We start from the raw sequence: 94,970 nt of genomic DNA, 5'->3' as shown, positions 1-94,970 counted from the left end.
TATTTCTTAAATCCTTTACCAGCAAGCTTTTCGAGACTTAACGGGAAAAGTCAGATACACCTATAGCTTCCGCTACTTGAGTTTGACTCATCACATAATCACCATTCGGTATCTGAAACACTTCTATATCGATACCTGCGATTTGAATTGAGGCACGTTTGGCTTTAGTAGTCATAGTTACTCTCCTTTGTTGTTGTCGTTAATGGAATGACTGGAAATCACATCAAGTCCTAATGTGTCAAGTTTCTCTCTAAGAAGTAAAACAAGTTGTCTCGCTCGTTCGTATCTTGGACTCGTTATCTTTTCGTCACAGACTTGCTCCCACTTACTAATCTCATCATCCAATTCCAGTAAAAAGCTGTGTATCATTTCAATTTTTTCTGCAAAAGCGGTAGGAATGCGTCTCCTAACCGTGGGACTGTCAAACTTTTTTTTTCTACCTCCTCCAGAGTTACGTTTACCTGCTTTTGGAATACCCCTAGGCATCACTCTTCTCCTTTTCGTATGCAAATAAATGTCGGTCAGGGTCATGTCCGTTATCAATACTTGTCTGAACTGCTTCAATGCGATTTTTCAGTGCTTTATAGCGCTCATCAAGTTCGGTAAAGTTTTCAATTATTGTTTGGGGTGTTACTTCTTCCTCTGTTAAGCCCATAACAAGAGCAGCAAGCCTTGTTGACTCAACACTCAATTGAAGTGCTTGGGACTGAATAGTTTTAAATTTGTACCCTGGTGAGTTCATAACTTTCTCTCGGTGACAGTAGTTTATATCCAGCAGTGACAGCGCTATGGAAGTGATAAATCTCTACTTCCCTTGCTGTTATTGCCTTTTCTTATTTATAGCCACGAAATAATACATTGTCAACTTATTCTCTTATTTCGTCCCAAAATAAAATACAACGTATGCTGTGGCTGGATTGCAAGAATTATTCGCTTTGTTTTTATTATTTCTCTGATTTTTTTGCACTCTCAAGCGCTGGACACTGATAATTCCTCTGTTGATACCCCTGTTTTTTTCGGATGCCACCTTGGATAACACCTTGGATGTTACCGTGGATGACACCCAATTTTCATACCCCTACTTCCCGCCCTTCATGTTCCCAACATTCAGATAAGGATTAAGTGCTTTTGCTCTTGAAAGTACCTCTGTACAACGAATGTACTCTTCCCCTACATCAGCGTAAGCGTTGGTAAAGGCTTTCGCTTCATTCGCCTCATCACGTATCGCTACTAGTAACTCTGTTCTGAGTTCCGCCAACACTTTCTCAGTGGTAGAGATTTTTTGGCGTACAGACTCTACCCTTGAGTGCAACTCTGCAAGCCTTGCTTTCTGTGCTTCATTGGACAATGATGGCTGAGGTTGGGCGATCGCTGAGTAAGTGCCTGTTTTGCGGATAGCTGGTATTACCTCTGATGTGAGCCACTTCTTAAAGCGCTTGGCTTGAGGTTTGCGACTGCTGAGTATTAGAGAATATAGTCCCGACTCATTAATACACCAAGCCTCACCTTGACGACCTATGTTGAACATAGCCCGTTCATCCTCATCCAGCTTATTCATGGCTTGACTAGGGTTTTGAATTCCCAATGCGCTACAAACATCAACTCCTACCCATTGTGGATTGTTCGCAGTACCCACAAACCGTATTTCGTGTGACTCAAAACTGAAGACTGATAAGTTTGCCATTTTTCTTGTGTTGTAAATTGTGTGTGTTGTGAATATTGCCGATATCGATGAAAATGTATTTGGCAAGGAAAGGAAGTAAAATAAAAACACACAATTTACACACACGAGTCAGTGTCAGCAGTACTCTACGGCATCAAAAAAAATGTCGTAGAGTACACGATATCGATAAGTGTGAGTTATTGAAGTTTTAGCGATCGCAAGTATTTAGTTTATCAATCATTAATTGGCATAAAAACTGGCATAAAAACCCAGAGAGACTGAAGTTGCTAACACAAAAAAAAAGGTGTAGATATCCCTAGCACCTTTCTTAGTAAAGTGTAAATTGGCTTATTGATACTGCCACAATAGCTGAGGGTTCCTGGGCTACAAGCCTTCTACCAGTTATGTAGGGTATAGGGCTTTTGCTTTATGCCAGATTTATGTCAGTTTATGCAATATGTCAGAAGTGTTTTTAGCTGTATTCGATGCCAGGAACCGGACTTGAACCGGTGACACGAGGATTTTCAGTCCTCTGCTCTACCAACTGAGCTATCCCGGCTAGGGCTTTTGTGAGCCACGATTAATCAATGTAGCAAAGATAAAAGAATATAGCAAGTCTTTGGAGAAAAATAGTTATGCAGGTTTCAAACTCAACTTAAACCAGACGAAAACGGCTACAAATAGGAGAAACTGGACAAGAACAATACTTGGCCCAGAAGCAAGGTTGAAAATACCTGAGACAATAATGCCAGCAATGCTGCTAATGGAACCAACTATCACCGACATGACTAGAAAGCGGGTGAAGTGGTGACTCATCAGTTTGGCGGTGGAGGCGGGAATGACCAAAAAGGCGTTCACCAGTAAAACACCAACAGCTTTAATCGCCACAGCAACGGCGAGTGAAAGCAAGACCACAAAAGCGTAGCGGTACAATTGGACGGGAACGCCTTGAACTTGCGCTACATCGGGGTTAAGGGTTAATAAAATTTGCTGTCGCAGAGTTGATAGTAAAAATATGCTTCCTCCCACAAGGACTAGCAGCGTCAAAATCAAATCTGTGGTGTCGATCGCTAGAATATCCCCGAACAGTACAGCCATCAAGTTGCCACGATATCCTTTAATTTGGCTCGTGAGAATTAAACCGATCGCTAATGCCCCAGATAGCACGATGCTAAGTATGCTATCGCTAGCTAAGTCGGTTTTGTCGATAAAGTAGAGGACAATAACCCCAAAAACTAAGGTAAAAGGTAACAGCATCCAAGTAGGATTTATTTGTAGCAGCACACCTAACGCTACACCTACCAATGCTGCATGACCAACCGCGTGGCTGAAAAATGACAACTGGCGCAAGGTGACAAAACTACCCAACATCCCGCCAAGTATTCCCATCAAGACAGCACCCATAAATGCACGCTGTATTGAGGCAAGTTGTAACAACTCTAGCAAGTCATTACTACTAGCGATCGCAAGCCAAGTTATCTGATAATCATTGAATAAATTTATAATTACTGGCATAATTCATTCTTTAATTACGAATTACGAATTACGAATTACGAATTCTTTTAATGTTGGTGCTGGTAGCGGCTAAAACCCGGGCCGTAGGTTGCTAAAAGGTTTTGCGGTGAAAGGGCAATTTCTGGCTTACCAGTACAGACAATGCTTTGGTTCAGGCAAAGCACGCGATCGCAATGCCGATTTACCATATCAATATCGTGAGAAACTTGTAATACTGTCCAATCTTCCTCTCGTTTTAATTCATTTAGCAAAGCGTAAAAATCTGCTGCACCTTGCACATCAACACCAGCAAAAGCTTCATCTAGTACCAAGAGTTTCCGAGGCATTACCAAACAATAAGCCAATAAAACCCGCTTCAGTTGACCACCACTAAGAGTACCAATAGCTTGATGCTGTAAATGATAAGCATCAGTTCGCCGTAAAGCTTCTGTTACTGCTGCCGATTTTTCTCGGTCTTGTTTCCACAGCTTGGAGAAAAATAAATTCTTTTTTTTCCCTTCCTTAGTCCATCCCAGTCCAACTAATTCGCTGACAGAAATGGGAAAGCTGCGGTCAAAAATGAAGTTTTGCGGCATATAGCCCAATGCGTGGCGTAAATGCCCCAATCTGGAAATTGGACGACCTAATATTTCAATCGTCCCAGCACTTCGAGGTATCAAATCTAAAACCGCTTTTACCAAGGTACTTTTACCAGCACCATTGGGGCCAACAATGGCTGTATCTGTTCCTGGTAATAATTCAAAGGAAACATCTCGAACAGCTAGATAGCTGCCTTGATAAACAGTTAATCCTTCTACTTTCAAAATAGGAATGTCATTAGTCATTAGTTATTGGTCATTGGTTATTGGTCATTGGTTATTGGTCATTGGTTATTGGTCATTGGTTATTGGTCATTGGGCATTGGGCATTGGTCATTGGTCATTGGTTTATGCTTAGTAACTTTAAATAAAAGACAAAGGACAAATGACAAATGACAAAGGACAAATAACAAATGACAAATCTATTTACATGATGTTTCCAAAATTTGTAAATTAGCTTTCATTGCCTTGAAATAATGCTGTGGATCTGTTTCTCCAGTTTCTAAAGAATCCAGAGTACGCAAATTTAATTTCAAGTCTTTAGAGAGGCTGTTGAGCAGTTTATTATCTACTCCTGGTTCGCTAAATAAAGCTTTAACTTTGTATTTTTTCACAGCACTGACGGCATTTTGGACATCTGTTGGTGAAAGTTGATCTTCAGGAATTTGTACCACTGCAACTTGCTTGAGGTTATAGCGTTTAGCTAAATATGGAAATGCATCATGAAAGGTAATAAAGGTGCAACTGGGATTTTTCTGCAAAGTCTGCTGAAATTCACTGTTTAAACTTTCTAATTCTTTAATATAAGCTGTAGCATTTGCTTCGTAAGTAGCTTTGTTCCTCGGATCGGCAGTAATTAATCCGTCTCGAATATTTGTTACCTGCTGTTTTGCTAAAACTGGATCTAACCAAACGTGAGGATTACCTTGACTATGTTCGTGGTCTTTTTCATCTGACGTAGTTTTTACAACAGATGAAATTGCATTTAAGGGTTTAATACCAATACTTGCATCAATTTCAGTTAATTTGGGATTTTGGGCATTTTTGACAGTACCTTCCAAAAATTCCTCTAAGCCTAAACCATTTTTCACTAACACCTTAGCAGTAGCGATCGCGTTGACATTTCCTGGTGTCGCTTGGTATTCATGTACCTCCGTACCAGGTGGTACTAGAATTTCTACATCTGCGACATCCCCAGCTACTGCCTTAGTAAACAAATATATCGGCAAAAATGTCGCTACTATTTTAGTTTTTCCCGGCTGCGCCTGTGGGATAGAAGCAGCTTCTTGTGCTTGTGGTAACTGTTCGGAAGTTGTTCCCTGATTTGGATTCGATTGGCTACACCCAGTAGCCATCGACAATATTAGCAGAGTAATTATGGGCAAGATGCCGCTTCTTTGCCTACCTGTTCTAATTTCTCTGCAATTCACTATCACGATATTTCTCCTCAAAACGGATGCTTGCTCTACCTTTGTCATCATCGCTATTGACAATGGCAAGTATTCTAAACTTTATACTATAATAATTCTCATTCTCATTTTAAGTACATAATATCATTCTGGGTTTGCTGTGTAATGAGTAACAACAAAACTTTTTCAGACGGTACAGCCCTCTGCAATTTAGTTTTCCCTAAATAATTAGGATTTCTTGACTTTTTTTGTTAAAAAGTTTCCTGACTTCTGATAAGATTGCTGACAAATATTCTCATAAAATACACGTTTAAAAAACGTGGTTTGGGTGTGAGTTGGAGATCGGTGTGAGGAGAGAAATGCAAAAATTCTGGAAATATCTGCTAGTTAGTCCAGCAGTCTGCGGTGTCATGCTATTTGTGAATACTGCTACATTTGCAGGTGAAACTTCTAGCATGTCTGAAATCAATCAAGTGCAAGTTTTAGCTAATCCAGACACAAAAGTTCAGACAAAAGCGCAAGTTACCTCCGTGTCTCAATTTTCTGATGTACAACCAACCGACTGGGCATTTCAAGCATTGCAATCCTTGGTTGAGCGCTATGGCTGTATTGCAGGATACCCAAATAGCACTTATCGCGGTAATCGGGCATTAACGCGATATGAGTTTGCTGCTGGTTTGAATGCTTGTCTCGATCGCGTTAACGAACTTATTGCTACAGCCACTGGCGATTTAGTTAACAAACAAGATTTAGCCACATTACAAAAGTTGCAAGAAGATTTTTCCGCCGAACTGGCGACACTCCGAGGTCGTGTGGATACAGTAGAAGCGCGAACTGCTGAATTGGAGGCGAATCAGTTCTCAACTACAACTAAATTGCAAGGACAAGTTGTTGCAGTTGTTAGCGATGTGTTGTCAGGAAATACAGTCAACGGTGCAGAAATCACAGACGAGAATACAACTTTAGGGGTACGGGCACGTATAGAATTAGTGACCAGTTTCACAGGGAAAGATACCCTGTTTACCAGAATCCAGGCTAATAATATTCTCAGCCCTAACATTGGTACACCAGAGGGTAACTTATTTTTTACTGGCGAGGATGGTACTACTGATGCTGCGATAGATGCACTGTTTTACAGATTTCCCTTGGGCGAAAAAACAGAGGTTGTTGCTATTGCTAATGCAGGTGCAGCAGACGACCTTACCACTACTGTCAATCTCTTTGATGGTGATGGTGCTTTTGGTGCTTTGTCCACCTTTGGTACACGTAACCCAATTTATAACCAAATAAATGGTGCGGGGTTGGGAGTAACATACGAGTTCAACGAAAAATTGGCATTAAGTCTAGGGTATTTGAGTGGTACAGCTAATAACCCTACACCCAATAATGGTTTGTTCAATGGTTCTTATGGTGCGTTGGCGCAGCTGACAGTTAAACCAAGCGATCGCATTTCTATCGGTTTAACTTACATCAATTCCTACAATCAACCACTACTCACGGGTAGCAATGCCGCCACTTTCCAGGATATAGCAGCTATCCAGGGTTTACCAGAAGATCAAGTAGGATTTTCCAGTAATTCTTACGGTGTCGAAGCATCCATTGGCATCACTGATAACATCGTCTTAGGTGGTTGGGCTGGATACACCAACAGCCAAAGCTTGAGAGGAACTCGTGGAGACGTTGATATTTGGAACTATGCTGTCACCTTGGGCTTCCCTGACCTCGGTAAAAAAGGTAACTTAGCAGGTATCATCGCTGGTGTGGAGCCGAAAGTGACAAGTTCTGACATCGCAGGGTTGGATAGCGATCCTGATACATCCTATCATCTTGAGGCTTTTTACCAGTATAAGCTGAGTGACAATATCACCATTACTCCTGGAGTCATCTGGTTAACATCTCCAGATCATAACGACACTAATGATGATGTTGTTATTGGTGCATTGAGAACCACATTCAGTTTCTAATTTTTTAAAATCTTAAAAGAAGACGCAAAAGATAAATTTGCGTCTTTTTTTGTGTATAGGTTTAAAAATAGAACTTAGCATTTTTACCCAGCTTGATATAGCAAGGGACTGGGGACTGGTGACTGGGGATTGGGTGAAAAGTCTTGTTGTGTCTAAGTTTTATCATCTGTTAATGTCCTAACCACCAAGGCTTGTGCTATATCTGAAAACAACGCGAGTTTGACTAGTTAGGAAAAGTCAAAAAAGTTGCTCGATATGAATTTGCTTAATTGAACATCCACGCAGCTTGAAAAAAATCGCGTTCACAAAACATCGCATAACGATAAGTTGAATGCACAACAGAGTTGGTAGCGGCATAATTGTCAACCAAATTTTCTAATTGTTGTGTTAGTGGTTGAAAATCTGCGCTGCTATAAGTACGAATCCAGTCTGCATATTGATGATCGGGAATACCGTTACAAGCCAATTTTTCTCCTAAAAAGGCATACAAACGCATACAGGGAGACATCGCCGCCGCAGTTAAACCTACATCTTTGCTCCAAGCAGTTGCTAACAAAAAATCAGTATAGCGGCGGGTGGCAGATGCCGGTTCTACAGCATACAAATTGACTCCCCACTCAGAAGCATAACTACTATGCAGCCGTAGTTCTTCTAAAACCCCACTAGCTAAATTATGAAATGTGGTGAAACCTAACCAGTCTGGTGCTTTAGCTGCGGCGATACTGTAGGCACGGGCAAAAGCTTCTAAGAAAAAAGCATCTTGCCCTACGTAGTAAGCAAATTTAGCTCGATCAAGAGTACCATCGCCAATACCTTGAACGAAAGGATGCTCTAAGCAAGCTTGGGCTAAGTCTTGATTTGCTGCCCATAATTCGTTAGATAAAGTCATTTGTTATTTGTCATTTGTCATTTGTCATTTGTCATTTGTACTGCCCTTCAACTACGCTCAGGAACCGCGAACGCGAACAGCGTCTCGTAGAGAAGCCGTAAAGCCTGCGGCATAGCTTCGCTTAAGGCGCAGCGTCTCGTAGAGAAGTATTTGTTAACTGTTATTATCTCTTTTAAAAAGGGAAGAAATTGAGCAAGACTGAGCCAATACTTCCCAAAAAGTCAACGAAGCTGGGTTTACCAGTACTTACCTTCTCATTAACGGGTGTTTGCAGTTCTTTGATAAAAGTTTGGGCTGTTAGAGTTCCAGTGCTGTTGTTTTGGGATGTAAACAATTTTTGTGCAACTTGAGCATCTTGGAATGCACCTTGTCTATCTAGTATTTGGTAACGAGCGACACCACGAGCGAGATAAGCATCTGCATATTCTGGTTTAATTGCGATCGCTTGATTAAAATAACTGATTGCTTGCTGTTGGTTGCCTTTTTGCCCTTCTGCTACACCCAAAGCATAAAAATCTGCTGGTGAAGCAATTTGTGATGGTATCGCAACTGCACCTTGAAAGTTAGTCCCATTCAAGTAAGCACCAGTTAGTTCTGCATTTGCTAAATAAGTATTTCTCAAATCAGCACCCGTCAAATTTGCCCCATTAAATTTAGCTTCGCTCAGGTTAACGCCAAATAAACTCGCGCCACTTAAGTTTGCACCCCGCAAATCTGCACCGCTCAAGTTTGCACGGCTGAGGTTAGCACCTGTGAGATTAGCACCGCTCAAATTGGCTCCAGATAAGTCAGCCATCACTAAACCTGCACTCGTCAAATCACAGTTTTGACATTGTTTGGTTGCTAATAACTGTTTAACATGTTCAGAATTAGCTGCTTGTACGGTCGTTGTCAAACTAATCGTGGTTAAAAATGCAACTGCACTTAGAAGTTGATTTTTCATCTTTATGTAATATTTTTTACTTAATGCCAGTATGAACTGAGATGGATTTATACCTCAGCATTATGATATGAGCAATCTCAATAATTTGTCCTCTGTAGTTGCCTACATCACTTATAAATTGGTGATACCTTTCCTGTGGAACCTTACGCTAAAGGATTATAGAAAAGTCGGAAAAGTATAAATTGAGCCGATATTAAGATTGATAACCCCAGTAACAAGGATAAATGAGCATCATTCGTCAAGATAAATGATACACTTTACTACAGGCGAAACTGATGTTACAAAATTAAACTCACTGCAAAATATCGCTTCCAAAAAATCATCTGTAACATCCAAATAATTAGTATTTTTTAAAATCAAGTCAATTAGTAGAACAGTATCCAAGCCTAAAGTTTGCCCTATAACTGGACTAGTCATTGTCATCAGGGATGCTTTAACTCAAGAGCAAAATGATAGATTTGCTTTTGGATACCCTGATTTTAAATAAATATGAGACTATAGAAATATTAAGGCAGTCAGAAAAACGTGAGTCAGCAAGACAAACTCTTAGACAAAATTATCTCTGGGACTTCTGATACAGATATCCCCTTCGCCCAACTGTGGCAACTTTTATATACACTAGGCTTTGAAGAACGGATTCGTGGCGATCATCGTATTTTTGTCAAAGCCGATGTTGAGGAGATATTGAACCTGCAACATAAAAAAGGAAAAGCCAAAAGTTATCAAATTAAACAAGTTCGGGCAGTGATTCTCAAATATAAGCTAGGAAGTAAAAATAATGTTTCGGTATGAAATTATTCTCTACTGGAGTGAATTAGATGGAGCTTTTATTGCTGAAGTTCCAGAGTTATCAGGCTGTGCTGCTGACGGTGATACTTATCAAGAAGCACTGCATAATGTAGAATTAGTTGTGCAAGAATGGATAGAAACTGCTAAAGATTTGGGGCGTCCAGTTCCTGAGCCTAGACCACGTTTGATGTACATTTAATTGATACACAAAGCAAGTTAAACTGATTTTTTAGCACCATCAGAAATATTCAATACCACATTAGATACGGTTCGGAAAAATTTTCGCTAAAAGACCTAAAAATTTCTACTGGCTGCCATTATAGTATCTAAGTTATAGCGATTCTCATTTGAATGGGTACATAGTATTGCCCATTATTGTCAACTTCAGATCAAATGCTTGTACCACAAGTCGAATTACCCCCCTTAATTCCCCCGATATATTGGGGGTAAACAAGAAAATCCGGTTCCCTCCCCTTTATAAGGGGAGGGTTAGGGTGGGGTAAAAGAATATTTGATACATTAATCATAACTTTTCAAACATTCTTTAAGTGAAAAACTTAGTTACTGGCAACCTTACAAATTACCATAATATGGGATTTGTATTTGTTAGTAGTATAGTGAATAAGTTGTAGTCCAGAACGTTCTAGCTCTTGCAAAAGTTTAGGCAGTTCATACTTGTGATGTCGCCAAATAGTAATCTCTTCACCTTTAGAGATTTCAATATTTTTCTCTATACCCATCCGACTAAAATTTATAGTGTAATCATGACGCAGTTTCAGATTAGCAACAATACTATCTTAGGACTTACGCAGAAGAGATCCCTCAACCCCCTTAAAAAGGGGGCTTTTAAGATTCCCCCCTTAAAAAGGGGGGCTAGGGGGGATCAAGCTTTCAAGTTTTCAGTGCGTAAGTCCTGTATCTGTTTTGAAATCGTATTTTCTCACTAGTTCGCAATCTTCAGATTTTATCCCAATCTTCTTTTTAACCCATCCATATACTTCTTCTACATGATACTTGCAGCCACCTCTAACTATTCCATCCCATGTAGAGTTAGAACCAGTCTCGTTAGTAAATACTAAAAGATCATTTTTTCCCATGCTATCTCTAAAGTTTTTGAACACCTCATCTCTATTTTGATGATTTCCAATGGTAACACCTAAGTGTAAAAATATTTTTGCTGTGTCGTCAATTTCAAGGCTAGCTTGATTTTGGAATAAACTTTTGGGTACACAACTACTTTCTATATCAATTGTGGAACTGAGAAAATCGATTAATGGAAACCATTTTTTGAAATTACTTTTGGAGAGATGAAGCAATTCTTCACTAATATCTAAAGCAATATATTTGTTAACCTTTTCTAATTGATTTAGTTTGCGGATAAATTTTTTAACTGGATATGAATTACCTGCACCAACGTCTATAATATTTACTCTATCGCCAGCTTTTATATTACTATTTAGGTATTTGAAATTATCTTTTAAAAGGTCAATTTCTACATTTGCTCTTCCATACCATCTAGGAATAGCGTGTTTCAAATAAAAATCGTTCCAAATTTTGGCACCTCTCCCTTTATAAGAATACTTGAGAGGGATTTCTCGTCTGACTTCTAATGCATGAATTATCCCTGAAACTTCTTCTTCAGAAAAAAGAGAGTAGAACTCAGAACTTGGCTTTGCTGTGCGACTGATAGCAGGTGAAATATCAAAGGGAAGTTGGGAATTACAATGAAAATTTTGAGCCATTATTCTTGTTCTTTGGTTTTCTTCGGTCTGGAAATTGATTAGCCGCAATGCTTGCTAAAAATGTATTCTCCCATGCCACTGTCCCAAAACTCGGAATTTGCACCACAAACAAGAGAGGTACTCTATATTTCACATTCGCCACTATCAAATGGTCAATTGTTTTTTTACAATCAAAGTACGATAATTTTCCAATGATACAGGGGTGAATTGCAGTGGTTCAGCAACCAGAACTCCAGGAAACTTCGTCGATAAAGGCAACCCAGCGCGTGCTTAAAAGTTTAAGCACTTACCGATGGACTTCGCTTGGAGCATTGGTCAGCCTATTGCTGTTGACGATCGCAAACGCACTCACTCCACAACTATTTCGGTGGGGAATTGATGAGGGAATCGCGCCAAAAAATCTCCAAATTGTGCTATATAGCGCCGCCTGGATGGTAGTTGCGGCGATCGCTCGTGGTGTATTTAACTTTGGACAAAGCTATTTAGCAGAAGCAGTGTCTCAGGGTGTTGCTTATGACCTGCGAAACAAAATTTTCAGCAAAATTCAAAATCTCAGTTTCAGCTTTCATGACCAGGCGCAGACTTCCCAACTACTAACCCGTGTTACCAGCGACATTGAACAAATTCGTACCTTTGTTGGTACTAGTTTAATTCAGGTCGTCAGTTCAGTTGTGACATTGGTGAGTATTTCGGTGGTTTTGCTGGTGATGAACTGGCAATTAGCACTGATTAGCCTAACAGCAGTGCCAATAACTGCATGGTTAATGGCACGATTCGTCAGCCGAAATAACAAACTTTTTCGGCAAGTACAAGAGCAACTGAGCAACCTCAATGCTATATTGCAAGAGAACTTGCTAGGAATTCGCGTAGTAAAAGCCTTTGTGCGGGAGTCAACCGAAAGGTCGCGTTACACAACTCTCAATGATGGCCTAGTCAAGGCAAACATGAAGACCATTAGCGCCATCCGCGATACCTTCCCCTTGATATTCTTGCTGAGTAATTTGGTAACACTGGCAGTTTTCGCCTATGGGGGAGCGCAGGTGATTGGGCGCAGATTTTCCATTGGCGAGCTGGTGGCGTTTAACTCCTACCTAGCGTTGATTCTCCAACCGATTTTGTTGATTGGATTTGCCGCACCCGCGATCGCTCAAGCAGCTGCTTCCGCCGAACGTGTCTACGAAGTTGTGGATGCAGAGGTAGAAATTCGCGATCGCCCTGGTGCTGTCCCCTTTGACACCTGTGGTGGTAGAATTACCTTTGAAAATGTTTCCTTTCGCTATCCCGGAGCGACAACCGAAACTCTCAAAGAAGTATCCTTTGAAACCAAGCCTAACGAGCTAATCGCCGTTCTTGGAATGACTGGTTCGGGAAAAAGCACAATCATGAACCTGATTCCTCGCTTTTACGATGTCACCAAGGGAGCAGTTCGCATTGACGGACGAGATATAAAAAGTTTCACACTCAAAAGTCTCAGATCGCATATTGGGATTGTTTTTCAGGAAACCACCCTCTTCTCTGGCACAATCCGCGAAAATATTGCCTACGCCAAACCCGATGCTACCTTAGAGCAGGTGATTGAAGTTGCAAAAACCGCCCAAATGCACGATTTTATTAGCGGTTTACCCGATGGCTACGAGACAATTGTGGGCGAACGGGGCGTAGGCTTATCTGGTGGACAAAAACAACGAATTGCGATCGCTCGTACCTTACTAACCGATTACAGCATTCTGATACTTGACGATAGTACCTCGGCGATAGATGCCAAAACTGCTGCCCAAATTCAAGCCGAACTAGATGGTTTAATGCGCCAAAAAGCTTGTACAACCTTTGTAGTAGCTCAACGTATTAGCACCGTGAAAAATGCCGACCGCATTTTTCTCATGGATAAAGGACGCTTGGTAGCACAAGGCACTCATGAAGAATTGATGCAAACCAGTCCACTTTACGGTGTGATTTTGGAATCTCAGGTAAAGCCGAAGGAGAAAAAATGATCTCCAATTAGCATCATTAATTTTGCTTACAGCCTTGTAATCAAGACTTTTAATCTAAAATCCAAAATCTAAAATCCAAAATTTTTATGAGAGGCACTATTCCCGTTGTTGCATCTGAGGAAAACGCGAGTCAGCAATTTTCCACCCTGCGGCGCTTTTTACAATACGTGCTACTTTATCGCAAAGAAATTCCCATCGCCCTGACATTAGTATTAATTGGTGCCATAACTCAGGCGGTTGGGCCATTCTTTCTCGGCTGGTCGATCGATCATCTGATTGCACAAGGTAATTTGCAAGGACTGCTGCTGTTGTTAGGACTACTAGGGCTGAACTATGGGCTTGGTGTCTTAGCAATTCGGGGTCAAATTATTCGAGTCGGCTGGATTATGCAGCGATTGCTGGCTCAATTGAGGCAAGATATTTTCATTAAAATCCAAAGTCTGCCACTCAGCTTTTTTGATCGCAGCGAAGCAGGCGATTTAATGAGCCGATTGCTGAATGATGTCAACACCGTGAATCAAGCATTTGGACTGACAATCGCCCAAATGCTGGGCAATACTTTTAGTTTGGTGGGCATTGTGATTGCCATGCTCTCAATCAACCTGCAACTTGGTTTGTTGAGCAATCTAGTTGTGCCACTGATGATTTTTACCACAAGTTTATTTGCACGTTGGGCAAGAGCCAGATTTCGCGTCACCCGACAAACTATTGGGGAGCTTTCCGCCAAGTTAGAAGAAGATATTGGCAGCGTGCGAGAAGCGCAAGCATTTAATCGCGTACAGATGAATATCAAAGAATTCGACGTTCTTAACGCCGCCAATAGAGATGCCAACGTTGAGGCTGTGGCAATTACTTCCGCCTTTTTGCCCTCTATCGATTTTCTCAACACACTAGCAACGGCTGGCGTGCTAGCCTATGGCGGTTATCTAGCGGTAACAAAAGCTGCAACAGTGGGTGTAGTGACATCCTTTTTACTTTACGTCCAGCAGTTCTTCCGCCCGATCCAAATTCTCAGCCAGTTTTATACTCAAGCTCAATCTGCTTTTGCCGGATTAGAGCGAATATTTCTATTATTAGATGAACCGTCAGAACTCAAAGATGCACCCGATGCCATAGAAATGCCGCCTATTCAAGGTGAGGTGACATTCTCAAATGTCAAATTTGGTTATAACCCAGATCGACTGGTTCTTAAAGGAGTGAATTTACACGCCTATCCAGGACAGATGGTTGCATTAGTCGGGCCAACCGGTTCGGGAAAAAGTACAATTATTAACTTGATTTTGCGCTTCTATGATGTATCAAGCGGTGCAGTGAAAATTGACGGTCTTGATGTGCGTAGCGTGACTCAAGCGAGTCTGCGCCGTCAAATTGGCATCGTTCTACAAGATAATATTTTATTCACCGGTACCGTCGCCGAAAATATAGCTTTTGGCGCTCCTTACGCCAGCCAAGCTGATATCGAAGCGGCTGCACAACTGGCAAATGTGCATGAGTTCATTACCTCACTACCACAGGGTTATACAACTCAATTGGGGGAACGGGGAGCGCCTCTGAGCCAAGGACAGCGACAACTAATCAGTATTGCTCGGGCGGTATTAATTAATCCCCGAATTCTGATTCTGGATGAAGCCACTAGCAGCATCGATACCCGCACAGAAGCACTAGTACAAAGTGCGATCGCTCGATTACTCCAAGGTCGTACTAGTTTCGTAATTGCCCACCGTCTCAGTACAGTTACTCAAGCAGATCGGGTATTAGTAATTCAGCAGGGAGAAATTGTCGAACAGGGTACTCACGCCGAACTCATTAATCAGCAGGGTGTTTATGCCAACCTATATGCCCTGCAACTGGGTGCAGCAGACACAATGGTTCTTGAAAACCAAAAGTAAAATAAATATATAGCTAGAATTTATCAATTACCAGCAGAAGAATGAAGTTACCTAACCTCGATTCACAAACCATCGATCGCATCATTGAAATGGCATGGGAAGATAGAACATCTTTTGATGCTATTGAGGCTCAGTTTGGGCTATTGGAAAAAGAGGTAATCGCCCTAATGAGGCGCGAAATGAAAGAATCTAGTTTTAAGATGTGGCGAAAGCGAGTCACCAAACGCAGTACGAAGCATTTATCTCAGCGAGAATTTATTGCAGGTCGTTTTAAATCGCACAATCAAAAAACGTAAGTAATTGGGTAAGCGTAGGCGTAGCCCGTCGTCGTAGACATCGCTCTTTTGTGATATAAACCAACAGAGGCTAAAATGCTGTCGGTCGAAAAAATAAACCTGCGATTGCTTGCACTCATTGAGTGAAAACTACCAAATTCACAAACCCCATGACGAAAGTTACACTCTACATTGCAGCTAGTTTGGATGGCTACATTGCTCGCAGCGATGGCAAAATTGAATGGCTATCAATCCTTGATACAGAAGGTGAAGATTACGGTTACACTGATTTTTACAAATCGATTGATGCGATCGCCTTGGGTAGCAACACCTATGAAGTAGGGCTGAGTTTTGATCGATGGCCTTATCCAGAAAAAAAATCTTTCGTATTCACCCAGCGTAATTTACAATCCGAGCGTCAGGACGTTGTGTTTGTCTCTGACCCAGTAAAACAGGCGTTAGCTAATATAGAGGCTCAAGGTTTTAAAAATATCTGGCTAGTTGGTGGCGGAAAATTAATCAATTCGTTTCTTCAGCACAGCTTGATTGACGAATATATTATTTCAACGATTCCAACTATCTTAGGTGGCGGTATACATCTTTTTCCACCACCTACCCCTGAAGTAAAATTGGAGCTGATTAACTCACAACAATATTCTACTGGTTTACTTCAAGCACATTATAGGCGAAAAGTAAATGGTTAAAATAATTCGTAATCCTTAACGATCTTCTCTACGAATTACATGAGCGCAGCGTTAGCGACGCAGGAGCGTCATTACGAATTAGCTAAACAAGCTTCTGAACAGCGTTGCTAAAGTCTTCGTAAGGAGAAACCCCTACTATAGTTTCTGCTAAAATACCATCTTTGAAAATTAAAACTGCTGGAATACTGCGAAGACCGAATTTTTTGAAAATGGGCTTATTCCTGTCAACGTCTACCTTGACTACTTTAGCGCGACCTTTATATTCTTCGGCAAGTTGATCCATTAACGGACTGACTAAGCGACAGGGGCCACACCAAGTAGCAGTAAAATCAACAACAACAACTTTCTCTTCACTTCCATTTAAAACAACATCAAATTCACTTTCTTCAACGTAAGTAACTATGTCAGTATCAGTAGACATTTTTTAATTCCTTAGTGGCAAACTAAAATTTCAGCAAAAAACTAACTATACAAACTATACTCCCTTCTGAGTGTCAGATTCATTAGTTACCTACATTCATGGTAAAACTCCCGCAGATGATTTTTGCTGATAAAGGTATATTTAATTACTTATGATCTTTTTACGTAGGGTGCGATCGCATAACGCACATTACTATCTAAAAACCCATACCTTCAAGGCGTAGAAGCGTCAACAGTCATCCTCCTGGCCAAATAATTCTAACAACCCAATTGTGCCGACAAAAAAAGTATAAGTAGCATATTTTATTGGTATCTTTTGTCTTGAAGGTGCATAAAAAGCTGCTATAATACTTTCAATAAAATGGCATATCATTGCAAAACGCTCAATCCAAAAAATTGGATTAAGGCTGCTTGGTACATGAATATTAGTTATTACTGCATAAATATTCCACGATTCCAATCCAATTGCGCTTGTTATCAGCGCTGTAGATATAATTTTTATAAAAATATAAATCTTTTTCTCGCTCAACTTTAAGTCCATACTGCTCAAAATAATATTTAACATATCTACAATACTTGGAAAATTAACCAAAAAGTTAATATGTGTTGTCTAAAAATTTGCCCTAAGCCAACCAATTTTATTTTATAATTTTCATTTTTACAAAATTCTATAAAAATATAAATATGCTACAGAGGTAAATTAGCACAGCTAGCTATATGCCCTCACGATGATAACCTCTATATTAGTAACTTACAAAAAAGAAATTATCCCAAATTATTCGTACATTTGTATTAGGGGCGCACATTTGGGCATCCCTAAGATAAGATGTTTTTTAACTGGAAGTACCTGAAGTCAATATTCCCAAAATTTTGAGAAGAGAACAGATTAAAAACTATGAACGAGCGAGATTAAATCGCCAGATATTTAAAAAATGACAAAAGTGTGGAATAATACATAAGTGGAAAATTTAATTGAACTCTATAGATTGATAATAAATGTAAAGCTATGATTGCTCAACATTACAACTCAATTCATGTTGAAAATGACTTGCTTAAACAAATCAAAATTAAAGAAAATCAGCTAAAAATTGCACAAGAGTCTGAGATGCTTCATGTAGCAGAAGAATTACAGAGTCAATTATTAAAGCTACAATCTCAATTATCAGAGCCGCAAGAGCAAGACGTTGAAATTCAAGCGTTGATGAGTTTGCTAGACGAATAAAATTGTAAAATTTTGTTGCAAAATTTATTGGTAATACAAAACCTCTGTTGCCCAAAAGCAAAGCATAGTGATTGTGATGTCTGGGAATGTAGCTTATGTGCTACAGCTTAAGAATTAACAAGACAAGCAAAAGCCATAGAAGAGTGATGATTCTTACTTAGATAAGACGTTGGGGTTTTTGCTGAGTATGTGGTCTTTTGCTTTGCGGTACTGAATCAATCTTAAGAATAGGTTTAATTGGGCGCTGTTGTCTTTGATTAAGAATTTGAATTTCTCTCTCAATTGAATCCTTTCCTTGTCTAAAAAATTCTTGAGAATTATATGGAACCAAGTCACGGGATAAATGTTGAGCTTGTCTTGGAGTCAAACTAGGAACTGCTTGTTCAGCATTGGCACAAGTTTGTACAGCCAGTAAAAAAGCTGTTGAAAGCACCAAAGGTTTTATTTTTATACATCCGGTAAATATTAGGTTTAACATAGTTGATAGATCGGTTACGTGAAGACAGTTTCCAACCATATTAGTGTTGGTCTGATTATAAATAAAGTAGACTTATTCCCTTGCTAATTACCTCCTACAAATGGATGAATTATCAATTAATCAGCTAAACTATTAGTATAGTACAGCGTAAATACAGCTACTATCTAAATTAACCAGATAAGTTGCTCAAGCAACTGGTTAAAGTTAGACAAACCTTCCACTACTTGAAATTTCGATGGATGTTGAAAGCAAGAGAATTGTGCTATTCAGTAGCTAATGGTATTTTCGCCTTTTGAAACACCTGCTCAACAGTAAATTGCAGTCCCTCAAACAAAGAATCTGTGAGTAGTTCTTCTCCCATATAAGTTTGTGGTGCTGCATCGGGATAAAAAACAGTAATGCTTCTGGCTTTACTATCTAATATCCACACTCGCAGCACCTTAGCATCTAAATAGTCTTTGGCTTTAGCCGCCATTTGTCCAAAAGTTTGCCCTGGGGAAATAATCTCAATTACCAAATCAGGAGGAACAGGACAAGCTTCATTTTCATCCCAGTTGGCGGGTAAACGCTCATAAGAAATGTATAAAATATCTGGAATTGGCATCCAATCTCGTCCTCGACGAGTTAAGGCAACAGCCCATTCCGGGCAAACTTCTCCTTTACCCTCACACGATTGCTCAATCAAATTGAGAATAACGCGGGTAAGTTTCGCGTGAAAAAATTTTGCTTGTATTTTAGGACTTGCTTGACCATCAACAAGCTCATAAGTTACATCTCCCTCGCCTGGTGGAAGATTTAGGAACTCTTGCAAAGTTAATTGATTTTTGGCTTGGAGTATCATAACTCATTAATTCGTAATTGAAGGACAGAGCAACTAACTTTTATTCTGACTCCTGTTAGCGGTAGCGGGGCGTTTAGCCCATTCTGACTTCTGAATTCTTCTTCAAATTGTTCGCATTCCCCGCAACACTTGCCGAATAATATCCGATGGCACTTCATCGGTAATTGTTACCACACCAATCTCTGTTGGTAAAACAAACCGCACTTTCCCGGCTTGGACTTTCTTATCTAATTGCAACGCCTCAATAATTGCTTCAATATCTACCCCATCTGGTAACTGAGTTGGTAAACCCGCTTTTTGAATTAAAGCATTTTGACGTTCTGTGTCTTCCTTTTGCCACAATCCTAAATCCACAGCAATTTGACCAGCTGCTACCATACCAATAGCCACGGCTTCACCATGATTTACTAGACGATAACCAGTCAAACTTTCCACTGTATGACCGATGGTGTGTCCATAGTTGAGAATTGCCCGTAATCCGCCTTCTTTCTCATCTTTGCCAACAACATCAGCTTTTGCTTGACAAGAACGCGTTAATATGTTTGTTATTAGGTCAGGTTTGACATAGCGGAGTTGGTCGAGGCGTTTACTTGCTTCTAACTGGGCAAATAATTCGGCATCCCAAATCACACCGTACTTGATAACTTCTGCCATCCCTGCCCGAAACTCGCGCATAGGTAGAGTTTTTAACACATCTGGGTCAATCAAAACTAAACGCGGTTGATGGAATGCCCCAATTAAGTTTTTACCGTGGGGATGATTCACGCCAGTTTTGCCACCAATCGCCGAATCTACCATCGCTAACAAAGAGGTAGGCACTTGGACAACATTAATACCGCGTAGCCAAGTTGCAGCCGCAAAGCCAGTCATATCGCCAATTACACCTCCGCCCAAAGCCACCATCGTAGAAGAACGTTCTAGACGGTTTTCTAAGGCTACATCGTAGAGTTTTTGGATGGAATTGAGGGTTTTGTAGCGTTCACCAGGCGGTAGAGTGCAGCTAGCAACTTCAAATCCAGCAGATTTTAGGGATTTAATTGATCTTTCGCCAAAATGCTTAAAAATCGTCGGATTAGAAACTAGCAGTACCTTCTTGCCCAGCTTGAGACTGGCCATCCGTTGACCCAGTTGATCTAAACTCGAAGGTGCGTTAGCGTAGCTCAACGAAGTTATCGCAATCTCATAAGACTGCTCTGGTAGATTTACATTAATTACAGAAGTCATTGCCCAACCCCAAACAAGCGTCCGTGGGCTGTATTGTATCGCAATCTAGAAAATGGGCATAGGGAATTGGGGATTGGGGATTGGTAAGAATCAGGGAAGCAGGGGGAGAAGTTGCAGTAACTATTTCTCTTCTACCCCCATACCCAATGCCCCATACCCAATGCCCAATGCCCAATGCCCAATGCCCAATGCCCAATACCCAATACCCAACAACTAATGATTCAATAGATTTAGGAAGTATTCTGGAGAGCAATAAATGTTTGCAATTGTATCTTATATCGTCTTCTTGGGTTTATTCTTTGGCTTATCTGTAGGATTGCTGTTCGGTCTACGGACTGCCAAAATAATTTAATCGAGGTATATTCAACCCAAGACTCTTGTGGGGGCGGGCATCTTGCCTGCCCTCAGTTTACAAATAGGCTATAAAACCTTTACTTTTTCACCAAGTCCGGCAACGTGGACTTGGTAAAATTGCTGTAGGCTTTAGTCCGTCGGTACTTACTGCCTGATGTTGACAAGAAGTTAATTGTTTTTTCCTAAAGTATTGTTACCGCATCGTGATATGATTCAGCTGACTGAATGTGCAGTCATCATATTTAACTGTACTGGTTTCAAGTCCCGTGAGCTTGTCAGACGAATCAATTGCGCCCACTCCGACAACGCAACAAGATGCTAAAACTGGTTCTGGAGGCACAGAATCAGGTAACTCCATGCAAGAGTTCCATGAACTCTTCCAGCGATTGTTGGTAATCACGCTTGTCTTGACGGGGGTTATTTTTATCTCTGTGTGGATTTTTTATTCCTTAAACATTGCCCTAAATTATTTAATTGGGGCGTGTACAGGTGTGGTTTACTTAAAAATGTTGGCTAGAGACGTTGAGCAGCTTGGTAGTCAGAAAACCAGTCTGAGTAAAACTCGTTTTGCTCTGTTTATTGGAGTGATGATCGTGGCAACTCAATGGCGTGAGCTACAGATTTTGCCCATATTTTTGGGATTTCTAACTTACAAAGCCACGCTCCTCGTCTATATGGTGCAAATTGCGTTCATTCCTGATTCTTAAAAAGTCAGGCTCACAAAGATAGTAATCCCATCCTCGCTCGTTGGGGAAAATGCTTGAAGAATGCAAATGCTTAGTGTCTTAAACGCCTTTAATTCTTTTCCCCTCGCCGAATTAGAAGTAGGACATCATTTCTACTGGCAGTTGGGCAATCTTAAAATTCATGGGCAAGTTTTTCTCACCTCATGGTTTGTGATTAGTATTCTAGTAGTGGCTTCAATAGCTGCTACTCGCAACGCACAAAGAATTCCCAAGGGCATCCAGAATTTGATGGAATATGCCTTAGAATTTATTCGCGATCTGGCAAAAAACCAACTTGGTGAGAAAGAGTACCGCCCTTGGGTGCCATTTATTGGCACATTGTTCTTGTTTATTTTCGTATCGAACTGGTCAGGCGCGTTAATTCCCTGGAAGCTCATCAAGCTACCTTCAGGCGAGTTGGCTGCTCCCACCAATGACATCAATACGACTGTTGCATTAGCATTGCTAACTTCCTTAGCGTACTTTTACGCAGGTTTTAGCAAGCGGGGTTTAGGCTACTTTAAGAAATATATAGAGCCAACACCTGTTTTGTTGCCGATCGCAATTCTAGAAGATTTCACCAAACCCCTCTCCCTAAGCTTCCGGCTATTTGGTAATATTTTGGCGGATGAATTGGTTGTAGCGGTGTTGGTGCTGCTAGTTCCTCTATTTGTACCTCTGCCTGTAATGGCCTTGGGTTTATTTACCAGTGCCATTCAAGCCCTGGTTTTCGCCACCCTAGCCGGAGCATACATTCATGAGGCAATGGAGGGGCATGGTGGAGATGAACATGAGGAGCATTAAACTTCTCAGTTGATAGCACAGTCAAGAAGAGCATATTCGCTCAAAACATCGCAAAGCGCGATCGAAAGAACTCCTGTGCAGCGTGAAAATCACGTTTCTAATCGTTAACGTAATGTCTGTTAGTTTTGTAATCAAAGCAAGGAAAATCAACATGGATCCATTAGTTCAGGCTGCTTCAGTTCTCGCTGCTGCTTTAGCGATTGGTTTAGCTGCAATTGGCCCTGGTATTGGTCAAGGAAACGCTGCTGGACAAGCAGTAGAAGGTATTGCTCGTCAACCTGAAGCAGAAGGAAAAATTCGCGGTACTCTGCTATTAACCTTGGCATTCATGGAATCCTTGACTATCTATGGTCTAGTAATTGCCCTGGTATTGCTGTTTGCTAATCCTTTCGGCTAATACCTGAAATTTTTGTGAGTGTGGAGACGTGAACCATCACGCCTCTACAATCGAAATGTTTTAGGTATCTCAATAGTTATAATGTTCAGTTGACCCTTGTTGGCTATGGGTCTCTAAAATATGAAAGGTTGGATGATGTTGCTAGCCATGAAAACTGCTACTCCAGCCAAAGAGGAGACAAATGTTTGATTTCGATGCTACCTTGCCCTTCATGGCATTGCAATTCCTGCTACTAGCAGCTTTGTTGAATGCAATTTTCTATAAGCCACTGACCAAGGTACTAGACGATCGCGATAGTTATATCCGAACGAATACCCTTGAGGCGAAAGAAAGCTTGGCAAAAGCCGAGCGTTTAGCCGCCGAATATGAGCAACAACTCGCAGACGCTCGTAGACAATCGCAAGCTACTCTAGAAGCAGCTCAACTGGAAGCTAAAAAAATTACTGCCGAGAAAATCGCTGAAGCCCAAAAGGAAGCTCAGTCTCAACGAGAACAAGCTTCTGTTGAAATAGAACAACAAAAGCAAGAAGCTTTTCGCACCTTAGAGCAACAAGTTGATGCTTTAAGCCGGCAGATTCTAGAAAAACTATTGGGGCCAACTCCAGTTAGATAAGCTAACTAGACTGGCTCTGCGAAAGCATACGCGCAACTGGGCCCTAGTCCAGAGCGCAAAATTTAAGTGTCAAATAAAGGCACTTTTTCCCTTCTGGGGAAAGATACTTAATTTCCTTACGGGGAAAAGATACTTAAATTTCCTTCCCTTGGGAAAAATACAACGTATTAGCAAGCGAGCAGCGCACTTGTAAATGGGTATCATGGGGACATTCTTATTACTTGCCGCAGAAGCGAACGCTGTTCACTCTGAATTGGCAGAAGGCGCAGCAGAAGGTGGTTTCGGTCTAAACCTAGACATTTTTGAAACCAATCTGATTAATCTAGCGATTCTGGTTGGCATCTTATTCTACTTCGGACGTAAAGTTTTAAGCAATATCCTGAACGAGCGACAATCCAATATTGCCACCGCAATTCAGGAAGCAGAAGGGCGCTTAAAAGAGGCAAAGACTGCCCTTTCCCAAGCGCAAGAGCAGTTGAAGCAATCTCAGGCAGAAGCAGAACGTATCCGCCAATCGGCCACAGAAAACGCCCAAAAGACGAAAGAAGCCTTGTTGGCGAAGGCAGCACAAGACGTAGAACGCTTGAAACAAACAGCAGCAGCAGATTTAAATACCGAAACAGAGCGAGCGATCGCTCAACTGCGGCAAAGAGTTGCTGCACTAGCATTGCAAAAAGTCGAATCGCAACTCAAAGGCGGGATTGCCGACGATGCTCAACAAAGTTTAATTGACCGCAGCATCGCACAACTGGGAGGCAATGTATGACAAGTCAGGTAGCAACAGCCGAAATAGCCCAGCCCTATGCACAGGCACTTTTGTCAATAGCGCAATCGAAAAATTTGACAGAAGAGTTCGGGGAAGATGCGCGTACTTTACTGGGACTCTTAAGAGCAGACAAACAGCTACAAAACTTCTTCAGCAACCCGTTTATTCAGGCTGAGAACAAAAAAGCTCTCATCAAACAAATACTCGGTGAAGGCTCTAACCCCTACTTACGCAACTTTTTGTTAGTGCTAGTAGACAAACGCCGCATTGCATTCTTGGAATCGATTTTTCAACAATATCTGGCGCTGTTGCGGCAGCTGAATCAAACCGTATTAGCGGAAGTAATTTCAGCCGTTCCCCTCACAGAAGCTCAACAGCAGGCAATCATCCAAAAGGTCATTGCCATCAGTAATGCTCGCCAGGTAGAACTAGAAACCAAGGTAGACAGCGAGTTAATTGGTGGTGTAATCATTAAAGTAGGTTCGCAGGTAATTGATGCCAGTATCCGGGGTCAATTGCGTCGCCTTTCATTGCGCTTAACTAATAGCTAGAAAGTTAGGAGTAGAGACGCGATTAATCGCGTCTGTACAGGAGTTAGGAGTTAGAAGTTAGGAGTTAAGAGTTAAGTAAACAATAATTTATTTTGACTTTTAACTTTTAACCTTTGCTTTTTTAACTCATCCGTCTTAACTCATCACTCTTAACTCATCACTCCTAACTATTGAATTTTCCCGTCTCGAAAGCAAACAAGATAGACACATGAGCATATCAATTAGACCTGACGAAATTAGCAGCATTATCCAACAACAAATCGAGCAATACGATCAAGAGGTCAAAGTTGCTAACGTTGGTACCGTGCTACAAGTAGGTGACGGTATTGCCCGGATCTATGGTCTGGAAAAGGCTATGGCTGGGGAACTCTTAGAATTTGAAGATGGCACAATTGGCATCGCCCAAAACTTAGAAGAAGACAACGTGGGCGCGGTGCTTATGGGTGAAGGGTTGGAAATTCAAGAAGGTAGCTCTGTAACCGCTACTGGTAGAATTGCTCAGATTCCAGTCGGAGAAGCTTTAATTGGACGAGTTGTAGACGCTTTGGGTCGCCCCATCGATGGTAAAGGAGACATCAAATCCTCAGACAGCCGTTTGATTGAATCTCCAGCACCTGGTATCATTGCTCGTCGGTCTGTACACGAACCCATGCAAACGGGGATTACAGCTATTGACTCAATGATTCCCATCGGTCGCGGTCAACGGGAATTGATTATTGGCGACCGTCAAACCGGTAAAACTGCGATCGCTATTGACACAATCATCAACCAGAAAGAAGAAGATGTAATTTGTGTCTACGTCGCGATCGGTCAAAAGGCTTCCACAGTTGCTAACGTAGTACAAACATTGCAAGAAAAAGGCGCACTTGATTACACCGTCGTCGTCACCGCTAGCGCCAGCGAACCAGCAACCCTACAATACTTAGCTCCTTACACAGGCGCAACTATTGCCGAGTACTTTATGTACAAAGGCAAAGCTACCCTGGTAATTTATGACGATCTCTCCAAGCAAGCCCAAGCTTATCGCCAAATGTCACTACTGCTGCGTCGTCCACCCGGACGCGAAGCTTACCCTGGAGATGTATTCTACATTCACTCCCGCTTGCTAGAAAGAGCAGCAAAGCTAAGTGACGAATTAGGTAAAGGCAGTATGACCGCCCTACCAATCATCGAAACCCAAGCTGGTGACGTTTCAGCATACATCCCCACCAACGTAATTTCCATTACCGATGGTCAGATATTCCTGTCTTCTGACTTGTTCAACGCTGGTATCCGTCCGGCTGTGAACCCAGGTATTTCTGTATCCCGCGTGGGTTCTGCGGCGCAAACCAAGGCAATGAAAAAAGTTGCCGGGAAGATTAAATTGGAACTAGCCCAATTTGACGACCTGCAAGCCTTCGCTCAATTTGCTTCTGACTTAGATAAAGCCACTCAAGACCAGTTGGCACGGGGTCAACGGTTACGCGAACTCCTCAAGCAGCCACAAAATTCGCCACTCTCAGTATACGAGCAAGTAGCAATTCTATACGCTGGTATCAATGGTTACTTAGATGACGTTGCCGTAGATAAAGTCACAACCTTTACCCAAGGTTTGCGCGAGTACTTAAAGACTGGTAAGTACGCCGAAGGAGTAAGAGCCTCCAAAGCGCTAGGTGATGCAGAAGAAGCTGCCTTAAAGGAAGCACTTACCGAATACAAGAAGACCTTCAAAGCAGCAGCGTAATTAAAGTGAGGAGTGAAGAGTTAAGAGTTAAAAGTTAATGAAATACTCCTACCTCTTAACTCCTAACTCCTAACTCCTAACTCCTAACTCAAGAATATGGCCAATCTAAAAGCAATACGCGATCGCATTCAGTCGGTCAAAAACACCAAAAAAATCACAGAAGCCATGCGTCTGGTAGCTGCGGCTAGAGTGCGCCGGGCGCAAGAACAAGTGCTAGCGACTCGCCCGTTTGCCGATCGCTTGGCACAAGTATTGTATGGTTTGCAAAGCCGTCTGCGGTTTGAAGAAGCAAACTTGCCACTGCTGAGAAAACGCCAAGTTAAATCAGTCGGGTTATTGGTAATTTCAGGCGATCGCGGTCTATGCGGCGGCTACAATAGTAACGTTATCCGTCGTGCAGAAAATCGCGCCAAGGAAATCAAGGCAGAAGGTTTAAACTATCAATTTGTGTTAGTCGGACGGAAAGCTACACAGTACTTTCAGCGCCGCAATCAGCCAATTGACGCTACCTACAGCGGCTTAGAGCAAATTCCCACCGCAGCAGAAGCTAATCAGATTGCTGACCAACTACTTTCCTTGTTCCTTTCGGAAGAAGTTGACCGCATCGAATTAATTTACACCAGATTCCTTTCCTTAGTTAGCTCCCGTCCTGTGATACAAACTCTATTGCCCCTCGATCCGCAAGGTCTAGAAGCAGGCGATGATGAAATCTTCCGTTTGACAACCCGTGGCGGTAAATTTGAAGTTGAACGCGAGAAAGTGACTAGCCAAGCCCGCACGTTGGCTCCTGACATGATCTTTGAGCAAGATCCAGTGCAGATTCTCGATTCTTTATTGCCCCTGTATCTGAGTAACCAGCTATTGCGGGCGCTACAAGAATCGGCGGCTAGCGAACTAGCAGCGCGGATGACAGCCATGAGTAATGCCAGTGAAAATGCTGGTGAATTGATTAACACCCTCACGCTGTCCTACAACAAAGCCCGACAAGCTGCAATTACTCAAGAACTCCTAGAAGTTGTTGGTGGTGCTGAAGCACTAACTTAGAAAAATACTTGTTGTGGATCGTCGTAAATAGCCAATCGCTAATTTTAAAACCATTAACGATTGGCTATTTTGAGTAATGGCAGCCATATATCCTGACTTTGATAATTACGAATTACGAATTACGAATTACGAATTAAGAATCGCGTACTATAATTGAAATATGAAGCGCATGGGTCCGTCACGGTTTCGACAGGTTGGCGAACGCTGCTCTGTGATTCAGGTCGAGAGTGAGTCTCCTCTCGGAAATCAAAGGCTCAAACAAAAAGTAAATGCGAATAACATCGTTAACTTTGCTCGTAAGGATGCTCTAGTAGCAGCCTAAAACACCTCTTATAGGTTCGAGCGTCTTCGGTTTGACTCCGTTAAGGACTGAAGACCAAACCCCAACGGATGCTCTAGCAAGCGTTCTCTGGTTGGCTTGCTGGCTAAGATTAAATCAGAGCATCCTACGTTCGGGATAATGAACGATTCCCGCCTTGAGGGTCAGAAAGGCTAAACCTGTGAATGAGCGGGGGGTCAATACCCAATTTGGACAGCAGTTCGACTCTGCTCGGATCCACTAAAAATAGTTAACAAGTCCACTTGACACTGTGATGTGTAAGTGGACTTTGTTTTATGGAAAACTCCATCATAATTTTCTATAATGCACAATTAACTTGAGTTCAACGGCTAAAATAGCGATACCCTTCAGTGAAGCTCAAAATTTTTGGTAAAGATGCGAAACTGGACTGTTATCCTGCTGCGCTAAGGTGTCTCTACAATTTTCTCGGCAAACCTTAAACAAAAATGTGTAGACCTCAGCGCCCAAGCCCAAATAACACCAAAAAGCGCAACAAGTATTATCTCTGCAAAAAGCAGGAACTTTTCAAGAATATAATCTTGGTTTTCAACCAAAATCTAGCGATCGCTACCCAAACGAAACAAGCGATTCGATTCCAAGATGGTGTAATCAGCTAATCACGCTGTTTCTGGGTTTGTGTGCGCTTCCAAGCCTTCTTCCTCTTTTTTTCAGTACCCGTCGTAGTCGATCTGCACTCAAGTTTACTTGACGCTCAGATGCTAGTTTTTTTGCTAATTGTTTAGAGTTATAAGTCTCTGACTCTTGAGCTAAACAATTTTCGAGATAAACCAAATCTGATTCTGAATATCGTGGTTTTCCTCCTCGGCCAGGAGCATCCCATAAACCTGCTAAACCCATTTTTTCCCAGCGATGAAGGGTTTGACGCACTGTTGAAATCGCCCAATTCAAGCCTTTTGCAATTTGCTCATTTTTTAAGCCGCGAGTATTCAGCAGTAAAACTTGAGCGCGATCCTTAGTACGTTGAGGAACATCTTTGGCTTTTCTCAATTCTTCTAAAGTTAGCTTTTCTTCTTCTGTGAGAAACACTTTTAATCGGCATCCCATAAACAATAACCTTTTACAAAATCAATTTTTGTCATTTTTGTATCTATTTACGCCTGTATACTGAAATTATTTAGGTATTTCATAATACATTTTCAATATCTTAACTACAAGTATTAGGGATGTCGGCGTTTATAAGGCTACTACGCGATAAGTATTGGCTTGGGAAAACTATCAAAATTTGCATTTTTTCATCAACAATGGATTTTGATAAGAAGTTCGGCACATCAAGATTACACATTAACCTATATAGGTAAACTTATCTGATAGCCTGAAGCTGTAGCTTATAGCTATAACAAGAAAAATTTGTTGGCTTTATCTTGATTAATGTTTAAAGTCGATAATAAAGGACTGTATCATTAAATTCCTGAGATTATTCTTATGCTTACGGAGGTTTATCGAAACTTTAAAAATTATTTTTATGCTAGTTTCCTTTTAGATGAGTGGAAAAATATATACAAGCCTACTTTCTTTTTATTCAACTAGTCTCTGGAAATTTGCCTTGATTATCTCCAAAAAAATATCTTTTTTATCGACTTTACATAAAGTTTATATTCTCTGCACCATATTTTTGATTAAGACAAGATATTGAATACCCATTGAATAAACGCTTTTTGGAAGCCTAATAAGGTTTGTCCTACTTTTCCCACTTTTCCTACCTTTCCTACCTTTCCTACCTTTCCTACTTTTTTTAATTAAGTGAGTACCCGAAAAACATAAATTTTCCTATTTTCTACTTTATAAATATATTTTTTGACAATATGAAATATTAAAAGTAATCTCGACTTGGTAGGTAGACCAGCAATATAATAATAGTAAAATTATATCTTTTTAGTTAAAAATATAATTACTATGATATTTTTAAATTAAGATAAAACCAGATAAATAGCAAAAACAAGTACTCAGTAAAATTTAGGAATCAATTAATATTTAGTATATTTTTTGAGTCATATTTTTTGCTAAAAAACAGCAATAATTGATACAAGTTAAATTTTTAAAAAACTGATATTCATTACAACTTCAAAGAAAAATAATAGAGAGAATGGGGGCAGAAGAAAAACCTGTTAATTTGCGCTCGGAGACGAATAATGGTAACGATGTCTACGACCGGCAAGGCCCACGCAGAGAACGTTCAACATCGGTTAACTATACAAACTGTAGAAATTGCCCCTAACACAACGGCGATTCGCTCTCTTGACTGGGATCGCGATCGCTTTGATATCGAATTCGGACTGCAAAACGGTACAACCTACAATTCATATCTAATTAGGGGCGAACAAACAGTTTTGATTGATACTTCTCACCAGAAGTTTCGCGATCTGTATTTAGAGACTCTCAAAAGTCTTGTCAACCCCAAAACAATTGATTACATAATTGTTAGTCACACAGAGCCAGACCATAGCGGCTTGGTAGAAGATGTCCTTCAATTAGCTCCTAGAGCCACTGTTTTAGCCTCAAAAGTTGCGCTGCAATTCCTTGAGGGATTAGTACACGATCCTTTTTCCAAGCGGGTTGTGAAAACTGGCGATCGCATCGATATCGGCAAAGGGCACGAAATGGAATTCGTGAGTGCGCCTAACCTGCACTGGCCGGATACAATCTTTAGCTTTGACCGCAAAACCCAAATTCTCTACACCTGTGATGCTTTTGGAATGCACTTCTGTGACGATCGCACCTTCGACGAAGATTTAGAAGCGATTGAAGCTGACTTTAGATTTTACTACGACTGCTTGATGGGCCCTAACGCTCGTTCGTTGCTGAATGCGATGAAGCGGATGGGCGATCTCGGAAAGATTAATATTATCGCCAATGGTCACGGGCCATTATTATACCACCATTTAGATGTTCTAACCGGGTGCTATGAAAATTGGAGCCAAAGACAAGCTAAAGCAGAAACAACAGTTGGCTTGTTTTTTGTCTCAGAATATGGATATGGCGAACGCCTTGGTCACGCAATTGCCGAGGGTATCCTGAAAACTGGCGTTGGCGTAGAAGTACTGGATCTGAGTACTGCTGAAAGCCAAGAAATTCAAGAACTAGCCGGGAGAGCAGCTGGCATCATTATCGGGATGCCTCCAACTACCTCCGCCGCCGCCCAAGCTAGTATCAGTTCGGTGCTAGCTGTCGCCAAGAACAAGCAATTTCTTGGGCTGTTTGAATGTTACGGTGGGGATGATGAACCCATTGATACACTCCGCAGACAATTTCTTGACTCTGGCATCAAAGAAGCTTTCCCACCCATTCGGATTAAAGAGACTCCCAGCGCCTCAACATTCCAGTTGTGTGAAGAAGCGGGTAAAGACATCGGACAATTGCTAGTGCGCGATCGCAACATCAAGCAAATCAAGTCCCTCGATGTCAACATGGAAAAGGCGCTAGGTCGCATTAGCAGCGGACTATATATAGTCACCACGAAAAAAGATAATGTCTCAAGTGCAATGCTGGCATCCTGGGTAACGCAAGCGAGTTTGCAACCATTAGGATTCACAATTGCCGTTGCGAAAGACCGCGCCATTGATTCCTTAATGCAAGTAGGCGATCGCTTCGTCCTCAACGTTTTGGAAGAAGGCAATTATCAAGAACTCAAGAAACACTTCCTTAAGCGCTTGCATCCTGGTGCTGACCGCTTTGCAGGAGTGAAAACTCAAACTGCGAAAAACGGTTCGCCGATTCTGACTGATGCTTTGGCATACATGGAATGTGAAATCCAGACCAGCATGGAATGCAGCGACCACTGGATATTATACTGCACCGTCCAAGAAGGTCGTGTCTCCAAAAACGATGGATTGACAGCCGTTCGCCATCGCAAAGTAGGTAATTACTACTAGGGATTAGGGATTGGGTATTGGGTATTGGGGATTGGGAAAACTCTTCCCCAGTCCCCATTCCCCATTCCCCAGTCTCTGTTCCCCAGTCCCCAGTCCCCATTCCCCATTCCCCATTCCCCATTCCCCAGTCTCTGTTCCCCAACTATAAAACAGCTATGACCAATTCCAAGCCACGCGACGTACAAGTTTTACCAATTGCTACCAATACTAAGGCTATCAGAGCGCGTAGTTGGTCACGTCTGCGGTTTGAAATTGAATACGCACTTGAAAGAGGTACTACTTCCAATTGCTATTTAATTGAAGCTGATAAAACCGCACTTATCGATCCACCGCCAGAAAGCTTTACCGAAATTTATTTAGAGGCATTGCGGCAGACTTTAGATTTGCAAAGTTTGGATTATATAATCTTGGGTCATTTTAGTCCCAATCGAGTTGCAACCCTCAAAGCAATTTTAGAACTAGCACCACAGGTAACTTTTGTCTGTTCTCTTCCTGGTGCGAACAATTTGCGTGCTGCTTTCTTAGAGCAAGATTTAAATGTCTTGGTGATGCGGGGGAAAGAAACTCTGGATTTAGGCAAGGGTCATGTTTTGAAATTCTTACCCACTCCGAGTCCGCGTTGGCCGGAAGGACTTTGTACCTACGACCAGCAAACCCAAATTCTCTACACAGATAAGTTATTTGCAACTCATCTTTGTGGTGATGATGTGTTTGATGATAACTGGGAAGCGCTCAAAGAAGACCAGCGTTACTACTTTAACTGCCTGATGGCTCCCCAAACTCCTCATGTGCAAGCAGCTTTGGAGAAAATATCAGATTTGCAGGTGAGAATGTATGCTGTAGGTCACGGGCCCTTGGTACGCACCGGCTTAATCGAACTTACCAAAGCTTATGGAGAGTGGAGCCGTTCTCACAACGATCGCGAAATTTCTGTTGCCTTACTTTACGCTTCAGCTTACGGGAATACGGCGACTTTAGCACAAGCGATCGCTCTGGGATTAACTAAAGGTGGAGTTGCAGTTAAATCGATTAACTGTGAATTTGCTACCCCTGATGAAATTCGCATCAACCTCGCGCAGTCAGAGGGTTTTATCATCGGTTCTCCTACCATTGGTGGTCATGCGCCAACTCCGATTCATACTGCTTTAGGGATTGTGTTATCGAGTGGTGACAACAGCAAACTCGCTGGAGTTTTTGGTTCCTACGGCTGGAGTGGCGAAGCCTTTGACTTAATCGAAGGTAAACTCCGGGATGCTGGGTATCGCTTCGGTTTTGACACTTTGAAGGTGAAGTTTAAACCTGATGATGTTACCCTCAAGTTCTGTGAAGAATTAGGTACAGACTTTGCCCAAGTACTGAAAAAGGCTAAAAAGGTACGCGTACCCCAACAAGCGGCTACTCCAGTGGAACAGGCTGTTGGTCGGATTGTTGGTTCCGTCTGTGTGGTGACAGCAAAACTTGGAGAAGTGTCTACCGCAATGTTAGGCGCTTGGGTTTCTCAAGCCACCTTCAACCCACCCGGAATAACAGTGGCGATCGCCAAAGAGCGAGCGATCGAATCTTTGATGTATCCAGGCGGTAAGTTTGCCTTAAATATTTTACCTGAAGGCAATCATCAAGATTACATGAAACATTTCCGTAAATCTTTCGCGCCTGGGGAAGATCGATTTGCCAACTTTAGTACAGCAGTTGCAGATAACGGTTGTACTGTCCTCACTGATGCATCAGCATATTTGGAATGTTCAGTCAACCAACGTCTAGAATGTGGCGATCATTGGGTTGTGTATGCAACTGTAGATGAAGGAAAATTACTCAAGCCTGATGCTGTAACTGCCATTAACCATCGCAAAACCGGCACTCATTATTAACTTTTATTGGTACTCTCCAACTTAGGAGATTACCGTGCAATGCGACTCTAGCAGCATTTTTGCTACTTACTCAGTGTGCTAGGGATACAATCAACCACCCTAGATGTCTGCACATCTGATAAATCCACCTACACATGAGAGTGATAGGTGGATTAATTTTTTTTGCTGAGAAGAATGCGTTTAGAAAAAACAGCAATGGTTAAACACACGTATCTACATAATAAATTCATCTTTTCTTTAGCATAAATTTACACGTATAGAATTTAGCATATACAAAATATGATTAAGTAAAGGTTATGAAGCTATTAAAATCCGATCTCATGAATTATTGTAATGTTTCATGACTAAGCTTAAAAATTTATTACATTCAGCCAGTGAAATAAGGAGATCCTAATTGATTAGGAAAATAGACGCGCAAAATTTTCAGCTTAAGCCGCTTGGGACGTACTTGGTTGAAGCTGAACTAATTACTCCAGATCAATTAGACACAGCACTCAAGACACAAAAGTTAAGTGGTGAACAGTTGGGAGAAATTCTGGCAATACATGGTTTTGTTAAGCAGCAAACCATTGAATACTTCATGTCAAACGTTGTATTGCCAGAGCGACGCAAAATCTTGAAAAACCAATCTTATTCAGACAATGGTAAGAGCGATCGCATATCTGTAATTGAGTCAACGAGTTCGATAAAACCAGAAGATGCGATCTTGCTGTTGCAATCATCGCATCAATTCAAAGTATATCTTTCTGCCAACAAAACCCTCAAATTCCTGCTTGGCGTGGTTTTATGTTTGGCTCTTGTCAGTCTTTTTGCTAATTACAATGTCTACTATCTACCTGACTTCCCTGGGAGAGATATCTTTAGAATTATATTCGACCTCAACAGCGAGGATAGTATTCCTACAATTTACTCTGGAGGAGCTTTACTATTTTGTTCTATTCTGCTAGAAATCATTTTCCAAGCTCAGAAGTCAACTAAAAATAAAGACTTCTGGGCATGGAGAGGATTATCAATAGTCTTTGCTGGTTTGTTCTTAGACGAATTGATCAGTCTTCATGAAAGACTAACTACACCATTGCGAAGTACATTCAGTACCAGTGGTTTTTTGTACTACGCTTGGGTGATTGTGGGTGCTATCTTCGTACTCGGATTCTTGCTAATGTTTGGGCGATTTGTGTTTACTCTTCCTAGCAAGACACGACGCTTATTTTTCATTGCTGGAACAATCTACGTGGCAGGTGCAATTGTTAGTGAATTGATAGGCGGATACTATGAATATTACTACACCCCCAATAACATGGTTTATGTCTTCATAACGACTATAGAAGAAGTGCTAGAGATGCTGGGCATAGTTATCTTTATTTATACGCTGTTGTCGTACATAAGTTGCAATATTAAAGGTATAGATATAGGAGTCCACATTAGTGGTTATAGGAAGCAAGACCAACGGACTTAGCTCAAACATAGCCAAATAAAATATTTGAAACTTTTGTACTTAAAAAGAGGTAGTTTTTGATTAGCAACTTGAGTTATTACTGTCCAAGTAGGCGATCGCCAACTTGAAGGCAACGGCAACGATGTATTACAAAGCACCCCGGTAATTGCAAAGACACCTCTGTGGCGTCAATGTAACGACCTGTTGTCTGGTGGTCTTGGTAGCGAGCGATATCCTGATGGCTAGCAATGGCCGGGATAAATTTGTCTTTGCCCTTGGAGAAGGTACTGATATTATTACCGACTTCTACAAAGACAACAATTTAATTAGCTTGTCTGGTAGTATAACCTTCAGGCAACTGAGTTTCTGCTGTCACAACATCATCGTGACTACTACTGATGAAATCTTGGCAACTCTGACTGCTGCTAATTTCACTATCGTCTAGTATCAAAATCGAGGGGCCAGTTATCGCTGCCTTAAAGAACCAATAATTACTGTAGAACCAGCCTTTTGATCGAACTGACTGTAAATTCATAGTTGGTAGCATAAATCACTAGGATTTACATACAATACATACATACTGTAGGTAATTTTGGCTTTTGAGCCATATCTAACACCCAACACAGTCAATATGCGACCAAATAAAGGCTGTGTTCAGCACCTGAAAGGTTCATTTTGCATAACACATATTATAGGTGATTTGTAGAGTGTGTAAGTCCTAATTACAAGTCTTATTGTGTAAGCCCTTACTAACGTATCTGTAATAGAAATTTCGTGAAATGGTATGACTTTTCACGGGATATGGATTCAGAAAAATGGTGCGTGCAATTTCAGTATTAAAGCGTAAACAACATAAATTCACTTGGTGAAATTCCGCAATTGCCACAAAGACAATAGCAAAAACGCAGGGTAGCCTTTAACTAGAAAAACAGTATTAGGTAATTCCTAGACACAACTTTTATATTATTTTTCTTCTTCTTATGACTCCAAAACACACCAAAATTAAATTTCCTCTTTGGCAGTATCTGAACCAGCCCTTATTTAGTCGGGATACTAAATTAGTATTGAATCCCCAACGCTTTGTATTGATCTGGCGTCTGCAACTTTTAGAACGTTGCTGGACTAAAGAATGTGACGCCAAAGGGCCTCAACAGCATTAGATATTTAAAAAGCTGCTGAACTCAACTAAAAGCTGGCAAACTAAGCCTCGTCTACAGAACGTGGCTTTTTGCCATCAAGTAAAGCACTGACAGTCATATCTCCCATAACATTAATTGCGGTGCGGCAGCGATCCAAAAACCAGTCTACAGTAACTAGCAAAGCGATGTATTGGGTAGGTAAGCCAACAGAAGTGAACACTAGTGTCATCGTTACCAGTCCTGCATTGGGAATATTTGCCGCACCCACAGATGCAAAAATCGAGGTAAGGATGACAATTAACTGCTGTGTCAGACTCAGATGTTGCCCAATCAGTTGGGAAATATACAACGCAGACATTGCTTCATAAAGGGCAGTACCGTCATTATTGAAATTTGCCCCAACTAATGCCCCCAAGGCAGCAGAAGATTCCCTTAAACCGACTTTTGTTTGCAAGACCTCAAAGGTTACGGGCATTGCCGCCGCCGAGGAAGAAGTTGAGAAAGCTGTCAAAAAGGCATCAGAACCGCCAGCGAGGAATTTTAGCGGGTGTACCCAAGAACCAAATTTTACTCTGGTGAGGTAGTAGCACGCTTGCAATACCAGTGCTAACAATACGGCAACGATAAATGCACCCAAAGATTTAAACGGTGCAAAGCCCTGCATCGCAATAGTTTTAGCTACAATTCCAAAGACTGCGAACGGTACTAAGGCAATTACCCAGTTGAGGATGCGGACTACCGCTTCAAATAAAATTCCGATGACATCCTCTATCGGCTGAAATCCATTCTTGCCTTGAGCAATTTGTTCAGATTTTAATCCCCGCAGAACGATGCCAAAACTCAAGGCAATCACAATCAACTGGATGACATTATTATCAACCAATGGCTTGAGGACGGCTTCTGGTACAGCATCTTTGAGTATTCCCCAAGGATCGAGACTTTGAGCAGTTATTGCCGTACTTGTTGAGGTGTTTACATTGCCCCAAGTCCCCGGACGCAGTACATTAGCTACCAAAAGTCCCACCAAAATAGCTACGGTAGTGTTAGTTAAAAGTAACACTGCCAACCGCCGTCCGGCTGTACCAGGGATATTGGTAGTCATTAAAGTATGCAGTACTGCTACCAGAATCAGGGGTGTAGCCAAGGCGCGGAGAGCCTTTAACACCAATTCTGCCGGAATTGCTAAATTATTGATTAAAGCGGCGTTGCTGGGATTGGGATTCCCTGCACCAAGGGCAATTCCGACGCTGACTGCCGCTATTAAGGCGATGAGAATTTGCAACGTGAGAGGGATACGCTGCCACCAAGGGCTAGCTTTGGTTTCAGGCGAAGTAGTTCTCTCTGTTTGACTCATTGGCTAGATACTGGTTAACTGCTGTAACTATTAAAACAACACTAATAATAGTGATAATTCCCGAAAAAGAACAGCTTTAATTTTGGTTAAAAACTGTTAATCTAAGATTCCGTTGCTTTGCAAAATCTGGCTCGAAAGGGTATACCACAAGGTAGGCCCCTAGAGATATCTTGGCTTGTGGTTGGAGGTGCTTATGTCCTTTGTTCCTTTACATATTCACAGTGACTATAGTTTGCTTGATGGGGCAAGTCAGCTACCAGAGTTGGTAGATCGAGCGATCGCACTGGGAATGAAAGCGATCGCTCTTACCGATCATGGTGTCATGTATGGAGCTGTTGAACTGATCAAAATCTGCCGTAGTCAAAATATTAAGCCGATTATCGGCAATGAAATGTATGTAATTAACGGCGATATTGAGAAACAAGAACGCCGTCCCAAATATCATCAAGTCGTTTTAGCTAAAAATACCAAAGGTTACAAAAATTTAGTCAAATTAACTACAATTTCTCACCTTAAAGGTGTTCAAGGTAAAGGAATTTTTTCTCGTCCTTGTATTAATAAAGATTTATTAAAAGAATATCATGAAGGCTTGATTGTCACCAGCGCTTGCTTGGGTGGAGAAATTCCCCAAGCGATTCTCAGTAATAGACCAGATGCCGCCCGGAAAGTTGCTCAGTGGTATAAAGAGGTATTTGGTGATGATTATTATTTAGAAATTCAAGACCACGGCTCCCAAGAAGACCGAATTGTGAATGTAGAAATAGTAAAAATTGCTAGGGAACTAGGGATTAAAATTGTTGCTACTAATGATTCACATTTTATTTCTTGTTTTGACGTTGAAGCCCACGACGCTTTGCTATGTATTCAAACTGGCAAGCTAATTATTGAAGATAAACGGATGCGTTATAGCGGCACAGAATATCTCAAGTCTGGTGAGGAGATGCAGCAGCTATTTCGCGATCATTTGCCGGATGATGTAATTGCCGAAGCGATCGCTACTACTGGAGAAGTAGCCGATAAAGTTGAGCCTTACCATATTATGGGTGAGCCTCAAATTCCTACACCTCCCATTCCCTCTGGTCATACTGCTGACACTTACGCTGAAGATGTTGCATGGAGTGGACTTTTAGAACGGTTAAATCGCAAATCTCGCCAGGAAGTCGATTCCGTCTATAAAGAAAGATTGGAATACGAACTAAAAATGATTCAGCAGATGGGTTTTTCCAAATACTTTTTAGTTGTTTGGGACTACATCAAATTTGCTAGAGATAATAATATTCCTGTAGGGCCAGGTCGGGGTTCGGCGGCTGGTTCATTAGTCGCTTATGCGATGCGAATTACTAATATCGATCCCGTACATCATGGGTTATTATTCGAGCGTTTCTTAAACCCAGAACGGAAATCAATGCCTGATATTGATACGGATTTCTGTATTGAACAACGGGATAAAGTTATTGATTATGTAACTGAGAAATATGGTGCAGATAGAGTCGCCCAAATTATTACTTTTAACCGTCTAACTTCTAAAGCAGTTTTGAAAGATGTCGCCAGAGTATTGAATATTCCCTATGGGGAAGCTGACAAAATGGCGAAAATGATTCCTGTGGTGCGGGGAAAACCAACAAAACTCAAAGTGATGGTTTCCGATAAAACCCCAGAACCAGAGTTTAAAGAAAAATATGATAGAGAACCCCATGTTCGCCATTGGCTTGATATGGCGATGCGAATTGAAGGAACTAACAAAACTTTTGGTGTTCATGCAGCAGGTGTGGTAATTTCCGCCGATCCACTTGATGAAATTGTCCCACTGCAAAAAAATAATGACGGTTCTGTGATTACCCAATATTTCATGGAAGACCTGGAATCAATGGGTTTGTTGAAAATGGATTTTCTGGGTTTACGGAACTTGACGCTGATTCAAAAAACTGTAGATTTGATTCAAGAAACGAGAGGATATCGGGTCGATCCCGATGAAATTCCCCGCGATGAAAGAAAAGCCCAAAGGATATTAGCTAAAGGCGAACATAGCACTCTACCTAAAGATGTCCAAAAAACTTATGAATTATTAGAAGCTGGTGAGTTAGAAGGGGTATTTCAATTAGAATCTTCTGGGATGCGTCAGATAGTGCGAGATTTGAAGCCTTCTAATATAGAAGATATTTCTTCAATTTTGGCACTTTATCGACCAGGGCCATTAGATGCAGGGCTGATTCCTAAGTTTATTAACCGCAAACATGGTCGAGAACAGATTGATTATCCACACAGCATTCTGGAACCAATATTAGACGAAACTTATGGAATTATGGTCTATCAAGAGCAAATCATGAAAATTGCTCAAGATATGGCGGGATATTCTTTAGGACAAGCTGACTTGCTGCGTCGGGCGATGGGTAAAAAGAAAGTTTCTGAGATGCAAAAGCAGCGAGAAAAATTCGTGGATGGCGCAGCAAAAAACGGCGTTCAGAAAAAAGTTGCGGATGAATTATTTGAGCAAATGTTGAAGTTTGCGGAATATTGTTTAAGCTATGACACAGAAATATTGACAGTAGAATATGGATTAATGCCGATTGGGAAAATTGTCGAAAAAGGCATTGAATGCACTGTCTACAGTGTTGATAGTAATGGAAATATTTACACGCAACCTGTAGCACAGTGGCACGATCGCGGACAACAAGAGGTGTTTGAGTACTGCTTGGAAGATGGTTCAGTGATTCGGGCAACAAAAGACCATAAATTTATGACTGTTGATGGTCAAATGTTGCCAATTGATGAAATATTTGAACGGGAATTGGATTTGATGAGGATTGGGGGTTTGCCGAATTGAGAAAAGGAACAGTGAGAAATCGGGATTTTCTACTTGCTATACACTATACAAATGAGAGTTAATGAGACTTTTCTAAGTTTAGAGTAAGGTGAAATCCCATGTATAGACCAACTGCTTTTCAAGAAGATAATGTTGATAAATTGCTCGCCTTTATGAGAGCCAATAGTTTCGCTACGTTGGTATCGATTATAGACGGTGTACCTTATGCTTCACACGTTCCTCTTGTCATTGCAATGCAAGGGGATACTGTTAAATTAAGTGGTCATCTAGCAAAGCAAAATCCTCAATCGCAAGCCCTTGGCACTGAGTTACTTGCTATCTTCACCGGGGCACACGCTTACATTTCCCCTACCTTGTATGAAAAGCATGAGAGTGTACCGACATGGAACTATATTGCTGTTCACGCGTATGGTATTCCTAAAGTCATCATGCTCAATGACTCCCCAGAATCAATGAACCAAATGATAAACGAGATGATAGACACCTACGAAGCTGATTACAAATCGCATTGGCATGGTTTATCTGACGGATTTCGTGAAGGTATGATCAATGGCATTGTGGGATTTGAAATAACTGTTACACGTTTGGAAGGTAAGTATAAGCTTAGTCAAAACCGGAGCCAAATTGAGCAGCACAATGTGTCAAGTACGCTACTACAAAGTTCAGATCCGGCTGCTCGTGCCGTCGGTGCTGAGATGAAACAAAACCTTGAATCCAATGAATATTAGACATCTCCGGAAAAGAATATCAAACTCATCTGGCTGAAAATGTGCCACTAATCAGGGGGTTGCTGCCTCATTAGCGGCGATATTTATAGAGAAAGGCTAATGCTATGCTTGCTATAAAAAGGATTGAGGATACAGTACGATGAAAACTCGCAGCTTTGCAGTCCTCATTTATAAAGAGGACGATATGTATATAGCTGAGTGTCCCGAAGTTGGTACGGTCGATCAGGGAGAGACAATCGAACAGGCAATTGCTAGCTTGAGAGAGGCAACGCAGCTTTACTTAGAGGAATTTCCTCTACCTGAAACATCTCCAAGGTATATGACCAGCATTGAGATCACCTATGCCTAAGTTGCCACGAATTTCAAGTAGAGAGGCAATTCGGGCATTGGAGCGTTTGGGTTTTGAGCAAATTCGACAAACCGGTAGTCATGTTGTGATGAAAAAGCAAACGCCGGAAGGGACAACTGGCTGTGTTGTACCCGTACATCAAGAATTGAAGGTAGGGACATTGAGCGGCATTCTTAAGCAAGCGCAAGTTACACCGGAAGAGTTTATAGAAAATCTGTAAGCGATCGCTTTGAACGCGAATTGGATTTGATGCAGCTTGATAGGACTGGGGAAACAAGGAGAATAACCCATACCGAATGACTAATGACTAATGACTAATGACCATTTGTGGTTTTCCCCAAAGTATGCTTTCTTGCTTGTAAATGGCAATTCCCGGTTTTGCTCCTTTGGGTTTGTAGACGTGTTTTGGCTGAGTGTAAACTACTGGTACTTGCTCGCTTTGACGGGCGCGACTGTAATATGCAGCGAGATTAGCTACAAATTGCAAATCAGCTTCTTCTGCCACAGCACCCGGTTCTAAACGTAGTAATACATGACTCCCTGGAATTTCTTGAGCGTGGAACCAGATGTCATAATCCCCAGCTACACGAAAGGTTAATTGGTCATTCTGGCGATTGTTACGACCGATTAATACTTCAAAGCCACCAGGGGTAAAGTAACGATGAAAGTTAGTGCTGGGAAGTTCGTTTGCACTGCGGCTGCGGTATTCTGGATCTTCAAGATACTTTTGCCCAATCAACTCTTCGCGGATTTCTTCTAAAGCTCGTAAATCTTCTGCTGTTTGGTAGGTGTCTATCTGAGCGATCGCAGCTTCTACTTGCTCTAAGTACTCAATTTCTGTTTGTACTTCCAATAGTAGCGGTTCGACAGCAGCACGAGCGCGTTTCAGCTTTTGGTGCTGTTTGTAAAGACTTTGAGCATTTTGGACGGCATTTTTATCTGGCTGGAGAGCGATCGCTACTGGCAAATTTGTCTCAAAATCAGCAAGGATAATTTCTTTCATCCCCGGTTCCCAGTTTTGCAGGTGAGCCATCAATAAATCTGCTTTTTGGCGATACTCATCGGCTCGATCTGATTGCTGCAAGCGCGTCTGAAAGGTTTGAGCTTTATTGCGTAATTTCGTCAGAATATTATTTAATTTCTGACTCAACTGATGGCGTAATTGGGAAAATAACTGTTGGTTAATCTGATTACTGTAATAGCGGTTGAGTAACTCCTGGATATTTTTGACCTTTTCAACTGCACCCCAACCCATTACGGTGTAGCCATCTTTTGTCCAAGCGGGTTGAAATTCTTTGGAATCTAGAGCTTGCAGCCATTCTTGCCAACGTTCAAATAGCCGTCGCCAGTCGTCGGGGTTGAGAGTATTGGTAGATGTTTCTGATGCGATATTTGCTTCTAGCAGCATTAACTCCACTAGTGCAGCACTCAAGCCACTATAACTTTTGAGCAATTGCCGCTTGATTGCTCCTGGTACTAAACTTACCCGTTCTTGCCAACGTTCTTGAGATTCACTCAAGTAGGGGACACTTCCAGTTAGTTTCGGTGGTGTTTCATAAAATTGTCCGGTTTGGATGGGACGGACGCTAGATTGTTGCTGACTGACTTGATGAGCGGCAGTGATAATTATATTGTTAGCGTCGGTGAGAATGACGTTGCTATACTTGCCCATGATTTCTGCATAGACATGATATAGAGCGCTTTCTCCAGGACGACGGGCAAATTGTAAATCAATCACACGTTCCCAAGGGGCGATCGCTTGAATCGCCACCAGTGCCAAACCACCTAATTGGTGTATTAATTGTTGGCTAAAGGTAAAGGTATCAGGCGATCGCGGTGGCGGATCGCCAATACAAATATGTGCAGCTTGGGGATGCCAAGAAATTTGTAGCCAATCTCGCTGTTCTAAGGTACGTAATGCCATAGCGATCGTGTAGCGATCGCGCTGGTAAACCTGTTCTAAGCGTGATGGTAGCCAGTTAGCGCGGATTTCGCTACAAGCAGCTGTGAGAGTGGTAAAGTCAACTGGTTGCAAAGCGATTAGTTGTTAACATTCAAATGGTAGCGATCGCTATGCTTTTATTTTTGTTTAGTTAAAGCATAACAGACCTCACCTATCATAGCGGTTACTTGCTTTGGTGATAGCTGCGAATCAAAAAACGCAGAAATTATCATCAGATAAGCTTCTGCGTTTAAGTGATAAGTTCGTTTTTTATACAGTTTGTTTTTGGTGTTGAGTTTTCCAAGCTCAGGCGATGCCTACGGCGGGCAACTCTTGGAAAGGCTACGCCCGAAGCGTAGCTATGCCGCAGGCTTTACGCCTACGCTACCAAATTTAAACCCAAAATATTATTCGAGTTACTCACTCACCATTATCTGTTAAACAAAAGCGTTATTTAGCAGCTAAAACTGGTTCTTTTGCTGCTGATTGCACTAGTTCGGTGGTTGAGTGTACTAGTTCTTTTGCTGCTGATTGCACTAGTTCGGCGGTTGAGTGTACTAGTTCTTTTGCTGTTGACGCTACTGTTTGTGGCTGCAACAGTTGGGTGTAAAGTTCACTCAGTTGATTGGCAACACCATCCCAGCTAAACTTAGTTTCGACGCGCTTTCTACCAGCTTTACCTAATTCATCTCGCCATTCTGGATTTAAGAGAATTCGGTCAATAGCAGATGCAAAAGCATCTACATCTTGTGGTGGAGCCAATAAACCAGTTTCTTCATTAACTACAGTAAACTGAAGTCCACCGACATCACTTGCTACTACTGGTGTACCGCTTGCCATCGCTTCGATCGCCACGAGTCCAAAGGGTTCGTAGTGACTAGGAACAACGCAAACATCGGCAGCAGCGTAATAAGTTGGTAAAATATCTTGACTCAGACGACCTGCAAAGGTGGTAAAGTCGCTCATTCCCAATTCGTTGACGATTTGCCCAATGCGATCGCGCTCAATACCGTCGCTGTTACCTGGAGTGCTACCACCACCAATAATTAGCTGGATATTTTTGGAGTCGCGTAGTTGAGATTCGTTTACCGCTCGTACCAAAGTTTCTATACCTTTGCGTTGGTCAAAGCGCCCCACGTATAGTACAACTTTGGTTTCTTTATCAATCCCTAATTCAGCCCTAGCTGCTTCTCGTCCAATGGAGCCAAAGCGCTGAATATCTGTACCACAGGGAATGATATCGATATTGCCTTTTGTGGAAACTAGCGATCGCATGTGTTCCTGTTCTTGCGGACTTGTCGCTACAATTCGCTCTGCTTTTTCCAATACTTGTTTTTCCACTGCTAATCGCTGACTAGCAATCAAAGGAATATTTTCTATAGTGTTATACTTGACTGCTCCTAATGAGTGGTAGGTGTGAACCTGTTTACTCTTTTGGATTTTATTTAACTGCATCCCCACCCAACTAGAGAGCCAGTAGTTAGTATGAACCAATTCGTATGTAAAATCGTTTTTTATTTGAAATTTGAGGAAATTATCCACAAATTCTGGCAGATATTCAAAAATTTCATCTCGCGGCACAAACTCAAGGGGGCCAGCTTTTAAACGGATAGTTCGACAATTGTTGCTATGTTCAACTATCGAGTCTTGCTCCAGACTCACTTTGCGGGTAAACATATCAACTTGCCATCCCAGCTGCGCTAGTGCTTCACCCACATTACGCACATAAACATTTTGTCCCCCAGCTTCTTCTTTCCCTATTTCAATCGCTGGGTCTCCGTGGACGGAAATCAAGGCGATACGTTTTTCGGTGGTAGAGTTCATAGTTTGTGTGTTGCTGATTTTAACAAAGTTTTAGGTTGTTCCAAGCACGTGTATAGCACACTTACCTGAATTGTTTAGTAACTTTGATTATTATTGATTTTAATTTACTATGTCTAATTTTTTTTAACATCTTCTGTCAGATAGGTTAAAAACAAACATTTAGTTTCTTTAGATATAGGAAATTGTTATATTTATATCTCATCCTTTTGATAGATAAAAATGAGATTTTTTCATTCATGTCTAGCTCCAATTTCATAGATATGGCAATTTTAATTTGCTCTCTACCTATAGACTCAGTTCTTTGACTTCTACGAGAATATATCTGGTGAATAGGGGGTTTGACCCCCTAACACATCTTGGAGTAGGAAGTCAGAAGACTTGAAAAAGAAGTCAGAATTCAGAATTCAGGATTCAGCAATCTTGACGTGACGCTATCTGCTTTTTCGTTCAAAATACCCTTCTTGTATTCTGGCGACTGACGTTTTTATTCTGTTTTGATAAAAATATATTTATTTAGCTTATATTCTCTAAAATAAATCTAAATTCTCTTTTTACGCAATTTTACTGTTTTTGCTTCAAACTAATAAATATAGTCACCACCAATTTTCAAACGGAGAAGATTAGTATATGAGTTTGATAGATGGTATATTTCTGACGATATTAAATACTGTTGCCTGTCTAGCACTGCCTAAGCTGGTATCTGTAATTCTGCCTGTCAGAAACCAAAACACTCAGTCTTCAAAGTCTGCTATGACATCACAAGATTCTAATTCTAAAATTCCCAGTTTTTCTTAATGTAAACTGACGATCTCATAGATATCGCCTTGATGAGGATAAAACTTAGTTATTGGTGCAAGGCGATATCTGAACAATAAATTATACAGATTGTGTTTTGGGAAAAAAATGAGAGTTGTTTTTCCATTCAACCTAAAATTTATACAGGAAAAAACTGGTCTACAGTACAGCTAAAATCAGGCAATAGCGGAGAAATTATATTATCATTACTAAATAGGGTTGCTACCAAATTCAGTTGACTTTGTTCGCGCCGATAGACCTCTAGTTTACGCGATCGCCAATCAGCAATCCAATATTCTTTTACTCCTCTGGAAGAATAAAGTTTAAGTTTTGCTTCCTTATCCCGTCTTTCATCTGACTTACTCTCAGACAAGACTTCGACTACTAAATCTGGTGCGCCAGTAAAATGTCCTTTTTCATCCAATGTTAGTGCCAAGGTTTCTTTAGTAGCCCAAACTACATCAGGAATCACATTATCTGATTCTGAAAACAAAACGCCGGGATTGATTACAGCTTCTCCTAAACCAGTAGACTCTGACCAAACATCAAGTTGTCGGAAAATCTTACCACAAGTTTGCTGATGTTTAAAGTGAGGTGCCCTGGTCATAAATAACTCTCCATCAACTATCTCGTAGCGCGTCCCTTCATTTTCTGCAAATAGTTCCACATCCTGAGTTGTCCAACGTACTCCTGTATTAAGCATCTGACTCATTAGCTAACTCCTTTGATATTGCTCTTGTATTTTAATCATAAGATTTAAGTTTAGCTTCCTTATCTAATTTTTCAAAAAACAAATATATGAACAAATAGTAAGACTTAAACAAAATGCACCAAATAAAATGCAAAACCAGCCACCTAATATAAGTGCGTTAGAATTGTCTTGAGTAAGCGTCAGAAATTTCTGTTGAGAATCGTTTAGAAAAGCATTAATTTTGTCAGCAAGTTTTTGTGCTTCTGGTTGCCAGTATGAGGGTCGAGAAATGCGATAGTCTTCCCCATCCTTAATAACAGGGTTGACATAATATCGGTTCTCTCCACCATCATGAATTGCCTTAACTTCTACGCCCATCCACAAATCTAATTCAGAATAGATTGTTACAGACGACTCCCACCAATCTCGATTAGTCAACTGACAATTGATGTGTTTTGGTGTTCGCTCACAAGAGAAAGTGGTAATCTTCTCTGGTGCAGATATTAACTTGACTCCAAATGCAATAAGCGAAACACAAAAAAGCAAATATATAAAGTTAAAGCAGTGTATTGATTTTGGCATATTTGAGAGTTTTGATTTCTCTCTCTCGTTATTTTCTTGATTGTCATTCATAACAAAATATTTTTTTATTTTGTATTATTTGTCCTAAGCAAATTATCTCTTGCGATTTTCGCGCCGCCACTTACTCCGTACTAAGCGAATTTCATCAAAAGTGTAGCTTTCGCCTAGTTGTTCTTTGATGGGAGTCAGGGAAATATCACCGAGTACTTCTAAAACTTGCCAAATTTTTTGTTGATGTTCTATAGGTACTAATTGATTTAAATCAACTGGCTGATTTTTTTCAATAAGTTTTTCTAGATGATTGCTAACTGTTGCCGGACTAAGGTTGCGCTTTTGGGCAATTTGAGCGATATTTAAACCTTGTTGATGCAATTGTAATGTCTGCAATTCGGTGTAAGAAGAAGATGATTTGGGAGATGATACAGAAGTAGCAGATTTATTTTGCAAACCTTTTTCTTGGCGGTAGGCGCGAATTTCTGTAATGAACTTTTCGCCATATTGAGCGAGTTTGTGACTACCTACACCAGAAAGTTTGGCAAATTCAGCTAAATTTTGGGGTTGCACTTGTACCATCAATTTTAAAGTGGAATCGTGGAAGATGACGTAAGGTGGTACAGATTGCTCATCAGCTAATTGTTTACGTAGCGATCGCAATTTCTGTAATAATATTTCTGCAACTTCTGCTTTTTCACTCTCCGGCTCCCAGGTAATCTTTTGAACTATGGTTACAGCTAACGAAACTGTGCGTTGTTTTCGCATGACTTGCCAACTTAAGGCATTTAGTTTTAAAACTGAGTAACCATCGCTAGTTTGTTCTATTAACCCCTGATGTAAAAGCGATCGCCCCAACATTCGCCATTCATCTACAGTTCTATCTTTACCAATACCGTAGGTAGAAAGTTTATCGTGTTCGTACTGGATAATTTTGTCTTTTTTTGCTCCTCGCAACACATCAATTATGTGTAGCATTCCAAACCTTTCTTTGCAACGCGCCACACAAGATAAAAACTTCATGGCTTCAATTGTCCAATCTTGCACGGGTTTGGGATGACGACAATTGTCACAGTTACCGCAATTTCCAGGAAACCTTTCGCCAAAATAACCTAGTTGAATTGTTCGCCGACAATCAGTGCCTTCAGCATAATCGATCATCTGCCGCAGTTGTTGTTTAGCAATCAACTGTTCTTGAGGATCGGTTTTTTGATCGATACTCCATTCAATTGTTTTAACATCACCAAAGCTGAAAAATATTGTACATCGAGATGGTTCTCCGTCTCTACCGGCTCTACCCGATTCTTGATAATAACTTTCTATATTTCTGGGTAGATCGAAGTGAACTACCAACCGCACATCGGGTTTATTAATTCCCATCCCAAAGGCGATTGTTGCTACCATCACCCGGACATCATCTCGAATAAATCGCGTTTGATTGTTACTACGTTCTTCATCACTTAATCCGGCATGATAAGGCAAAGCAATAACTTTATCATTTTGTAGTTTAAAAGTTAATTCATCAACTTTTTTCCGAGTTAAAGAATAAATAATTGTCGAACCTTCAGTTTCTCGAATTAGTTCTAACAATTCAGCGTAAGCATATTTAGTTTTAGGACGAACTTCGTAATAAAGATTTTCACGGTTAAAGCTGGCAAGATGGATGCTTGGTTGCTTTAGTCCTAGTTGTTGAATAATATCACTACGGACGCGATCGGTTGCTGTGGCGGTGAGAGCGACTGTAGGCACATCAGGATAACGTTTCCGCAGAGATTTTAACTGGCGATATTCTGGACGAAAATCGTGTCCCCATTCCGAAACACAGTGCGCTTCATCAATAGCAAAGCTAGAAATACCGATTTTTTCTTTAACTAAATCGATAAACGGGAGAAACCTTTCACTGAGGAGACGTTCCGGGGCGACGTAGAGTAATTTTACTTTACCGCCGAGGATGGCTTCTTCCCGCGATCGCACTTGGTAAGCGTTCAAACTGCTATTGAGAAATGTCGCATTAATATTATTATTTCGCAATGCTTCTACTTGGTCTTGCATCAAAGCAATTAACGGCGACACCACCACCGTTAGCCCATTTTTTAACAACGCTGGTAGCTGAAAACACAAAGATTTCCCCCCACCAGTCGGCATCACAACCATTAAATCTCGATTTTGCAGCGCATCTTCGATAATTTGCCGTTGTCCGGGGCGGAATTGGTCATAACCGAAGTGATATTTTAGCGCTTGTTCGAGATGGGGATACTGAAGCATAGCGATCGCTTTTTCGGGGCCGTTCTGCGTGGGTAGTTATTAAAGATATCAGGATTTTAACTCACATCATCGGCAGCTTTGGCCAGACCTACGTTTCTGTTTGCCATCCCACTAAATCAATCATCATACATAATGCGATGTCTACGATGGGCTACGCCCACGCTTGAATTTCAAGACAGTTGTTATAAGATAGGCGATCGCACTTGTATTGAGCTAATAAACATCGTCATGAGTACCAATATCTAACAAAAGAACAACTTGTTCCCCACTCTCTTCATCGGTTTTCAGCGAGAAAACAACGCGACAATCATATCCACAAGAACATGAAAAATCCTGAGAGCTTTCCCTCTAGCTTGTGAGTGCCCAAGTTGACTGCAAATATGTCATTCTCCATAGCAGCAATAGTTTCTTCTATTCTGGCCTGTAAGTCAGCATTACGACGAGTAAATTTTCGGAAAGCTCTTTTAAATTTGCTCGTGATAACTAACCTATACATCGGCTGCACTTGGGTTATTGAGATATTCCCGTAATTCTTGAATTGCTTCGGCAGCAGTCTGGATTTTGAGCCTACCTGCTTGAAATTCAGCAATGGAAGCTGCTGCATCTGACGCAATTTCATCTCGCCGACTTTCAATAATTCTGCTTTTGAGAATTTGTACCAGCATTTCTTGCTGCTCTAAAGTAAGCTCCATTGCGGCATCTAAAACTCTATCTAGGTTACTCAATTGCTCGATCCTCTTAATTATTTGGGTTGATACAGAACTTGTAAGATATAAAAAACTTAAAAGTCTTATCCTTATCGCTTTTTGAGCTTCGTCAAAGTTATATTAACTTATCGGACTAAATCAACCTTTATACATGAGAGATGTCTACGACAGGCTACGCCTACGCTTGACTTTAAAAACTGTCGCTACAATATTAGCGATCGCACTTGTATTGAGCTAATAAACATCGTCATAAGTAAGTCAGCATTACGACGAGTAAATTTTCGGAAAGCTGTTTTAAATTTGCTCGTGATAACTAACCTATACATCGGCTGCACTTGGGTTATTGAGAGTTTTTTTAACGCTCGTTATTCTGAGGTTTCCCTAGCAGTTCTTGACTTTGGACAGTGAGGAAATTGCAGTGATGTAGTAATATCGGTGCATTTTAACTGTGATTCTAAAACATCAATCTTTCGTAAAAGCGATACTCCCCACACTATAGAAATCACTAATTTCATGGTCATCCCCACGAGCAAAAGTGTCACTATTGTGGCATTTTTCTTTTGTTGAGCCAGCCTTTTTTGTTGTTCTGCAAGTCGTGCTTCTACTTCTTGAGCGCGTTCAGCTTCTAAAGCCTGCTGTACTTCTCGCCGATCTAATTCTTCACTAGCAGCTAAAAATCGATAATCTAAGTTGCTCAAGCTTTTACAATTTGCCCAAGTTTGGCCATCTATCAAGGCTTGTCCGCGTAATAGGCGAGATTTATCTTTTTCCTCTGAGGCTATCCATGCATTGAAGTTTTCGTAGTAGGGACGCAAGTAAGCTAGTTTTTTCCCAACCCATTCTAAATTGAAAACTTCTTGATAAATTCGATTTTTTACTTGGAGAAAACCTTGTTTTTTGATTACCAAACCAGATAGCAAAAGTTCTACCTGTTCTCGACTATCATCGGCTGGTACTTTCACTCCTTGAAGGATTTGTTGATAAATTCCTAGCAATCTGGCAGCATATTTTTCGTTTCTGAGGATGCGATCGCGAATAGTTCGCAAATGCTCCGGTTCATCTTGTGATTCCCATTTCTCAATCACGTGCGATCGCACCACATTTTCTATCCAAAATTCTTCTGTACCAGGGGGAATTTTTAGCTTTCTACCTATATCATCTTGAGATAAACTCACAAGTAACCGACACAGCTTTTGAGTAAGAAATGGTTGTCCTTCTGTCCAAGCTAATACTTCTTTCAAAACTTTCTGAGGGTGATTGTCTTTAATATCTAATCCCAAGGATAGTGGTTGAGCTTCTTCAAAGGTAAAACCATTAACTTCTATAGTTTTACCAAGATTAAACGGAGTAGTATTATTACCATATATAAATAAGTCTGAAGGTGTCGCAACCCCAAAAATTGCAAATGTTATTCGATGATACTCTGGATTAATTGCTCGTTGGTTATAACAGAATCGAATCATGTTAAAAAAGTCGTCAACAGAGAAATTGAGATTGAGTATACTATCAATTTCATCAATAAAAATAAATAGCCTTTCGTTAGGAAACTGAGCTAATAAAACTTCCGAAATAAACCGACTGATTTTCTGAACCAAAGAAAGATCGTTTTGTTCTTGCCACCAGGTTTTTAAATTAACTTTTCCTAACAGTTTAAAACTCAACCATAAGTCACCGACAACTCCTTTATACCACTGCTCTGGAGTTATATTTTCACAACCAATATTAGTCATATCAACGGTGGCACATTTAAAGCCCTCTTTTTGCAAGCGGTGCTTTGTTTTTACCATAAGTGAGGATTTACCCATTTGTCTACAGCTTAGGATGTGGCAAAATTCACCCTGTTTCAAAGCTTCATAAAGTTCCACATCTGCTCTGCGCTCGACATAGCTAGGAGCATCATTAGTGAGAGTACCACCAACTTGATATCGATAATTTTTCATTTAATTGATTTTTAATTTTAAGTTTATTCTATATCTCAATCAACACATTTGGATTGTGACAATTAAGAAAATTATGATAATATCGATGAATAATTAGGTTCGTAATCAGAACTTTAGTGTTTACTATGAACAATCAAAACTAGCTGGTAAATTCACGATAAACATTAGCATTATTTTGCTTTCCAAACTGCTGACTAAAATAAAGACGATATAACTCACACATGGCACTAGCTTGATTGCCGTTTAGTTGAACCAAACCCATACTTTCTAGTTTATAAGCAGCGATCGCGTCTAACTCTACTTTTTCATCTGTTGCAATTACCTGTTCCATAGCTGACATTAATTCTGGTTCTTCTTGCAGTAGTGTCAACAGTTCTCGTAGATGCTGACCGTAAATTCCTACTGGTGTAGATGCAGTTTCTAATAACACCTCTAGCGTCATTTCTCCCTGACATAAATGATAAAATGCAAGGCTCACCAGATAAGGATGACCCCCTACCATTGCTTGTAGGGGTGCAAGGCGTTTTTCCCCTTCCAAGTTTCCTGCCCAATCTAGTCCGTAACGTAATGCTAAACTCTGTACTTGCTTAAGGGTAAATGGTGGCAGTGTAATTGTTATCCCGACATTGAAAGGCGATTGGTTGAGCTTAAGCGGAATATAAATTTCTGTGGTGTGAACCACTATCATCCGCAGTTTTTGCCAAATCCGATCTTGCTTTGCTTGTTCATGCCAAAATCGCAGCATTGGCAGAAAGTCTTGGGCAATATTGGGATATTCAAAAATCCGATGGACTTCATTCAAAGCCAAAACTACAGGATTATCATTAATGTATTGCAACAGATATGCTTCAAAATAGATTTTGCAGCTTACCTTGCTGCCCATTTCTATATCCCAAAAATCATCTACACAAGGAAGAAGATTTAACTGCCTACTGACATTTACACAAAACCAACGCAAAAATTTATCCAGGGAAACAAAAACATCTCGGTCAGCTTCTTGAAAGTCCAAATAAACAGTTTGATAATCTTGCTCTCTAGCATAAGCAATCATCCGATTCAGCAGAGAACTTTTTCCCATCTTTCTAGGTGCTTTGATCCGGATTAAGCAACCATGGTGTAAAATCTCGTTACAAACAACTTCTTCCAGGGAAGGGCGATTGATGTAAAAAGGAGAATTTAGTGCTACAGGGCCGCTGGGAAATTCTATCTTGCTTGCTGAAAAAAAGTCTGGAGAAATCATTTCTAAATTAGATTCTTCACCAAACTTTTCTTGAATCTGATTTTTTTGATTATCTATCTCGTCTTGCAAGTGTTTATTCAAAGCTAAATGTAAATTTTTTTTCGTTATTCTTTCCCCAAGTGCGATCGAAAGGTCTTGCCACAACTCAGAACCAACTTCCTTGATGTAATTGTTGCCGTAACCTGATACCTCTGCCATCTCACCATAAGTTTTACCCAACCACGATTGATAAAGCACAAACCACTGAATTGGATCGAGAGGCTTGTCTTGGAGAATTTTTTTTACAGATTGTAGAAGCTTATCCACAGAAAATAAATTGTTAAACAGCTAGGCAATTTACTTATACTTTTCAGCCTAGTAGTAATATACATCTGAAATATATCTGAAGAAAAAATATTTGAAAACAAAAAAAGTTGATATTGCATTCATCAGTAGTATACCAAAAATGTGATTGTAATTACTTTTTTGAAGGTTTTTTGTATAGAGGTTAAGTCGGCAAGCACGATAAAACCAATGTATGTTTAGTTTTGTAAAAACTGTGAAATAACGAATTTGTAAAGTATGTGCTGTATTTACATTTCGTAAAAAACTTGGGAATTTTCTCGCCCACTTACTTAGCCCTCTTCCATCACTTTTGGAGAAAGCAATCGCTGCAAGGCTTACGAACCTCACTTTCCAAGTTTAGGCTATATTTTTGGATTTATTATATTAGAAAATAAAGCTTCAAACCTTGATTTAGTCATAGTTTCAGTTTTCTGCTTCGATTATTGTTTTCACCAGAGTGATAGAAGGGCGTTAGTTCAGCCAAAATACAGCCCTGAAAAACCTGGTGACAACGATGGCTCGCTGGTATGAGATTCTAGAGACAGTCAATGGGAGCTGAACAGAATGGAACAACATCAAAAGCCAACGGTTGTAATTACGGGTGCCTCTTCAGGGGTGGGTTTGTATGCTGCAAAAGCTCTTGCTGAAAGGGGATGGTATGTCGTATTAGCGTGTCGGGATTTAGCGAAGGCACAAAAAGCAGCCCAAAGTGTGGAAATCCCCTACAACAGTTATACCAGCATACATATTGACCTTGGCTCTTTGGAAAGTGTTCGACAATTTGTGAAGAACTTCCGAGCCACTGGCAAGTCTTTAGACGCTTTGGTGTGCAACGCTGCAATTTATATGCCCTTAATCAAAGAGCCGTTACGCAGTCCAGAAGGTTACGAGTTAACTGTCACTACCAATCATCTGGGTCATTTCCTATTGTGCAACCTGATGATAGAGGATCTGAAGAAGTCATCTTTAGAACCAAGGCTGGTAATTTTAGGAACCGTCACCCACAATCCAGACGAACTAGGTGGAAAGATTCCACCACGTCCTGATTTAGGCGATTTGCAAGGCTTTGCACAAGGGTTTAAAGAGCCAATATCGATGATTGATGGCAAAAAATTTGAACCAGTTAAAGCTTACAAAGACAGCAAGGTTTGCAACGTGCTGACTATGCGGGAACTGCACGAGCGCTATCACCAGTCAACTGGTATCGTCTTCAGTTCTCTTTATCCGGGATGTGTTGCAGAAACGCCGCTATTTAGAAACCACTATCCCTTGTTTCAGAAAATCTTCCCCTTATTCCAGAAGTACATCACTGGGGGATATGTGTCTCAAGAGTTGGCGGGAGAACGAGTTGCTACGGTAGTTGCCGATCCTGAGTATAATCAATCCGGTGTTTATTGGAGTTGGGGAAATCGCCAGAAGAAAGATGGCAAGTCTTTTGTGCAAAAAGTCTCTCCTCAAGCTCGTGATGACGAAAAAGGCGATCGCTTATGGGAACTCAGCGCCAAGTTGGTTGGACTTGCCTGATGAGACAGTGAGGTGGCGTTACACTTGTGCATGATTCATAGATTCATTTTTTTGAATGGCGTTGCTGAATCATGGGATATTTTCACCTAATTTGGAAGGAATTTTCAATGGTTTCAACCGCCAATTCATCCCGCATTTATGCAACGCCTTTTGAATTAATTAGTATTATAGGACTCATATTTGATTGCGTGAAAAAAACTCAGTACACCTTTATTCCTTCTTCCCAGTCCCCAGTCCCCAGTCCCCAGTCCCCAGTCCCCAGTCCCTAGTCCCTACGATTAATTCAGAAATCAAATCGAATTGCTATATGTGCTGTTTCACTCTCAAGTTATACCTCTATATATCTACTCTCTTGACTTGATACATAGAAAATATGTATGATTGCGATCGCATAGAAGGGGAGTAGCTGCTGGTATAAAAACATAAAAGCCAGTACATCTGAATCAACATACTGGCGATGAGCCTGGTTCAGATGGCAAATAATCAATATTTGAAAGCGAGACCTTCACTAAGTTCACACCGAAAAGTGTAAACTTGGTGAGGTCTTTTGGTTCTCATCAAGCTTCACATCGGTAAACGATTCTTCAGGAGCTTGAGAGAGTGTTAACAGCTTTTACCGCAGGTTTATTACTAATTACAGTTTCAGAACTAGGCGATAAAACATTTTTTATTGCTGTAATTTTAGCAATGCACCACCCACGGCGGCTGGTATTTATCGGTGTGACAGCTGCTTTAGCCGCGATGACAATCCTTTCGGTGATATTTGGACAAGCGGTATCTTTGTTACCAAAAGTTTATATTCATTACGCCGAAATAGCTTTATTTATTGCCTTCGGTATCAAGCTGTTATATGACGCTAGTAAGATGTCTCCTGCTACTTGTGATACAGAAGTTGTGGAAGAAGCTGAAGCTGCGGTGAAACAAGCCGATTTGCAGTTACCAAAGCAAAAGACTGGTTTGGCAATTATCATAGAAGCCTTTATGTTGACATTTATGGCAGAGTGGGGCGATCGCACCCAAATTGCTACTATTGCCCTAGCGGCAGGCAATAATCCCATTGGAGTGACAATAGGTGCAATTTTAGGACATGCGATTTGTGCTGCGATCGCAGTTATCGGCGGCAAAATGATTGCCGGACGCATTTCTGAGCGTCAACTCACCCTGATTGGCGGATGCCTGTTTTTAGTCTTTGGTGTACTTGCTGCCATTGAGGGAGCGTGAGGGGAAGAAGTAGGGGAGCAGGGGGCAGGGGGACAAGGGGGACAAGAGGAAATTATTGAACAAGTCTCTCCCAAATCTCCCCCATCTTCCTTGTCTACCTTGTCTCTTCTCCATACCCAATGCCCAATGCCCAATGCCCAATTCCCAATTCCCAATGCCCAATTCCCAATGCCCATTACTTGGGAGTATTTCCCAATGAAGATGCGGGAGGGGTAGCAGATTTAGGAATGGGAGAAACCGTTCCTGCCTTCTTAATTTCGTCTCTGTACTTAGCAGGTGCTAAAGCTGCGGCACTATCAAATAAAGCTTTTGCATCTGCATCTTTGCCCTGTTGTTTCAGGAGCATCGCTTTTGCCACGACGGGGCGAAAATCTTTGGGATCTTTCTTAATTGCCTGGTCATATACAGAGCTAGCTTGAGCGTACCGTTTCTGGGAAGCATGAACAGAACCTAACAGCACCTGCACGGCTACTATATCTACACTTCCAGGCTGAATTGTATTTGCTTGGGCTGCATTAGAGAGGGTTTCTTGCAACAAACCAATGGCTGCTTCCGGGCGTTGCTGACTGATCAATAAAGCCACCATTCCTTGCAAAGCCTTCAAATCACCTGGTTTCGTGGACAAAATCGAGCGATAAGCTTGAGCGGCTCCTTCGCGATCGCCAATTTGCTGTTTGGCTTGAGCTAGTAGCACTGAATATTCTGATTGTTCGGGATTCAGCTTCGCTAGCTTTTCTAAGGGTTCAATGACAACTTGGATATCCGCTGGTTTAACCTCACTTTTATCTTTTTGACTCAGTAATTGCAGCCGCGCCTGTAACAGACCCTTAAGCGCAGTCTGATTTTCTGGTTCCCGTTGCAAAACCTGTTCATAACCCCGTGCTTCGTCTTCCAGTTTTGATTTTTGGTCAGCAGAGGGCGAACTACCTCTGGTGCTAGCGGTATTCTGACTTGAGGGTGGCGTATTATTAAATGCTCCAATTATGGGAATCACCGAAACACCCACAAAAGCAAGAATTGCCACCGCTAAGACGACTTGAACTATCCAACGATTGCGCGGTTGAGACACGGTTTTGTCTTTCTCCTAAATTTTAATGACATTATCATTTACACAAATCGTAAAGTTAAAAATTTCCAAAACTTTGCGGAATACCGCCAATTGCCTGTGAATTTTATAACAATTAACTATCCACACTGCTAAAGTAAGTGATGACTTTAGGAGGAGCCGTCAGAATTGTAGCTATGATATGCTTCCGAAACTAGTGTAAAGCCGCTAAATTAGACATTTAGTGTTTATACATTAAATTTAGCGCCTTTAGGATTGTATAGAGTACCCTAGTGTGATTTTGTGAAAAGCCAATATACTTTCAGCAGTCGCACAAATGCTCTTTCCAGCTGCCTTTGTAAAATCCCACAATGGGATGTGTCTGTGCCGCAAGGAGTTTTTATGAATTCCGACCTGATGCCGTTGCCTGAATCTTCCAATTCTTCTGCCTCTAACCAGGGCCCAACTAACGTAGAGGCAGGCGCTAATGTTCGCATAGCAGCCCAGTCCTCTAAACAAGTTGACAATTTGCCTGTCAACACCAGCGAGACTGACTCAAATGGAAACTTGATTAATCGCCAGCAACCGATTCCACCTCCCAGCGAACCGATGCAGTATCGAGCGATCGGCTTAGTCCGGGGTCGCTATCATGCTAGCAGCGAACAATTTACTCAAGGTACGCTGCTGACCGCAGATGGTGTAGAACTCAATGCCGTCCTCCTAGGCCGGATTATGAGCTTAGTCAAGAATCATCTAGACTTAGAAAAAGAACACTTGTGGGTAGTATACCCACGTACCAGACAAGAAAATGATACCTTGCACATCCAAATCGTCGGAGTTTGGGAGCCAGAAAATCTGGCTAAAAACTCAACAGATGAGGACGAATCGGATTTGGAGTTGCAATTACAGACACTCGATGATGGCTTATCCGAGAACTCTGAACTAAATACAACTGCCCCCAGACCTTCATCAGAAGTTACTGATGGTGGTTTTTCTGTTCGTGGTGAAGTAGTATACCAATCTTTTGATGCTAAAAGCTTGGTAGTCAAAATTAGGCAGGCTCCACGTAAATCAACTGACAAACCCAAATATTTTAAGTTGAAATTGAGGGGTGTGCTAACTACCAAAGCAGTGGGAAAATTCTGGGACTTCCAAGCCAAGCGGGAAGCAGACGTTTTAGTAGTAGAAAAAGCTGAGGCGATCGCTGATTTACCCAAAAAACGCAAACCCCCATTTAAAGGTGGGCCTCGTGCTGGCATTGGTGGTGCTGGTGGTAGAAAACCATTCCCCCCCAGACGCACTGGCGAAACCCCTCGTCCCATCAAGAAAACAAGTACAGGTGGCGACCCTTCAGTGGTGTCAAAACCTATACCAAGAACACCCGCTCCTAAACCGATCAAGCGACCGAAACCGACTCAAGAGTAGGGAATGGGGCATTGGGCATTGGGCATGGGGCACAAGAGGCAGAGGTGCGGAGGGGCAGAGAGGCAGAGGGGAAAAATTTACTGCAACTTCTCCCCTGCTCCCCTGCTCCCCTGCTCCCTGCTCCCTCCTCCCCTGCCCCAATCAAAAATCCGTCCGCCGGTCTTGGGGTAGAAAAGATCGCTCCATCGGAATTGGAGAAACTGGTTCTGTCAGGGTAAACGTACCTGCTTCGATCCACTTTTTCAACTCTAAGGCGACTTGCCTAGAAAAAAACAAACTCGCTAAGGGGGCAGAGCGTACTGCTTTGCCCTCTATGGCCATCCACCCAGATTTGAGTTGGGCGTAACTCACTAAACCAAAGGTGGGACGGACGCGCCGGGGAATGGAAAAATCTACTATTGGGGCTACTAAGTCTCGATCTTGGACAGCGCAGTGTTCAATTACTTGTTCATTTAATACAGGTAGTGGTACCCCAACCCCTAACATTAATGAGGGGCCATAACTTTTGAAGTAACACCCCCGCACCCAGTGAGCATCCATTTGTTTGGCATCACCAATTAAAGCTAAAGTGGCGGAAGGCCCGATCGGTGTACGATTAGCTAAACGCTTTTGTAAGGGGAAGTGCTGAGTGCCTTCCCAAGCGACATAGCCAATACCGCCGCCTAAAAAAATTCGAGTACCTATACCAACGAGTTGCAAATCGGGGTCGTTGAGTAAGGGGGAAATCGCACCGGGGTTAGAATAAACAGCATTCCCCAAACGCGGTTGTAAAGGGCCGAGATAGGTGAAGAGGGGGCGATCGCCACCATTTACACCAACAATAAAATTTTGATAAAGATTGCGCGGATTGAATAAATAAAACTGATTAATTGTGTCACTGGTAATTGTAGTTTCAAAATTTGCTCTGGGGTAACAATCTGTTACTTGCCCTTGCGCTTTCACGTGTATAGATTTACCAGCAATCAAATCTTCGATTACATGACCACCACCACGTTCTCGCACTTCTTCCCCATCCGTCGTCTCCACAGCGCAACTCGCACCCAAATATAAATCTACTGCTCCAAAACCAGAGTATGCTGGCACGCCATCTAACCAACAACGGCGAATTTTTATTGGGGGATCGGTATGTCCCAGATTGATAATTGCACCACTTGATTCCATCGGCTCAAAAGTACCAGTGGTAATTACATCAACTTCTTTAGCAGCTTTAGTAACACCGATTTCTACAACTCGTGCTTTTAATTCTTCAGTTGTCAACACTACCGCCCGTTGGCGACTAATTTTCTCGTTAATTTCTGCAATTGTTCGCATCTTATCAGTGCTTGCGCTTCCTGGTGAATGGGGATGGTGGGGCCCCCTCTGGGGATAAGGGGTAATGGGGAGTAGCGTAAATTAGACATTTAGTATAATTAAATACATTTATCTAGAACCTTTGTAGAGATGTAGCATGACTACGTTTTGACATTCATTTTTACTCATACCTCTATTCACCTCGAAACATTTGCCAGCAATATCTGCGTGACAGCTTAACACCCTGGATAAGGTTAAAATTCCAAAAAAACAATTCAAATATTGCAAAGTCCAAATTGTACATTTTTTGGGGGAAGCAAGCTCTATCTGTCTAAAATATTTTTTATCACTACGTAAAATTACTATAAATAAAGCCTTGCATTATCAATCAAAATCAGTTAATTAATTTTGGATTTTAGATTTAGCCGCATTGCAAAATCCCCAATTTTTTAAGAAGCTGAGGATTTTGTTGTTCATGAATAATTTTAACGAACCTCTTCCAATTAAAATCCCCCAGGCAATGTCCATGTCTGGGGGTTGGTACCAAAAGTTTACAGCTTTCAGTATGTTTTCACAATTTCTGCCTAGTTAATTTCCGGTTTCTGCAAATTTAATCTTTAAGTCGTGGTGTTTTACCGCTAAACTACCAGGTCAAGATTTTGGAGACCCGGACGAGATTTGAACCCATGTCCCACTGACATTAATTCGCAGAGGTTGATACAGAACGTGAATTTTTAACCTTAGCTTGGAGCAATAGCCTAAGACTAAATATAAGGTTGATTGTGTCGAGGAGTACCTTTACCCTTTGGCTATCCCTCGGTTTAATTAAGTCGAGGGAGTAGGACTCGAACCTACATATTCTCCTATAGACACTGAAACTAAACTTGCGCTCCAAAACTATTTTACCTAAATGTTGAGGGTGAAAACAAGTAGCCGAAAATTGAGCGGGCAACTTGATTTTGTTGAGTAACTTCTAAACTATTTGCTTGTTCTCTAGCAAAAACCACTTCTTGCATGAGCCTATCTACCCGCCGCAGCAATTCATTTTGTCTTGCTTGAGAAATTGCTCCAGAAAACTTGACTGTTCGCCAAGTTCCTTCTGGCACGTCTTCTGAAGACTCTTTTACCTGCGCGGGATGCTCTTTTGTGGCTTCATACAGCACCACAGGTTTAACTATTTTTTTGGTTTTGGTGGTATGTTTCGGTTCAGTAGCAAAACATTCTTGCTGCTGATCGTAAACCCAAGATTCGCTAGTATCTAGAACAGGCAGTGTTGAGATGAACGTTTTGACATCAACTAACTGCTTTTCCAAAAACAAGAGGTAAGAAACGGGTACTTCTCGTAAAATGGTGGTTCCGTCAACTACTATATCTGCTTTAGCCTGCGCATTAGCCCAATCTTGGGTGGCACATAAGTTAAATAATTCTGCACAAGCTTGCTCAAATTGACTCAGCAAATCTTCTGCTTTCATTTGCAGTGTCTGATTTTCTGGAGGATATACGAAGCCATCTTCAGCCACTGGCTGAAATGTCCGCGAAATCCCTTGAAACATTGCACTTTTTTGAATCAGATGATATATGCCTGTTTTTGCTTTTGTGGTGTTAGCTTTAACGGTTTGTAAAATCGCAATAACTTGATTTAGTTTCAAAGCTTACCCTCCAATATATGAATTGATTATTTTCCCCCTATTGTCTGCTTGATTTTTAGTAGCGTCCACCTAGCAGGTGAGTTTTCCAAAGATGATAGGCGATTGTGATGTCTATCGGAGATTGGATATCCACCATATACTTGTTTGCGATCGCTTATTATCAAACCCCAAAGCGATCGCCTTTTTCTGCAATCAAAAATTGAGTGACTAATCTTCTGGTTTCAAAATATCATCATCAATCGATGACTTATTATTAATGTCTACATTTTTTGCATTCCAATTCTCATCGGCTTCTGGAGATTGAGAAACTATCACAAACTCAGTCTCTTGTGTATGATTATTTCCCCATTCATCCAAAACATCTTTAATTAACACTTCTTGCAACCAAATCTTAGCGACAACAGTCAGGGGTAGGGCTAGAAATAATCCTAAAAAGCCAAAGAAAGTGACGAAAAATAGCTGGGCAATTAAGGTTATGGCTGGCAGCAATGAGACTTGATGCGCCATGACAACAGGCGTGATGAAATTACTCTCAATCTGTTGAATAATAAAGTAGAGAATCAAGACAGCGATCGCTTTCCAAGGTTCATCTAAGAAGGCGATCGCCATTGCTGGGATTACACTCATCGTTGGCCCCAGATTGGGAATCAAGTTAAAAAATCCCGCTAAAACCGCTAAAGCAAGTGCTGCCTTGACATGCAAAATTGATAAGCCAATCAGACTCATCACGCCCACTACAAAGATGGCAATGAAAGCGCCTGTAATCCATCCCTCCAAAGAGACTTCACACTTATCTAAAATTCCATCTACCCGCCGCCGATAAAATGAGGGAAAAAGCCGTACAAACACTTTGCGATAAGCCACGGGGTCGGCTAACATCATTCCTGTTAAAACCAACACTAGCAAAATCTTGAGGACGACTTCTAAAGAACCAGATACAAAAGCAAAGGAGTTTCCCAGTAGGCGATTGGCGAAGGGCTGTACTTGTTGGATGAGACTATTAATATCTGGAATGTAAGGAACTAACTGGTCAGGAATACGAGTTCTCAGGGCATCAAGCCAACTATTAAAGCGTCCAAACCCTCTAGGAACTTGATAGGTTAGTTCTTGAAACTGCTGGGCAAATGGCGGCACAATTAGCCAGAAAAAACCCACGACACCTGCGAAAAAGATAGCTACTGCTAGGAGGACGGCGAATCCGCGCCTCATTCCAAAGCTTTGGAAGCGTTTCGCTAGGCGATTTAAGGTGGTGGCTAACACAACTGCGGCAAACATCAGCAAAAGCACTTCCCGAATTTGCCACAAGATGTATAAAGAAAGAACTATGGCGATTAAGCCGATCCATTGACCGAGGTTCACAGGCTAACTCCCAACCGTTGGCAAGATGCAATTTTCTTGTAATTAAGCTAGGTTAGCTGATTTTAGGAACTTGTGCGTAAATGATTTGAGTTAATTTTGTTTTTCTGCTTGAAATCGCCACAGTAGAGCGATCGCTACGATCGCAATCGGCAAAAATACTATAATCAGCGCGTTGGTTGCTGTCGCCGGAATTGGTAGACTTGGCCCTGCATACTTAATCAATACTGATAACAAAGCCGAAAGTAAAAGCAGTTTTAGAATTAATCCTAGTTGATTTTCCATAAAAGTACGGCAATACAGATTTTTGTGGTACATACAAATTTGTGCTGTACCGTGTAGTTTCTAGAATAAACCCACAGATACAATCCTTGTGGTTTTCACAAAAATATAATTTTTAGTACCTGTCAGGAGCGAAGGATGTAAGGCGCGATCGCTATTAGACTTTGTTAGTGCTGCCTGAACCTCAGACAGCACCTTCTACACTCTTAAAGCTTTACAGAAAGTCACCAAAACAGCCTTTGAGTAATTTAAATTAATCACAAAGGAATGCGGGGTTTTAGCAAAATTTATTTGCTCTGAACTGGCTCAATTCTATATTTAGTTTTAATCAACTCAGACAGTTGTATCAAAAGTTTTTTCACTCTATCTTGAATATATTTAGGATTTTTAGGTACACGTTTAGCTATATATCTTAATAGAGCAATCTGATAGCCAAACTTATATTGAATTGCGGAAAATATATTAAACTTGACCTGGTGGGCTGCACCTTTATCTAGGTTTTTTAACTTTCTTACTTCACGATGATATACGGGATGCTCTCCCCAAACGCAGGCAAAGTGTACAAGAGCCGGAGACACCACCTGATTGTATTTTTGAAAAGTAGATTTACCTTTAATAGCATCTATATTAAAAGAACCACGAAGACCAATAGGTGTTCGCATCATCAGACCATTATCTTCAAACATACTTTGATTGTGTAGCATCATAGCTAGACCAAAAATACGTTCATCATTAGGGCCATCACCACGAAATTCACTAATACCTAGCTTTTGCCAATCCCTTGCCAATTCTAGTGCTGTTTCAAAAAATGCCTTAGCAGTATCGTTTTTTTCAAAATAATAGAGACCTCCATTAAATCTAGGTAATTTTGTCAGATTAAATCGTTTGAGTGTGTTATCTACATCAACGAATGTATCTTTATCACCTGCTTGAAGATATACATCACCTGCCACACTAAAACTTTTGCCTTTAAAATCATCAAAAATGAAATTAATATCCCTTACTGCTATGCAATCACTATCAATGCAAAGTGTATATTTAAATGGAGAATAATCATAAAGGTGAAATTTTTGCTTTACGTTAGAACCGTATTCTTTTCTAAGATTGATAACGCAATCATAAAGCTCTAGCAAATCTTTATCATCTTCACGATCGGTAACAATAGCACGCGGAATATTTGGTGAATGAAGACGTAGAGAACGTGCTAATGACTTGGCCATTTCTATATAATAAGATGCTCCGTAAGCATAGGTGATAATGCCACGTTGTGAAATAAACATATTTTGATTAATTAATAGTATGTAAGCTTTAACTTTCTAATGGCATTCTAACTTACACTCTAAAAGATAGATATCCACTAATATCAATCCAGTTTAAAATCTCTATAAATTTTCCGTAAAGTATAGTCTACAGGACTTACGCAACTGGCATATTATTTTCAGTTCGTAGTGAAGACTTTAGTCCTCAAAATAAGGGCTAAAGCCCTTACTACAAACTAAAAATCCGATTTTTTTGTGACACTTGCGTAAGTCCTAGTCTAAATAAAATTTAGACCTGTTTAAGTATATCTGATTGCCTTTAAAAGAAAATTTTAAAGGTACAAATCGGTTAAAAACAGAAATATATGCAGCAAAAAACAACACAGTAAGAGATACTAAAAGCAGGTACATAGGCAAGAAAATATGGAATCCCTAACCTCTCGTATGCAGGCGGTACAATCGCCAATTATTCCTGTGGTTGGGGAACTGATTAAAAACTCTCCTGGAACCATTTCTCTAGGACAAGGTGTTGTTTCTTACAACCCACCACATGAAGCCATAGAATTTTTAGCCAAATTCTTAGCCGAACCAACTAATAATTTATACAAAGCAGTTGAGGGAATTTCCCCTCTACTGACAGCACTTGCAGGGAAATTGCAAGCCTTCAACAGGATTGAAATCAACGGGGAAAACTGCATTGTTGTGACAGCAGGGAGCAATATGGGATTTATGAATGCCATTCTTGCTATCACTAACCCAGGCGACGAAATTATTCTCAATACCCCTTACTATTTCAACCACGAAATGGCGATCGCAATGGCTGGTTGTCGTGCAGTGTTAGTGGCTACAGATGAAAATTACCAACTGCGCCCAGAAGCGATCGCTCAAGCAATTACTCCTAAAACACGGGCTGTGGTGACGATTTCACCAAATAATCCCACTGGAGTTGTCTATTCTGAAGCTGCATTGCGCCAAGTAAATCAAATTTGTGCTACTCACAGTATTTACCACATCAGCGATGAAGCTTATGAATACTTTACCTATAACGGTGTAAAACACGTTTCACCTGGCTCATTTAGTAATAGCAGCGAGTACACCATTTCTCTTTATAGCTTTTCTAAAGCATACGGTTTTGCGAGTTGGCGCATTGGCTACATGGTGATTCCTAAACACTTACTTGTCGCTGTTAAAAAAGTCCAGGATACAATTTTGATTTGTTCGCCAGTCATTTCTCAATATGCAGCTTTAGGGGCATTGCAGACAAAAGAGGATTATTTGAAGAGTAATATCGGAGCGATTGCTCAGGTACGCCAACTAGTATTAGAGTCCCTTAATCGTCTACAAGGCTTATGTAGCATTATCCCTGCCAATGGCGCTTTCTATTTTTTCCTCAAAGTTCATACCCAGATGGATGCTTTTGAGTTAGTCAAACAACTGATCCAGGAACATAAAGTTGCAGTTATTCCAGGTACAACTTTTGGCATAGATGACGGATGCTATCTACGCGTTGCCTATGGGGCATTACAAAAAGAGACAGCAAAAGAAGGTATAGAAAGATTAGTGCAGGGTTTGGAAACTATAGTTAGGAGTTAAAAGTCATCCATTCCTGCCCCCTGCCCCCTGCCTCCAATCCCAAATATAAAATTCAACAGATGCCAATTATTCATAAGTTAATTGAAATTGAAACTGAGCCAAAAATTAATATTCATAATATCACCCCACAAATACAAGATTTTATTGCCTCAACATCAATTAAAAATGGACAAGCTTTAGTATTTTCTCGACACACAACAACAGCGTTAGCTATCAACGAGAATGAAGTCAGATTATTAGAAGATATAAAAGTATTCTTGCAAAAAATAGCACCGGAATCAGACCGCTATTTGCATAATGATTTGCATTTAAGAGATGTCCCAGAAGATGAGCCGATTAATGCTCACTCTCATTTGATGGCAATGATGCTGACCACAAATGAGATAATTCCCATTGTGGATGGTAAATTAGCTTTGGGAACCTGGCAATCTGTGTTGTTTTTTGAGTTAGATGGCCCGCGTAAAAGAACGGTATTTGTACAAATTTCTGGTGAATAATGCAACTTCACACCTGCAATGCTCTGAGAACAACCTAAATCTGAGAGAATTACGAACACAATCAAGAAGTACATCAGTTGAATTTATCTACAGCAATTAAAAACCTGAAAGAATGTTTTCCAGCATCACCTTCCTTTCCACAAACCAGGACTTTTGTTGTGTCAAAGGCAGACGCAATTAACTATGAAAAATAACGATAATTTTGTATTACGTAATACTTGGTACTATGCTCTGCCTAGCAATCAAATCAAGTCAGGCATGATGATTAGCCGCATTTTCTTAGGAGAACCAGTGCTGTTAGTTCGCAGCCAAGATGGTAAAGTGTCTGCAATGACGGACATTTGTCCCCATCGTGGTGTGCCCTTGAGTTGTGGGAGATTCAATGGGCAAGAAGTTGAATGCTGTTACCACGGTTGGCGCTTTAACTCTGCTGGGCGCTGTACTGCGATACCTTCTCTTGTGGAGGAGCAGCAAATGGATTTGAGTCGCTTTGATGTGCAGTCATATAGTATTCGTGAAGCCCAAGGGAATATCTGGATATATATGCCCGATCCCGATAACCCTCAGCCTGCATCTGATATGGAAATTCCGGTAATTCCAGGGTTTGGCGATCGCTCTCACCAGTTCGTAGAGGTGGTAAAATTCCCTTGTTTTATAGATCATGCAGTGGTAGGTCTGATGGATCCTGCTCATTCACCCTACGTTCATCGTGCTTGGTGGTGGCGAAATGAGCAATTGCACGAAGAAGTAAAGCAATTTGATGCTTCGCCCTACGGCTTTACGATGCGACGACACCGATTACCAGCGAATGGGGGTCGATTATACTGGTTGATTGGCGGTGGTGTCCCAGAAACGGAGATTTCTTTTCGTTTACCTGGAGTCAGGATTGAAGAAACCACCATTGGTAATAATCGAGTCGTTAATTTGACGGCAGTTACACCGATTTCAGACACAGAAACGGAGGTAACTTTTGCTCTTTACTGGACACTTCCTTGGGTAGGCTTTTTCAAGCCACTGTTACACGTGCTGGCGCGGACTTTCATTGGCCAAGACCGAACAGTGGTAGAAAAACAGCAAATTGGTTTGAAATATAATCCTGTGCTGCGGCTGATTAAGGACTCAGATATGCAGGCACAGTGGTACTACCAGTTAAAGCGGGAGTATGCTCGATCTGTTACTGAAGGACGAGAATTTGTCAATCCTGTCAAGGGTCAAATACTCCGCTGGCGTGCTTAAAATTGAGATTTACAGCCTTGCTCCCTTTGCGGGATGATTTAGCAACTAAGGCTGATCTCTCCCCCTGCCTCCCCTGCTTGCCCAAATTACATCAGAATTCAAGTATTTGAACCACATCTGTTGTAAGGGCGCAAGGCCTTGCGCCCCTACCGGGTGGTCTATTTACCTGAAAATAGCTGTAATCCCACTGTTCTGCAATGCCAGATTTACTTCTCTTGCCACGTCGTAGACATCGCCTAAAAACCAAAACTGAGAATTTAGCCTCAAATAGACATTGAGCATTTTTATCTCTTCTCTCTGTTTCGCGCCAGTTGCTTCTCCCAAGGGGAGACGCTGCGCGAACAAGTCGGGGAACCCGCAAGGGCGCACTGGCTTCTCTGCGCCTCTGCGGTAGCCTGCGGCAAGCCGTTCGCGTAGCGTCTCCGACAGGAGAAGCGTCTACGTTAAAAAAGTTGACTTTGATAAAGAGTTTTAGCCTTAACCCAAGCGTATTGCATTTTAACCCAATACAAAATATTTCGTTTTGTTAAGAAATACTCAGTGAACGCTCGCTCTAGTCAATAGAGGTGGGACAAACAGCAATATTATGCTAAATCCACGGCTGAGAAGACGATCCAGCTATTTTGAGAAGCGTACTTTGTCTGATTTTTTCCTTATTTTCCCAGACTCTTACCTGCACTCAACCTTAATTATGTACACAATACTAAATAGCTATGCATATCCCTAAGTTTTCAGAATTACTGCATTATTCAATCTAGAAGTACGAATTATGGAAGACAAAAAAAGGGCAGAAATAACATCCCAACCCGGTTTTTTGGGACAGGCACTGACTGCTGCCGGAACGGCTATAGCCGCTCCCTCATTACTCAATCAGACAACTATAGCAAAGGAAGCTAGCCAAAGTAACCCAGGTGAGATGAATGTGAAACTTACTGTTAACGGCGAGCAGCAAACCCTCGACCTTGAGCCACGTGTCACACTCTTAGATGCGCTACGCGATCGCTTGGGGCTAGTGGGCAGCAAAAAAGGATGCGATCACGGACAGTGTGGGGCTTGTACTGTTCTGATCGATGGTGAGCGAGTTTATTCCTGCCTGAGTTTGGCAGTGATGCAGGAAGACAAGGCGATCGTCACCATTGAAGGGCTGGCCAAGGGCGATACTCTCCATCCAGTGCAGGCAGCATTCATTGATAACGATGGCTTCCAGTGCGGCTATTGTACCCCAGGACAGATTTGTGCTTCTGTTGCCTTACTTGATGAAATCAAACGGGGCTGTGCTAGCGTTGTCACCCCAGATTTGACTTGTCCCCCACAGTTGGCTGAACTCTCTGAAGCTGAAATCAAGGAGCGACTGAGTGGTAATCTCTGTCGATGTAGCGCTTACAACGGCATTGTGGCAGCAGTCCAGCAGGTAACGGGACAAAAACCGCCCTCTCCTGCCGCAGATGTAATGGTCAATGAACCCCAGGAGATGCTCAGATGAACAACTTCACTTACACCCGTGCTACCTCTGTGAAAGATGCGGTTGAACGGGCAACAAATGACCAAAATGCGATATTGATTGCGGGCGGTACGAATTTGGTTGACCGTCTCAAAGTCTTTCTAGATGAGCCATCGCAACTTATCGACATCTCTCGATTAGAGATGAAGCGCATTGAACGCACAAATGAGGGTGGTCTGAGCCTTGGAGCGCTAGTAAGTAACACAGCAGTGGCAGACCATCCTGATGTTCGCCGCGATTATCCAATCCTGTCGCGGGCGATTCTTTCTGGTGCGTCTCAGCAAATCCGCAATATGGCAACCGTAGGGGGCAACCTACTGCAACGCACTCGCTGTCCCTACTACTACGATACCGCCTTCCCTTGCAACAAACGGCAACCGGGAAGCGGCTGTCCAGCAGCAACGGGCATCAACCGGATGCACGCCATCCTTGGGGCCAGTGACCAATGCGTGGCAGTTCAACCCTCAGATATGTGTGTCCCTCTTGCGGCTCTGGATGCTGTTGTTGTTGTGGAAGGCCCCAAGGGTAAGCGGCAGATACCATTGACAGACTTTCACCGACTACCAGGGGACACACCCCAGCGAGATACAAACTTAGAGCCAGGTGAGTTGATTACCTCTGTGGTTTTGCCCCCAGTGCCGTTCGCCAAATCAGGGGTTTACCTAAAGTTACGCGATCGCACTTCCTATGCCTTTGCGTTAGTCTCTGTGGCAGCTGCGGTTGACTTAGCAAGCGAGCAGATTCAGAATGTGCGCTTGGCAATGGGTGGCGTAGCCCATAAACCTTGGCGCTCAAAGGAAGCAGAAAAGTTTTTGATCGGCAAGAGTGCCAATACTGCAACGTTTCAACAGGCGGCAGAAATTGCACTTCAAGAAGCTAAACCATTAACTCATAACAGTTTCAAAGTTGACTTGGCAAAGCGGGCAATTCGTCGCGCACTCACAGTGTCAGCTAAAGGAGGAGGCGTAGTATGAACAAAGTAATTGGGACTGCCGTCAACCGCAAAGATGGACGGGCAAAGGTTACGGGCACGGCAACCTACGCCGCAGAACATCAAATTCCAGGTCTGGTTCACGGTTATCTTGTCACCGCCAGCATTGCCAATGGGCAAATTAAAAACATCGACACCAGTGGGGCAGAAAAGGCAATAGGTGTGATAGATGTTTTTACGCATAAAAACTCGCCTAAAGTGTTTATGCCAGCCAATGACTTTATGACCTCGAAAATCTACGAGGCTCGTCTGCCGTTGTCGGATGACAAAATTCACTATGCAGGACAAATTATCGGTTTGGTAGTAGCAGACACCTTCGAGCGGGCGCGTGATGCAGCGCATTTGGTCAAGGTGGAATACACAAGCCAAAAGCCAGTCGTGGAAGCTGCACTCGCCACCTTCAAGGAGGCACCACCGCACTTGGGTGAAGAGTTAAAGTTTGAAAAAGGGAATTTTGCGGCAGGGGTGGCAAGTGCAACAACGAAACTTACAGCCACCTACAAGACAGCCATCGAACTGCACGCGGCGATGGAACCTCATGCGACCATTGCCCACTGGCAAGATGCAAACTCACTCACTGTTTACGAGCCGTCTCAGTGGGTGTTGGCAACTGGGCGCACCTATGCAGAACTCTTTGGACTCCCAACTGAACAGGTTCATGTCGTCACACCTTTTTTGGGTGGAGCTTTCGGCTCTAAAGCCTTTCCCTGGCCCCACGGTATTCTCTGTGCTGCGGCAGCCCGTGAACTTCAGCGTCCTCTCAGAGTCGTCCTCAGCCGACGGCAAATGACAGCGAACGCCGGACATCGCTCCGAAACCGAGCAAACTATGCGTTTGGGAGCAACTGCTGATGGTAGTTTAACTGCGATCGCCCATGAGGTCAAATCCTGTACCTCACCAGTAGATGTCTTTATAGAAGCCTGTACCTCGGTCACGCCAGTTATGTACACAGCGCCGAATTTGCAACTGAAGCAGGAACTAGCGGTGCTGAACATGGGTACACCAACATTCATGCGCGCACCAGGAGAGAATCCTGGGATGTGGGCGTTGGAGTCGGCGATGGACGAACTGGCCTGGATGCTAAAGATTGACCCGGTAGAACTGCGCCTAAAAAACCAAACTAAAGAACACCAACGCCAAGGTCAGCCATTCTCAGCCAAACATTTTGCTGACTGTTTGCTCTTGGGTGCAGAGCAATTTGGCTGGAAAGACAGACCAAAACAGCCGCGTTCTTTGACACGCGATAGTAAACTCGTTGGTTGGGGGATGGCGGCAGCAACCTACCCTGGCAGGCGAGGTGCAGCATCAGTCAAGGTACGGCTGCTACCAGATGGTACTGCCCATGTTCTCAGCGCTGGGAATGACATGGGCACTGGCGCATATACCGTTGTTGCGGCCACAGCAGCAGACGCATTGGGGCTACCCGTCGAACAGATACAAGTAGAGTTGGGCGACTCCTTACTACCAGATGGAGGCATGGCGGGTGGTTCCATGATGACAGCATCTCTTTTGCCAGCGGTCATGTCAGCTTGTGAGCAAGTTCTGAAAACTGCTAATGCTAAGACCGCACAAGAGGCGTTTGCAACTCTGAGTCAGTCTGGCCAAGCGGCAATTGAGGCCACAGCATCCTCCGCTCCTGGCGATGAAACCAAGGAATGGGCGTTCCAATCTTGGGGCGCACATTTTTGCGAAGTCAGCGTGGATGAAGAAATCGGACGTTTGCGGGTGACGCGCTGGGTGTCAGTCATGGATATCGGGCGAATTATCAACTCTAAGACAGTAGCCAGTCAAGTCCGTGGTGGCGTGATTATGGGTATTGGGCAAGCCTTAATGGAGGAGTGCCAAGTCGATCCAAACATCGGCTATCCCGTGGTTTATGACCTTGCTACCTATCACTTCCCAGCCCATGCAGATATTCCTCGCATTCAGGTGGCCTTCGTCGGCGAACCTGACTTCAACTTCAACCCAGCAGGTGTACGAGGTGTAGGCGAAATTGGGATCACAGGTGTTTCAGCTGCGATCGCCAATGCAGTTTACCATGCCACAGGTAAGCGCATCCGTGATTTACCCATTACACCTGACAAGTTGATCTAAAAGGGCATTGGGCATTGGGCATGGGGCATTGGGCATTGAGAAGAAGCTTTTGGGGCACTAACCTAAACTAAATTCTGCAAATTCTCTTTGCCCAAACAGCATATTTCGGTCTACGGCTGACAATATTTTATTATTGGCGCGATCGCTATTTAAACTGCGACCAACTAACTGCGCGACATCTGCACGATTGATGCTACCAATAATGTGCGGATCTTCGGTTAAAACGCCATTACCCGTTGCTGGTTCTGACTTTAGTCCACCAGGACGGATGATTGTATAGGTGAGTCCACTGGCAATTAAGTGTTGTTCGGCTTTGTCTTTCTCAGCTAAAACTTTTCCCAATACCTCTAAAACTTGGGGTGAGGCAGCAACAACACTATTGCCAGCACCAATGGAAGATACAAGAATAAACTTTTGCACTCCAGCTTTAACTGCTGCATCGATCAGATTTCTGTTACCAGGATAATCCGGCCTTTCTACATCTGATGGTAAACCGCCAATTGTACTGATAACGGTGTGAATAGGTGCATCTGTTACCATTGCGCGTTCGACATCGCCAAGATTTAAGGCATCTCCCTGAACTACTTCAATACCCATTGCTTCTAGTTCAGTAGCAACTGTTGCTGTTCTCAGGAGTGCTTTAACCTTTAGCTGTTGTGTTGTGAGATATTGAGCAATTTCTCGACCAACCCCGCGACTTGCTCCAGCTAGAAAAATATAAGATGCACTTGTCATAATAAATTTAATTATTTACGCTCAAAGGATTTTATCAGAGGATTGCAGTATTTAATAATTGCTCAAGCGACCGAGATGCTTCAATTGCTTTTTGGAATGTACGGATGACTGGGGTGGTAGCATTTCCCGGACTTATACCATAGCGATCGCATCTGTGGTTTTTCTCCCCCTTTAACTAAACCGTATTGCAACTACTCCCAGCAATCCTAATCTAGCGATCGCAAATAACTGAGTAATCATAATTACAAAAATAATATTAGGATAGCAATTATACTTAACCCCATTGTAGGAAGTAATTTAGTAAACATTTGTGCAAATGTAGCAAATAACTTTTCTGTGGATAAACTTATGGCTAAAAAATCTCAATCCAATCTCGAACAATACCAAGATGTCAGATTATCTGCTACCACAAGAATTTGGGTAATTACAGTTGCCATTCTGGGAGTTTGCGTGCCACTGTCAGCCGTTACTAGAAGCGGTGCTATTCTTCCTTTAGTTGCAATTGGTGGCGCAGCTGTTGGTACAGTTGCTGTTTGGCGTTCTGATGAGCAAAAATCCAAAACTAACTATTTGCAACAGCAACAAATAGAACTGTTAGAACGGAGATTAGCGAATTTAGAAACAATTGTTAGCAGTGATGACTTGAACTTACAAATGAAAATTAAACAAATCGAAGCAAGGGATACTTTTGGCGACTCATCTAATGTAAGTACTACACCCAAACAACCAAAACGCAAAGGTTAAAATTAGCCAATCTTCACCATTTATTTTGATTTCAGAGGATATTTCCGAGAATTATCGTTACTAGGTGATTTTTATGTAGCTATTTGCTGACTTAACGTGACTGCAATCTTTAAATCCGTCTCAAATTTAACTTTCCTTTGCAGCTAGAAGTGTTTCTCTAGAAACAGTATCTCGATCTCTATCTCCGTTAGAATTGACTGATATCATTTAATTCTATATACTTCAACTGCATCAGTTCATGAAATGTCTAAGTGCTATCCATCTATCTCTTTCCCGGAAACATTTGTCAATGGCTGTGTTTTATTAGACTGTTAATATTACTGAATTTTTAATTAACTAAGGTTATAAACTTGAGTAATTGCGTTTGTATAGCTTACCGTAGGTATGCAATAGTTTGCCGCAGGAATGTAGATGGATTGGATTAGCTTACTCAAAGCTCAACAAATTGACTTCCTTCAACGTGTGAAAAAACCTAAAACTTATGACTTATCTTTGCTGGAAAGTCAAGTTAAAGGTTGTCACACTGAAGTTATAGCCTTTTGGGGCGAGCCATTGGCTAGACTCCAAGAACTTTCTCGTCAACAAGCAGAAGTTCTCGCCAAAAATCCGCCGCCGACGCCGCCGGAATATCCTGAGCCTCCTGACTGGACGATACCTTTTCCCAAATACTTCCAACAACAAGCCCAAGATTATCTTTTCCGGGAGCATATTGTTGATAGGGTAATAACTGAACGTTTGGGCAAGTTAGTCAAAAAGGTGTCACAAGATACTTTGCAAAACATGATTTTAGATGATGAGGGAAATTTATGTAGCGAAAGTAAATTTCCTTATATACTCAAGGATCATCCTCAGCTAAGTGTTCAAGTTTACGTTGCTGATGGAGAAAGTTTTAATGGTATTAAGAAAGACAAAATTAGGTGGTCGGTTACTCAAGAAGATTTAAAAAACCACCAAGTATTAATTTTTCTCTGTTTATTTTATCCATCCACAGGTAATTTAGGTTACGAGAAGCAGAGTATAATAACGGGATTTTTACCTACAAATCAACTTGAATTTAGCGAACCAAAATTGTATGTCACTCCGAGTAATTTGTTATATGCAGGGGGGTTAAGTTGGTATTTAGAATCACTGATGGGTAAAAAAGACACGTCGCCAGTAATTAATGAGAGAGCGATCGCAGATACAATACAGACTCTACCATCAGAACATTGTCTCAAAGCTATAATCGGTGACTGGGAATGCTGGCAGACTTTGCAAGGACACACCAGAGGGATTAATTGCCTAGCTTTCAGTTCCGGGTGTAATAATGGCAAAGCCTTACCCATTTTGGCAAGTGGTAGTCGTGGCGAGACGAAACTCTGGGATTTAAGCAAGGGTGAATTAATAGAGACATTATCAGAGTATCCTTGGGTAATATCTGGGCTGGTGGATGAAGTGAATTCCCTAGCTTTTAGTTCAGATGGACAGACTTTAGTCAGTTGCGGTGCAGATTCGACAATTAAGCTTTGGCACGTAGGCGCTTTAGACTTGATAGATATTTTGCACAAACACAATGGGGTAGTGCGGTGTGCTGCTTTCACCCCAGATGGCAGAATGTTAGCGACAGGCGGAGATGACAGAAAAATTCTCTTTTGGGATTTGATGCATCGTCAGGTTGCGATCGCACTTTCTTTAGATGATACAGCTGCTCATTCCCTAGTTTTGAGTCGAGACGGCGAAACTCTAGTTACAGGTAGCTACCGCAAAATCAAAGTTTGGCGCACCTCACCGCAAACGGGAATCAAAAGTTTAAAAGATGCACAACCACTGCATACCCTCATGGGTCATTCTCACATCGTTTGTTCCTTAGCAATCAGTGCAGATGCTAAACTGCTTGTGAGTGGTAGTTGGGATCAAACGATTAAAGTTTGGCAATTGGAGACTGGAGAATTACTTCATACCCTTAAAGGACATAGAGATAGGGTATATGCGATCGCTTTAAGTCCCGATGGACAAATTATCGCTAGCGGTAGTGCTGATAAAACCATCAAATTGTGGCATTTACAAACCGGGGAATTGCTGGCTACGTTTACAGGTCATGGGAATATAGTCACAGCATTAGCCTTCACAGCTTCCGGCGAAATGTTAGTCAGTGGCAGTTTGGATAAGACAATTAAAATTTGGCAACGCAGTTAATCGTAGTTATACCAATTCTGTATGAAGATGCGCTAAACCATATAAAGAAAAACGAACCGCATACCCCTTCGGGGATCTTGCTACGCGCAGCGTCTCGTTAGAGAAGGCGCAAAGGAGAGGCAGCGCGGTCTTGGGGGTTTCCCCCATGAGCGACTGCCGTCACAAAGAAAGAAAATTTGGCGCAGCCTCACAAATAAATGGTATTAGTAATTCATCATCACACTTTCTACGTAGCTTGCTTCTTTGCAGGAGTACAATAGACACCTTGCAAAAGTAACAAATGCCAAGATGTTGATTGTAATATCATGTCCGCTTGATTACTTACTAAACCCCAAGAACCCCACCCCGCCAAAGCTACGCTTCGTCTCCCCTCCCCGCAGGCGGGGAGGGGCTGGGGGTGGGGTGCAATGACTCTGGAAATCATAACTAATTACCCGAACTTGATATAAAAAGTAAAAGTCAGCGCTGCCATCGGCAGCACTGACTCCTTATTTTGTAGTAAATTAAACTATGTCAGGTTGGAGTTTTTAGTCAATCGAAATCTGCTGAGGACCACTGGCTTTGCCGTTATGTGCATCCGTTGTGATGCTGGTGTAACTATTTGAGCGGCTCTGTTTATCTAGCCAGCTTTTAACTGGATCGTCTGCAAGATTGAGTCGAAGCACACCAGAGAAAAACCCACCTACAAATGAGACTGGATGCTGGGTAAATTCTCTGAATATAGGCGACAATTCATTAATGAACATAAAAAGACTCCTGGCACTGCCGTAAAAAATTATTACTTCTTAATTGATCGTAACGTGTTAAAGGATTGGGCATTGGGCATGGGGCATTGGGCAAAACAGTGTTGAGTAATGAGTAATGAGTAATGAGTGCTGAGTTAGGAGTTAGGAGTTAGGAGTTAAGAGTTAGAAGTTTTGTTTATCTCCTTGTCCCCCTTGTCCCCCTTGTCCTCCTTGTCCCCCACTCCCTACTCCCCGATCATTTCGCCTTATGAGCTTGGTTCCCGATCGGGAAACATACACTTATCAGAATCACAACCACTAGGGCCAGCCTCTGTCATTTCGCCTAAATCGTAGCGGCTTAGTACTGCACAGAAATCATCTGTTTTGCGTCGCGCTTTCACCTCTTGAGTTAAGCGATCGTAGGTTGATTTATTTATTGGTTCAAACGGCAAACGTGGGAATGATTGCAAATCGTCAAAACGGGCTAAAAGAGCAGCTGAAATATATCCTTCATCATTCTGAATGGTTTCGTAAATGCGCTGTCCCAAAGGCTCGATTTCATCAGAGCGAAGTTCCAAAGTAGCTGATGTGTTGTGAGTCACATACCAACGTTGAACCTGGAGGACAAAATCAAATTGGGCTGAGACTGAAAACTTAGAAACATCAATTTCATCAGCCCCTGGTAAATCAGCCCAAGTTACAGAAACAGGGATTTCCACTAGCCATTCACTCACCCGTGGATCGAAGGGATCGTTAAGTAAATTGCCTTGTTCGTCTTTGTCTGATTGAGAGGGAATGACGTTGTAACCATAGTCAATACAAGCTAAGGCTACTGGGTCATTTTTACCGAAGGTGATGCGACGAATGAATCTTTGCGCTTTAGGAGGATGCCACCCCGAACTAGCATTAGTTAATAAAGCCTTAGTGCCACTAGGTTGAACTGTGGTGCAACGATTTGGGCGCTTGAGATTGTGGCGATCGCAATAATCCCAAACTACCCGATGTACAATATCTCTCCAAGAACTGAGGTATTTCTCTTCCTCACGCTTGAAAGCTAATCCTTGTGGAGTTGCAGGTCTTCCGGCTTCCCACCAGCGCAGCCAATCAACACCAAAAGCATGGACAAAGAAATCAAATAAACCTGTAAAAGAAACTCCCACAATCGGGTCTAATTCACGGCTGTATTGATAGCGTGGTTCCAGGAATTTGTGATTTAAAAGTGCTGCTACAGATAGCGCTCCAGCAGTGAAAGCTTCTTCTTGTTCTTTATAGTTACGTGGGTCGATTTGATTAAGGTGAACCTCAGACAAATTGCAGTGAAAATTACTGCCGATGATTTCCTTTCTTTGTTACCCTAAAGGCTTTTTATCCCCTAGTTCTACTGCTTGATTATTTGCAGTAGCTCCGCGTACATTTTGCAAATGTGACTTGAGATTATAAAAGTGTTTTTCACATCCACCCCCGCACTCTTGGAGAGATTATATTCTAGACACCAATTTCTCATACAATCTAGTTTCACTCTCTACGCTGTACGGTGTCAAAGGCTTTTTAGTTCCTTTGATTACCACGGGATTAGCATCTCAGCTTTCCCCGTTTTTGCGAGGTTTTTAACGTGAGGCAAAATCATTTACCACACGGATTTAGCCCATAGCGAGCTAAACGATGTTCTAACTCATTAGCATCCAGATTTGAATGACGTTCCTGTAACCATTGTTTTGCTGTTCCTTGTTCATAAGCTTGTAAAAACTCAACTTTGTCAGATTGTGTTGGCAGCAAATCAATGTTCGATCGCGCTACGGCTTCACCAGCCCATTGAATCGCTCCCTCACCACTGTAATATTGTTTGCGGACAGCACCAACACATTCTTCTAAGGTCGGCTTGCGGTGAAAAACTCTGGTATGGTTTGCCATCCTGAGCGCATCACGCTCAGGATCGATTCGCCAGTTGCCATTTTCATCTTGCTGCCATAAGTTATCTTTGGCGGTGGCTCCTTGTTCATCGTCAGCAATAAACTGACGCATCCCCGCACTTCTTCGTATGTTGCCGGCAACAATTGTGACAGCAGCTTGATCGATTAATAGACAGCATTCAACTGAATTTAATTGTCGTCCTAAAGCTTTATTGAGAATAGATGCACACCCTTGATACAGTACAGGTAATTTTACAGGATTAGCAACTCCTCCAAAGCCGTTGAGAGTTTCTCCTGCTTTTCGGACATCACTGATATCAACTAATACTTCAACTTCTTTTGAGAATTGTTCGTTACTGGAAAGTTCTAATAGGGTTTGATATGATTCAACCCAACCTTCACGGCTATCTCCAACGTGAATAGTGACGTTATTTCCTTGTATATGAGTTTGAGTATATTCACGTCGCTGTTGCACAGGAGTGCTGCCAATTTCACCTTGTACAGTGACATTCAGTTGATTACGGATGGGGGGCAACTGGTTAATAAATTGTGGTTCTAAGACGGCTCCAGTACCACAGCCCATCATTGCCAGATCCATCATTAACCCGAAGGCACTCCAGTCTTCGAGATTGGTAGAGGTGCAATTATAAGCGCCGGAAAAGTTCTTGGGCTTGGTTATCCAGTCTGTACCACCAACCCATAGCCAGCGCCCACTGGGCATAGCTTTCAAGTTACGCTGCATCTTATCCAGTGTGGCAGCTTCTTCTTGAGTTAGCTTTCCCAACTCGACTAAGCCGAGTATAGTGCGATCGCATACCTCATCCCATGTTTCCCTAAGTCCCGCCTTTGTACGGCGGCTATAGGTTCTAAAAAATACGGGATTAGCAGCCGGTGCAGTTTCTGGAAACCTTGCACTTTGGCGTGTTCTTTCGAGATTCTGAACCATATATTAAGTGTCTTGCGTTCTTCTTGCGTGCGGACAGATTATGACTATACGCCAAGCCCGCATTTATCACAAGGTGCAATATGCCCAAACCTTTATGGAGCTTAGTTTTGAGCGTTTTAGATCCTACACCAATTACAACAGTCGTGAACGGGGTAATAAATCTAGCTATAGGAGATTGATTATAAATAATGAATGGGAATCTTTAAATCCTGATGATAATTTGTGCATTTTCACCAAGAAGCATTTGAAAATTTACCCCCTAGAAGTGAGGAGCGATCACCCAGGTAAGGGCAGGCATCATAAACCTGCCCTAGCAGTAGCAGAGGTAGGTTATTTCATTTGTCGATCAAATGGTGTACAACTTCCTTTTATGAGTTGCAACTCAAAAGAGCTAAGTTGAACGTGCAGGCTTCCACATTTGGCTCCTGCCAACACTCCCGAAGCCGAGAGTATTCCCAAAGCAGTCACCCAACCAATAACGTTAACGGTAATGGGTTTTGGAAGTTTCTTCCAGAAGGGTTCCTCTGGGGCTTTTCTTTCTGTCTCCATTGGTTTAACCTTTAAATGGGGTTGGATAATAGATGGAATTTGAGGTTTCATCATTTACAGTCCTTTCTATGTTTTTGAACTTAGGAGTCAGTCTGGGAGCCTGAGAAACACCAGACTGACTCTGCTTATTTATGTAGCCTGACTTTTCATCAGTAACAGTTGCTAAGAATTTAGCTTGTTCTGCAACAAGCTTTCCATGCAGACACTGTACAACAGCTTGAGCAATTAACAGACAGTCGAGATTCTGAACCATATATTAAGTATCTTGCGTTCTTCTTGCGTGTGGACAGATTATGACTATACGCCAAGTAGTTTTAGTATTAAAGATTGTCAAATTGTCTACTTTACGCTAGCTCTACCCTGCACTAATTACAACAGAAATTTATGATGTATAATGATGTCCCCTACCCTTGGGTAAGAGATAGATACTAAGTTTTTATTAGCACTATCTATTTAAGTAAATTATCTCTATCACCCCATCTTCAGGCTGATTATCACTACTCAGCAATGGCTCAACGCTCCCCAAGTCCCTAACTGTACTCAGGACTCCTCATTAGTTTCCCCTAACTAGCAGTGATAGTTAAATAAGTTGCGGCTGTAAGTCAAATCCAAACAATTAATTCCAATATCTTGGAAACTATAAATTTAGTTACAGGAAATTGATTATGAATGATGAATGGGAACCTCTAAATCCTGATGATGTTGTGCATTTTCATCAAGAAGCATTTGAAACTTTACCTCGCACTCAAATAGTGTTTCAGTTATTCAAGGAAATCAAAAAAATTTGGGCATAACACTTTACATCGTCAGGATCAAGAGTATTTGGAGAAGGATCTGAATGTTGTGTTATAATACCCGGTCAACAATGGCGGACAGGTAAAATTAGAGTACGTCTAGAATTCTGCCCTGATGAAACCGAAATCGAAGATAATCGATTAAACATCAAGCACGAAAACTCTCCCCTTGACGACCTTCGGCAGCAACTAAAGGAAGGTAAAAACTAATACTCAAGTTGATACACACAGATATAATAGAAAATTATCTGTGTCTGTGTGCGCTGAAAAAAATAAAATGGTATGGACTCCCCTACATGCAAAAATTCATCGCACCATCCGATCGCGCCATTTGTTTGAGCGCAACCAGCGGCTATTAGTCGCTGTCTCCGGCGGACAAGATTCTTTGTGTTTAATAAAATTACTTTTAGATTTACAATCCAAATGGGGATGGTATTTAGGTATCGCTCACTGCGATCATCGCTGGCGTTCTGACTCCGAAGCTAACGCTAACCACGTCGAAAACTTAGCTAAAACTTGGGGTATATCTTTTTATTTAGAAACAGCGAACAAGCCTATAAATAGTGAAGCTGCTGCACGCGATTGGCGCTATCAAGCTTTAAGTGCGATCGCACAAGCAAATAATTATCAATATATAGTTACAGGACACACCGCCAGCGATCGCGCCGAAACTCTCCTCTATAATTTAATTCGCGGTACTGGTGCTGATGGTTTACAAGCCCTGACTTGGCAACGCCCCCTAACTACAGGCATTGGGTTAGTGCGTCCACTTTTAGAAATTACTCGGATACAAACAGAGCAATTTTGTCAAGAATTTAAATTACCAATTTGGGAAGATTCCACCAATCAAGATTTGCAATATGCCCGCAACCGCATCCGTCAAGAATTATTACCATATTTGCGAGATAATTTCAACCCAAAAGTAGAATCAGCCCTAGCTCAAACAGCAGAACTTTTACAAGCGGAAGTGGAATATTTGGAAAAAACTGCCCAGCAGTTGCGGGGTGCGGCATTGGGCGTGAGACATGAAGAAGATTCTCTTACTGTTTTTCCCTTACGGTTAAATCGTCGGGTATTACAGAAAGCACCACTGGCATTGCAACGTCGGGTGATGCGTCAGGTATTGCAGCAAATATTGACTGATGCGCCCAGTTTTGAACACATTGAAAAATTAACGGCTTTAATTATAGCGCCCAACCGATCGCAAACCGATCCATTTCCTGGTGGTGCGATCGCTCAAGTAGAAGGCGATTGGATCTGTTTGAAATAGTTTTGAGTATTGCTATTGCAAAGCAGGGAGAGATTTGTCGAATTCACGTTAAATCACACTCTCGCGTTCTTCTAAATTGCTATCAAAATTTATTAATAAAATAAAGATGTACTAAGCTGTTGCGCCTTTAATTTGCACTAATATTTTTTCAATATGATTGTGGGGTGAGCCGAAAAGCCCGCCCTGATAATGCAAGTTGTATGCGTAACAGCTTAATCACCGAAAAACAGTCAGCCCATCATGCTAAATTACGATCCATTAGCTTGTTTGCCCTCATCAGAGGAACTACCAGACTCTGACGACACCCCAGTGGATAACGAATTACAAGATTTGATTCCCGGTTTACTGAAAGTGCTTTTGGCAATGGCTTGGCCTGAACGCATGGATTGGTTTTTTGGCGTTGACATGGGTATTTATTACGATCCAGACTTACCGCCAATAGTACCAGATGGGTTTTTGAGTCTGGGCGTAGAGCGATTTTATGATGAAAACCTCCGTCCCAGTTACGTGCTTTGGGAAGAGAAGAAACTACCGATATTAGTTTTGGAGGTAGTATCTAAAACATACCGTGGTGAGTACTCGACCAAAAAAGCAGAGTATGCAAGATTGGGAATTTTGTATTATGTAGTTTACAACCCATTTCGTCGCCGCAAGCCACGTTTAGAAGTTTACAAATTAGTTAACAATGTTTATGAATTACATGATGGTAATCCAGTTTGGTTGCCAGAAATTGATTTAGGAATTGGCATCGAACGAGGAATTTATCTAGGCATACCACGGGAGTGGATGTATTGGTATAACCAACAAGGACAAAGGTTTTTAACACCAGAAGAAGACAAAAAACTTGCTCAACTAGAAGTTCAGCAGGCAAAACAAAAAGCTCAACAAGCAGAACAAAAAGCTCAACAAGCACAGCGAGAAACCCAATTATTACGAGAACGGTTGCGATCGCTCGGCATAGATCCTGATTCTCTCACCTAAATTACTGTAAAGACTCGTCCGCGAGTATCAAAGACTCATCCACGAGTATAAAAGGCTCGTCCGCGAGTATAAAAGACTCATCCACGAGTATAAAAGGCTCGTCCGCGAGTATAAAAGACTCATTCACGAGTATAAAAGACTCATTCACAAGTATCAAAGACTCGTCCACGAGTATCAAAGACTCATTCACGAGTATAAAAGACTCCTCCACGAGTATAAAAGACTCGTCCGCGAGTATTAAACACTCGTTAACGAGTATCAAAGACTCATTACAGCAATTTTCATTTATTTATAAAACACTCTCGCGTTCTTCTCTACGCCTCTGCGTGAGACAAAAAATCTTTCCGTACTGTAATTACGAATTACGAATTATCCTATCAAGACTTGCACTCACACTTTCAGCGTGTAGTGACTGCAATCGCTGCAAAATCTCTGAAGCTGGTTGCAAATAGGATATCGCTTTAGTGTATTCACCCTGCTGTTCTGCCAAATCTCCTAACCTCCGCAGAGTCATTGTTTGAGTTCGGACAGCACCAATGCGTTGACTTATTTCTAAAGACAGGTTGTAGAGTGCGATCGCTTCATCCACTTCCCCTTTGTTGGTGTAGATAATTGCCAATTGGTGCAACGTCGCCGCTATGCCTTGGACATTTCCAATGCGTTCATTAATTTCCAAAGACTGATTGTAGAGTGCGATCGCTTGATCCACTTCCCCTTTGTTGGCGTAGATACTCCAGACAGTCCAACGTCGTCGCTTTGCCTTGGACATTACCAATGCGTTCATTTATTTCTAAAGACTGATTGAAAAGTGCGATCGCTTCATCCACTTCCCCTTTGTTGGCGTAAAGAATTCCCAATTGGTGCAACACCGCCGCTTTGCATTGGACATCTCCAATGCATTCATAACTTACCTGCGAATTTATACAAAATTCTGTATATTATCCGTAAATAATGAAGCTGCTGCACGTAGGCGCTATCAAACTTTAAGTGCGATCGCTCAAGTAGAAGGCGACTGGATCTGTTTTAAGTAGTTATTTAAAATCTTTTTGTTATTAGGGACGATGCACATTATTAGTTTTAGAATCTTAAGAGAATATGCAGAAACCCATGCAGATTGTCAGGAAGCATTAAGCAATTGGTATAAGCTCGCTACTAAAGCAAAATGGTCTACAGACTTTTGTAAAAACACACCTGCCTTGGCGAATAGAATTCGCGGCTATACAGACTTGTGTTGAGCGGAGTCGAAATACAAAACCCACCTCCGTGGGTTTCAAATTCTTTGAGTTTGCGTAGCTGCGATTTCTAATCGCCTAGTATATTTGCTTTTTAAGAAGCTAGTAATTCCGGCTGAGGCATTAAACTCTGGAGAGTATGACGCAACTGAGCGATCGCTTGGACTTGATAATCACCAGTTTCCTGGAATTGATCCAAAGATTCTGCAATTCCTTGCAGCTTTTGCCGTAATCCATCTAGAGAATCCTGAATTGGTTGCAGTGCTTCTTGATAAAGATTCACTCGACCAGATAATTCAGCGGTTGTTCTTCGTAGGGATAGCAAATTTTCCTCGATCGCTTTCAGTTCTTGGCGCTTTTCATCTAGATCGTGAGTTTGATTGTCAATCATTCCCTGATTTAGCTCAACACCAGAACGAATCTGCTCAATTTCACGTTCCAGCTTTTGGATTTCTTGTGAATATTGTTGTCGCTGATTTTCAATTTGTAACAGAATCGGTTCTAAATTAATTTTGTTGTTACTTTCTTCCTCAGTAACAGTATGTCCTTGCCGCCGTAGCAGTACAGTTTGATGTTGCTTGAGAAACTTCTGATGCTGTAGCATATTGCGGCGTTGTCCCACCAAACTGGAATTTAGCATCTGATAAAGGTCTTTTTCATCAGTTAGTTCTAGTTCCAAATTGATGTGGTCATGGTCAGATGCGTGATTTAATTTAGTTTGAAGTTCTTCTATAGCTTCTTGTTTATATTTCAGTTCTTGTTCTTGATCGTGAACAAAGCTAGCGTCGATTTCTAACTTATGCTGCAAGTCTTGAACTATCTTTTGTAGTTCTTCTAAAGGCATTTTTTCCAAAGCCTCCACATCAGCTTCCTTGCCAAGAACTACATCACCAGATGTTGCAGCTAAAGAGTGCATCTGTTGATATAACTCTTCGGCGTTTCGTAACTGCTCTTTGACGAGCTGAGCATACTCTTGCTTACTGGTAAGGTCTGCTGTATTTATTTGCAATTGCGCTCTTTGCTGAACTAGAGAATTTTGCGCTTCTTGCAACGCATTTTGGCGATCGCTAAAGGTTTGTGACAAGCGCTCAACTTCTTCTTGCTGTTGTGCGATCGCACTTTTATGCTCCTCCAGTTTTTGCCAGTGTGGGGTAAGAGTCGCTTGCTGCTTTTCGACTAATTCAAAGGCTAGATGCAGGTGTTCTCTAACTGTTTCCGTAGGAGTAATACGACTAGACAAGCGATCGAGTAACTCACTCATTACTCGACTTTGCTCCTCATCCAAAACCGTCCCTTGTTGAAAATCCGCTTGGCGTTCCTCCAGGCGACGCTGCTCACCCCGTAAATGCTCCCAAGCGCCTTCCAACTCTTGGCGGTTGCGCTCAATTTCTCCTTGTAATCGTTCAATTTCCTGGCGGGAGGTGTCAACTTCCTGTTTTTGCTCCTCTAGATGTTGTACCTCATCCTCCAATTGCTGCAACTGTTCTGCTCTTACCTCCATGTCCATTTCACGGCGATTCAACTCTTGCGCCTGAAATGTTAGTGACTGTTTCCACTGATCGATCTCATCTTCCTTGAGCTTAAATTTCTCCAACTGGCGGGAAAAATTCTGCAAAATGTTGACGAGTGGACGCCCTGCTTCTTGAATCCGCTGCACTTGACGATTCGGATTCAATTCAGCCAATACCAAAGCACCATCATTTAATTTGCTTGCGTCCTCAGCGGCAATCACCTCTTCCGACACAGTACTCCAATTCTGGTCAGTTCGCTGACAAGCTAGCAGTTTCAGTTCGGTTTTGCCACCGCCACTGAGTAAACCACCTTTCTGTTTTTGTACTTCTGCTAAATACAGCACACCGTTAGTCCTTTATTGATGCACTTAAAGTTCGTGTTTTGAGATATACCTTAAATAATTCTGTTAACTTGTCTCACTGAACCAGGGTTTAGAAGAACAAGACAGACAAAACTATAGACGCAAGATGTTACGTCTTGATACTTATAGAAGCGATCTGGTCGCGCCTTTATATTTTGTACTGATGACAGTGATGATGACTTCCGTGTTAACACTAGCTTTGTCAAAGTGTATTACGAAAGATAAAGGTTTATAGTTTAATGTATTCCCTAATGACAATCAGACATAGAGTAAAAATCTTTTCAATACTCCATAATCAATACTTAAAGAATAAGTCATAATTCACGATTCAGAATTCAGCAATACTTAAGGAGTACTTTTTAGCTAAATGCAGGGAAATTTAAATGAAATTGATATTTGCAGTATCCTGCAATTGATTGAATTGGGACAGCGAACTGGGCAACTATGGGTGGAAGCTTATAGCTCTCACCATAACAACAAACTGGGTGGAGATGGAGCAAACATTTATCGCCCTAAACAACAGTCTTGGTTCGTTTTTTTCCTGAATGGTCAAATTATCTATTGCCAAGAAGGCGAGAGTAGTTTATCCAGAATTAGTGATTATTTACGTCATTATCGAGTTGAAATGCGACTCACCGACAAACAAATTGCCACCCTACCACCAACCGACGCGCCAGAGTATGCCTATCTTTGGGCACTCTTGGAGCGGAATATCATCAACCCTAAGATAGCTGGTAGTATCATTTACGGTTTGGTGCATGAAACTCTCTTCGATTTGCTGAGTTTACGCCAAGGTAACTTCATTTTCCATCAGGGTGCAGCACTTACCCCGCAATTAAATACTTATGAGATTGCTCCATTGGTGACAAAAATCACCAAGCAGCTGCAACAGTGGAAGCAACTCTATCCACACATTCAGTCTCCAGAGCAATTGCCAGTGCTATCTGACAAAGTTCAGCTACAATCTTCTTTACCAGAAGCAACCGTGAATAAGCTACAACATTGGGCTGATGGTAAAACATCCTTGCGACAACTAGCTCGCCATCTCAACCGAGACATTTTGACAGTCGCTAAGGCAATATATCCTTATGTGCAACAAAGTTGGCTACAACTAGTATACTCAGAGACTAATCACCCAGATACACACACGGATAACAGGGAATTGAAAGAAAAACCGATGGGGCGGATAGTATGTATTGACGATGCGATCGCCATCGGTGAGACTATAAATTCCATCTTACAACCACAAGGTTATGAAGCGATCGCTCTCACCAATCCTTTAGAGGCACTGAGTCTGGTTTTTCAACTCAAACCAGATTTAATTTTATGCGACATTGCTATGTCGGAATTGGAAGGATACGAGGTTTGTGCCATGCTCCGACATTCAACAGCATTTCGGCTCACACCGATTATCATGCTTACTGGGAAAGATGGGTTTATGGATAGAGTCAAAGCTAGGATGGTCGGGGCAACAGATTATTTGACAAAACCGTTTACAGACACTGAGTTACTGATGCTCGTAGAGAAATATATTAACAACCAATGAAAATAGGGCACTGGGTATTGGGCATGGGGGAGCCACTGCGGTCTTGGGGTCTCCCCAAGTGGAGCAAGTGGCGTCATGGGGCATTGGGCAAATAAACAGATCCAAGATTTGTTGATCTATTAAAAGATGAGTAAAAAGATGTTATCACAGAGTCAGTTAACTGAGTGAAACGTCAATATCCAGGAAAATAGTGAGAACCTAAAATTAATTTATACAGTTAATACTTGCGGAGGAATCAGGGAATGTTCCAATTAGGAACGTCTAAATCAGGAGGTAAATAGACAATTATGAGCACAGTTCTGATTGTGGAAGACAGTATAGCGCAAAGGGAGATGATTACAGACCTCCTGAAAGCAACTGGCCTAACAGTTACCCATGCTAGTGATGGATTAGAAGCATTAGAGGCAATTCAAATAGCACCTCCAGATTTAGTGGTATTAGATATTGTCATGCCCCGAATGAACGGCTACGAAGTTTGTCGGCGGTTAAAATCCGATCCAAAAACCCAAAATGTCCCAGTAGTTATGTGTTCTTCCAAAGGTGAAGAATTCGATCGCTATTGGGGCATGAAACAGGGTGCAGACGCTTACATAGCCAAACCGTTTCAACCAACCGAGTTGGTAGGAACAGTCAAACAACTGCTGCGAGGATAAGGATAAAAACAACATGGTCAGCAAACCGGACTTTTTAAGTGGCAGCGGTCAAGACCACTTTCGACCAGAATTACAAGTAGAAAGTCCTGAAGGTGAGTTACATTTGAGGTTTTACATTCCCTCGCATCAGGAGTTTGCACTACAAGCAACTGGCATCCGGGAGGTAATTGAACTAAGTCCTGACAGAATCACCCCGATTCCTAATGCTTCTCCTTTACTTTTGGGTACTCTAAATTTACGAGGTCGAGTTATTTGGGTGGCCGATTTGGGTCAATTTCTGGGGGAAGCAGGTGCATTAAACACGGATAGAGCTGAAATTTCGGTGATTGCCATTGAAGAGCAAGACACAATAGTGGGTTTAGCAGTAGAGGAAATCGGTGGTATGGACTGGTTGGATGTCCAGAATCTCATGCCACCAACTAGTGTTCCAGATACGATGGCTCCCTTTTTACGTGGAGAGTGGTCATTAGGTGCTAAAAATAATCAGTGTCTCCGATTGCTCGATCAAATGGCAATTGTACGAAGTGCTAGGTGGGCAGGATGAAATTGGAGGAGGAAATGGCAGCAAGTATTGATAATTACGAGCCAACATATCAACAGGCGATGACCGCCTATGTTCAAAGAAATTATGAGGTTGCGGCCACTTTAATTGACCAAGTGGTGCAAAATTTACCAGATGACCCCAATACCCATTTGTTGAGGGGTCACATCTACTATGTTTTACAACACTATGATGTAGCAAAAGAAGAATATCAACAGGTGTTAGGCTTGACTAACGATCGAGAAATTATTGGTTTTGCCAAGAATGGAATTGACAATATCAATCAATATTTAGAATCATTTAGTGGGCAGCTCGATCCATCAGAAAGTCAAGAGGAAATAAATTCAGAGATATCCGATCCACTGGCATATAGCGAATCAGAATTAGAAGATTTAAGCGCTAATCAAGAGTTTGACAGCGACAATCTTGATTTGAACTTTTTTGGAGAGCATCAAGAAAGTCTGAATGGCGTTGAAGATACATCTTCAAAAAGTCCATTCGAACTGCCCACAGAAGATAGTATTGGAACAGAAAAAATATCAGATTCTTCTATAGCTTTTGGTGATGATCCTTTTGCCATGAATGAAGAATCACAGGAACAAGAGCCAAATAAAAACTGGGAGGAGAACACAGAATTAGAGTTGCCTGCTTTTTGGCAGGAAAGTATCTCAGAAGATATTTCTGAAGAATCATTAGCAAATAGTCAATTCTCAGATAATGGGATAAATTCTCCTTACGGAAATTCAACTATTGATAATAATAACTCTTCATCTTCTAATTCACAAACTGATAATAACGAGAATCATTTCCCTGATTTGTTGAGTGAGCCAAAGTCTCCAGATCAGAGTATGGGAAATTTAGAATATAAAAAATCTAGTTTTGGAGACGAAACTTTACTGATTGTTGCAGAAGAACCGAGAAATGATTCGCCAACAACAAATAACTTGGAATACGGCAGTCAAAATAACTTATCTGAAACCGAATCCCATAGCTGGTTAACACCAAAAAAAATTGAAGCAAAATCAGATTTCCAGTCGAATTTAGCCGATAACGAATCAGCTTTTAATAGTAATTTACCTCGAAAAGAAAAGCATTTTAAATCAGGTGAATTCAGCGGTAAAAATAGCTTCGATGATGATGAAAATTTTGATATGGAAGCATTTGAGTCTGCCTTTGGCTCAGATGGTTTAAACTCTTATGAAGACTCAAGCAATATACTGAATGGAGAAAATTCTAAGAGCAATATCGAGTTTTTAGATGACTTTGAGGAATTTGACGATTTAGGCAATATTCCAGGGTTTGACCTAATCGAAGGAGATTCTAACTTCGGTAATGCAGCAATGCATTCTGCTCCAGCAGAAACTAGTGACACTGGACGCCCTCAAGTAGCAGAGGCTTTTGCAAGTAATTCAGCCGATCGCGAAGAAGAACTTTTCTCAATGACTGGTTCCCATGAAGCCGTTCCAGTCTTTAGCCAAACAGATATCTCCAAACTAGAACCCAACGTCAGCATCGAGCAGGGATGGTTAGCACCATTAGAAAATGCCTCCATTGAACGAAAACAATGGCTAATTGCTGGAAGTGTGGGCATAGTCTCGGCGCTGGTTGTAGCCACAGTTAGTTTTGTCGCTACCACATTTTCGCCACCCCAACAACGAGAATCAGTACGAAACACAGGTTGGGCAATGTCACTAGCCGCTGGGATTGCAGGTTTTGCTACCGCAGGCTTCATGGGGAATCTGGCGCTTAAACAAATTCGGCGCACAACTGATGACCTCCAAGCTCAGTTTGAGGCTGTACGTCAAGGAAATCTGAATGCTCAAGCCACGGTGTTTTCCGAAGATGAATTGGGGCATTTAGCCACTGGCTTTAATGAAATGGCGCGGGTAATTTTCACAACCACAAGTGAAGCCCAACGCAAAGCCGATGAACAAGAAGAAGCCAAAGAAAACCTTCAACGTCAGGTGATTCGGCTCTTGGATGATGTGGAAGGAGCTGCTAGAGGCGATTTAACAGTCCAAGCGGAAGTGACAGCCGACGTACTAGGAGCCGTAGCTGATGCCTTTAACCTGACAATTCAAAACCTGCGGGATATTGTGCAACAGGTAAAAGTCGCGGCGAAGGATGTAACAAAAGGTGCAACCAACTCCGAAACCTTTGCGAGAGCTTTATCTAGTGATGCTTTGCGGCAAGCAGAAGAGTTGGCAGTAACGCTGAATTCTGTACAGGTGATGACCGACTCGATTCAACGGGTAGCAGAGGCGGCGCGGGAAGCCGAAACCGTTGCTCGTGATGCTAGTACGATCGCCTTGAAAGGTGGCGAAGCAGTAGAAAATACCGTAGCAGGGATTTTAGAAATTCGAGAAACCGTTGCCGAAACCACTCGCAAAGTAAAGCGGTTGGCGGAATCTTCCCAAGAAATTTCTAAAATTGTGGCGTTGATTTCTCAAATTGCTTCCAGAACAAACTTGTTAGCACTCAATGCTAGTATTGAGGCGGCAAGAGCCGGAGAAGCCGGACGCGGGTTTGCGATCGTTGCAGATGAAGTGCGCCAGCTAGCAGATAAATCTGCCAAATCCCTGAAAGAAATTGAACAAATTGTGATGCAAATCCAAAGCGAAACAGGCTCTGTAATGACCGCGATGGAAGAAGGCACACAACAAGTAATTAAAGGTACAAAATTGGCAGAAGATGCCAAGCGATCGCTCGAAAACATTATTCAAGTGGCGAATCGCATCGATATTCTTGTGCGATCTATTACTAGCGACACTGTGGAACAAACGGAAACCTCCCGCGCCGTCGCTCATGTAATGCAATCAGTAGAACTGACCGCCCAAGAAACTTCCCAAGAAGCACAGCGAGTTTCAGGTGCTCTACAACACTTAGTAGGTGTATCTCGTGACTTGATCGCCTCCGTTGAACGTTTCCGAGTGGAAACTATGGAAACCAGATAAATTGTCATTTGTCCTTTGTCCTTTGTCCTTTGTCCTTTTTATTTGCTAATGACCAATGACTAATGACCAATGACCAATGACCAATGACTAATGACTAATAACTAATGACTAATGACTCTTGACTAAAAAACTATGCTGCCGGAACAACAACAGCGGATTTTGGGTTACTTTATCGAAGAAGCCAGGGATCACCTGAATACCATTGAGCAGGGCTTGCTGAATTTAGAGGGTACCCTGAACGACCCGGAAATGATCAGTGAGGTCTTCCGGGCGGCTCACTCCATCAAAGGAGGAGCGGCGATGCTTGGATTGACTAGCATCCAGCATACCTCCCACCGTCTGGAAGATTGTTTCAAAATTCTCAAAGATAATCCGGTTCAGATTGACCAAAAGTTAGAGTCTTTATTTCTTGGTGTCTCTGATACCCTAAAATCGCTTTTAGAGCATTTGAGTGGGCCTTATGGTCTTTCTGAAGATGCAGCTAATACTTTGATGTCAGAAACTGAGCCAGTCTTTCAATGGCTGTATCAGCATCTGGAACTACTTGTAGAACAAGCAAAGAGTGGAGTAGCCAGCAGTTCTAAGGCAACAGAACCTACAACCTCTATAGAGAATGTCTCCACACTTACAGAAATTTTCATGCGGCGAGATATTCCCGATCTGGCAGAATACACCCATCAGGAATCTCCAGACTCGGTAGCACCCCAAGAGGCGCTAGCGCCAGTCACCGCTAAAGAAAATAATAACTGGAGCGAGTTTCAAGCCCAAGTGCTGCAAACACTGCGGGAAATGTTGCAATTATTTAAGCAAACTACAACACCTTCAACTCGGCAAAACCTCCAGCAATGCTGTCACCAGTTAGTCAAACTTGGTGAAACTTGGAATTTGCCCAACTGGTGTGGTTTGTGTCAAGCAGCAGCCAGTGCGATCGGCAATCTGGAAAATACTTATCTGACTTTAGCTAAAATTGTCATTACCGAAATCAAACAAGCTCAAGAATTAGTTTTGCAAGGTAGAGAAGCCGAAATTGCAATTAGTCAACAACTAGAGGCGCTTTTAAACTTTGCAGAAATTGAGTTATTAGAAATAACCCCTGATTTATTTGATGAACAATCTCCGGTTTTGACAGAATCAGAGCCAATTCTATCTGGTGACACCAAGGCGTTAGCCCAGACGACTGAAGAACTAAATCTAGACAAAGATAGTAGCGATAGCTACGCCAACGTCTCCGACGAACGCCCCTCCCTTCAGTTACAAGGAATACCACTAAACGAAAATAGAAACACTAGTCTTACTTTCACCACACATGACGAAGCACACCCAATCAGTAACAATCTCGATCCCAATGGTCCAGAGGTAGGAATAGCTGAGTTAAATACCCTTGCCGATTTATTTGACGGTGAGACTCCCGAACTAGATGAAAGCTGGCATCAAGAAGAAACCTTAGATATTGTTACTATCGATGACTTTGGAATTGATTTGAGCAGCACTGAGGCTGAAGACGCTCATAACGATTTATCTGACTTACTCTCCTTTAATGAGGATATAAGCAACGCGCTACACCCAACAACCACCGCTAAAACAGAAGATTTATCCTTGTTATTTGGCGACCATTTCCTAGAAAAAGATAATTCAGAACCGCAAAATCAACAAACATCTGCTACGCCTTTAGAGTTGAGCGATATTAACGAATTTGAGATAAATTTAGACTCATCTTCTTCCGAAATTTTACAAGAGTTTATTGATATTTCTAGTGATACAAACCAGACTAAGAGCGAGATTGTCCAAAATAGTGTAGTCGAAGATTTATTGACACTGGGGTTAGATGATGATGAACTATTGCCAACTAGCAATGTCACTCAACCAGAAACTGAGCCGTTCGCCAGTGTAGAACTATCTACTAACCAAGAAAATAATTTTGATAACTTATTCTTAGAAACTAAAAATGCAAATTGGGTAGAAGAAATTACCCCTAGTGACTACATAGAATTACCCCAGCCAACAGACTTGTCTTTGGACAACTTGTTTGCTGAAATGGAAGAACAGCCACAACTATCGACAAGTGAACCAGAAATCAGTGATTTATTTGATACGCCTCCAGTAACAGAACCTGAGTTTTCTCAATCAGAAAACGATCTGAGCAACTTCTGGAACCAGGAAACCACAGAGGAAAAGGACGAATTCGATTCCTTAATTGAGCAGAATGTGGAAAGGGCATTAGATGAAAGTTTGTTTACTGCGGCGGCTGATGACATTTTTGCTGATAATCAGCAGTCCATACCTTCTCCTATAGCCAATTTTGATATAGAAGAAGATTTTGATATCAATTTCCAGCATCAAGAACAGCTAGATTTGATATTATCATCAGACTCTGGAGATAATTTATTTGATGAATTAACATCAAGTAACTTAACTATTTCTCCTATAATCAACAATACCTCCACGCCTGAAACGCCTTTGTTCGCGCAGCATCCTGGAGAAGAAATTCTCAGGCCACAACAACCAGAATCTTTAGATTTTGTTCCAGAATTTACTAATGGAAGCCCAGATATATCTGCTGTCGATCTGGAAGTTAATTCATTAGGCTCTATCGATGAAAATCCACAACTGCTGTTTGAAGATGTCGCAACAAATGAAT

At 41.8% G+C, this 94,970-nt stretch carries 85 protein-coding genes, 1 tRNA gene, 1 other RNA gene and 4 pseudogenes; 50 read left to right on the top strand and 41 right to left on the bottom strand.

The genetic code is table 11. The features are described 5' to 3' along the window. Nucleotides 1-37: 37 nt before the first annotated feature. The 7 genes from RM049_RS15890 to RM049_RS15860 form a co-directional block, all read right to left on the bottom strand. Nucleotides 38-175, bottom strand: a complete 138-nt coding sequence (locus RM049_RS15890; protein WP_322704858.1) for a hypothetical protein — start codon at nt 173-175, stop codon at nt 38-40. A 2-nt stretch (nt 176-177) separates the two neighbouring features. After that, nucleotides 178-486, bottom strand: coding sequence for a hypothetical protein (locus RM049_RS15885; protein ID WP_322704857.1), 309 nt, complete (start codon nt 484-486; stop codon nt 178-180). Further along, complete coding sequence (locus tag RM049_RS15880; protein ID WP_322704856.1) at nt 479-742, bottom strand: hypothetical protein; 264 nt, start codon at nt 740-742, stop codon at nt 479-481. Before RM049_RS15880 ends, RM049_RS15885 begins: the two co-directional genes overlap by 8 nt. Nucleotides 743-1,078: 336 nt before the next feature. Then, nucleotides 1,079-1,684, bottom strand: coding sequence for a Bro-N domain-containing protein (locus tag RM049_RS15875; RefSeq protein WP_322704855.1), 606 nt, complete (start codon nt 1,682-1,684; stop codon nt 1,079-1,081). Between the two features lie 465 nt (nt 1,685-2,149). Next, a tRNA-Phe gene (locus RM049_RS15870) sits at nt 2,150-2,222 on the bottom strand. Nucleotides 2,223-2,296: 74 nt separating this feature from the next. Then, complete coding sequence (locus RM049_RS15865; RefSeq protein WP_322704854.1) at nt 2,297-3,178, bottom strand: metal ABC transporter permease; 882 nt, start codon at nt 3,176-3,178, stop codon at nt 2,297-2,299. A 47-nt stretch (nt 3,179-3,225) separates the two neighbouring features. After that, on the bottom strand, nt 3,226-4,002 hold the full coding sequence (locus tag RM049_RS15860) for a metal ABC transporter ATP-binding protein (RefSeq protein ID WP_322704853.1): 777 nt from the start codon (nt 4,000-4,002) through the stop codon (nt 3,226-3,228). On the opposite strand from RM049_RS15860, the gene RM049_RS15855 reads away from it, so the two are divergent. Continuing rightward, complete coding sequence (locus RM049_RS15855; protein WP_322704852.1) at nt 3,989-4,114, top strand: hypothetical protein; 126 nt, start codon at nt 3,989-3,991, stop codon at nt 4,112-4,114. The genes RM049_RS15860 and RM049_RS15855 overlap by 14 nt on opposite strands. Nucleotides 4,115-4,178: 64 nt before the next feature. Here the strand turns inward: RM049_RS15855 and RM049_RS15850 are convergent, their stop codons facing one another. After that, nucleotides 4,179-5,111, bottom strand: coding sequence for a metal ABC transporter substrate-binding protein (locus tag RM049_RS15850; RefSeq protein ID WP_416212640.1), 933 nt, complete (start codon nt 5,109-5,111; stop codon nt 4,179-4,181). Between the two features lie 413 nt (nt 5,112-5,524). On the opposite strand from RM049_RS15850, the gene RM049_RS15845 reads away from it, so the two are divergent. Next, nucleotides 5,525-7,129 carry an iron uptake porin gene (locus tag RM049_RS15845; protein ID WP_322704850.1) on the top strand — a complete coding sequence of 535 codons (1,605 nt, stop codon included), beginning with the start codon at nt 5,525-5,527 and terminating at the stop codon, nt 7,127-7,129. Nucleotides 7,130-7,394: 265 nt separating this feature from the next. Here RM049_RS15845 and RM049_RS15840 read toward each other — a convergent pair whose 3' ends face one another. Both RM049_RS15840 and RM049_RS15835 read right to left on the bottom strand, forming a co-directional pair. Next, a complete protein-coding gene (locus tag RM049_RS15840) occupies nt 7,395-8,018 on the bottom strand; it encodes a TenA family protein (protein WP_322704849.1) in 624 nt (207 codons plus the stop codon). Nucleotides 8,019-8,190: 172 nt separating this feature from the next. Beyond that, a complete protein-coding gene (locus tag RM049_RS15835) occupies nt 8,191-8,961 on the bottom strand; it encodes a pentapeptide repeat-containing protein (protein ID WP_322674293.1) in 771 nt (256 codons plus the stop codon). Nucleotides 8,962-9,486: 525 nt separating this feature from the next. On the opposite strand from RM049_RS15835, the gene RM049_RS15830 reads away from it, so the two are divergent. After that, the gene (locus RM049_RS15830) at nt 9,487-9,753 is read left to right on the top strand and encodes a type II toxin-antitoxin system HicA family toxin (protein ID WP_322689060.1); all 267 of its coding nucleotides are present in this window, start codon (nt 9,487-9,489) and stop codon (nt 9,751-9,753) included. Then, complete coding sequence (locus tag RM049_RS15825; protein WP_416211976.1) at nt 9,740-9,949, top strand: type II toxin-antitoxin system HicB family antitoxin; 210 nt, start codon at nt 9,740-9,742, stop codon at nt 9,947-9,949. The genes RM049_RS15830 and RM049_RS15825 overlap by 14 nt, the downstream gene beginning before the upstream one ends. A 700-nt stretch (nt 9,950-10,649) precedes the next feature. Here the strand turns inward: RM049_RS15825 and RM049_RS15815 are convergent. Further along, on the bottom strand, nt 10,650-11,492 hold the full coding sequence (locus RM049_RS15815; protein ID WP_322704848.1) for an L-histidine N(alpha)-methyltransferase: 843 nt from the start codon (nt 11,490-11,492) through the stop codon (nt 10,650-10,652). Nucleotides 11,493-11,704: 212 nt separating this feature from the next. Here RM049_RS15815 and RM049_RS15810 point away from each other — a divergent pair, with 212 nt between their 5' ends. The 4 genes from RM049_RS15810 to RM049_RS15795 all read left to right on the top strand — a co-directional run bounded on the left by RM049_RS15810 (nt 11,705) and on the right by RM049_RS15795 (nt 16,351). After that, the gene (locus RM049_RS15810; protein WP_322704847.1) at nt 11,705-13,483 is read left to right on the top strand and encodes an ABC transporter ATP-binding protein; all 1,779 of its coding nucleotides are present in this window, start codon (nt 11,705-11,707) and stop codon (nt 13,481-13,483) included. A gap of 86 nt (nt 13,484-13,569) precedes the next feature. Beyond that, nucleotides 13,570-15,372 (top strand): ABC transporter ATP-binding protein, encoded by a 1,803-nt coding sequence (locus RM049_RS15805; protein ID WP_322704846.1) that lies wholly within the window; start codon nt 13,570-13,572, stop codon nt 15,370-15,372. A gap of 41 nt (nt 15,373-15,413) precedes the next feature. Then, nucleotides 15,414-15,668: a TIGR03643 family protein gene (locus RM049_RS15800; RefSeq protein ID WP_322704845.1), complete on the top strand. Its 255-nt coding sequence runs from the start codon at nt 15,414-15,416 to the stop codon at nt 15,666-15,668. A gap of 149 nt (nt 15,669-15,817) precedes the next feature. After that, nucleotides 15,818-16,351 (top strand): dihydrofolate reductase family protein, encoded by a 534-nt coding sequence (locus RM049_RS15795; protein WP_322704844.1) that lies wholly within the window; start codon nt 15,818-15,820, stop codon nt 16,349-16,351. 82 nt (nt 16,352-16,433) lie between these two features. Here RM049_RS15795 and trxA read toward each other — a convergent pair whose 3' ends face one another. Continuing rightward, nucleotides 16,434-16,772 carry a thioredoxin gene (gene trxA, locus RM049_RS15790; RefSeq protein ID WP_322674300.1) on the bottom strand — a complete coding sequence of 113 codons (339 nt, stop codon included), beginning with the start codon at nt 16,770-16,772 and terminating at the stop codon, nt 16,434-16,436. A 228-nt stretch (nt 16,773-17,000) separates the two neighbouring features. Then, nucleotides 17,001-17,312, bottom strand: coding sequence for a hypothetical protein (locus tag RM049_RS15785; protein WP_322704861.1), 312 nt, complete (start codon nt 17,310-17,312; stop codon nt 17,001-17,003). Between the two features lie 465 nt (nt 17,313-17,777). Here RM049_RS15785 and RM049_RS15780 point away from each other — a divergent pair, with 465 nt between their 5' ends. Further along, nucleotides 17,778-17,993 carry a hypothetical protein gene (locus RM049_RS15780; RefSeq protein ID WP_099101757.1) on the top strand — a complete coding sequence of 72 codons (216 nt, stop codon included), beginning with the start codon at nt 17,778-17,780 and terminating at the stop codon, nt 17,991-17,993. Between the two features lie 157 nt (nt 17,994-18,150). Here the strand turns inward: RM049_RS15780 and RM049_RS15775 are convergent, their stop codons facing one another. The 3 genes from RM049_RS15775 to aroB form a co-directional block, all read right to left on the bottom strand. Continuing rightward, on the bottom strand, nt 18,151-18,471 hold the full coding sequence (locus tag RM049_RS15775; protein ID WP_322674302.1) for a hypothetical protein: 321 nt from the start codon (nt 18,469-18,471) through the stop codon (nt 18,151-18,153). Nucleotides 18,472-18,733: 262 nt separating this feature from the next. Then, nucleotides 18,734-19,312 carry a Uma2 family endonuclease gene (locus RM049_RS15770; RefSeq protein WP_322704843.1) on the bottom strand — a complete coding sequence of 193 codons (579 nt, stop codon included), beginning with the start codon at nt 19,310-19,312 and terminating at the stop codon, nt 18,734-18,736. A gap of 102 nt (nt 19,313-19,414) precedes the next feature. Then, nucleotides 19,415-20,536, bottom strand: a complete 1,122-nt coding sequence (gene aroB / locus RM049_RS15765; RefSeq protein ID WP_322704842.1) for a 3-dehydroquinate synthase — start codon at nt 20,534-20,536, stop codon at nt 19,415-19,417. Nucleotides 20,537-20,616: 80 nt separating this feature from the next. Here aroB and RM049_RS15760 point away from each other — a divergent pair, with 80 nt between their 5' ends. From RM049_RS15760 to RM049_RS15705, 12 genes are all read left to right on the top strand, one after another. Beyond that, nucleotides 20,617-20,850 (top strand): hypothetical protein, encoded by a 234-nt coding sequence (locus tag RM049_RS15760; protein WP_322704863.1) that lies wholly within the window; start codon nt 20,617-20,619, stop codon nt 20,848-20,850. Beyond that, nucleotides 20,823-20,888 carry a cytochrome B6 gene (locus RM049_RS15755; RefSeq protein WP_322704860.1) on the top strand — a complete coding sequence of 22 codons (66 nt, stop codon included), beginning with the start codon at nt 20,823-20,825 and terminating at the stop codon, nt 20,886-20,888. The genes RM049_RS15760 and RM049_RS15755 overlap by 28 nt, the downstream gene beginning before the upstream one ends. Nucleotides 20,889-21,156: 268 nt before the next feature. Continuing rightward, complete coding sequence (locus RM049_RS15750; protein WP_322674330.1) at nt 21,157-21,597, top strand: ATP synthase subunit I; 441 nt, start codon at nt 21,157-21,159, stop codon at nt 21,595-21,597. Nucleotides 21,598-21,657: 60 nt separating this feature from the next. Further along, nucleotides 21,658-22,419, top strand: coding sequence for a F0F1 ATP synthase subunit A (gene atpB, locus RM049_RS15745; protein ID WP_175586935.1), 762 nt, complete (start codon nt 21,658-21,660; stop codon nt 22,417-22,419). A 151-nt stretch (nt 22,420-22,570) separates the two neighbouring features. After that, the gene (atpE, locus tag RM049_RS15740) at nt 22,571-22,816 is read left to right on the top strand and encodes an ATP synthase F0 subunit C (RefSeq protein WP_012411162.1); all 246 of its coding nucleotides are present in this window, start codon (nt 22,571-22,573) and stop codon (nt 22,814-22,816) included. A gap of 181 nt (nt 22,817-22,997) precedes the next feature. After that, nucleotides 22,998-23,429 (top strand): F0F1 ATP synthase subunit B', encoded by a 432-nt coding sequence (locus RM049_RS15735; protein ID WP_322674306.1) that lies wholly within the window; start codon nt 22,998-23,000, stop codon nt 23,427-23,429. A 193-nt stretch (nt 23,430-23,622) separates the two neighbouring features. After that, nucleotides 23,623-24,195, top strand: a complete 573-nt coding sequence (locus RM049_RS15730) for a F0F1 ATP synthase subunit B (RefSeq protein ID WP_322674307.1) — start codon at nt 23,623-23,625, stop codon at nt 24,193-24,195. Further along, nucleotides 24,192-24,746, top strand: coding sequence for an ATP synthase F1 subunit delta (gene atpH / locus RM049_RS15725; protein ID WP_322689068.1), 555 nt, complete (start codon nt 24,192-24,194; stop codon nt 24,744-24,746). Before RM049_RS15730 ends, atpH begins: the two co-directional genes overlap by 4 nt. 208 nt (nt 24,747-24,954) lie before the next feature. Beyond that, nucleotides 24,955-26,469: a F0F1 ATP synthase subunit alpha gene (atpA, locus tag RM049_RS15720; RefSeq protein ID WP_322704841.1), complete on the top strand. Its 1,515-nt coding sequence runs from the start codon at nt 24,955-24,957 to the stop codon at nt 26,467-26,469. A 96-nt stretch (nt 26,470-26,565) separates the two neighbouring features. Next, a complete protein-coding gene (locus tag RM049_RS15715) occupies nt 26,566-27,513 on the top strand; it encodes a F0F1 ATP synthase subunit gamma (RefSeq protein ID WP_322674310.1) in 948 nt (315 codons plus the stop codon). 171 nt (nt 27,514-27,684) lie between these two features. Beyond that, nucleotides 27,685-28,075, top strand: a transfer-messenger RNA (tmRNA) gene (ssrA, locus tag RM049_RS15710). 224 nt (nt 28,076-28,299) lie between these two features. Continuing rightward, a complete protein-coding gene (locus RM049_RS15705) occupies nt 28,300-28,470 on the top strand; it encodes a hypothetical protein (protein ID WP_322704840.1) in 171 nt (56 codons plus the stop codon). On the opposite strand, the gene RM049_RS15700 is transcribed toward RM049_RS15705, so the two are convergent. Further along, on the bottom strand, nt 28,463-28,918 hold the full coding sequence (locus RM049_RS15700; RefSeq protein ID WP_322674311.1) for a helix-turn-helix domain-containing protein: 456 nt from the start codon (nt 28,916-28,918) through the stop codon (nt 28,463-28,465). The two genes, RM049_RS15705 and RM049_RS15700, sit on opposite strands and share 8 nt — an antisense overlap. A gap of 1,085 nt (nt 28,919-30,003) precedes the next feature. On the opposite strand from RM049_RS15700, the gene RM049_RS15695 reads away from it, so the two are divergent. The 5 genes from RM049_RS15695 (at nt 30,004) to RM049_RS15675 (ending at nt 36,206) form a co-directional block, all read left to right on the top strand. Then, the gene (locus RM049_RS15695; RefSeq protein ID WP_322704839.1) at nt 30,004-31,743 is read left to right on the top strand and encodes a diflavin flavoprotein; all 1,740 of its coding nucleotides are present in this window, start codon (nt 30,004-30,006) and stop codon (nt 31,741-31,743) included. Nucleotides 31,744-31,898: 155 nt separating this feature from the next. Continuing rightward, nucleotides 31,899-33,611: a diflavin flavoprotein gene (locus tag RM049_RS15690; protein WP_322684061.1), complete on the top strand. Its 1,713-nt coding sequence runs from the start codon at nt 31,899-31,901 to the stop codon at nt 33,609-33,611. 394 nt (nt 33,612-34,005) lie between these two features. Continuing rightward, the gene (locus RM049_RS15685; RefSeq protein WP_322674314.1) at nt 34,006-35,067 is read left to right on the top strand and encodes a hypothetical protein; all 1,062 of its coding nucleotides are present in this window, start codon (nt 34,006-34,008) and stop codon (nt 35,065-35,067) included. Nucleotides 35,068-35,284: 217 nt separating this feature from the next. After that, on the top strand, nt 35,285-35,491 hold the full coding sequence (locus RM049_RS15680) for a hypothetical protein (protein WP_322704838.1): 207 nt from the start codon (nt 35,285-35,287) through the stop codon (nt 35,489-35,491). Nucleotides 35,492-36,026: 535 nt separating this feature from the next. Then, nucleotides 36,027-36,206 carry a hypothetical protein gene (locus tag RM049_RS15675; protein ID WP_292785777.1) on the top strand — a complete coding sequence of 60 codons (180 nt, stop codon included), beginning with the start codon at nt 36,027-36,029 and terminating at the stop codon, nt 36,204-36,206. Between the two features lie 40 nt (nt 36,207-36,246). On the opposite strand, the gene RM049_RS15670 is transcribed toward RM049_RS15675, so the two are convergent. Continuing rightward, the gene (locus RM049_RS15670; protein WP_322674316.1) at nt 36,247-37,539 is read right to left on the bottom strand and encodes a dicarboxylate/amino acid:cation symporter; all 1,293 of its coding nucleotides are present in this window, start codon (nt 37,537-37,539) and stop codon (nt 36,247-36,249) included. Nucleotides 37,540-37,732: 193 nt separating this feature from the next. Between RM049_RS15670 and RM049_RS15665 the strand changes: the two genes are divergently transcribed. The 4 genes from RM049_RS15665 to RM049_RS15650 all read left to right on the top strand — a co-directional run bounded on the left by RM049_RS15665 (nt 37,733) and on the right by RM049_RS15650 (nt 41,660). Continuing rightward, complete coding sequence (locus tag RM049_RS15665) at nt 37,733-40,363, top strand: DNA polymerase III subunit alpha (RefSeq protein WP_322704837.1); 2,631 nt, start codon at nt 37,733-37,735, stop codon at nt 40,361-40,363. Nucleotides 40,364-40,461: 98 nt separating this feature from the next. Further along, nucleotides 40,462-41,091 (top strand): FMN-binding negative transcriptional regulator, encoded by a 630-nt coding sequence (locus RM049_RS15660; protein ID WP_322704836.1) that lies wholly within the window; start codon nt 40,462-40,464, stop codon nt 41,089-41,091. A 139-nt stretch (nt 41,092-41,230) separates the two neighbouring features. Further along, nucleotides 41,231-41,440 carry a type II toxin-antitoxin system HicB family antitoxin gene (locus tag RM049_RS15655; RefSeq protein WP_094330857.1) on the top strand — a complete coding sequence of 70 codons (210 nt, stop codon included), beginning with the start codon at nt 41,231-41,233 and terminating at the stop codon, nt 41,438-41,440. Further along, on the top strand, nt 41,433-41,660 hold the full coding sequence (locus RM049_RS15650; RefSeq protein ID WP_322704835.1) for a type II toxin-antitoxin system HicA family toxin: 228 nt from the start codon (nt 41,433-41,435) through the stop codon (nt 41,658-41,660). Before RM049_RS15655 ends, RM049_RS15650 begins: the two co-directional genes overlap by 8 nt. An 87-nt stretch (nt 41,661-41,747) precedes the next feature. Here the strand turns inward: RM049_RS15650 and RM049_RS15645 are convergent, their stop codons facing one another. The 8 genes and pseudogenes from RM049_RS15645 to RM049_RS15610 all read right to left on the bottom strand — a co-directional run bounded on the left by RM049_RS15645 (nt 41,748) and on the right by RM049_RS15610 (nt 53,723). After that, on the bottom strand, nt 41,748-43,475 hold the full coding sequence (locus tag RM049_RS15645) for an NFACT family protein (protein ID WP_322704834.1): 1,728 nt from the start codon (nt 43,473-43,475) through the stop codon (nt 41,748-41,750). A 495-nt stretch (nt 43,476-43,970) separates the two neighbouring features. Next, nucleotides 43,971-45,206, bottom strand: a pseudogene (locus RM049_RS15640) (glycosyltransferase family 4 protein); the annotation flags it as partial. A 934-nt stretch (nt 45,207-46,140) separates the two neighbouring features. Then, the gene (locus RM049_RS15635; RefSeq protein WP_322704833.1) at nt 46,141-46,713 is read right to left on the bottom strand and encodes a Uma2 family endonuclease; all 573 of its coding nucleotides are present in this window, start codon (nt 46,711-46,713) and stop codon (nt 46,141-46,143) included. Between the two features lie 63 nt (nt 46,714-46,776). After that, entirely contained in the window at nt 46,777-47,325 is a 549-nt protein-coding gene (locus tag RM049_RS15630; RefSeq protein WP_322704832.1) for a hypothetical protein, read from the bottom strand. A 42-nt stretch (nt 47,326-47,367) separates the two neighbouring features. After that, nucleotides 47,368-49,530 (bottom strand): DNA helicase RecQ, encoded by a 2,163-nt coding sequence (recQ, locus tag RM049_RS15625; RefSeq protein ID WP_322704831.1) that lies wholly within the window; start codon nt 49,528-49,530, stop codon nt 47,368-47,370. 488 nt (nt 49,531-50,018) lie between these two features. Then, nucleotides 50,019-50,255: a hypothetical protein gene (locus RM049_RS15620; protein WP_322704830.1), complete on the bottom strand. Its 237-nt coding sequence runs from the start codon at nt 50,253-50,255 to the stop codon at nt 50,019-50,021. A gap of 347 nt (nt 50,256-50,602) precedes the next feature. After that, nucleotides 50,603-52,177, bottom strand: coding sequence for an AAA-like domain-containing protein (locus RM049_RS15615; protein WP_322704829.1), 1,575 nt, complete (start codon nt 52,175-52,177; stop codon nt 50,603-50,605). 139 nt (nt 52,178-52,316) lie between these two features. Further along, on the bottom strand, nt 52,317-53,723 hold the full coding sequence (locus RM049_RS15610) for an AAA-like domain-containing protein (protein WP_322704828.1): 1,407 nt from the start codon (nt 53,721-53,723) through the stop codon (nt 52,317-52,319). Between the two features lie 582 nt (nt 53,724-54,305). On the opposite strand from RM049_RS15610, the gene RM049_RS15605 reads away from it, so the two are divergent. Both RM049_RS15605 and RM049_RS15600 read left to right on the top strand, forming a co-directional pair. After that, nucleotides 54,306-55,265, top strand: a complete 960-nt coding sequence (locus RM049_RS15605) for a protochlorophyllide reductase (RefSeq protein WP_322704827.1) — start codon at nt 54,306-54,308, stop codon at nt 55,263-55,265. A 600-nt stretch (nt 55,266-55,865) separates the two neighbouring features. Further along, complete coding sequence (locus RM049_RS15600; protein ID WP_322704826.1) at nt 55,866-56,486, top strand: TMEM165/GDT1 family protein; 621 nt, start codon at nt 55,866-55,868, stop codon at nt 56,484-56,486. A gap of 175 nt (nt 56,487-56,661) precedes the next feature. Here RM049_RS15600 and RM049_RS15595 read toward each other — a convergent pair whose 3' ends face one another. Then, nucleotides 56,662-57,555 (bottom strand): tetratricopeptide repeat protein, encoded by an 894-nt coding sequence (locus RM049_RS15595; protein ID WP_322675075.1) that lies wholly within the window; start codon nt 57,553-57,555, stop codon nt 56,662-56,664. 378 nt (nt 57,556-57,933) lie between these two features. On the opposite strand from RM049_RS15595, the gene RM049_RS15590 reads away from it, so the two are divergent. After that, nucleotides 57,934-58,956 carry a hypothetical protein gene (locus RM049_RS15590; RefSeq protein WP_322675074.1) on the top strand — a complete coding sequence of 341 codons (1,023 nt, stop codon included), beginning with the start codon at nt 57,934-57,936 and terminating at the stop codon, nt 58,954-58,956. A gap of 141 nt (nt 58,957-59,097) precedes the next feature. Here RM049_RS15590 and RM049_RS15585 read toward each other — a convergent pair whose 3' ends face one another. The 5 genes from RM049_RS15585 to RM049_RS15565 form a co-directional block, all read right to left on the bottom strand. Continuing rightward, a complete protein-coding gene (locus tag RM049_RS15585; protein WP_322704825.1) occupies nt 59,098-60,267 on the bottom strand; it encodes a homocysteine biosynthesis protein in 1,170 nt (389 codons plus the stop codon). 881 nt (nt 60,268-61,148) lie between these two features. Beyond that, the gene (locus tag RM049_RS15580; RefSeq protein WP_322675072.1) at nt 61,149-61,895 is read right to left on the bottom strand and encodes a hypothetical protein; all 747 of its coding nucleotides are present in this window, start codon (nt 61,893-61,895) and stop codon (nt 61,149-61,151) included. 207 nt (nt 61,896-62,102) lie between these two features. Continuing rightward, entirely contained in the window at nt 62,103-63,254 is a 1,152-nt protein-coding gene (locus tag RM049_RS15575; protein WP_322684076.1) for an AI-2E family transporter, read from the bottom strand. Between the two features lie 90 nt (nt 63,255-63,344). Further along, the gene (locus RM049_RS15570) at nt 63,345-63,536 is read right to left on the bottom strand and encodes a hypothetical protein (protein WP_322675070.1); all 192 of its coding nucleotides are present in this window, start codon (nt 63,534-63,536) and stop codon (nt 63,345-63,347) included. Between the two features lie 284 nt (nt 63,537-63,820). Beyond that, nucleotides 63,821-64,813, bottom strand: a complete 993-nt coding sequence (locus RM049_RS15565; protein ID WP_322704824.1) for a hypothetical protein — start codon at nt 64,811-64,813, stop codon at nt 63,821-63,823. Nucleotides 64,814-65,215: 402 nt separating this feature from the next. On the opposite strand from RM049_RS15565, the gene RM049_RS15560 reads away from it, so the two are divergent. From RM049_RS15560 to RM049_RS15535, 6 genes are all read left to right on the top strand, one after another. Next, a complete protein-coding gene (locus RM049_RS15560; protein ID WP_322704823.1) occupies nt 65,216-66,385 on the top strand; it encodes a pyridoxal phosphate-dependent aminotransferase in 1,170 nt (389 codons plus the stop codon). 59 nt (nt 66,386-66,444) lie between these two features. Continuing rightward, on the top strand, nt 66,445-66,882 hold the full coding sequence (locus RM049_RS15555) for a secondary thiamine-phosphate synthase enzyme YjbQ (RefSeq protein WP_322704822.1): 438 nt from the start codon (nt 66,445-66,447) through the stop codon (nt 66,880-66,882). 183 nt (nt 66,883-67,065) lie between these two features. Further along, complete coding sequence (locus tag RM049_RS15550) at nt 67,066-68,118, top strand: aromatic ring-hydroxylating dioxygenase subunit alpha (protein WP_322704821.1); 1,053 nt, start codon at nt 67,066-67,068, stop codon at nt 68,116-68,118. Between the two features lie 769 nt (nt 68,119-68,887). Continuing rightward, nucleotides 68,888-69,601, top strand: a complete 714-nt coding sequence (locus RM049_RS15545) for a 2Fe-2S iron-sulfur cluster-binding protein (RefSeq protein WP_416211977.1) — start codon at nt 68,888-68,890, stop codon at nt 69,599-69,601. Further along, nucleotides 69,598-70,593 (top strand): xanthine dehydrogenase family protein subunit M, encoded by a 996-nt coding sequence (locus tag RM049_RS15540; protein WP_322675065.1) that lies wholly within the window; start codon nt 69,598-69,600, stop codon nt 70,591-70,593. The genes RM049_RS15545 and RM049_RS15540 overlap by 4 nt, the downstream gene beginning before the upstream one ends. After that, nucleotides 70,590-72,704: a xanthine dehydrogenase family protein molybdopterin-binding subunit gene (locus RM049_RS15535; RefSeq protein WP_322675064.1), complete on the top strand. Its 2,115-nt coding sequence runs from the start codon at nt 70,590-70,592 to the stop codon at nt 72,702-72,704. The genes RM049_RS15540 and RM049_RS15535 overlap by 4 nt, the downstream gene beginning before the upstream one ends. 57 nt (nt 72,705-72,761) lie before the next feature. On the opposite strand, the gene RM049_RS15530 is transcribed toward RM049_RS15535, so the two are convergent. Continuing rightward, complete coding sequence (locus RM049_RS15530) at nt 72,762-73,439, bottom strand: SDR family oxidoreductase (RefSeq protein WP_322704820.1); 678 nt, start codon at nt 73,437-73,439, stop codon at nt 72,762-72,764. Nucleotides 73,440-73,787: 348 nt separating this feature from the next. Here RM049_RS15530 and RM049_RS15525 point away from each other — a divergent pair, with 348 nt between their 5' ends. Then, a complete protein-coding gene (locus RM049_RS15525; RefSeq protein ID WP_322689088.1) occupies nt 73,788-74,183 on the top strand; it encodes a hypothetical protein in 396 nt (131 codons plus the stop codon). A 411-nt stretch (nt 74,184-74,594) separates the two neighbouring features. Then, on the top strand, nt 74,595-76,358 hold the full coding sequence (locus RM049_RS15520; RefSeq protein ID WP_322704819.1) for a WD40 repeat domain-containing protein: 1,764 nt from the start codon (nt 74,595-74,597) through the stop codon (nt 76,356-76,358). A gap of 527 nt (nt 76,359-76,885) precedes the next feature. Here the strand turns inward: RM049_RS15520 and RM049_RS15515 are convergent. The 5 genes and pseudogenes from RM049_RS15515 to RM049_RS15495 form a co-directional block, all read right to left on the bottom strand. Further along, nucleotides 76,886-77,104 (bottom strand): hypothetical protein, encoded by a 219-nt coding sequence (locus RM049_RS15515; RefSeq protein WP_322704818.1) that lies wholly within the window; start codon nt 77,102-77,104, stop codon nt 76,886-76,888. 245 nt (nt 77,105-77,349) lie between these two features. Then, a pseudogene (nrdJ, locus tag RM049_RS15510) lies at nt 77,350-78,423 on the bottom strand (ribonucleoside-triphosphate reductase, adenosylcobalamin-dependent); the annotation flags it as partial. Between the two features lie 286 nt (nt 78,424-78,709). Next, nucleotides 78,710-79,939 (bottom strand): annotated as a pseudogene (nrdJ, locus tag RM049_RS15505) (ribonucleoside-triphosphate reductase, adenosylcobalamin-dependent); the annotation flags it as partial. Between the two features lie 330 nt (nt 79,940-80,269). Beyond that, nucleotides 80,270-80,488: a hypothetical protein gene (locus tag RM049_RS15500; protein ID WP_322675058.1), complete on the bottom strand. Its 219-nt coding sequence runs from the start codon at nt 80,486-80,488 to the stop codon at nt 80,270-80,272. A 4-nt stretch (nt 80,489-80,492) separates the two neighbouring features. Then, a complete protein-coding gene (locus RM049_RS15495) occupies nt 80,493-80,741 on the bottom strand; it encodes a hypothetical protein (RefSeq protein ID WP_322704817.1) in 249 nt (82 codons plus the stop codon). A 412-nt stretch (nt 80,742-81,153) separates the two neighbouring features. Here RM049_RS15495 and RM049_RS15490 point away from each other — a divergent pair, with 412 nt between their 5' ends. The 4 genes and pseudogenes from RM049_RS15490 (at nt 81,154) to RM049_RS15480 (ending at nt 83,533) form a co-directional block, all read left to right on the top strand. Further along, nucleotides 81,154-81,282, top strand: coding sequence for a hypothetical protein (locus RM049_RS15490; protein ID WP_322704816.1), 129 nt, complete (start codon nt 81,154-81,156; stop codon nt 81,280-81,282). A 24-nt stretch (nt 81,283-81,306) separates the two neighbouring features. Beyond that, nucleotides 81,307-81,492, top strand: a pseudogene (locus RM049_RS39290) (KGK domain-containing protein); the annotation flags it as partial. A 67-nt stretch (nt 81,493-81,559) separates the two neighbouring features. Continuing rightward, a complete protein-coding gene (gene tilS / locus RM049_RS15485) occupies nt 81,560-82,552 on the top strand; it encodes a tRNA lysidine(34) synthetase TilS (RefSeq protein ID WP_322704815.1) in 993 nt (330 codons plus the stop codon). Nucleotides 82,553-82,792: 240 nt separating this feature from the next. Then, on the top strand, nt 82,793-83,533 hold the full coding sequence (locus tag RM049_RS15480; RefSeq protein ID WP_322704814.1) for a Uma2 family endonuclease: 741 nt from the start codon (nt 82,793-82,795) through the stop codon (nt 83,531-83,533). 355 nt (nt 83,534-83,888) lie between these two features. On the opposite strand, the gene RM049_RS15475 is transcribed toward RM049_RS15480, so the two are convergent. From RM049_RS15475 to hmpF, 3 genes are all read right to left on the bottom strand, one after another. Next, entirely contained in the window at nt 83,889-84,242 is a 354-nt protein-coding gene (locus RM049_RS15475; RefSeq protein WP_322704813.1) for a tetratricopeptide repeat protein, read from the bottom strand. Further along, nucleotides 84,199-84,402 carry a tetratricopeptide repeat protein gene (locus tag RM049_RS15470; protein WP_322704812.1) on the bottom strand — a complete coding sequence of 68 codons (204 nt, stop codon included), beginning with the start codon at nt 84,400-84,402 and terminating at the stop codon, nt 84,199-84,201. Before RM049_RS15470 ends, RM049_RS15475 begins: the two co-directional genes overlap by 44 nt. Before the next feature lie 457 nt (nt 84,403-84,859). Further along, entirely contained in the window at nt 84,860-86,620 is a 1,761-nt protein-coding gene (gene hmpF, locus RM049_RS15465; protein WP_322675052.1) for a pilus motility taxis protein HmpF, read from the bottom strand. A gap of 385 nt (nt 86,621-87,005) precedes the next feature. Here hmpF and RM049_RS15460 point away from each other — a divergent pair, with 385 nt between their 5' ends. The 5 genes from RM049_RS15460 to RM049_RS15440 form a co-directional block, all read left to right on the top strand. Then, nucleotides 87,006-88,184: a response regulator gene (locus RM049_RS15460; protein ID WP_322704811.1), complete on the top strand. Its 1,179-nt coding sequence runs from the start codon at nt 87,006-87,008 to the stop codon at nt 88,182-88,184. Nucleotides 88,185-88,471: 287 nt separating this feature from the next. After that, nucleotides 88,472-88,837: a response regulator transcription factor gene (locus tag RM049_RS15455; protein WP_069073698.1), complete on the top strand. Its 366-nt coding sequence runs from the start codon at nt 88,472-88,474 to the stop codon at nt 88,835-88,837. A gap of 13 nt (nt 88,838-88,850) precedes the next feature. Next, entirely contained in the window at nt 88,851-89,381 is a 531-nt protein-coding gene (locus tag RM049_RS15450; protein ID WP_094352320.1) for a chemotaxis protein CheW, read from the top strand. Nucleotides 89,382-89,395: 14 nt separating this feature from the next. Continuing rightward, nucleotides 89,396-92,332 (top strand): methyl-accepting chemotaxis protein, encoded by a 2,937-nt coding sequence (locus RM049_RS15445; protein WP_322704810.1) that lies wholly within the window; start codon nt 89,396-89,398, stop codon nt 92,330-92,332. A gap of 132 nt (nt 92,333-92,464) precedes the next feature. Continuing rightward, nucleotides 92,465-94,970, top strand: a 2,506-nt coding sequence (locus RM049_RS15440; protein ID WP_322704809.1) for an Hpt domain-containing protein, incomplete at its 3' end; no start/stop codon positions are given.

The sequence above is a fragment of the Nostoc sp. DedQUE04 genome (assembly GCF_034530995.1).
Taxonomy (GTDB): domain Bacteria; phylum Cyanobacteriota; class Cyanobacteriia; order Cyanobacteriales; family Nostocaceae; genus Nostoc.
This window is presented reverse-complemented; position numbering and strand designations above follow the sequence as displayed.

What these genes read in the sequence shown, in the direction of transcription:
- RM049_RS15670 (WP_322674316.1), bottom strand. Translation starts at nt 37,539, where the DNA reads ATGAGTCAAACAGAGAGAACTACTTCGCCTGAAACCAAAGCTAGCCCT.
- RM049_RS15705 (WP_322704840.1), top strand. Translation starts at nt 28,300, where the DNA reads ATGTGTAGACCTCAGCGCCCAAGCCCAAATAACACCAAAAAGCGCAAC.
- RM049_RS15875 (WP_322704855.1), bottom strand. Translation starts at nt 1,684, where the DNA reads ATGGCAAACTTATCAGTCTTCAGTTTTGAGTCACACGAAATACGGTTT.
- RM049_RS15735 (WP_322674306.1), top strand. Translation starts at nt 22,998, where the DNA reads ATGTTTGATTTCGATGCTACCTTGCCCTTCATGGCATTGCAATTCCTG.
- RM049_RS15590 (WP_322675074.1), top strand. Translation starts at nt 57,934, where the DNA reads ATGAATTCCGACCTGATGCCGTTGCCTGAATCTTCCAATTCTTCTGCC.
- RM049_RS15715 (WP_322674310.1), top strand. Translation starts at nt 26,566, where the DNA reads ATGGCCAATCTAAAAGCAATACGCGATCGCATTCAGTCGGTCAAAAAC.
- RM049_RS15460 (WP_322704811.1), top strand. Translation starts at nt 87,006, where the DNA reads ATGCAGGGAAATTTAAATGAAATTGATATTTGCAGTATCCTGCAATTG.
- RM049_RS15545 (WP_416211977.1), top strand. Translation starts at nt 68,888, where the DNA reads ATGGAAGACAAAAAAAGGGCAGAAATAACATCCCAACCCGGTTTTTTG.
- RM049_RS15835 (WP_322674293.1), bottom strand. Translation starts at nt 8,961, where the DNA reads ATGAAAAATCAACTTCTAAGTGCAGTTGCATTTTTAACCACGATTAGT.
- RM049_RS15495 (WP_322704817.1), bottom strand. Translation starts at nt 80,741, where the DNA reads ATGGTTCAGAATCTCGACTGTCTGTTAATTGCTCAAGCTGTTGTACAG.
- RM049_RS15855 (WP_322704852.1), top strand. Translation starts at nt 3,989, where the DNA reads ATGTCATTAGTCATTAGTTATTGGTCATTGGTTATTGGTCATTGGTTA.
- RM049_RS15615 (WP_322704829.1), bottom strand. Translation starts at nt 52,177, where the DNA reads ATGAAAAATTATCGATATCAAGTTGGTGGTACTCTCACTAATGATGCT.
- RM049_RS15840 (WP_322704849.1), bottom strand. Translation starts at nt 8,018, where the DNA reads ATGACTTTATCTAACGAATTATGGGCAGCAAATCAAGACTTAGCCCAA.
- RM049_RS15660 (WP_322704836.1), top strand. Translation starts at nt 40,462, where the DNA reads ATGTATAGACCAACTGCTTTTCAAGAAGATAATGTTGATAAATTGCTC.
- RM049_RS15570 (WP_322675070.1), bottom strand. Translation starts at nt 63,536, where the DNA reads ATGGAAAATCAACTAGGATTAATTCTAAAACTGCTTTTACTTTCGGCT.
- RM049_RS15885 (WP_322704857.1), bottom strand. Translation starts at nt 486, where the DNA reads ATGCCTAGGGGTATTCCAAAAGCAGGTAAACGTAACTCTGGAGGAGGT.
- RM049_RS15675 (WP_292785777.1), top strand. Translation starts at nt 36,027, where the DNA reads ATGACTCCAAAACACACCAAAATTAAATTTCCTCTTTGGCAGTATCTG.
- RM049_RS15665 (WP_322704837.1), top strand. Translation starts at nt 37,733, where the DNA reads ATGTCCTTTGTTCCTTTACATATTCACAGTGACTATAGTTTGCTTGAT.
- RM049_RS15530 (WP_322704820.1), bottom strand. Translation starts at nt 73,439, where the DNA reads ATGACAAGTGCATCTTATATTTTTCTAGCTGGAGCAAGTCGCGGGGTT.
- RM049_RS15860 (WP_322704853.1), bottom strand. Translation starts at nt 4,002, where the DNA reads ATGACTAATGACATTCCTATTTTGAAAGTAGAAGGATTAACTGTTTAT.
- RM049_RS15630 (WP_322704832.1), bottom strand. Translation starts at nt 47,325, where the DNA reads ATGAATGACAATCAAGAAAATAACGAGAGAGAGAAATCAAAACTCTCA.
- RM049_RS15550 (WP_322704821.1), top strand. Translation starts at nt 67,066, where the DNA reads ATGAAAAATAACGATAATTTTGTATTACGTAATACTTGGTACTATGCT.
- RM049_RS15535 (WP_322675064.1), top strand. Translation starts at nt 70,590, where the DNA reads ATGAACAAAGTAATTGGGACTGCCGTCAACCGCAAAGATGGACGGGCA.
- atpA (WP_322704841.1), top strand. Translation starts at nt 24,955, where the DNA reads ATGAGCATATCAATTAGACCTGACGAAATTAGCAGCATTATCCAACAA.
- RM049_RS15890 (WP_322704858.1), bottom strand. Translation starts at nt 175, where the DNA reads ATGACTACTAAAGCCAAACGTGCCTCAATTCAAATCGCAGGTATCGAT.
- RM049_RS15565 (WP_322704824.1), bottom strand. Translation starts at nt 64,813, where the DNA reads ATGTTTATTTCACAACGTGGCATTATCACCTATGCTTACGGAGCATCT.
- aroB (WP_322704842.1), bottom strand. Translation starts at nt 20,536, where the DNA reads ATGACTTCTGTAATTAATGTAAATCTACCAGAGCAGTCTTATGAGATT.
- recQ (WP_322704831.1), bottom strand. Translation starts at nt 49,530, where the DNA reads ATGCTTCAGTATCCCCATCTCGAACAAGCGCTAAAATATCACTTCGGT.
- RM049_RS15480 (WP_322704814.1), top strand. Translation starts at nt 82,793, where the DNA reads ATGCTAAATTACGATCCATTAGCTTGTTTGCCCTCATCAGAGGAACTA.
- RM049_RS15845 (WP_322704850.1), top strand. Translation starts at nt 5,525, where the DNA reads ATGCAAAAATTCTGGAAATATCTGCTAGTTAGTCCAGCAGTCTGCGGT.
- RM049_RS15490 (WP_322704816.1), top strand. Translation starts at nt 81,154, where the DNA reads ATGAATGATGAATGGGAACCTCTAAATCCTGATGATGTTGTGCATTTT.
- RM049_RS15650 (WP_322704835.1), top strand. Translation starts at nt 41,433, where the DNA reads ATGCCTAAGTTGCCACGAATTTCAAGTAGAGAGGCAATTCGGGCATTG.
- RM049_RS15880 (WP_322704856.1), bottom strand. Translation starts at nt 742, where the DNA reads ATGAACTCACCAGGGTACAAATTTAAAACTATTCAGTCCCAAGCACTT.
- RM049_RS15445 (WP_322704810.1), top strand. Translation starts at nt 89,396, where the DNA reads ATGGCAGCAAGTATTGATAATTACGAGCCAACATATCAACAGGCGATG.
- RM049_RS15775 (WP_322674302.1), bottom strand. Translation starts at nt 18,471, where the DNA reads ATGTTAAACCTAATATTTACCGGATGTATAAAAATAAAACCTTTGGTG.
- RM049_RS15785 (WP_322704861.1), bottom strand. Translation starts at nt 17,312, where the DNA reads ATGGACTTAAAGTTGAGCGAGAAAAAGATTTATATTTTTATAAAAATT.
- RM049_RS15700 (WP_322674311.1), bottom strand. Translation starts at nt 28,918, where the DNA reads ATGGGATGCCGATTAAAAGTGTTTCTCACAGAAGAAGAAAAGCTAACT.
- RM049_RS15605 (WP_322704827.1), top strand. Translation starts at nt 54,306, where the DNA reads ATGGAACAACATCAAAAGCCAACGGTTGTAATTACGGGTGCCTCTTCA.
- RM049_RS15525 (WP_322689088.1), top strand. Translation starts at nt 73,788, where the DNA reads ATGGCTAAAAAATCTCAATCCAATCTCGAACAATACCAAGATGTCAGA.
- RM049_RS15520 (WP_322704819.1), top strand. Translation starts at nt 74,595, where the DNA reads ATGGATTGGATTAGCTTACTCAAAGCTCAACAAATTGACTTCCTTCAA.
- RM049_RS15540 (WP_322675065.1), top strand. Translation starts at nt 69,598, where the DNA reads ATGAACAACTTCACTTACACCCGTGCTACCTCTGTGAAAGATGCGGTT.
- RM049_RS15455 (WP_069073698.1), top strand. Translation starts at nt 88,472, where the DNA reads ATGAGCACAGTTCTGATTGTGGAAGACAGTATAGCGCAAAGGGAGATG.
- RM049_RS15690 (WP_322684061.1), top strand. Translation starts at nt 31,899, where the DNA reads ATGACCAATTCCAAGCCACGCGACGTACAAGTTTTACCAATTGCTACC.
- tilS (WP_322704815.1), top strand. Translation starts at nt 81,560, where the DNA reads ATGGTATGGACTCCCCTACATGCAAAAATTCATCGCACCATCCGATCG.
- RM049_RS15560 (WP_322704823.1), top strand. Translation starts at nt 65,216, where the DNA reads ATGGAATCCCTAACCTCTCGTATGCAGGCGGTACAATCGCCAATTATT.
- RM049_RS15585 (WP_322704825.1), bottom strand. Translation starts at nt 60,267, where the DNA reads ATGCGAACAATTGCAGAAATTAACGAGAAAATTAGTCGCCAACGGGCG.
- atpH (WP_322689068.1), top strand. Translation starts at nt 24,192, where the DNA reads ATGACAAGTCAGGTAGCAACAGCCGAAATAGCCCAGCCCTATGCACAG.
- RM049_RS15825 (WP_416211976.1), top strand. Translation starts at nt 9,740, where the DNA reads ATGTTTCGGTATGAAATTATTCTCTACTGGAGTGAATTAGATGGAGCT.
- RM049_RS15450 (WP_094352320.1), top strand. Translation starts at nt 88,851, where the DNA reads ATGGTCAGCAAACCGGACTTTTTAAGTGGCAGCGGTCAAGACCACTTT.
- RM049_RS15635 (WP_322704833.1), bottom strand. Translation starts at nt 46,713, where the DNA reads ATGAGTCAGATGCTTAATACAGGAGTACGTTGGACAACTCAGGATGTG.
- atpB (WP_175586935.1), top strand. Translation starts at nt 21,658, where the DNA reads ATGCAAATGCTTAGTGTCTTAAACGCCTTTAATTCTTTTCCCCTCGCC.
- RM049_RS15780 (WP_099101757.1), top strand. Translation starts at nt 17,778, where the DNA reads ATGATTGCTCAACATTACAACTCAATTCATGTTGAAAATGACTTGCTT.
- RM049_RS15515 (WP_322704818.1), bottom strand. Translation starts at nt 77,104, where the DNA reads ATGTTCATTAATGAATTGTCGCCTATATTCAGAGAATTTACCCAGCAT.
- RM049_RS15500 (WP_322675058.1), bottom strand. Translation starts at nt 80,488, where the DNA reads ATGGAGACAGAAAGAAAAGCCCCAGAGGAACCCTTCTGGAAGAAACTT.
- RM049_RS15795 (WP_322704844.1), top strand. Translation starts at nt 15,818, where the DNA reads ATGACGAAAGTTACACTCTACATTGCAGCTAGTTTGGATGGCTACATT.
- trxA (WP_322674300.1), bottom strand. Translation starts at nt 16,772, where the DNA reads ATGTCTACTGATACTGACATAGTTACTTACGTTGAAGAAAGTGAATTT.
- RM049_RS15800 (WP_322704845.1), top strand. Translation starts at nt 15,414, where the DNA reads ATGAAGTTACCTAACCTCGATTCACAAACCATCGATCGCATCATTGAA.
- RM049_RS15770 (WP_322704843.1), bottom strand. Translation starts at nt 19,312, where the DNA reads ATGATACTCCAAGCCAAAAATCAATTAACTTTGCAAGAGTTCCTAAAT.
- RM049_RS15865 (WP_322704854.1), bottom strand. Translation starts at nt 3,178, where the DNA reads ATGCCAGTAATTATAAATTTATTCAATGATTATCAGATAACTTGGCTT.
- RM049_RS15695 (WP_322704839.1), top strand. Translation starts at nt 30,004, where the DNA reads ATGGTAACGATGTCTACGACCGGCAAGGCCCACGCAGAGAACGTTCAA.
- RM049_RS15555 (WP_322704822.1), top strand. Translation starts at nt 66,445, where the DNA reads ATGCCAATTATTCATAAGTTAATTGAAATTGAAACTGAGCCAAAAATT.
- RM049_RS15680 (WP_322704838.1), top strand. Translation starts at nt 35,285, where the DNA reads ATGGCTAGCAATGGCCGGGATAAATTTGTCTTTGCCCTTGGAGAAGGT.
- RM049_RS15850 (WP_416212640.1), bottom strand. Translation starts at nt 5,111, where the DNA reads ATGGCTACTGGGTGTAGCCAATCGAATCCAAATCAGGGAACAACTTCC.
- RM049_RS15815 (WP_322704848.1), bottom strand. Translation starts at nt 11,492, where the DNA reads ATGGCTCAAAATTTTCATTGTAATTCCCAACTTCCCTTTGATATTTCA.
- atpE (WP_012411162.1), top strand. Translation starts at nt 22,571, where the DNA reads ATGGATCCATTAGTTCAGGCTGCTTCAGTTCTCGCTGCTGCTTTAGCG.
- RM049_RS15730 (WP_322674307.1), top strand. Translation starts at nt 23,623, where the DNA reads ATGGGTATCATGGGGACATTCTTATTACTTGCCGCAGAAGCGAACGCT.
- RM049_RS15655 (WP_094330857.1), top strand. Translation starts at nt 41,231, where the DNA reads ATGAAAACTCGCAGCTTTGCAGTCCTCATTTATAAAGAGGACGATATG.
- RM049_RS15805 (WP_322704846.1), top strand. Translation starts at nt 13,570, where the DNA reads ATGAGAGGCACTATTCCCGTTGTTGCATCTGAGGAAAACGCGAGTCAG.